Raw genomic sequence first — 92,827 nt, 5'->3', positions numbered from 1 at the left:
ATTTCTTCTATTGTTTCTTCTTCAACTTTTTCTTCTTCTGGTTTTACATGAATTTCCGGCTTCTCCGTAACTTCTGGCTTCTCTAGCTCTTTCGGCTCTTCTGTTACTTTCGGTTCTTCCGGCTTTTCTTCTTTTATTTCTTCTATTGTTTCTTCTTCAACTTTTTCTTCTTCTGGTTTTACATGAATTTCCGGCTTCTCCGTAACTTCTGGTTTCTCTAGCTCTTTCGGCTCTTCTGTTACCTTTGGTGCTTCTGGGTTAGTTGGAGCTTCCATTTCTTCTATTGCTTCTTCTTTACCTTGTCCTTCGACTTCTGGTGCTTCATGTATCTTTATATTTGTAATATCATATCCGTTAACTTTCGATTGATATCCTGATACTGGTTGTTCTTTCACTTCATACGTATAAGCTTTTCCGGCATTATCAACTGCTTGTAACTTTCCAAACTCATATTTCCAATCATTTGCTGCCTTAACTTCTTTCGTTGCAATGACTTTGCCATTTTGCAATAAATCTACTTTAATCGTTTTTGGGCGATCATTTACTTTGTCGCCTTCCCACGTTTTCGTTCCTGCAACAGATGTAGTTTTCAACTTATTTGGAACCATAAGTTTTATGCCGTTTGTAGCATCCGTCTTAATTGTAAAAGGAATTTTCGCTTGTAAATCAAACTCTACATAGTTCGGAGCAGAAATTTCTTGTACGTAATAATTACCTGGAGCAAGGTTTGGTGCTTCAACTATTCCGTCTTTATTTGTTGTATAGGAATCACCAATTTGCTGACCTGACTCTGTAAACAATTTAAAAGAAACACCTGGAATAAACTTATTCTCGTCTCCTTCAATATGTTTAACAATCTGCAACGTTCCTTTCGCAGGTAAAACCCCTTCAGCCCCGCCGCCAAATGATATATTTTCAACCTTTACACTATTAGATTCAGAAATAGGTTTCTCATATAAAATTTGATAATCAAGCTTGTAGTCATTCTGTAGATGTTTCAACTTTTTCCCGCTATCAGTAATCGTTGATGTATAGAAAATGGTAAACGACGTAGCGTTCGCCATATGTCTATAAATTACAACTTCAAATGAATTATCACTAGTAAGCTTAATGTATCCATAACCTCGGTCTTGAAATTGTTTAAGAGACAAATACTCTTTATTATTGATAGTAATAGTAAAACTATCTTTATTTAGCGTTTGTCCTTCTTGTAACGTATCTTTTAAAACGATATTGTCATGTAAATATTGTTTCTTTAAATTTATATTTAAAAACCAACGCACTTCATTACTTTTGTCTGGCTGAATATCACCAGATTTATAGAAAAAGATCCCTGGTTCTGTACCCTCTCCTTTTGGATGCGTAATACTTACCATTTGTTTTTCTAAATCTGTCCCTAAATTCGTTTGTACATTTTTCGTCTTTCCAGCTTCAACATTCGTACCTTGAACAGTGAAATTAAAGTTCCCTCTAATATCTTCAAGCTTCTCTACCGTATCATTAAATGTACAAACTACATTATTTACATTAATCTGGCACGTACCAAAAATACGCCCTGATTCATCCTTTAATGCAATAGTTCCACTATAGCCCTTTAATTCTGGAGGTAGCGCTAACGTTAATGTATCTCCAGACTTCATCTTCTTTCCAGGCTTTTCACTAAAGTTTACATGAATGCTAGTCTTTTCCCCATAATTTAATGTTGTCTTTTCAAATGCAAAACTATCAACAAATCCTGTTGTGTTTAATTCTTGAGCATGCCCTATGATAGGCATAAAAACTTGTCCAATAAGAACAGTAAAAATAAAACAAATTACAGATATTCTTTTTAAATATGTACTCATAAACCCTCCATCTTTGGTTACTTCATTTTTCTACCCTAAACTACACTTTAAAATAAAGATTAGTTGCAGCATCAAACTATCTTTACTTGTCTTTTGGGCAGCCAACAATAAATATTAGTCCTTATAAAAGTGCATTACAAGACTGTTCATTCATTCGTTAATTTGTTACTATTATGGTAGTAACCTTTCGAACTGAATGACCACTTTATTCATGCGGTCATCCGATGACTGACTATCTTTATCCTTTAAATATTCTCCTCCAATACCTTTCTTCCACTTACACTAAAATTATTATTTAAACATCCATAAAATTCACCTGAAAACTTTATAAAATCCTTATCTAAAGCGGAATACATACATTTATAATCAAATTGGAATGCTACAAAAAATATTTTTATATAATAACAAAAGAGGATTTCAATAGAAGAACTATACCACTTTTTCAATCGTTTCAAAAAAAATAAAGCTATCTTTTCTTATAAAAAAAGATAGCTTTATCTGTATAGACGACTGTTCTACTTCCTATTGTTTTGCGCCTTTCAACGACTCTCTCAGGACAAATTTTTGTAATTTTCCACTCGCATTACGAGGAAGTTCATCCACAAATACATAGTGACGAGGACGTTTATAATCTGCTAATTCATCACTTTCTTTACAATATATTTCCAAATCCTCTTCTGTAATCGCTTCATCTTTCTTTACAACAACAGCCACAACACGTTCTCCCCATAATTCATCTGGCTCACCAAGCACCGCAACATCTAATATACCGGGATGACTATGAAGGAAATCTTCAATTTCACGTGGATAAATATTAACGCCACCACTAATCACCATATCATCCACGCGATCGGCGACGAATAAATAACCGTCTTTATCGAAGTAGCCTAAATCACCAGAATGATACCATCCTTTATACATCGATTTTGCATTTGCTTCTTCTCGGTTATGATAACCAGCCATCATAGTTGGGCCGCGTAAAATAATCTCCCCTACTTCATAAGGAGGCAATACATCATCCGGTTCTGCTGGCGCGTCTTCGCTTGGTTTTACAATACGGATTTCATGACTAAAACATGGTGTTCCCGCTGAACCAGCTTTCGTAATTTGATCCTCTTCTACGAGAAACGCAACGACTGGTCCCATTTCTGTCATTCCGTATATTTGAACAAGATCAATATAAAGACGTTCTTTACATTCCTTCACTAATGCCGGTGCCATTGCAGCTCCGCCGTATATACCAATTCTCATCGACGTTAAATCATACTGTGCTAAATCTTTTTGCAACAACATATTCCACATCGTTGGTGCCGCAAAAAACGTCGTAATCTTCTCTTCTTGAATCGTATGTAATACTGTTTCTGTATCAAAATGATGTAAAATAACATTCTTTCCGCCAACTTGAATGCGCGGTATAATTCCGGCATTTAACTCACCGCAATGATATAAAGGTGCAACGACAAGCCCCGCACTATCTCTATTATATTTAAGGAAATACGTACAAATCATACTATGCTCAGTCATTTCACGATGACGATGTAGTACGCCTTTCGGATGACCAGTCGTACCGCTCGTATATAACATAGAACAATAATCCATTTCATCGACTTCAATATCTACTTTTTCAGCTGATGCCTCATTTACTTTTTCATGGTAAGAACTAGCATAGGAAGGTGTGTCGTCTTCTACATACCAAAAAGACGAATTTGGGAAATCTCGTTCAATGATAGCAACAGTTGATTCAACCGCTTTTTCAAAGACTACTACTTTCGAGGCCGCATCTTGAAGGATATACGATAATTCTTTTGCTTTTAAACGGAAGTTAATCGGGTTAAAGATTGCCCCAATTTTCGCACAGGCTAAGTAAACGTTTACAAATTCACGACAATTATATAAGTAAACAGATACAGTATCTCCCTTTCTTACCCCCTCTTTCAACAGAGCTTGCGCCGTTTTATTTATTTGCTCATCCCACTGTTTATACGTCCAGCGAATATTTTTTTCTGGTTCCACTAATGCCTCTTTATTCGGATATTTACCAACAGATAAATCAAATATTCTCCCTATCGTCATGTACATGCCAACAATTTCCCCCTTTTCTCTTTCATAAATCTATCATTTCGTCCATAAGTAGACATTGTCCTCTAACTATTTGACTAATTTTTCTGATTATTATCGACATAGTTTTACAAACTGTGCCACTTATCGGTAAGTGAAATTATACCGGCGATTTTTTGAATATATCGACCACAAATAGCGGAATAAAAAAGAGGCTATTCCACATCGGAACAACCTCTTTCTTCTTATACAAATAGCTCTTCTAAAATTTTCAGTTTATCTTCTGTATATTTTACGAAGCCATCGTTATATGATTTTGGATCTTTCGGATTTGCGAAGTGCGTAATTGCACCTGTCTTCGGATGAACAAATTTACTTGATGCACCACAGCCAAGTCCGATAATCGATTGAACTTCTTCCATAATAACAATGTTATAAATACTTTCTTGCGTCGGCATTGCATAACCAACGTTCTCTAAGTTACCTAAAATATTCTTTTGACGATATAGGTAATATGGTACGTAATTATGCTTTTGCGTCCACTCTTCTGCTTCATGCATCATCGCTGTAATTTCTTCGCGACCTGCTACTTTATATTTACGTTTGTTTTGCGTCATTTCAGAAGCACGTTTAAATGATAACGTATGAACTGTTAATGATTCTGGCATTAACTTTTCTGTTTCATCTAACGTGTGCTTGAAGATATCTAGCCCTTCACCAGGAAGACCAATAATTAAGTCCATATTAATATTGTTCATTCCCATTTCACGAGCTAAGTGATACTTCTCAATTGTTTCTTCTACAGTATGATGACGCCCAATTGCTTTTAATGTCTCTTGATGGTATGACTGCGGATTAATACTAATACGGTCAATATTCCATTTATTTAACACTTCTAGCTTAGCTGGCGTAATTGTATCGGGGCGACCTGCCTCAACTGTTACTTCACGCACATTTTTCACATCTGGGAACGCTTCATACATTTCTTCATACAGCATATCCATCTCTTCTGCTGTAATACTTGTCGGTGTACCGCCGCCGTAATAAATCGTCGTAACTGTTACACCTTTTTCTTTTAAAAACTTACCAATTTCACGAACTTCATAATGTAAACCACCTAAGAATGAATCAACAGAGCCTTGGCGTCCGTTAATTGCATACGCCGGGAATGTACAATATGCACATTTTGTTGGGCAGAATGGAATACCGATATAAATACTTACTTCCTCTTTCAAACGGTATAAATCCGGAACTACCGCTAATTGGCAATCCACAATACGCTGAAGAAGTTCAATTTTCTCTTCATGAATTAAATAGCTTTCACGAAGTTCTTGGTGTGCTTCTTCTTTTGACATACCACTTTGAAGCATTTTATGAAGAAGTTTCGTCGGACGAACTCCTGTTAAAATGCCCCAGCTTTGTTCAAGACCAGTTAACTGCTGAAGAACAGAAAGATATACATAAGAAACAACGTGCTTCACTTGCTTCATACGCTCTTTTTCATCTGTAAAAGCAGATAAATCTTTTGCGAATGTTTCTTCATACACATTTCCAGTAGCAACATCTGTTAAACGAGCTGATGCTTTCACATTCTCTTCAATGTGTATATCAACGATAAGATTTGCTTCCTCTTGTTCAAATCCAATCGTACTATCTTCAAAAAATAAGCCGCCAATATTTTGCAGCGGTCGTAAAAAACGATCATCTTGTAACGTTTTAATTGAAATTAACAACATTATCACCTTTTCATTTGCAAACTCTCTTTAGTTTACTTGAAGGGCGTTTGCAGGTCAATACAGAAGCTTTTACCTTATTTCTTCTATTTAAAAACTTAAAGGCAGAAGAGATGATATTTCTCTTCTGCCTTTTATAAACATTAGCTATTCTTAGTCATAAATCTTAAACGTATTCCCAATAACACAAGAATTACACCTATAAACGGAAGGTAATTTGTATTATGCCCTGTAGCTGGAAGTTTTTGATCATTGGAACTGCCTTGTTCTTTTTCTGGTAAGTTAGGCTTTCCTACTTCTTCACTTGAAGTTTCTGTTCCCTGACCCGGCTTCTGTATTCCTTCACCTGGTTTCTCTGTTTCTTCACCTGGCTTTTCTGTTTCTCCACCCGGCTTCTCTGTTTCTTCACCTGGTTTTTCTGTTTCTTCACCTGGCTTCTCTGTCTCTTCACCTGGTTTCTCTGTCTCTTCGCCCGGTTTTTCTGTTTCTTCACCCGGCTTCTCTGTCTCTTCGCCTGGCTTTTCTGTTTCTCCACCCGGTTTTTCTGTTTCTTCACCTGGTTTCTCTGTTTCTTCACCTGGTTTTTCTGTTTCTTCACCTGGCTTCTCTGTCTCTTCACCTGGTTTCTCTGTCTCTTCGCCCGGTTTTTCTGTTTCTTCACCTGGTTTTTCTGTTTCTTCACCTGGCTTCTCTGTCTCTTCACCTGGTTTCTCTGTCTCTTCGCCCGGTTTTTCTGTTTCTTCACCTGGTTTTTCTGTCTCTTCGCCCGGTTTTTCTATTTCTTCACCTGGTTTTTCTGTCTCTTCGCCCGGTTTTTCTATTTCTTCACCTGGCTTCTCTGTTTCTCCACCTGGTTTTTCTGTTCCTTCACCTGGCTTTTCTGTCTCTTCACCTGGTTTCTCTGTCTCTTCGCCCGGTTTTTCTGTTTCTTCACCTGGTTTTTCTGTTCCTTCACCTGGCTTCTCTGTCTCTTCACCTGGTTTTTCTGGACCTTTGTCTTGTTCTTTTTCATTTGTAATTTCAAGATTTTTAACTTCTACTTTTTCATTAGAAATCTTAAATTTAGTTTCCTTATCAGATAATTTATATCCTTCTGGTGCATGAACTTCTTTTAAAATGTAATCTCCAGGTTCTAACTTCTTAGAAATTGCTTTACCATTCTTATTTGTTGTTAATGTGTCTATTTTTGATCCATCTTTCCAAATTTCAAACACTGCGCCAGCTAATATTTTACCTGTATCATTAGCATCTACTTTTGTAATTTCTAATTGACCTGTAATTTCTTCTTTCATTTTTTCATTCAATACTTCTCGTTTCGCTACTTTATTTGCTACAACGTTTACTTCTACTGTAACTTCTATCGCTTTGTAGCCTTCTGGCGCTTTCGTTTCTTCTAATGTATACTTACCTGGCACTAAGTTTTCGAATGTAACAACACCATCTTTATTTGTTGTTTTCGCCCCTCCAACTATTTGACCATTTTCGTTTTTCAGTCTAAATCCCGCGCCCTCTAGCACATTTTTGCTCTCAGCATCCTTTTTGACTACCTGTAAGCTTCCCAACGCTTTCACATTTTTTACTATTACCGGCGCTACTTTGTTCTCTTCCACAGTAACTTCAATTTCTTCTTTTAGTAATTTATATCCCTCTGGTGCTTTCGTTTCTTTTAATGTATATTTACCTGGTTCTAATTTCTTAGAGATTACTTTACCTGTCTTATCTGTTCGTAATGTATCTATCTGTTTACCATCTTTATACACTTCAAATTCTGCACCTGGTAATAACTTTGTTTCATCACTTGCATCTACTTTTACAATTTCAAATTGACCAGTTACTTTTTCAACTGATGGTTTATTCCATTTCGGCCAATTAAATTTAAAGTTATGAACTTCAAAGCCATCTCTTTGGTGTAACCCACCAACAAAGGCTTGTCCATTAATTGAACCACCCTTTGTATCTACAACTGCATTAGGTGCAAACACACTACCTACTACACCATAGCCTTTAGTTGTTATTTTTGTAGCGTTTGGAAACGCCCAAATTACTTTACTAGCTAATTCAGTAAAAAAGGAATTAGGGTCATATGTTTGAGATGTATTAACTAATGTGAACCCGCCCTTATCTGTTGTATCATACAAGATTGCGCCGCCGCCAAAATTCACTTCTTCTGCATCTGAATAAATAACAATAAAGTCTTTATTACTTACATTCGGAAGAAAAACGTCTTTTACATCAAATGTTTTCTTTCCATTTTGTACTGAAGAAACGTAAATGTTAGGATTATTTACATCTTCACCGATTCCAAAGGTCATACCCGGTTTGGGTTTATCAGTATGTAATTGACCAGCATCCTCAATTACACTATTAACATCTTTTCTAAACTCTTTAAATTTAGCATCAATCTCCGCTTGCTCTTTATATGAGATACGGTCATATGATGATTGCATTGCACCTTCTGGGTCACCACCTTTTGTCATTGCCACTGTTCCATCTTGAATAATTACTTGTCCTGTTCCCGCTTTTGTAAATTGACCGCCTAGTAATAATGATGGATACCCTTCATCTACCCATGTTGCTCCAGCTAAGTTATGCGCTCCAGTTGCAGCCGCTAAGACTGTATAACTTGATGCATTCATATTTTTTTGAACAGCCATCGCACCCTCAATATCCGCACTCGTTGCACTATGATCTCCAAAAATGATTGCATTGTAATAAGATACATCACCTAAACCTTTTAATTCTTTTGTAGCTGCCTCTGCTTTATATGGTAAATGGATTAAAAAATTCATACATACTAATAATACAACTATAAAACTACTACTTATTTTTTGATTAAATGATTTCCTCAAAAAATTCATTCCCCCTTTTATAATTCCTAGATTTATGAAAAGAAGCTCATTTCATATATACCAAATCTTACTCACATTAACTTAAAATAATCCATTTAAATAAAACAAAGAAACTCTACAACTAATTATTAACATTACTACAATTCATTTTTGAAATAATGCGTGAACTAAACTAACATGCGGAAATGTTTTTACTTATGGGAGCTCAACAAAATTAATCTGAAGAATATTTCACGTGGTGTAACTTTTTGGCAACATCATCCACTTTACAACAATTTTCTAAAGGATTCAAGTGAATTGTATAAATTCCAGACACAATTCACTTGAATAAACCGCTTTCGAATTCCGGATAAAACCAATAAAAAAACGTAGCCAAAAGCTACGTTTTTCTTTCATCGTTTCGGTTCATTTTTATGATTCTTCAAAAACGGAAGCGGGAATTGCTTACGGAAATGTTCTTTAATCATATACTCTACGCCGTTCTCACTATTTGAACGTGTAATCCAGTCTGCTGCTTGCTTTAATTCTACAGGCGAGTTCCCCATCGCTACACCAAGCCCCACATTTTCAATCACCTCTAAATCTTCCATGCTATCTCCAATCGCAACCATTTCGTTTAGCGAAATATTTAAATGCTCTCCAAGCAATTGTAATCCACGTAATTTTGATACATTTTGCGGCAAAATTTCTATTCGTTTTGAATCACACTCAACATACTCTATATCTTGGAATGCTTTTCGTAATGTATTTAACCCTCGTTCTTTTTCACCTTTACTTTGGAAAATCACATCAATTTTTGGCGCCGCTACTGGATGATCACGAAGCGCATCACCTAAAGAGTCTACAAACTGAACTGGATAAAATAACGGATCTGCGCTTGATAATACAGTACGCGCAATTAAGTTTGGTGTATTTCTCTCACGATTTCCAATTGAAAACCGTTCATGAGAAATGCGAACGTTACAATCAAAGTGCTCTAACACTTGCACAATGTTAAACGTCTTCTCTTCCGATAATCTTCTTTGAACGTACGGCTTATCTAACGTCGCTGAAACGAAAGCACCACCGTGTGTCACTAATATAGAATCTAATTTTAACGCCTTTGCTACTTTATGAGCAGACTGAAAATTACGGCTCGTAAATAATGTAACGTATACATCTTTTCTTTTCACAAATTCAATTGTTTCTCTTAATCCTTTTGCAATTTTTCCGTTGTTGTATAGTAGTGTCCCATCTATGTTAAGAGCTAGTAAGCGATAAATCATGTCGCACTCCCCCTCTTCGCTGTTGTACTCTATCCATAATTTATGAAATAAATGTAGCAAATAGAACGAGTTAGAATTACTACTGAAAATTTGGTTTACTATATACATATACACTCAGTAAAGGAGATAGTACAATGCAAGCACCTCCTTCCTTTTATGAAGGCGATACGTTAGAAGTCGCAAAGAAATTACTCGGACAAAAACTTGTACATATTGTAGATGGAATAAAAAGAAGCGGAACGATTGTAGAAGTAGAAGCATATAAGGGTCCCGATGATAAGGCCGCACATAGTTATGGCGGGAGACGAACGGACCGCACAGAAGTCATGTTTGGCGCACCGGGACATGCTTACGTATATTTAATTTATGGTATGTATCATTGTTTTAACGTCATTACAGCACCAGTTGGCACCCCGCAAGGCGTTCTCATTCGAGCCCTTGAACCAGTAGATGGAATAGAAGAAATAAAACTAGCGCGCTACAACAAAACCGAAATTACAAAAGCGCAGTACAAAAATTTAACGAGCGGCCCTGGCAAACTATGCCGTGCCCTCGGAATCACTTTAGAAGAACGAGGCGTATCATTACAAAGTGACACATTACATATTGAACTCGCCCCAGAAGAAGAACACATATCATCACAATATAAAATAACAGCAGGGCCTCGTATTAACATCGACTATGCAGAAGAAGCTGTACATTATCCGTGGCGTTTTTATTATGAGGGGCATCCGTTTGTTTCAAAGAAATAAACATATGTAAAGGGAGAGACTATGAGAGGCAAACCTGAACTAAAAATAGAATCAGAAAAAGTATATAAAACGAAGAAAAACCCAAATGGAATGTTTGTAGCAAGAATACTACAAATTCCGAAAGAAGAAGATAAACTAGACTTTGTCCTTATTTTACAAAATAAAAAAACGAAAAATATTATTTATAACAAAGTTTTAGTAACAACAGATAACGACTATTATTCTTTCCGAATGGCTCGTGGGAATATTGAATGGTCCTCCTTATATACTGTTACGGTATGGGATGGACTTGGGCATCAATTAGTAGAAGTATCAGCCTTAACTGGTAAAGAAAACTATTTCATTTCTGATGAGCATTGTTCCGCATATCGGGATTAATCCAAAATAAAAGGGAAGCCGAATCGGCTTCCCTTTTTACTCTGCACCTTCCGCAGTCGCAATATTATCCTCTAGGTTTTCTCTAGATAATGCAGCTGCCATAAAGTCAGCTGTTTCTGGAAGTGCTAAATGCATATGAGCTTTTTGACAAATTTGAATCGTACAGTTTTCAACAACATAGTCGAAAACATGTCCACCTCCACTTCTTTCATCATCAATATAATGTAAGTGGAAACCAGCTACACCAATACCTTGCGCATAATCTGGTGTCCAAAATCCAGCAAGCGTACCTTCTGTATTTTCAAATGAGAAGATTGGCTGTGATTTCGTCACTTCAACGAGCGGTGTATACGGTTTTTCTTGTCTTGGAACAGTTCTCGTTCTTACTTCACGGAACGTACCGTCCATTCGAATACCGTAAAATAAGTTTTTACTCGGCATTAATTCATGTAATAAAGCTTCCACTTCTTCACGATTCATTGGATGCTCTACTGTATAACTCATTTCTTTTTCGAAAAACGTTACAGTCGCAAATGGCGTTGTTTCTTCTGGTTCTACTTTTTCTGCTGAACCGTCTGAACGTAAATGATAAAATTCATTATCAAATGCAATCATTTCACCATCTAGTTGATCAAATGTGCCGATGCCGAAATCACCACGTTCTTTTAGTTCCTCAAAGCTAATCACACCATCATATATACCATCTAATAGCGCAAGCATTGTAGATGTTTGATATACTTCGTTATTCGTTTTCGTTCTTTTTGCATCAATATCAATTAATTGCGCAACAGTCATCTCAACCATGCCTCCATTAGTTTAATTGGTTTGGTAATAATTTTTCGCTTAATTTAATGTTGTCACGGTAATCAATTGGAATATCAATAATGACAGGGCCGTCTGCTTCTAACGCTTCTCTCAATACACATTCTAATTCGTCTGGCGTGTTCACACGAAGACCTGTCGCACCGAAACTTTCTGCATATTTCACAAGATCAACATCGCCAAACTCTGTAGCTGATGTTCTACCGTATTTCATCATTTGTTGGAACGCAACCATATCATACGTACCGTCTCTCCATACAAGATGTACGATCGGAGAATTTAAACGTACTGCTGTTTCTAACTCCATCGAAGAGAATAAGAAACCACCATCACCTGACACGGAAACAACTTTTTTCCCCGGCTCAACTAAAGTAGCGGCAATTGCCCAAGGTAGTGCGACCCCTAACGTTTGCATACCGTTACTAAATAATAGTCTACGTGGTTCATAAGAACGGAAACATCTCGCCATCCAAATAGAATGGGAACCGATGTCACACGTAACAGTTGTATCGTCACTAATTAAAGAACGAAGTGTGCGAATAACTTGAAGCGGATGCGTAACACCTTCAGAAGCACGGTTTGGAACTTCTGCTTGCTCTGATAATTTCGCGCGTAATCGTTCTAACACTGCTTCTGATTTCGTACTTAATACAAGTTTCGGTAATTTTTCTGCGATGCTATTTACAGTTAAGGCAATATCGCCAATTAATTCACGCTCTGGTTGATAGTCATGGTCGATATCCGCTTGATGATCATCAAGATGAATAATCGTTCTGTCTCCAAGTTTATTCCAGAATTTCGGATCATACTCAATTGGGTCATAACCGATAGAAATAACAAGATCCGCTTCTTCTAGTAAAATATCACCTGGTTGGTTACGGAATAATCCAACGCGCCCGAAGAAATGATCTTCTAACTCACGCGAAATTGCACCAGCTGCTTGATATGTTTCAACGACAGGAAGCTCTGTATCTGCAATTAATTTACGAACGGCTTTCGTCACTTCATTTGTGCTCGCTCTCATACCGAGTAAAATAACTGGTAATTTTGCTGATTTTATTTTTTCTACTACATATGTAACATCATGTGTGGGAGCGATTCCAAGCTGTGGCTTAGAAAGCGCACCGATAGACCCTACAGTCGTTTCCGCAGTCATAACGTCTTGCGGAAGACTTACTAAAGTAGCGCCTGGATTTGTAGAAGTCGCACTTCGGAATGCATTTGATAATGCTTCTGGCACATTATCAGGATGCTCTACTTCTACGCTATATTTTGTGATTGGTTCGAATAGTGCAGCATTATCCATAGATTGATGCGTACGTTTCAATCGATCTGTACGCGGAACTGCACCAGCTAAAGCAACAACGGGATCACTCTCCGCATTCGCAGTAACAAGACCTGTCGCTAAATTCGATGTCCCTGGTCCTGAAGTTACAAGACACACACCCGGTTTCCCTGTTAATCTACCAATCGCAGCTGCCATAAATGCTGCGTTTTGTTCATGACGACAAACAATTAACTCTGGTCCTCTTTCTTGCAGTACATCAAATACAGAGTCAATCTTCGCTCCTGGAATACCGAAAACATGTGTAACACCTTGTTTAATTAAACAATCAACAACAAGATCTGCTCCTTTTGTTTTTGTCTTCACGTCGTTTGCTTTTACACCTGTACTCAAACTAATCATCCCTTTATTTCATAATGTGTGTAATAAAGATTTTTAATTTCACCTAGTTAATTAACGTGGTGAAGTATTGTTTATCATTATATTACAAATGCATTATTTTTCCAACGATATGAATTTGACAGTTTTTTGACAACCTCTAAGGAATACGCTTACAACCCTTTGTTTATCCTAAAATAATATTTTTATATCTCCTCTAAAAATGCACGAAAAAATTCCATCTAATAACAGTATTAATAAGATTATAGTACCTTGCAAAGAATACTACTAAATGATATATTTGTAAATATTGGAATACCCAATAATTGGAACACTCCTTATAATTCTTATCCCCCTTTTCAAAAGATAGGATTCTTAGCTGTAATTCATCATTTTATAAAGGAAAGTGATTGTTATGAACAAAAGTGAATTTTTGGAACAACTTAGTTCTTCCCTGCGGAATATGCCTAATGCAGAAAAGAAAGATATTATTTCAGAGTATGAAACTCATTTTATCAGTGCTAAACAGGATGGGAAATGTGAAGAAGAAATTTCTAGAAAACTAGGAGACCCTAAAACTATTGCTAAAGAACTTAATGTTTCCTATGCAATACAAAACGCGGACAATAAACGAAGCTTCAAAAATATGATAACCGCACTATTTTCTGTTATGAGCTTAAGTGTTTTAAACTTTACCTTTATCATTATCGCCTTTTTCGTACTACTCTTTTTATTACCGATTCTTCTAGCCCTTATCATTGCCACTCCATTATTAATCATCTCACCTATTTTATTAATAGGATTAGGATTTTTTAAAGGATTTCATCAAATTAGTTATTCCGATGTTTATAATGTGTTCATCGCTTTTTGCGGCGGTTTACTCATATCCGTCATATGTTATCAAATGGTCAAACATCTATACGCACTTTTAGTAAAGTATTTGAAATGGAATATAGCTATTTTACAAAGACACTAATGAATGTAAAAGGAGATTAAAATGAAGAAATATACTTTATATTCACTCATGCTGCTTACTCTTTTATTTCTACCAGCTTGTTCAAACAATGCACAACCTAAGGAAGAAAACGATGTACAATCTATTAAAGATGTTACGGTTAAAATTCCGGAAACTATATTCACTTCCTCAAAAAAGAATGAAACTATTAATGAAGATGAAATGAAACAAAATATAAAAATGTATTTAGATTATAGTGGAGAATTATTTGAAAACATCGTCCCACTTTCGTCAGCCATGTCTGACGAGAGTGTCACTGAATCTGACCGAAAGAAATTACAGCAACTAGTAAATTTAGCAAAACAAAATGATGCGAACTTCGATCATTTTATGAGTAACAATACGATCCCTGATGATTACAAACAGCCTTCTAGGGAAATTCATGATTACATTTCCGCGTCTACCGCACTTTCAGTAGAACTAGATCAGGAAATAGACAAACTCGCTCAAGATGGTAACTTATTCAAAACTGATTTTTCTTTTACAAAGCGCCTTGAGAAAGTTAACGGTAGAAAGCAAAAAGAAATTGAAAAGTTTTTGAAGGAAAAAAACATTAAAACTAAGTATCTTAACAAATAACGATATACATAAAAAAAATTGAAATCTCTCAGATGTATCCCCTTCAAAATAGTCATTCACACACTAATTTTGAAGGGGATTTTTCGCAGAAAAGTTCATTCCATCCATTTCTATAAAAAAAGGCCCCCTTGAAGGGAGCCAAAATAAACTACAAACTCAAAATAAAAACAAATAATGGATGATAAAATCACTATATTGACAAAGTATAGGATTTTTATCCATTGGAGTAACTCGAAACAAAATAACTTTTTATTAAAGGTTGATAAAGATAATAAAACAACAACTTATGAATACAGCAATTTTTTTTACCGTGTCTTAAAATAATTGACTGTCTTTCAAATAACTCTATTTTTCTTATTAGTATATACTTGAATACGACAGAACAACTTAATACAAGGCAGTATATTAAATTGTTCGTCCTCGCGAGTATTCGTTTGCCTTTAATTAAATTATAGTATATTATCCAATTTATTTCACCGAACGATTCCCACGCACGAACGCAATTGTTCTTTCGGTAATTCACAATCACTTCGCTTATAATTCAATTCTATCTCACAACAATAGAAGATGAAAAGCTGTAAATAAAATGCATAAGAACCTTCTTACATGTAAGAAGGCTTTCAACAATTACTATTACATAAAACAGGTTACTCTTTACGCTATTTAATACTTATAAAATGGGTACAAAGAAAAAGGATAACTACAACTATGTACTGAAAAATAACAACTGAGAATTAATACAATAAATAGCGTAAAGCGTACTAAATGAACACTTAACTACAAACAAAAGTTAAATTATTTATTTCCCTATATGTATAGTATAAATAGCAATTGTTCTTTTTTCACCGAAAAACCTTATCGTTCAAACGCAATCTTGCTTCGCGAAATATGAAACAGTAAAGAAAAACACTGTTTTTAAGTAACAGTGTTTTTTCTTTATTCTCTCAAATTTATTACTTCTCATCCTCTTTCTTCTTTGTTCGTCTTCCCAACCAAAATACTAAAACTAACAATACAATAAGTAGTAAAATGCCACCTATTATATAGTACAGAGTATAATCTTTTTTGGCCTCTACCGCTGTATCATTTAACCTCTGTGCTTCTTTCCCTTCAATCGTAAATTTCTTCGTCCACTCCCACTTCTGATCACCATCCGTTGCTTTCATTTCTAGACGGTATGTTCCTGGCTCTAAAACTTTATTGTCCCAACTAATTGCATAATCAAAGTTAGAATTTGGTGCCATTCTTAAATTTTCTTTTTTCGTTTCATGCAGTACATCTTTACCTTTTTCAGTGTAAACTTTTGCATCTACACTTAAATCTTTTAACATTGCTGGTTTTACATTTTGTAAATTTGCTGTCACTACATTACGTGCATTCACTTGGCCTGGTTTTACTTCATTTAGCTTCATATCTGGTTTTACTTGGGCGTCTGTTTCTCTTAAGACAACACCAATTGCGTATGCATATTTGTTTTCAATCTGTACATTATCAGATGTTCCTTTTTCTTTTTCATCTTCTTTTTCTTTAAAATACAATCCACCTAAAATAACACCATCAAATGATTCAGCTGGCATTTCAATATTCACATCTAATGTAACTTTACCTTTCGCTGGAATTTTTGTTTCTTTTTGTACTTTAGCAATTTTAGAAAATGGGGTTTTAAGTGTAGAGTCTAATTGAGGATCAATCGTGCTATAGTCAGTAATACCATTGCTATTTGTAATAGCTGTATTCGCATGAGTTTCTACTATAACCTCTTTATCCGTATCATTTTTCATTTGCACTTGAATTGTTTGCTTTTTACCTGGTTCCATCTTTAAATCGAAATATGTTTGATTCTTGTCAACTTGGTTTTCTGGAATTACTGCTGTTACCGCAAATTTCATTTCTGCTGCGTGCGTTGTAACACTAACAAAATTTAAAATAAATACAATGGCTAATAAACTACTCAATATTTTTTTAATAGATTTCATACTATATTCCTCTCATATTCAATAATTTGATATACAAACGAAAGAGATAAAGATATTAAATCTATCCTTATCTCTTTCTATGCCCTATATGATTAATCTTTACAAAGTTATATTACATAGGTGCGTCTTTTAATTCCCAAGTTAGAGAAGTTGTGTACTCAGCTTGTTCTTTCTTTGTTTTACCTGGAACACTTAGCTCCACACTCTTCTCCGCATCTTCTACTGATTTACCGAATGTGTTTACCCATGTTCCCATACCTTGCTCTTCTTGCGCAGTTACAACATCAGATGCTTGACCTGGAGTTAACTTAATATCCTGTGCAGCTTTTGGTGCCTCACTTCCAGATGCTGAATGTAACGTTCCATTTTTCAACGTTAAAGCTGCTCCTGTTAAATCCCTACCTTCTGCAGTTTTAAATTGGTCGTTTTGTGTTACTGATAACTTCCATCCTGCGTTTGTACCACGGTTATCCGTTACTTGTACGTAGTTTGGTACTTTCATTGTCTCAGTTGTATCTTTTTTTGTTACTGAATCTAAACTAGCGTGGTAAATTTCGTTGTTACCAGAAGCTTTATGTTTTTCAAATTGGAAGTTTGATACATAGTCAATACTTAATGGACCTTGTGTTCCTGGCTCATGTGGGTCTTTTGGATCGTTTGGATCTTTTGTTTCTACTTCAACATCTGGATCTAGTGGACTAACTGGATTTACAATTTCAGTATTTTTCTCAAATTTGATAAATGCTTTTGAGTTTAGTGTTCCACCATCTTCAGCTGCAAACGTTGGTGCTCCTGCTGCTAATACTGTTGAAAATGATACCGCTCCTGCTAATGCTAATTTCGTTAATTTCATATAATTTATCTCCTTTTATCTCTTTTTTCGTTTCATGATTATTTGTGATGAATTATTGTGGTGTATCTTCTAAAGTCCAAGTTAATGATGTTTGGTATTTCGCATCTTTTATTTTTGCAGTTGAACCTGGTACAGATAATGTAACACTTTCTACTCCTTTTTTAGCATCTTCACCATACATAGTTACCCATGTTCCCATGCCTTTTTCAGCTGCAGCAATTGCTACTTCTTGTGTATCTCCGCTTGGATTTAATGTTACTTCTTTTACTTCTGGAGCATATTTCTGATTTGTTGCAGACTTTGCAACTGGATTACTTAACTTCAGTTCAGCACCGTCTAATGCTGTTTTCTCTTTATCATCGGCTATAAACTGACCATTTTGTTTTACTGTCAATTTCCATCCTTTGTTTGTTCCACGGTTATCTGTTACTTGTACGTAGTTTGGTACTTCTGTTGATTCTGTTGCACCTTTTACTTTCAATGTATCAAGTTTTGCGTTATATACTTGATCATTACCTGACATAACTTGCTTGCCAAAATGGAAATTTGATACATAATCAATACTTAATGGACCTTTTGTTCCTGGCTCGTGTGGATCCTCTTTATCATTAGGATCTTTCGGTTCTACTGTTTCATCTGGATTAAGTGGGTTAACTGGGTTCGTAATTTCTTCACTTTCTGTAAATGAAACATCTGTAACTGATTTCATTGTTGCAGCTTCTTCTGCAAATGCTGGTGCTCCTGCTGCTAATACTGTTGAGAATGATACTGCTCCTGCTAATGCTAATTTCGTTAATTTCATAATTTGCCTCCATTTATATAATTCTATTTATTTAAATAAAAACTTGCGTTTCTATTTTTCCTATTTTTACTTCTAGCTAGTGTTAGCAACATAACAAAAGCCGCTATAATACTACTTAAACCTAAATATTGAAACAGATAAAAAGATTGTCCACCTGTTTTCGGTAGCTCCTTCTTATTTATCCGGTCATCAGATGTATCGACTACTAAATTAGATCCATCCGGTATCAGTGAATCGATAATTGTAGTGGGAACATAACTATTTGAAAAAGTAATTCCTGCTTTTGAATTCATCTTGTCTGCTAATACCTTTTCATGAAATGAGAATATTGGTATAAAAGCAAGCATAAACAACATCAAGAATAAACATTTTTTTAGCATTACATTCTCTCCTTTCTAAAATTTATATCTATATTTCTCTTAGATATATCATCTTAATTAGGAGCATCCGTTAGTGTCCATGTTAATTCACCTTGATATTTTGTATTTACTTTCACATTCGGCCCTGGTACTACTTGAAGTCTAATTCCCTCATTTTGTTCCCAGTTCACTTCAATACTCTTATCATCTGTCGGTGTATGTGAAATTACTTCTACGCTCTCTTTACTTAACGTAAGATCAGTTCCATCCTTTGTTGTATAGACCATCGCACCTTCTAATTTATCGTTAGTACGAGACGTAAGTGGTTTTGTTTCCTTTACATCCACACGCCATTTCTGTCTCTTTATCCTTTCATCTGCTACCGTCAATTTCCCATTCATAGAAGTAGGATTATATATCGTTGGTTTGGATGGAATAAGCAAATTTTCAAAAGAGATTGTTTGTGGAACATTCACTAATTTCAAGGTTCCCACTACTACTTTTATAGGTACTTGTATTCTTTCCTCTACTCCTTGTGCAGTGCGAATTACAACTGTAACAGAATAATCTCCTATAACATTTGTTTTTGGAATTTTCTCTAAACTAACTACAGATATTGGTTTATCAATATTATCATCCGTATCTACAGATAAGTCTGTTACAAAGGTCGAAATATCCATCTTTGATAAATCTGTGTTAATCCTTACAGTTTGTGGAACCGCTTTTCCTTTAGGGGTACCTTTGTACTGTATTTTCGCAATACCTTGATTACCTTCTTGTCCCTTTTTATCTCCATCAATATAGTTTTTAGCAGAAACAGGGACCTCTAGATAACCCTTTTTATAATACTTCTTAAAGTCAGCCCCTTCTTTCAAGGAGCCTCGAATTTGCATATCATAAAATTTACCACCGAACTCTGACTTATTTACAATATTAGCTTTGGCAGTAGCTGTAACCTTATCATTTTCACGAGTAATATCAAAATAACTACTTATATCCTTTTCATCTTCATCTAAAATCTTTACATTTTTCACATTGAAATCTGGATTTACTTTACTCTCAAGTACAAATGAAGTTGGATTAGAAGATGCAATGGCTTGCGGGGGCATATCTTGATATACATGATAATATAGTTCTCTATCAGCTCCCCCCGTCACTTCACCTATTACTTCAGGATGCGGTATACCAACTTTGGACATAGCTTCATATTCATATCTTACCCGTGATGTTGAGTCTCCTAACCGATGGATACGCATCGGTAATTCTGTTATCCCCGTATAAGTGAATGTCATATTTGTATCTTTTCCAGCTGCACCACCAGCAGTTCCCACAAAATTAGCAGTGCCATCACCATTATCTTTATATGTTATTGTCGTATTATCATACGTGTATAAAGAATTGAAATGCTTTTTATCTACATTTAAGTCTATAGCCTTATGACTATTTAATTTATTAATGTTCCACATACCAGATACCGGCACTAGCTCTCCCGTTTCATAGTCATAAAATTCATAAGAAATATCAGCAGAAGATCCAACTGGCCCCCAATATCTCATTTGCAAGAAATCTTTTTTACCACTTACTTTACGCGGAGTGGCTACATTGACTTTGGTGACTCCATCGAGCTTTATTATATTGACACGTATATCTAGCCATCTGCCCATATAAATTCCGGCTTTCTCTATATGAACATACGACTCCTTATCGGGATTTACGTTTGTAAAGTCATAAGACTGGTATGTTGAGTTAGTATCTGTTGTACTCCCAACAATTTTATACTTTACTTGTGTACTCCATCTCCATTGAAGGGCATGTGCTCCTGGAATCATAGATCCCGTACCATCTTTTGAACTAATTACATTAACATTTGGATACTGAATAATCCTCTGATGAGTTTCATCTGCATGTTCTACCAAGGCAGTAGCAGTCTGTTTTTCTTCCCCTACCTCTACTATTTCTGCGTTCGTATCTTTGGCAGCATTTAGTTCTTCTCCATTACTAGGTACGCTATTACCTTCTTTAGAGTCCCCATTTGATGTAGCCTCTGATTTTTCTTCCTCTTGGGCATTTCCATCTACCTGACCAGATATTCCCTCAGTTGGCTGAACATCTACTTTTTTATCACCAGTAGTATTTTCAACTACTCTCGTCTCTTCAGTCAATTCCTCTATTTTCTCTATCAAAAGATTATCTGGTTCCTGAATAGCTTCCTGAACATTTTCTGAAACATTAAGATTAACTGCTTTCGTTTTTACCTCAGTGTCCCCATATTGAACCTTTGCCACAAATGCAAAGTCCCCTGGCTTATTTCCCTTAATTGATAAAAACACTTTACCTAAACCACTACTTTGCGATTTTCTTTGGATTTGAATTGTTGAATGCTCTACCACATGGATTGTTTCAATTGTTTCATTAGTTTCATTCAACTTTTTTGTAGCTTCTTCATTGAAATTTACGCCTTCAGGTAATTGCAACTCAACCTTATCATCTTGATTCCCTGAGTTTTCGATTTCTAAAACGATGTCCTCATCTACCTTTACCTTACTTTTATTTGCTTGCATAATAAAAGTCGATATCTCATCACCTGTAACAGCATAAGTGGTGGTCGAAAAAACACCCAAAGTACTAACCTGAGTAAATAGAATCCCACTAGCTAAACATATTTTCCCAAGCTTCTTTGTTCTTCCTCTCAATTTCCTCCCCCTTTCTTTCTTACTAAAAGATACCTAAATTTCATGGGATTATTGTTGTACAATTCCCTAACTTAATTATCTTTCTCTCCGTGTCACTTCATTATCGCTTCCGTCAGCTACGCTAATTTCAAAAGACACCCAATCTTTCATACTCCCATCCCATTTAGATACCTCTTCTTGTTCTTGTACAATCAATGTAACTTTTCTAATCTGTATGTCACATCAACTCCCTTCCTAGATTAACCATTTTTTTCAAATATCGAAACGAAAAAACAAGGTAATGCCACGCAAAAATACTTGCGCTACAACGCAAGTAAATCCCCTTTCTACCAAAAAAGGTTCCTTCCCAAACAAAATTGGAAAAGAACCTCTTATCAAACATTTTATTTTCGGGCTTATGTCACTAAGTACCGTTTAAGGTTATAAATCAAGAGAAGGAATAAGCCACAGCTCTTTCGCTTTCTGAACAGCTTCCATCCGAGAAGAAACTTTTAATTTATGAAATATATCTGTCAATTTATACTCAATAGAACGCTGACTTAAATTCAAAATTTCAGCAAGCTCTTTATTTGTTTTCCTTTTACTCACTTCTATTAGAATTTGTTTTTCATCTTCATTTAATGAAATTTTGTTCGTAACTTCTCCATCTTCATTGATCATATTCGAAACTGTTCCCTTTATTCTTAACTGCAGAACAAGTTGCTGGGATAGAACTACTTCTTTTTTTACTGCATGACGGATTGAAGTAATTACTTTTTCCTCAGATGAGGTTTTACTTAACACTCCTAAAACTCCACTCTCTATAAGTAGATTATAGTGCGAAAACACATCAAATCCTGTAAAGATAAGGATTGATGCCTCTGGATGTAAATTTAAAATTTCCTTAGACAACTCTAAACCGTTTATTTTCGGCATTTGTAAATCTATTAAATATACATCGTACCGCTTATTTTGTATAAGTTCACTTACATCCTCACTATTATGTAAAACATCAGCCTTTATATCGTCATACCTTTCAATTAATGCTTTAGTTCCTAATCCTACTGCAACATGATCATCTACTACAAGTACTGAAATCATATTCTCACCCTTTCAATATCATCCCATCATCTGACGACTCATCGGAAACTAATTATCTTTAAATTTAATAATTATTTGCAAACCGAGATTAGGTTTTGATTCAACAGACATCTCTCCATTCAGACTTTGTATCCTAGTGACAATCCCGGACAAGCCTAACGTATTATATGAATGGTTTACTTCATCTAACTTAACACCTATCCCATTATCTACATAAGTTAAATATAGGTGATCATCTTTGTGAAATAATCTTATCGTTACATTTGTCGCTTTTGAATGTTTCATTGCGTTGTTTAATAGTTCTTGTATAATTCGATAAATCGCTTGTTCATGTTCAATACTAGGAACAACAATTCTTTCAGGAATATCATAATAGAAGAAAAAGGTTGCTTTTAAATTAACCTGCTTAAATAAATTCAGTAGTGCTTGTTTTAAACCTAACTCATATAAAAATGGCGGCCTCAAATTATTACACGTTTCACGAATTGTATAAATATGATCTAATAGTTCTTCATGTATTTCATTAAGTATATCTTTCATTTCCTCATCTTTAACACGTTCATTATAACTCTCAAATTTTCTAGTTAAACGTATTTGATCTTGCAAAACCCCATCATGTATATCACTTGCAAGATTTGTTCGTTCTTTTTCCGATAGTTTGAACATAAGTCTCGCCAACCATATTGGTGGGTGCTCTAAATTTTTTATCTCCTGTAATTGCTTTAATAAATCTTCAATTTGATTAGAACACTCTAATAATAAATCTGCATAATTACATAGTGTTTCAATCCAAACTACTTCATCTACATTTAAATTTTCTTTTCCATTATAATTACACAATAAAATAAGCATTTTTTCTGTTGAAGCAGTTAAAACAAATCCAAAGTGTTTTTCTAACTGTACGATGGAACCAACCTTGTAGGTGTCTAGTTGATGATTAAATAAAGTTTCTATCGTCCGGTGCGGAACATATTCACTATCCAAAACACGGACAGACCTCTCAATTTTATTTATTTCTACGCAGCACGTCTCTTCAAGTTTTAAAATATCCGCTATCTCTCTTCGCATGCTATAAATTAAATTTGATAGTTTATATTCATTCTTTGCTTGATGTAAAAATCGATGCAAACTGAATTGATAATTTTTTTGATGATGGTATAAACTTTTTCTCAACTTAAAATCTATATAATCCTTAATATATAAAAAACAAATACAGATAATAATAGCAATAACTCTAAATTTTATCCACTCTAATAGACTTGTCTCACTATCTTCAAAAAGTACCATAGTTAATACTGCCAAAAATATGTTAATCCCTACAGATAAAATAATATAATGCGGTAGTCGCTGAACGATAAATCTAAAATCAAACAACTTCCCTGCAATTACTAAATAAAACAAGCACACTGGGATAAATAAAAAGAAAATCCCCGTTGTTTCACTGCTTATAAATTCTTCTCCATAATATAAATTTGGAATTAGATATAAACAAACAAATGGGGTTGCCGACACAAAAAAACTAATAATAATAATTTTCAAATATTTAATATAACTACTATTTTTACTTTTAAAATAAAATCTTACTAAAAGGTATACTGTAAAACAAAATAATATAAAACTTAAAGTGATTGTAAACAAATTAGCCCATTCATTATGTTTTATATATACAAAAATACTCACTATAATAAGGAATAATGATATCACATTTAAAACTTTTAATTGTTTTGGTATTAAAAATTTTATTTGATTATCCAAGAAATAAAACATCATGAATCGAATAAAGAAAGTAAATGAACATACTAATGAAATTGAGGCCACAATGAAAGATAATATATCCTCTCTTTCAACAGCCATAATGCTAATAAAATTTATTCCAAGAGAAATTAAAAAATATACTAGATTAGTGGTACTACGATTCATTTCAGGGACAAACATTAAAAGATATAATGCCATCAAAAAACATACTACATAAAATCCAACTGGAATGATAAAATGATAAAATAATTGTTTGCTATAAGTTGTATATTCTATCTCATACTCTTTTATTTCCCCGTTCCTATTTAGTGTGATTTTTTTTGCTTGTTCAATGGAATGATACGCTACAACTGTAAAATGTTTAGATGGTGATTCGCCATCAATTTTTTCTATAATATCTCCTATTTGGAAATCTCTTTTTCCCGCCCAACTATATTTTGATAAGTCGTATATAACATATTGGTTAGAATCTAGTTTTACAGATATACCTATTTCTGGATACTTAATTATTATATTAGCAAAATAACAACTAACTATAAGCGAAAATAATAAAATCACCAACTGCCACTTAGATTTCCATATTCTCGCTATCATTGAATAACTCCTTTTGCAAACACATCCATATACATTGCCCCCCTAGGTATTTTAAAAAGGAAGTTTTTTGATTTTCATTCCTCAATAAAGATAGAATTATTTACCTTATACTCTCAACATTAAAAATAGATCCGCATTTTTTCAAAGGTAAATAAAATATAAATTTCCCTCCCTAGGTATTCTTAAAAGGAAATTTTTTCGATTTTTATTCCTTAATAAAGATAGAATTATTTATCTTACACCTACAACATTAAAAATAGCTCTATATTTTTCAAAAGCAAATAGATTACATACACTTCTAAAAAATTAGAACCCCCCATAAAAATATATACTTATTATCATTAGATTAGGAAAAAATTATAACACAAAGTAAAAAAATTTATAAGATAACTTTCCGTCGTATATAATATATTAATATATTATTACTTTCGTACTATCTGGCTGATGTGTTAAATAAAATTCATTATTCTTCTTATAAATCTCAATACCTTTTGTGAGTATCTTTACATTATTTATAAAAATAGTTGAATCATTTACCCAAATATTTTCAACCAATTGCGATCCTTGATAAAAGAAATCATTTTCTATCATCATATGAAGTACATGTTTCGCTAATATTTCCGTTTTAAAACTATTTAAATCTATAAGGGTCTCCATCTATTCTAACCTCTTCCATTTATCTCTATTAATTGTCTCATTAGTAAATACATTATATGTAAAAATTACGATTATTTCACCGAAATACTAATGCGCTCTCACGAAAGAGATAGGCGATTACCGAAAGAGAATTCCCTCAATATACTTTTTATACATATAACTTCCCCGACTACGTTGCTCTTTTATTAATCACCAAATAAGGTTCGCCGCATTATAAATGCGCGTAAACGAAAAATCAATATCCTTCCCGTTATATATATAGTATTTTACATGTAGAAAGTTACATTCAAAGTTCCATAAAAACCAAAAAGACGCCCCCTAGGGGCGTCTTCCATCATTACGCTTGTTGTTGCGCGTTATATAAATCTTCAAGTGGCTTCATGATAATTTTGTTAACGTCAGTGATAACGATGTTTAGGCGTTGTTCAGTTTCCATTAACTTTGTGATTTTAGCATCTTGTTGAATGCGAACTACAACTTCTTGTGCTTGTTGGTTATCTTCTTCAGTGATCTCTTGACCTTGCATCATTTTTTGTTGTAGGCCAAGTTGCATTGTACGGAACTCATCGAATAAGTTCTTTGAAGCTGTATCAGCTTGAACTGCTGCGTAGCTCTCTTTTAACGTTTTGAAATCTTCGTTTTCAGCGATTGCTTTTTGTAATTCATATGCTACATCATGAATGTTTTTTGTCATTTTATTTTTCCTCCTTTAGAAGGCTAGCGCTTTTCTCTCGCACTGCCTTTTACGTGCATTTACATACGCACCTCTTCTTACCATATCAAACTATGCAAGAGATGTGAAGAAATTTCACTTTTATTTGTATGTACGTATCTTATTATTTAAGAAACAACAGTAATAACCCTTGCACGATTCCAATCATTCCGCCTAATAAGGCACCTAAATACGTAATCATTTTTAGTTCATTTTTTGTAATGGATAGAACTAAATCTTCTAGTCTCTCTGTTGAAAATGTGGATACTTCTTGCTGGACAATTTCCGCCAAGTGGAGATTATTTAGTATACTTTCTACGTTTTCTGTTCCCCACTTCAAGCCTTTCGTTACTGCGCTTGGGACTACTTTTTCCATAATTGTTTCTCGAATCGGTTCACATACTTGCTGCACAGATTGGTTTAAAAACTTATTCACTGTTTCCTCAACTTTAACTGCAGACAATATGGAGTTTACAATCATTTCTTTTTCTACAAACGTTTCTACTTCTTTTACATCTCTTCCTTTTAACTTTTCCCACTCTTTTAGTAGTACATCGGTTAAAAGCTGCTTTGTGCCATCTTGCCCTAAAAACTTAATGACTTCTGGCTGCACACGATCCACTACACTTACATTCCCTAAAAACATTCCGACTAAGTTTAATAACGTCCCGCGAGAAGCAAAGAAATCATCAATCATTTTTGAAAGACGAGCTTTCCCTTCTTCACTTTCAAAAAAACTGATTCCTCGATCTAAAATAAACGCTGAGACATTTGGGATCGCATTCTCGATTTTTTCATGAACAGAATGAGGTAAAGCCTGTTCCCATGTATATGTATAGTACTCCGCTAAAAATGCCTCTATTTTTTCTATAATCACATGCTCGATTTTCTCGATTGCTTCTTTTTCTACATGCGCTACATTCCATTTTTCTAACATTTGTCGTAACGATTGTTCATTCGTAATTACTTTATCCACTTCTACTTGTGCCCAGTGAATTAAACTTTTTTGAAACTCTTCATTTGTTAGCTTCTTTCCGATTCCTTCTGGCGTTAACAAATGCTCTACAACCATTTTCCCTAATTGAACAGCAAGCTCATCGCGGCGTTTCGGAATTAACCCTGGTGTAAATGGAACTTGAAACTTTCCAATATAAATAGGGCGATGAGGACGAAATAACATTTTTATCGCTAAATGATTTGTGAATCCTCCAATAATTGCTCCGAGCCCTGTCGTCGTTAACATACTTAACCATATATTCATTACAATCAACCTTTCGCTTCTCCAAAACTATAGCATATCATCATACGGACAAAAGTATAATGGTATAAAAACGTATTTGCAATATATAGCTTCGCCTATTGTGCCAACATTTTGTTAGTAAAGGAGTGATTTCGTTGGTTCTCGGTATTTTAACTTCTCACCCTCATTATGAGCAAATGTATTACACCGAAATCGCTAAACGCGCTCGGCTTTATCATAATGTCGTTGCCCAGTTTACGCCATTTGGTATTGATCCTAAAACAGATCTTATTTCTGGTCTGATTTATGATACTGATACAGGAAAATGGAAAGAGCAAACATTCCCTATTCCTTCTTATATATACGATCGTTCTTCTTTTAACGAGGAAACAGACTTTGAAAAAGCAAAATCAATTATTCAATCATTACACAACCGTCCTACCACTACCTTTTTAAATAACACACTCATTGACTTAAGCGAACTACATGATGTATTTCTCACGAATAAAAAATTATCTCCTTATATACCAAAATTTGAAATAGCAACGATACAAAATATTTTCAAACTGTTATTAAAAACAAAAGATATTATTATACGTCCTACTAACACACAGTCCAATGAAAGTCTGTACCGAGTCGCTTACAAAAACAAAACGTTTCATGTCGATACAATAAATGACGACTATCACACTTCTACTCCAATCAAGCGGACAGATGAATTTATATCTTGGTACAAACGTAATATACGATCAGCACGTTACATCACCCATACCATGCTGCAACCACCAAATCAATTAACATACCCACTCCATATTCGAACCATTTTGCAAAAGAATAAAGAACAACAGTGGAATGCTATTGGCCAATTTATACAAAAAAGCTCATTTCCGAATCAACTTTTACTTTCGGCAACGGATGATTCCTCACTGCATTCATTTTCAAAAGTTAAATACGTATTATCTAGTACCGGTGTACAATTATTACAGGACGCTTTATACGACATTATAAATGAAGTATTTCAAACATTAGATCAATCTTATTCTTCGTTATTCGAGCTAGAGCTTTCCACCATTATGGATCAAAAAGGGGCAATTTGGCTTATGTATGTCAACACGATTCCCCCATACGAACATTACATTCGTCATAGTGATGCATTAGCCGAAAAAATATATCACGGACCACTAAAGTTTAGTCGCTTCACACCATAATGAAAGGGGGTAAACCCATTTTGAAAGAGCATATATATACATTAAATATTTCAGATGAGCATCCAAATAGTATTACTTTACCTTATATTTTTTCCATTACACCACCCATTACATCCCTTTCCTTCGGCGTACGCCATGTTGCAAGTGAAGAGGTGAAAATTCATTATTCCTTTACTCGCGAAATCATTATCGGACAACAAATTGCAGAGAAGCTTTTGCTTCCTCATTCCACTACTATCCATGCATTCACGCAAAATGAAACCATTATTTTTGGACCATTAATCGGGATTTTCACAACTGGTTTTAACGATGACTCTTCTAACCCTTTAGGAAACCGATCAACTTCTCTTGGCGAGTTACTAACGCCGCCATTCGCCTTGCGACCATTTGTATTCGTTTTTGGTGTGCAACATATAGACTGGGAAGATGAAACAATTGAAGGGTATTTCTTTCAAGAAGGGCAATGGATTAAGAAAAAAGTCCCGTTACCGAATGTCATTTATGACCGATTGCCAAATCGTAAAGCCGAAAATTATAAACCAATCGTAAGAGCAAAAAGAAAATTAGAGCATGACTATGCTATTCCATGGTTTAATCCAGGATTTTTCAATAAATGGGAAGTACATCAACTTCTTATGAAAGATGAATCCATTATTCCCTTATTACCAAACACGGAAGCATTTCAACATTTCGAACAAGTAGAACGATTTCTTGGCACGTATAAATCTGTTTACATGAAACCGATACACGGTAGCTTTGGGAGAAACATTCATCAAATATTTTACTCTCAAACAGAGAATTGCTACTACTGCCGCTATCGCGAAAATGAAGAAAATAAACTAAGAAAGTATCAATCATTAGAAACGCTTCTGAACCATGTGTTAAAAGGACATGATTTAAAAAAGTTTATCGTACAACAAGGTATTTCCTTACTTCGCTTCGATGGGCAACCTGTTGATTTTCGCATTCATACAAATAAAAATCATTTCGGCCAGTGGATGGTCAGTGCAATCGTTGCAAAAGTTGCTGGCAAAGGTAGCTTAACAACGCATGTAAATAGCGGTGGCGATACAAAGTTACTACAAGAACTTTTTCCGGATTCAACGAAACAAGTTCAGATTGAAAATAAATTAAGACATACAGCCTTACAAATCAGTTACGCGCTCGATGAACAAGTAACCGGAAATATTGGAGAAATTGGTTTTGATATCGGTTTAGACACAGGGGAAAACCCGTGGCTCTTTGAAGCAAACTCTAAACCTGGGCGAACTGTATTCCAAGATGAAAAGTTAAAAGAACAAAGTGAACTGACGCGCCAATTATTTTACGAATATGCCATCTACTTAACTGAACATTCTTTGCGCGATGCAAAAGAAAAAATATCTCAAATAAAATCCGGAGCTCCATCAAACACCGAACATATCCCGTCTCCTATGATTCACTCACAAATACGAAAACAAAAACTTCCACCTCATTCATAAGGTGGAAGTTTTCTATTTACACAAGTTTTACTACAACTTCTGTTTCCACATTACACATCCCGCAATAAAAAACATGATTGCAGTACTCTTGTGATTTACTATGTGTTAAACCATCTACTGCATTCAATAATTCTTGATCCATATACGCACTATAATCGTCTATGTAATCTACAGTTTTCCCATAATCTTGGAGTATACCTTGGCAATTTTGACAAGAATATGTTTGTGATTCTAATGCGTTGCAAAGCGGGCAAATTCCCATCACGATTCCTCCATACGTTATCATTTACAAGCAGATAGATTGAAGAAAGCATCTAGCTGTGCATAGGAGCGTCCTGTCCCACCCCTACTTAAAATAGAACTATAAAGTTGCTACCGAATTCATTTTAGTAAGTCATAAATAAGCAGTTAATGATTTGCCCCACAATAGCGGGATACAAAAAGAAAAACATATTTCATATCGCTCTTAGTTTAGCCTTCTTTCTAAAAAATACAACGATTACTCTTATTTCATAATTTACGAAACCACTAAGATTTTTTTACAAAATTTACAAATTATTATTTCGTATATCTTTCTAGGTAACATCCATACTATGAGTACAAACTTAATTACCGATGGATTAGCGCCAAACGGGGCGATAATCTGGTTCAAATCCAGCTAGTCCAACCAAAAAAATTTTTATAACTCTAAGGAGGATATATTCCTATGGCAAACCAAAGTTCTTACAATCAATTAGTAGTACCAGGAGCAACAGCTGCAATCGATCAAATGAAGTACGAAATCGCTCAAGAATTTGGTGTACAATTAGGAGCAGATTCTACGGCTCGCGCTAACGGTTCAGTTGGTGGAGAAATTACAAAACGTCTAGTTGCAATGGCTGAACAAAGCCTTGGCGGATTCCAAAAATAAATATATATGGCAAAAAGGTCTCAGGGTATATACCCTGAGACCTTCCTTCATTTACTGCAACATTTGTAAAAACTTTTTCGTGCGTTCTTCTTTTGGATTTGTAAATACATCTTCTGGTGTACCTTGTTCGACAACGACACCGCCATCCATGAAAATAACGCGGTTCGCAATTTGATGCGCAAAACGCATTTCGTGCGTGACAATAACCATCGTCATGCCTTCTTTAGCAAGTTCTTTCATGACTTTCAGAACTTCTTGAACGAGTTCAGGATCAAGTGCTGACGTCGGCTCATCAAATAGTAACACTTCCGGCTCCATCGCAAGCGCGCGAGCAATTCCAACGCGCTGTTGTTGTCCGCCTGATAATTGGAACGGATATAAGTCTACTTTATCCGCAAGACCGACTTTTTCAAGGAAATAGTTTGCTTTTTTCTTCGCTTCTTCTTTCCCCATCTTTTTCACTGTAACGAGCCCTTCCATTACATTTTGAAGTGCTGTTAAATGCGGAAATAGATTATGGTGCTGGAATACCATACCTGTTTGCGTACGAAGATTGACAATATCTTTCTTCGATACTTTTTGAGAGAAGTCGAGCTCTTTATTACCGATGCGAATATTACCAGCGTTCGGCGTTTCTAGCACGTTGAGACAACGCAGGAATGTCGTTTTACCAGATCCAGATGGGCCGATAATAACAACAACCTCCCCCTTCTCAACTGATAGATCTATATGTTTTAGTACGGTATTATCTCCGAAACTTTTTTGTAAATGTTGAATTGAAATCATAAAAACAAAAACTCCTTTTATGAAAGGGTTATTTTAGAGTGTAACGTTCTGAACGTTTTTCTAATATTTGTTGCACAATAGATAATAAGAAGCAAATTGCCCAATAAATTAAACCTGCTTCGAAATAAACAATTAAAAACTCGTAGTTCATTGCCGCAATCTCCTGCGCTTTTCGGAACATTTCTGTTACTAAAATTAACGATGCTAATGAAGTATCCTTCACTAAACTAATAAATGTATTCGAAAGCGGCGGGATAGATACGCGTGTCGCTTGCGGTAAAATAACACGTTTTAACGCTTGCGGGTATGTCATCCCAATTGTGTAAGCTGCTTCCCACTGTCCTTTCGGGATTGAAAGGATAGAAGCACGAATAATTTCAGATGCATACGCACCAACATTTAACGAAAATCCAATAACTGCTGCTGTATACGGCTCAACTTCAATATTAAGAGTTGGGAGACCATAGAAAATAATAAATAACTGTACAAGAAGTGGCGTTCCGCGAATGATAGATACATAGATACGAGCAATCCATTGTAAAATACGACTACCTGAAATACGCGCGAGCGCCGTTAACGTCGCAAGTATAATCCCGATAATAAATGTAATAAGCGTTAATGGAATTGTCGTAAACACAGCTTCCTTCAGCATAGGCATGAAGGAAGACTGCATAATATCTATCCAAGTAGACAATCGATCTGAAATCAACGCACTACTTAGATACATTTTCACCGAACCATTTTTTCGCTATTTTATCGTACGTACCATCTTTTTTCATATCTTCTAACGCTTTATTTACTTCTTGTACTAGCTTGTCGCTACCTTTACGGAATAAGAATCCACTTTGTGACGCTTCTTTTTCTGTATCTACAATTTTAATTTTTGCATCTTTTTTCGTTTCTAAGTAGTTTAACACTGATAATTTATCATTAATTGTGAAATCAACACGACCAGTGTTTAATAATTCTGCAGCTTGGCTAAAGCCTTCTACATTCGTGATTTCTGCGCCATTTTTCTTAGCAATATCTGCATAGTTACTTGTTAAAGATTGTGCTGCTTTTAATCCTTTTACATCAGCAAATGTAGCAGGTTTATCTTTATCTTTCGCAATAACTAATACCGCTGAAGATGATACGTATGGGCTAGAGAAGTCATATTTCTTTTGACGATCTTCACGAATACCAACTTCGTTTGCAACCATATCGAAACGTTTTGCATCTAGACCAGCAAGTAAGCTATCCCATTGTGTTTCTTTAAATACAGGTTTTACTCCTAAACGTTTTGAAACTTCTTCTGCTAATTCAACATCAAATCCAGTTAATTTATTGCTTGAATCGTGGAATGTGAACGGTGGATATGTACCTTCTGTTCCAATTACAAGTTCACCACTTTGTTTTATCTTTTGTAACGCATCTTGATTAGCTGTATCTTTTTTCTCTTCTTTACCACAGCCCGCTACAATCCCGATCGCTAATGTAGTTACTGCAAGTACTGAAAATAATTTTTTCATGATGGTAATCCTCCAAGTATTCTGATAGGAATTTAAAAACTATATTGATTGTATGCAATCTTGAACAATTTTTCAATGAAAATGTTCTTATTTAGTTTATCCTTTTTCTTCATAATCAAACAAAAGGGGAAAATAACGCTACATACAAAAAATAAGTAACATTTTTTAATATAGCATTTATAAAGAAAAAGGTAAAACAATACTTCTTATTTAACTGTCATGATTTATTGAAGAATCGATATGTTCACCAATAAAAAAAGAACTTGCGATTTTCGCAAGTTCTTCCTCTTCTTAAGCACTCTGGTTTCCTTCCATTTGCGTTTTGTACATATCGTAATAACGCCCGCGCTTTTTCATTAGCTCATCATGAGAGCCTTTTTCTAAAATCGTTCCTCTATCAAGCACAATAATTTGATCTGCGCTTTTAATTGTGGAAAGTCGGTGAGCAATAATAAATGTCGTTCTCCCTTTTTTCACAACTTCTAGCGCTTGTTGAATCATCGCTTCCGTCTCCGTATCAATACTAGATGTCGCTTCATCTAAAATTAAAATGGCCGGATCAAAAGCAAGTGCCCTAGCAAACGATATAAGCTGACGTTCTCCGGTGGAAAGTGTACTTCCTTTCTCCGTAATTTCTTCATTTATATTGTTCGCAAATCGTTCAGCACCAACATCACGTAATGCTTTTACGATGCGCTCTTTTGAAATTTTTTCATTCTCTAAGCTAACATTAGATGCTACTGTCCCGCTAAATAAAAACGGATCTTGCAGTACGATTCCCATATGTTCACGAGTTGCTTGTTTCGGCATCTCTTTTACATCATGACCGTCAATCGTAAGCTTCCCTTTTTCAAACTCATAAAACTGGAAGAGTACATTCATAATGGAACTTTTTCCTGATCCCGTATGACCGACAAGTGCCACTGTCTCGCCTTGTTTCGCTTCAAAAGAAATATTTTTTAACACTTCATCTTTTCCATTATAAGAAAACGACACATTATCAAATTTCACATTTCCTTGCAAGCGAGGCATACGTTCCTCTTCTACCGCTTCCCCTTTTTCCTCTAACAATTCAAAAACACGTTCTGATGCAACGCGCGATTGTTCTAAGTTAGCAAGCTGATTTACCATATTTGTAATTGGTGAGAACAATCGTGTTAAATAATCAACGAACGCATACAGTATCCCTAGCGAAATGACGCCTGTAGCACTTAATGAAGCACCACCGAAATACCAAATCACACCTGTGAAAGCGATATTTCTCAATACAGACACTAAGTTATGCGAAGTTGCGGCATTTAAATTCAAAATTTTATTTTGATATTTAAAATAATCGCCATTTAATTCTTCAAACTCTTTTTTCGTTTCACGCTCTTGACGGAACGCTTGAATAATTGGCATCCCTTGAATAGATTCATTCACTGTTCCGTTAATATCAGATAAACGTGAACGCATTTTATGATTGTATACAGACGCATACTTTCTATAAAGAATCGCCCAAACGATTAAAATCGGGATGATAAGTAAACATAACGTCGCCAATTTTACATCGAGTAAAAATAACGCCGCAAATATCCCGATAATATAAATGATACTAGAAACGAATGTCGCAAGCACCGTTACGTATAAATCCCGAATAGCTTCCGTATCATTCGTGACACGCGATACAATTTTCCCTGCTGGTAAATGATCGAAATAACGAATCGGCAACGTTTGAATATGAGAAAAGACATCTTCCCTCATAATTTGAATAATTTTGTTCGCTGCCTTCTGTAAGAAAAATTGCTTTCCGTATGCAAATAATGAAACGACTACTAATAAAGCGAAATAGCCACCACCAAGTAATAATAGACGGTTTATTTCTGGTTTATAAAAAGCAAACACTTCTTCTTTCGTTAATGCTTTCGCTTTATACACTTGCACCGCCTTACCATTTTGAACGGTAATCATATCACCTTTTACAGTACGTGAGCCTTCAGCATTCACTTTATTCGGCACAAAGTAATATTGAAAACCGACTTGCATCACGCGTACTTCTTTTCCTTTTTTCTCACCTTGTTCAAAGCGATCACTTCGCTTATAAAAGGTACCATTATACGAAACAGCCTCTTCACTCTTTTCTGTTTCATACCAAGGTTTCTCTATTCCAACGATATGATCGTCAATCATCGTTTTCGCGACGAAAGGACCAGCAAGCTCTGCGATGACGAAAATAAATAACATTAGCATCGCTGCAAAAATCGTCCCTTTTACTTTCATCGCATATTGGAACAATCGTTTTGATACGCTCATATTTTCACCCCACTATCCGCACTTTCACTTTCCCCTTGTTGTCTTTCAAACTGCTCAGCATACCAGCCTCCGCTTTTAATAAGCTGATCATGCGTACCCTCTTCCATTACTTCACCTTCATCCATAACGAGAATCCAATCCGCATGTTGTACGGCAGATAAACGGTGCGTCGTAATAATCGTCGTCTTTCCGCTTCTTTCTGTTCTTATATTGTCAATGATCGCTGCTTCCGTACGAGCATCAACAGCTGATAAAGAATCATCCAAAATTAAAATTTCTGGGTTTTGAATAACAGCTCGTGCAATTGAAATCCTTTGTTTTTGCCCTCCTGATAAAGAAACACCTTTCTCTCCAACGAGCGTTTCTAACCCTTCTGGTAAAAACTCTAAATCCTTTGTAAACGCCGCGATTTCAATCGCTTTCTCGAGTTCTTCTTCCGTCGCTTCTCGGTTTCCAAATAAAATATTTTCCCTCGCTGTTTTTGAGAACAAAATATGTTCCTGCGGTACATACCCAATCCACCCGAGTACATTTTCATTCGTTATGTTATCTAACGTCACATCAGAGACTGCAATATCCCCATCTCCAAGCGGATATTGACGAAGAAGCTGACGTACGAGCGTCGTTTTTCCGCTTCCTGTTTTTCCAACAACCCCAAGCGTTTCCCCTTGTTTTAATGTAAATGAAACCTTTTTTAAATTTGTTTCAGTTGATGAAGGATATGAAAAGGTAACGTCATCAAACTGAATATAATCCGGCTCTTGTACAAGCTTTGGATTTTTCGGATCCTTTACATCCGGTTCATACGCTAACGTTTCATTCACACGGTCGAGTGACGCATTTCCTCTTTGCATAACATTAATTAATTCGCCAATTGCAAACATCGGCCAAATCATCATCCCTAAATACACGTTAAATGAAACAAGTTCACCAAGTGTCACCTTTGATTGAAATACAAGATACGCGCCATACACTAAACCAATTAAATAACTAAGACCAACAAGCATTTTCACAGTTGGCTGGAATAATGCATCGATTCTAGCTACTTTCATATTTTTTTCGTAGACGTCATCTCCTAAATGATGAAATCTTTCCTGATCTGCGTTCTCTTGTACGTATGCACGAATAACGCGCACGCCAGCGATCGATTCTAATACTTTATCGTTCATATCACCGAACGCATCTTGCGCAACTGTAAATCTTTCATGCAATTTCTTTCCATATATATTCATCGCATACGCCATAATCGGAAGCGGTATAAGTGCCGCAAATGTAAGCTCCCAACTAATTGTAAATCCCATCATAAAGACAATCGTAAGCATATATAAACTCGAATCCACGAGCGTTAATATACCGAAACCAGCTGTCATAGCGATTGCTTTTAAATCATTTGTCGCTCTCGCCATTAAATCACCAGTACGATTTTTATGATAAAACGTCGGTGTCATTTTAAGTAAATGCCCCATAAATTTAGAGCGCATCGTCTTCTCCAGTACGAATGCACCACCAAACAATTGATGTTGCCAAACGAAAGTAAGACCATATCCTATTACCGTAACCCCTACTAAAATAAGAATAAATTGCATAATCGCTTCATTCGTTAACGTTCCTGTTTTTATGTTATCAATCGTAACCCCTAGCACTTTCGGGGGAATGACTTCAACTATATTTACAATTAAAAGAGCTCCAATGGCGATACTATATCTCTTCCAATGCTCTTTAAAAAACCATTTTAACTTTAGTAATACTGATAACAATGTAACCTCTCCCTTCTCGTTCTCGCTTATTTCTCATTCTTTATCCGCTATCCAGACCCATCACATTTACATTTCGTAACCCATACAATCTCATCACATTTTTCCACCTTCCAAAATTTTATATAGTAACATGGAAAACAAAAAAAAGCATACCGCCGCTTGACGATATGCACAGAAATGCATAAAAGCGTACGTTACGATATACGCAACGTACGCTTTTTATAAGACAAAGATGCCCTATATATCCGTACGGGTTGCGTAATGATATGAATGTTTTCTGCCATTTAACAGAGCTAAGCCCATTACATTTACGATTACAATCATTACGCACACCCCCTTCATTTATTTTCCATTTATAATCTTACAACTATATTGAGTATTCTGTCAATTATTTTTTTACACACCGAATAAAAATATACGCTACATCATTTTGAAATAAGAGAATGTTCTGTAAGAAAGGGCATACAAAATAAAAAAAGAATAAGAAATCGTTTTCACAAACATTTCATTTGAAAAATGTTATCAAACCCCCTACAATCACCTTATACTCACTCTTACAAGTTGCTATTTTAGGAGGACTAATCATGACAACTAGCAATACGTACAAATTTTATTTAAACGGAGAATGGAGAGAAAGCTCTTCAGGAGAAACAATCGAAATTCCATCTCCATACTTACACGAAGTAATTGGACAAGTACAAGCAATTACTCGCGGAGAAGTAGATGAAGCAATTGCATCTGCAAAAGAAGCTCAAAAATCATGGGCAGAAGCTTCTCTACAAGATCGCGCAAAATACTTATATAAATGGGCTGATGAGCTCGTAAATATGCAAGATGAAATTGCCGATATCATTATGAAAGAAGTCGGTAAAGGATATAAAGATGCGAAGAAAGAAGTTGTTCGTACAGCTGATTTCATTCGTTACACAATTGAAGAAGCTCTTCATATGCACGGAGAAAGCATGATGGGCGATAGCTTCCCTGGCGGAACGAAATCTAAACTTGCGATTATCCAACGCGCACCACTTGGTGTTGTATTAGCAATCGCACCATTTAACTACCCAGTAAACTTATCTGCTGCAAAACTTGCACCAGCATTAATTATGGGTAACGCTGTTATTTTCAAACCAGCAACTCAAGGTGCAATTAGCGGTATTAAAATGGTTGAAGCACTTCATAAAGCTGGCCTTCCAAAAGGTCTTGTAAACGTAGCGACAGGACGCGGTTCTGTAATTGGTGACTACTTAGTAGAACACGAAGGCATCAATATGGTATCGTTCACAGGTGGTACAAACACAGGTAAACATTTAGCGAAAAAAGCTGCAATGATTCCACTTGTATTAGAACTTGGTGGTAAAGATCCTGGTATTGTTCGTGAAGATGCTGACTTACAAGATGCTGCAAACCATATCGTAAGCGGTGCATTCTCTTACTCTGGTCAACGTTGTACAGCTATTAAACGCGTACTTGTACACGAAAACGTAGCAGACGAGCTTGTTAGCTTATTAAAAGCGCAAGTAGCTGAACTATCAGTTGGATCTCCAGAACAAGACAGCACAATCGTTCCATTAATCGACGATAAATCTGCTGACTTCGTTCAAGGCTTAGTTGATGATGCTGTTGAAAAAGGTGCTACAATTGTTATTGGTAACAAACGTGAGCGTAACTTAATTTATCCAACATTAATCGACCACGTAACAGAAGAAATGAAAGTTGCTTGGGAAGAGCCATTCGGCCCAATCCTTCCAATCATCCGTGTTTCTTCAGATGAGCAAGCAATTGAAATTGCTAACAAATCAGAGTTCGGCTTACAAGCAAGTGTCTTCACAAAAGACATTAACAAAGCATTTGCAATTGCTAACAAAATCGAAACTGGTTCTGTTCAAATTAACGGACGCACAGAGCGCGGCCCTGACCACTTCCCATTCATCGGTGTAAAAGGTTCAGGTATGGGCGCACAAGGTATTCGTAAGAGCCTTGAGTCTATGACACGTGAAAAAGTAACTGTATTAAACTTAGTTTAATCTTATATGTAGAAGCTGATCTAATTTGGGATCAGCTTCTTTTTATATCAAATAATTATCCATCCCTAATAACAAACTCTTCTCTATAATCTGATTATTAATATATCCATTGACGTATAAAAATTCATTTGTTACTCTTAAATACGTTAATTTAATATTTAAATCCTCATTCGTATCTCGGTGAGGTAGAGGTTGCAATCATTAAGAGTATCATTTCAGGAGATGTAGTGGCATTGATGAAGAAATGAGAAAGGAATGGTTGCCGAAGTAAGTCGTGTCCACCATGCACACTTGCTGGGTCTGCATTTAATAAGTGCAGAACTGTCACAAACGTTTCGTTTGTGGAGAGCTATCGAGAGGTATGTCGTGGGTTTCTTATAAGATAGAAAGCATGTAGCGGCAAATTACGTGCTTTTTTTGTTTTGTTTGGGACTTCTCTTCTCTACTAAGAAGACATACATATCTCCTCGCTTGACTTGGTTATACTAACTTTGGAGGTATTTTCTATGCAACAAAAAAAATGGGGCTTTTGGGTACTAACAGCTTTCGTTGTCGGTAATATGGTTGGCGCTGGAATTTTCATGGTGCCAAGTACGTTGGCACAAACAGCAAGCCCTCTCGGTGTCACTTTAGCTTGGTTAACAACAGGGTTTGGTGTTTTAATGCTAGCTCTTGTTTTCGGTAATTTAGCAATTCGTCGTCCTGATTTAACGACAGGACCACAAAGTCATGCATATGCTTTATTCTCATCACCAAAAAAGAAAAAAATGGCTGGTTTCAGTATGGTATGGGGATATTGGGTTGCAAACTGGGCAAGTAACGTTGCCATCATTACATCTTTCGCGGGATATTTATCACTCTTCTTCCCAATTATGAAAGATACACGACTACTATTTTCAATCGGTTCTTTTGACATAGAAGTCGGAAAACTAATTACATTTACGATTTGTTCCATCTTACTTTGGGGAACTCATATTATATTAACAAACGGTGTAAGCGGAGCTGGAAAGCTAAACTTCTTAGCAACAACAACGAAAGTAACTGGATTCCTTTTATTCATCGTCGTTACGTTATTTGCATTCGAAGCTTCTAAGTTTGGACAATGGTACACACCGATGATCGATAAATCAGGTGTATCACACGGCCTTCTTTCCCAAGTAAATTTAGCTGCTCTTACAACGCTTTGGGCATTTATCGGAATTGAATCGGCAGTACTTTTATCAAACCGTGCTACCTCTCCCAAAACAGTAAAGCGCGCAACAGTTGCGGGATTACTTATTACAGTTGCGATTTACTTAGGAATTACAATTTTAACAATGGGTGTACTTCACGTTGATAAATTACAAGCTTCTGAACGTCCATTAGCAGACGCATTAAACGCTGCAATGGGTCATGGCGGCGGGAAACTGATGGCATTACTTGCTCTTACTTCCCTATTCGGTTCTATCTTAGGCTGGATTTTATTAAGCTCAGAAGTACCATACCAAGCAGCAAAAGAAGGTTTCTTCCCTTCCTTCTTTACGAAAACAAATAAAAAAGGAAGCCCAATTTATTCATTACGACTAACAAACATTATGTCGCAAGTGTTCTTATTCTCAACACTATCAGGAACAATTGCGGAAGCTTATACATTCGTTATTACCGTATCAACACTGGCCTACCTCATTCCATATCTCGTTTCACCAATCTTTCAGTTAAAACTAGTTGCAACTGGTGAAACATATAAAAATGAAATGCGGGCAAGAATTACAGATGGTATAGTCGCAGTGATCGCACTTTGCTACGCACTATGGGTTATTAAAACCGGCGCATCCGATATAAAAACGTTCCTTCTCGGAATTGGTTTATTCGTAATCGGCTTTGCCTTCTATCCATTAATGAATCGTGATCAGAAAAAAAATAACGAAAAGAAAAACGAGCAAGTTGCATAACGCAATTTGCTCGTTTTTTCTTTTGTAAAACATATATAATAGAACAAAGAGGTGAAAAACATGTCAATTGAATCGCTATGGAGCAGTCGATTCCAACAACATATGCAAAATATCATTACATACTTTGCACGTATGATTAACGGGTTACTATATAGCTTTATCTTTATTTCATGCGTTGGCGCTTACTACTATGCTCAGTTTCTAAAAACATCTCCTTCTAAAGGAATATCTTTACTACTCATCACGATTGTACTGACATTCATTATAACGAGATGCCCAATCCGTACATTTATTCAAAAACCTGATGCTGTCTATTTGCTTGCATTAGAAGAGAAATTAACATCTTATTTTAAAAAATCTCTTCTATATAATTACATCATTCAGCTTTTCCCATTATTATTTACGTTCCTTATTCTCGTTCCACTTGCCCTGCAATCATTACAAGTAACAGTACCTTTCTTATGTACAATCTTTATCGTTTTAATGATTACGAAAGCTTGGAACATGTACATACATTGGATGTGGCGTGATAGTCATGAAAAAAATATATGGTTTATTATTCGTATTGCTTGTAACGCCTTAATCATTTTCATGCTGTTTTACTCGGCACATGTTCTCATATTAGGCGGATTGCTCTTACTACTTGCTTTCCTGCTTCTATATACGAAAAAACAGCCTACAAAACGAATACCGTGGGATTACATAATCGAACAAGAAGAAAAAATGAACGTTCGTTTTTATCAATTTGCTAGCATTTTCACCGATGTTCCGCAACTGAATAAACAAGTAAATAAAAGAAAATGGCTTACAAATTGGATTGAACCTTTATTACATAAAAAACGAGCAACTTTCTTCTATTTACATACACTCGCATTTTTACGCGGGAATGATTATTTCGGTATATATATTCGCTTAGGAGTGATTGGTGCCTTCGTCTTATATTTTATACCAAACATATACGTAAAAGGTGCTATTGCATATATCGTCCTATATATGATTTCTATGCAGCTCCGTTCCCTGTGGAAATATTTTTCGGGAAATATTATCGTAGCATTATATCCAATTGATACTGAACAACGAATGAACCAATTTCTTCGCTTAATCTTTATATTACTAAGCATGCAACTCATTGTATTTTCGATTGTTATACTCATTGCTACAGTACAACTTTTACATAGCCTTATCATTTTGATTATCGGGTTACTCTGGATCAAATTTATTATTGTACCAAAAACGAAGCAAAGAATTTCCGCATTTTAACGAAAAAAGAGGCTGTACATCACAGCCTCTTTTTTCGTCCCCAAATTTCTAATCACTTTTCATAGGCAATTCTCATATAGTGAAAATGACTATACAATTCCTATCCATAAGTTAACTAATGATTTTACACATATATAAAGTGAAACTTTAATCAGTGGGGGTTTTGTTCATCCCCCACTGATTATTAGCCTTCACCAATCGGACGTTTACGGACAGCCCGACTCCTACCTAACTGCTTTGCTCCAACTGAATTTTGAGGTGGGAGTTTTACTGTCCGTTAACGCGGGATAAATACAAAAGATGGGAGCCTTATTTATGAATAATAATCCGCCTTCAACGCCCCCAAATCCACCGGAAACGAATAATAATGAAGTGAGCTTACAAACGTTACGCGTCATTGGGCTTATTGTACTAATTAGTGGCTACATATTAGTAGCTCTTTCTGAAGTAGGAACGTTAAAAAACCTTTTGCTACAGCCTAGCACCACTCCAGACTTAGCTGAAGTTGATCCGTTCTAAAAATCATATAAAAAGCGAGTCCCAGTATAACTGGTTCGCTTTTTATATAGTTTTACCCAATCTGAGAAACCTCTCTCGTACCCTCATACTTCTCTTTCCCTATCGCTTTCATAAATAATAAAATACTGCTCATACCAACGATAAAGTACAGAGCACTCATGCCCCAAGATGCAAGAAATGAGCCTATCATAACACCTAATGCCCCGTTCATTTTTGCCACTTGAAAGACCATCCCATTAATCGCCATATAAGAACCTCTCGCCTCATTTGGCACCATATCTGCCATTATAGATTGACGTACTGGCACATACATCATCTCTCCTACTGTTTGGAAAAGCCCTGCGATTAATAAGATCCATAAACTATTGCTCGTTCCGAGTATTGTAAAGCCAATCGTATAAATGAATAAGCCTACATATAAAATTTTCAAATCGTTGAAGCGTTTCAGCATTTTAATAAGAAGCGCTGAACACAATACAATTAAAATTGTATTTTCTGCTGAAATCCAGCTCATCATGCGAATACCTGTTAAATCAAACGTAACACCATTCCAAAAGAAAAAGTGCACCGTTTCAAATTCCTGCTGCAAACGTACTCCTAAATAATTATTAACCTGAAACTCTAAAGATAATGTGCATATACTTGCTGCACAAAAAATTAGAAACGCTCTATCTTTCATCACGACTTTATAACTATCCGCCATATCTTTTAATACATTTTTCTTCTCTACCGTTTTTCGTGCTACATACACTTCTTCCATATATACGGCCATCACATATAATGTAATAACTGCAATAACTGTTAATCCGATAAACAATTGTAATCTATAGTTCTCAAATAGTAATCCGCCAAATATCGCTCCAATCGCAATGGATAAATTAATTGCCCAGTAGTTAATGCTGTACATCACTTTTCGGTTTTCCGGTGTACTCACATCAATTAACATCGCCTCTGTCGCAGGATTCATAAGTCCAGATCCTAAACTATTCACTAACATAAAGATAAATGTTAGCCACGGTGAGTCTACATAATCCGAATTCGCAACCCCCATACAAGCAATGGAAATGACTTGTATACTTTGACCGATAATCATCACCTTTTTACGACCGAGCCGATCCCCCACATATCCACCGTATAAACCAATTACTAATGAAGCTATGACATTAATGAGTAATAACGCACCTGCAATCGCACTACCTAACTTTATTGAAAAGTAAATCGCCATAAATGGAAAAATCATCGTGGACACAGCACGTGTTAAAAACGAAGTTATAATTCTAATCTTTATATTTCGATGCATACTCCAAAATCCCATTGTTCCCCCTCCTTATGCTTACTTATTTTACTTTGAAAAAGAGGAAGAAAAAGGTTAGAATATTCTAAAGAGTTTCCCCTTTTATTATAGAAGGAAGTGTATATATGAAAATTATGGACTATTACATTAGACTAAGACTACACGCACAAGATCAACAACATATCCGAAATAGCTTACAAGAATTAGCGGATATTTTATATTGCAGTACGAAAAACGTAAAAATTTTATTAAAGAAAATGAGCGAGGAGCAATTCATTCACTGGACTCCAGGGAGAGGCCGCGGGAATAAAACAGAAATTCAATTTATACATAGTCTCGTAGAAGCGATTGAATCCTACACAGATGAACTGTTAGCGCAAGAAAAATTAAAGGATATCTTTCTTCTTTTAAAAGAACCGCTACCTCTTGCACTTCAAAAAAAGATAGAAAATAAACTACATCATCATTTTGGATACGAACCTTCAAATGATATGTACGACATATTAAAAATTCCTATATCAAGAAAGATATTCCCATTAGATCCGGCTTTTGTCGCTGTAACTACAGAGAGCCATCTTACGAGTCAAATTTTTGACACGTTAGTCGTTTATAACCATGTTACTGAAAAAATGGAACCACACATTGCACATACGTGGGAATTAAGTGAAGACGGGCTTACATGGACCTTTTATTTACGAAAGGATATACATTTTCATAACGAAACAGTTTTAACTTCTAAAGATGTACAATTTTCATTTGAACGATTAAAGCAAGTTCACTCTCCTTTCGAATGGTTAACAGAAGAAATTGTTCAAATTGAAACACCATCACCACTGCAAATTCGATTCCATTTAGCAAAACCCAACTTTTTTTTCTTACACTATGTAAGTTCCATGCAACTAGCAATTTTACCACGTGATGCTAGTATTCAAAATCATCATTATATAGGTACTGGACCTTTCAAACTTGCTCATTACTCTGAAGACAATATCGTACTCGAAGCGTTCACCCATTATTTTAAAGAGCGCGCGTTATTAGACCGTATTGAATTTTGGGGTATTCCTGATCATATACAAATCGATGCTGATTATGAACTACCAAATGAAGAGGAAAATGAAAGGCATGATATACAAATAGAAGAAGTAGGTTGTATTTATGCTAGCTTCAATTTTACAAAACCTGGTCCTCATCACGACATGTATTTTCGAAAAGCTTGGAGAGAAATATATGATGTTGAAACGATACTGCGTAGCATAGAGGGTAGACGAACAATTGCCGCATCAAGCTTTTTCCCTGAAAGAAGCCGCCAAGTTCCTAAAAGGTCCTACTCTTTAGAAAAAGCGAAAGAGTATTTAAAAAAGAGCACCTATAATGGAGACACAATACATATTTATTTTTTCGCATTTAAAGATAGTGCAAATGACGCACATTTCTTAAAAGAACGGTGTGAACAATTAGGAATACACGTAGAACTTCACCCATTTCTCGTTTCAGATTATATGGATTGCTCTATCGATAAACATGCCGATATTATTTTTATGGGAGAAGTGTTTGCTGCCGATCATGAACTCGCATTCTTAAATGTATTTAAAAATAAAAGTTGCTTCGTAAATCGGTTTATGGACCCGCACTATGAAAACCAAATTAACTGTTTACTGGATACCTTTTTATTAGAAGAAAATAAAGAGAAACGCTATAAGCTTATGTATGAGATTGAAGAATTTTTACAAGCAGAAAACATCATTTTATTTAACTATCACGTTTTAAAAAGAAAAACATATCCGTCTTCTTTAAAAAACGTAACAATTGATTCATTCGGCTGGGCAAATTTTGCGAAGTTATGGATACAGCCATCCACGTATTAAAATGTGAGTTTTTATAAAGTGAAACTTTAATCAGTGGGGGTTTTGTTCATCCCCACTGCCCGTTAATGCTGGATAAAAGGAGAGGAACCATGAAACGCACCCTAGAAAAAAGACTTTCAACGTATTTTATAAAAGAGAAGGTACTACATCCCTAGTAGTACCTTCTTCACATACAGATACAAATTATTATTTAATTACTCCATCTAAGTGATCTTTCAAGTTCAATATATATTGCTCAATATTCGGATGCTTCACCACATCATAACAAGCAAAGCTCTTTAACGGACTCATGCCAAGAAACTTCTGTACACGATGTAAATGACTAAGCGCTGACTCTAAACTTTCTCCCTCAAAAAACTTCGTCTTATCCCCAAATGCTTTCTCAGGTGCATTCCAAGTTGTAGAAAACATATACGCTTTCTCTTTTAATAAACCACCTGTTCCATATTCATCAGCTCCTTTAAAGAACAAACCGTATTCATATACTTCATCCATATACGTTTTAAATAAACCCGGAACACTAAACCAGTAAATCGGTGTTTGATAAATTACCACATCAGCCCATAAAAATTTCTCCTGTTCTTCCTTAATACTATAGCCATCTTGAATCGTTGTCGTTTTCACATGATGATTCTCGTTTAATACCGTTACCATATAATCAACTAGCGTTTTATTTAATCTGCCTTCTTTTGTACCGTATTTTTCATGTCCATTTATAATGAATATATTTTTCATCGCTTTTCTCTCCCTTATTTTATTCCTCGGCTATTAACCCAAGTTGCTGTTTCAGCGTAAGATTATCTTCTAAATGCCAATCCTCCGTTATCTTTCCGTCTTTCACATGTAAAATATCAATTGCAAAAAAACTGATTTTCTTATCCTTATGAGTGCCTGTAAAAGAAAGACGAGCTGTTACTTTATCACCGACGACTAATAAATCTTCAATCTCGCAATGTATGTTAGGAACAACTTTATGAAAGTTTTGCGCCGCAAACTTTAATCCTTCCATACCTTGTGGTCGCCCTTTCGGCAATGTATGATCGAAAAAATTTTCAGTAACAGTCTGCGGAATAAGTTCCTCCCTACCTGTATCCCAAAATGCATAAAAACGCTGCGCTGCATGAACCATTTCGGTCGCTTCTCTCTTACTTAGTGAGGGGTCAATTGTCATTGCTTTTGGCTTTGGCATTTCTTTTAATAACTGGACTTCCGTTTTTTCTTCCACGCTGCATGCTACAAGTACAATACAAACAACAAACAAACTAAGTAATCCAAACAACTTTTTTATCCCCATGAAATTCACCTCCTCCTCATCTAAACCCTTTGTATTTCGTATTGCTATTGTATATGCACTAACTTCCTTTATGGAAGTAGTGATATTTTTTTCATATAGTTACCAAAAGTATAGTTTTGTGATACTATAAAGCAAATTCATTCAAAAAAAATTTATGGAGGCTAGTTCCATGAACAATATAGATCCAGTTGAATTAACGAAAGGGTTACCTGGCATACCTTGTCCTATCGCTAAAACGCTTGATGTAATTCGTACAAAATGGACATTTTTAATCATCCGTGACCTTCTTATCGAAGGAACATTACGCTTTAGTGACTTACAAAAATCAATGGACGGGATTAGCCCGAAAACATTATCGCTTCGACTAAAAGAATTAGAGGCTCAAGGCATTATAACGAGAAAAGTATATCCGGAAGTTCCGCCTCGTGTAGAGTACACATTAACGGATAAAGGAAAGCAATTAGAGGGGATTTTCATTGAATTAAAACGGTTTGGATTAAGCTTATAAAACAAAAACCCCTTACCGTCGTAAGGGGTTTTATTACTTCGCAAAACTTTCAGCTAGCTGTTTCTCTCTCCACATAAATGTAATACCGAGACCAACTATTAAAACAACTCCTGAAAATGCATATGGATAATGAATATTCATATCAAATAATATTCCGCCCATCGCTGGTCCTGCTATATTTCCTAAACTCGTATAAGTCGAGTTCATACCAGCAACGAATCCTTGCTCTTTTCCAGCTGCTTTTGATAAAAACGTCGTTAAAGCTGGACGAAGTAAATCAAATGCAAGGAAAATAAAGCAAGTAACGAGAAGTACAATCCAATAATTAAAAACTACAGTTGAAACGAACGCTAATACTGCACCTACAATTAAACATATTTGAATTAATACTTTTTCACCAAACATGTCAACTAATTTTCCAAACATAAATACTTGCACAACTACCCCAAATATTGAACTAATTGTAATAATTGCCGCAATATCTTTCGGTGTGAATCCAAACTTATGATCAGAAAACAGACTAAACACAGTTTCATACGCCGATAAACCGAATGCGAGTACAAATACAATAATAAATGCGATTGCATACATTGGATGTAATGATTTCTTTAAATCTCCAATAAAACTTGATTCTTTCGTATTAGAAGAAATCTCCGCAAGCTCTTCTTTCGTTAACGGTTCTTTTAAAATAAAGATCGAAATCACACATGCTATAAAGGCAATTACTGCTGCAACAAAAAACGGCACACGTATACCGTATTCTGCAATAAATCCGCCAATTCCAGGTCCTATAATAAATCCGGTACTAATCGCCGCAGACAAGTATCCCATCGCCTTTGGACGTTCCTGCATAGATGTAATATCAGCAACATATGCCGTAACACCTGGCATAATAAACGCAGCACTAATTCCGCCTAACACCCTCGCTGCATAGAGCATCCATACATCTGTTCCTAATCCAAAAAGAAGCTCTGAAACACCAAAAATAAATAAGCCAATGATTATCATTTTCTTCCTACCATACAGGTCAACCCACCGGCCTGTAATAGGTGAAGCAATAAGCTGAGCCATTGCAAACACTGCAACGAGATAACCCATCGTCTTCCCTGTTAAACCCATATCATTCATAAAGGACGGCATAACTGGAATGATTAATCCAATCCCTAAAAAAGCGATAAATATATTACTCAAAAGAATGACCAATACCATCTTTTGTTCTTTTATCGGTTTCTTCACTTTTTAACACCTCTTCCCGTAAGTTCCTCAAAAAAATAATGCCCAAGAAGCTTTTTCTTTATCCTGCTATTTGCGGGCTAATCATGAGTAGAGCTGCCCCACTCATTAGAATTTCACTCTATCCTTCCACACATACATAAGTATTAGGTGAATGACTATCATTCAGTTTTCCTCAAAAATGAACCTACCTTTTCAGACAAGTTCATCTTACTACTTCTTTATATGTAGTGCATGTGTTAAAAAATCTAGTACTTCTGCCTTTTGTAGCTCGACTTGCTCATCATCTTTATGATCATATAAATAAACTTGTTCCGCTGCTGATTCAACAAGGGCGATAAATAACTTCGCTGTTCGCTCTGCATGAACCGAATCACGAATTTCACCAGCTTCTTTCGCCTCATTTAAAAATTCACTTAGCCACATATAAAGAGGCTCATACACAGCTTCCCATTCCTTTATATGTTCTGTAGATGCAAGACCTGCATACATTAAAGCTTGTATTTCACGATATTCAGCTATGAAGTTAAACACCGCATCTATCACTTGCGTAACCTTACTTGAGAAAGGCGCATCATTTTGCACTTTTTCTTTCACTGCAAGTATCATCTTTTCAACCATCACTTCTGCTATTGCAGGCATAACAGATAACTTAGAAGGAAAATATAAATAGAAAGTTCCTTGTGCAATGCCAGCCAATTTCACGATATCAGAAATCTTCGTTTTTTCAACGCCCTTTTCCTGAAACACTTCAATAGCTGCATAGACAATTTTCTCTTTTTTATTCATCATCTAAACCCTTTCACACGCGTATTGAATGACTGTCACTCATTTTATAAAATAATTAGCTGTACTGTCAATTATCATGCACTTTTTACAATAAAAATCTCCTAACGACTTGTTAGGAGATACAATGTATCTTTACGAAAGAGCCTTTAATCCTGTCACACCACATACAATAAGAGCCACACTGATCAAACGTGCTTTACTTTTCGATTCACCAAACAGGAACATATTTAATAAAACGGCACCTGCTGTTCCAATACCAATCCAAACCGCATACGCGACACTTACTTGTAAAAATAAGAAAGATGTATACAAGAATGCAAAGGATGTAGCAAACCCGCCTATATAAAGCGCACCATTTGCTAACGTTTTATCTTTACTATACATTTTCAGACCGATCACACCGACTATTTCACTAATTGCAGCACAAAATACGAAAAACCAACCCATCTTTAAGCAGCTCCTTCCACAGTTTCTTCTTTATTATCAGCTAGCTTTAAACCGATAACGCCAGCTACAACCATCACGATAAAGAATAACTTCCCTACACTGAAACTTCCACCGAAAAGGAATACATCCATTAAGAAAGTACCTACCGTACCAGCTCCGGCAAAGATAGCATATACAGTTCCTGTCGCAAGATGTTCACACGCTTTAGAAAGAAAGTGAAAATCAACAGCGATAACTCCTAAAATAATAATCCAATGCCACCAAGTATCGGCCGTATTAAAACCAAACACCCAAAAAATTTCAAAGATACATGTTAATATGACATATAACCAAGCTCTATTTTTCATACCTCTCACCTCTTATGACTGACTATCAGTCATTTTGTTTTAAAAAAATATGTCTTTCACCACTACTATATATAAACAACTATCATCCTCATTTACCATTGTATTTGTTCAGTTGCTAAACTTACTACACCCTTTTATATAAAATGACTGAATGTCATTCATAAATATTGTACATGAATATTTTAAGAACTGTCAATGCCGAAAGATTATTTAAAATTTCTTTCATCCAATTTGTATATTTCCTAATAATCTGTTAATACTGCTAGTAACATAATATTTTCTCCACTCCCCCTTGGAGAGATCCCTTTAATAGAGCTGTTAGCATTTGCTAGCTGCTCTTTTTATTTTTCAAAATCCAATTCAAGCGCCTGTTCACTCGATCCAAAATAAATATTTGCTTCTGCAATACTATCACGATATTCCTCACTATGAATTCCCGAAAAGTCATTTCAAATTCGTTTTAGATCTGATTTTCTTCGTTCTAAATCAGTAATGAGCTGTGTAACTTATTCAGATTTTAAGCTACACATCCTTTTCTACAAAATAACATTTTCATTCAATTACCATATCACTTTTTTGTTCTACAATTCGATATGCAATATTTCATATTTCATTATCGCAATATCACTTTATTAACCATATTTTTATATAAACGAGTTCCTATCATGCGGTAAATCAACATTTGTAATTTAATTCCTCATTTAAATCATCTAGTTTTTAGCTTTAAACACTATATTCGGATAATTATATTGGAATTTCCTGTTCTACACATCCAAATACATCTTGTGTATTATATAGGAGAAGAGTAATTAAAAGACTTACTCTTTGCTATTGAGGGAAGAGTCTGAGAGCCATATCAGGCTCTTCTTTATTTATATACCTTGTATTAAGATGCGATTTTCAGTAAGAAATCATAATTTATCTACTATGAAAATATAAACACTAAATCTTCATATCCAATTTACCGAGCAGTTAGCATTTGCTAGCTGCTCTTTTTTATTTACCGGCACACTATGATGAAATACTCATAGATCAAATCCATTTTTGATCACATAAAAAGGAACGGATGATTTTTTAATCTATTTATTTTCCAATAATCCTTTATATGCACTAATTTTATGCTCAAGCATCTTCTCTGTAACTTCTAAGTTTTCTCTTTGAATCTGAATAGATTTCCTATGGTCTTCTAGGAGCTGTAAACGAGCTTCGGCTGTATGCTCCCCTTCTAAATATAATCTAGCGTATTCTCTTATTTTCGCTATCGGCATTTGTGTTTGTTTTAATTTCATAACAAACTGCAACCACTTTATATGCGACTCTTCATAAAGTCGATTCCCATTTGTATCGCGATTTGCAATTAATATATTTTCCTTTTCATAATAACGTAGTGTATGTGTACTCACTCCTAATAATTTAGCTACCTCGCTAATTGTGTACATAATCTAACTCCCTCCACATGCTTACCCCATATATTTTATAGCCTTATCAAATTTATAAAAAACATTTGACTTAGAGTATACTCTAACAAATAAAATCTAACCATAATACATTCATTTGAACTTAGGGGGATTTTATATGAAGTACACTGTTATTACTGGTGCTAGTTCAGGGATCGGCTATGAATCAGCTTTAGCCTTTGCATCTCGCGGAAAAAACTTAATACTTGTAGCTCGAAGACAAGCAGAATTAGAAGAATTAAAATTGAAAATTAACGAAGTATGTCCGGAATTGGATGTTGTCATTCGAAGAACGGATTTATCTATCACGGAAAATGTTTATAAGCTTTATGAAAACTTACAAAGTTTTCAAATTGAAACGTGGATTAACAACGCAGGGTTTGGTAATTTCGCCTCAATTGCTGAACAAAATTTAAATAAAATAGAGACGATGTTACATGTAAATATAGAAGCACTAACGATACTCTCTTCTCTTTTCGTTCGAGATTATTCAATGGTTGATGGCACACAACTTATTAACGTTTCATCAGGCGGTGGATACACAATTGTTGCTGATGCTGTTACGTATTGCGCTACGAAATTCTATGTAAGTGCATTTACAGAAGGTTTATCTCACGAACTGAAAGAACAAGGCGCGAAACTGCAAGCAAAAGTTTTAGCTCCTGCTGCAACTGAAACAGAATTTGCAAAACGTTCATTTGATATTGATGAATTCCAATACGATAATGTTGTACCGAAATTCCACACCGCAAAACAAATGGCACAATTTATGCTTGACCTTTACGATAGCGATAAAGTTGTAGGGCTTGTCGATGGTTCTACTTATAACTATGAGCTTAAAAACCCCATTTTTAATTTTGCAGTAAGAAAAACGAATTCAAGTTCTTAATTTCTCCTAAAATATAGATGCCCACTATTATGTAAATAATAGTGGGCCTTTTTTCTCTCTGAAACATTCACCCAACATACCGAACCATCGCCACCTCATCACAATAATCAACCTTTGGACAATGTCTACAATCAATCCATACTTTCTCTGGTAACGCCTCTCTATTCATAAAAACAAACCCGCACTTTTGAAAAAATTCCGTTTCATATGTTAAAGAAATGACTCTACTCACTTTTATTTTCGCTGCCTCATTTATTACATGATTCACCAACATACGTCCGATTCCTTTCCCTGCATATGTATGCGAAACGACTAATGATCGGACTTCTGCAAGGTCCTCCCCTAACACATGTAAGCCAGCAACTCCAACGATTTCTTCCCCTTCTTTCATAACATATAAACATTGTAAATATTGATAGAGAGATAAAAGCGAACGCGGTAAAACTACTCCCTCTTTTGCATAAGCTTCAATGAGACTATAAATTTCTTTCACATCACTCGTAACCGCATTAAAGATTTTCATATTTTATCCCCTTGTCCCTCATATTAATATTTATAACTTATAATGAATTTTAATACATATTTTTATATAATAATACATCTCTCCTTTCTCCCCGTCAATCACTTTACACAAACAAAAACCAAGCAATCTAATCGATGCTCGGTTCTTCATTTCGTATCGGTAACACCGTCGAATATTTAATTTCACGAAGTGCTAAACTCGTCTGTATCCTTGTAATACCAAGCTTATTCAGCTTTCTAATAAACTGCTCTAGCTCTTTACGATCACGATTTGCAACCTTTAATAAATAATCATACTCTCCTGTTAAACAGTGGCATTCTAACACTTCCGGCATCGATTCTAATTCTTTTTCCAACACGTCAAGTTTATCCGATTGATGAATATTTGTACTCATAAAAATAAAACATAATAAATCAAAACCAAGCTTTTCTTGATTTAAAATCGCAACTTGCTTATCAATGAACCCTTCTCCATCTAATCTTTTTATTCTCGCATGCATCGCAGCTGGTGATAAATTAACGCGTCTTGCAAGCTCTGCATTACTTACTTGTGATTCCTTCTGCAATATATCTAAAATTTGTACGTCTAAATCATCTAACACTTTAATAACCGACGACTCCATCAAAATTCCCCCTTTTTATTACCGATGATTATTCGAAAAAACACCTTACAACTTATATAAAACTGAATATTGTTCCGTTAACGTTATTCATAACAAAATATTTTATCAACTTTTATCCATTATACAAAAGAATATATTACATAATAAAGAAAAATGCTAAAATTATTTACAATTCACATTGATTACAACAAAGGGGATTTTAATATGCCTTATTTTTATGTCTTTTTACTATTACTAACGAGCTTATTATGGGGAGGAAATTTCGTCGTTGGAAAATCGCTCGTTGATCATGCGTCTCCAATGACACTTACAAGTTTAAGATGGATGATTGCGATCGTTTGTTTATTACCAATGGTATGGTTTAAAGAAAAGAAAATCATTCCACCTCGTGCCGCAATACTTCCGTTACTACTAATGGGGATCTCAGGGGTTGCTCTGTTTAACATTTTTCAATTTTTAGCACTAGAAAAAACATCTGCAACAAATGTAGGGCTTATTTCTACATTAAATGCGATTTCAATTGCACTATTTTCAGTATTATTTCTAAAAGAAAAAGTAAATACACTTCAAATTCTATCAATGATTCTTTCATTCTTTGGGGTTATTCTTGTTCTATTAAAAGGCAACTTTGCCCTTTTATTTTCATTACATTTTAATAGCGGTGACTTATGGATGATGGCAGCTGTTTGTATTTGGGGAATGTATTCTGTTTGTAGTAAATGGGCAACAAAAACAACTACGCCACTTATGGCGACGTTATACTCTGGTATTTTCGGTGTTATTTTATTACTTCCATTTAACATAGGGAGCTTCACTGTTTCCAATATAAATACTTCTTTCATAACATCACTTTTATATACCGGGCTTATTTCTACCGTTCTATGTATGGTGTTTTGGAATGTTGGCGTACAAAAATTAGGTGCAACTACATCTGGCATTTTTCTAAATTTCAATCCAATTTTCACAGCTATTTTAGCCTTCCTTTTCCTCGGTGAAGAACTAACATGGATACAAATTTTAGGGACCATGATCGTTGTAACAGGATGTTATTTATTTTCTCATTTCAAAACTGTTACTGTTCAGCCAACTGGAGCTTTAATAAGAAAACATTCTTAATGAAAAAACATCGTCATCTGAGTTGGCGATGTTTTTATTTATTCTTCATTTCTCTTATATACTGCTTTTCCTCTTCTGGTGATAAACGTTCTGTTGCCTTGCCAGTATCTCCACCTTGAAGGCTCCATAAAAAGTTATGCTCCTCAACAGTTTGAGAAAAATCTCCTTTTTCCCATCTATTTATAATAGAAAATAACTTCATTTTATATTGAAAACCTGTACTATTTTCAATATCCCTTTTCACATTAGAAATTTCCTTTTTCGTCATTTCTATAAACCCCCATTTTTCAGAGGATTTTACCTTTTGGTGCACCATTTGATGCATAGTAGAAATAATTTCACCTTCGCTAACTTGTGGAGCTTCTTCTTCAACTCTCTTCTCCTTTTCATTTGCCGCTTGCTCAATTTGAATATTTTTATTTTCTTTTTCTACATATACCAGCAATTTCTTTCCGCCAACTATAGACGAGATAATTACGATAATTGTAATGCATATACCTACGATCCATTTAAAAAGCATTAGCTCTTCATCGCTTCTCTAACAAGATGACTATCTACATATTGCTTAAACTTCACAATTTTTCCGTTCTCAAGTTGCCATACATGAACAAATTCTGCTTCAAATGATTTTCCCGTTTCTTTATAAACTCCTGAATAAACACCTTCAGCAATAATTACATCTTTTCCGTTTACTTCATGGTACATATTTACGCTCGCTTTATAATCATCCCATTCTGATTCTAAACGACTAAATACATTTTCCATTATTGCTTCTACACCTATATAAGTTCCCCCGTACGGGAATCCTGCTGCCTCTGTCCATTCTACTTTTTCAGAGAGGGCTTCTACTAAATGTTTTGCATTCGAAGAAGATGATCCTTCATATGTACTTCGAATAATTTCTAAATTTGATTTAGACATATTAATTCCTCCCGTTTTATTTATTTTTTACACAAGCTGTAACCTATACAGTTACAGCTTGTGTAAAAAAATATTTAAATTGTTTTATTCTTTTAACCTATACGTTGTAATTATTATAGTTACAATAATGATTCAAGTCAACAGTTTATAAATAAGTTTACTTCGTTTTCATTACTTTCTCTTTTAAAAAACGATCTACATATCCTTCTGCTTTTACAACAAATAAATACGCACCCATTGATAATAATGCAAGATCTAATTCATAACCTGGATTCTTTCCATCTCCTAATAAACCTGCTGCTCCATTTACCTTTACGATAGCTCCAGCTAAAATAAGTGCAAATAACAATCCTACATATCTTACGCCTAAACCGATAATTAATAATATACCACCAACTAATTCAACTGTTGCTACGCCGTATGCAAGACCGCCTGGTAAGCCGATGCTTGTAAACCATCCCGCTACGTTATCGATACCTGATTGAAACTTCGCTAAACCGTGCGCAAAGAACGTTACTCCTAACACGATACGAATCATTAAATTCCCAATATATTGGTTCATTTTGAACTCTCCTTTTTGTTTTGTTATTGTGAACTTTTATTTACAAGTCAAAACAATACGGTATTTCATTTCATTCGTCAAATACTTTTTTTAAGGAAACAAAAAACATTATCCCTTTTACGGATAATGTTTTCTTACAAAATAGCGCTAATTCACGCTTTTACTCTATCGCACAAAAAAGTTGAAACATTTTTCCAGCACCAACATACGGCAATAACGGCACGTCCTCTTCCACAACCATTCCGACAACATTCACTTTCTCATCTACAGGTAAATCATTTACAACAACTTGCATCTCTCCAGCATATCTACCGTACAATTCATTATCAATTGTAATGCTGCCTTTCTTTCTTGAAATGGTAGACATCGGCTGTAACACGACTTTATTTTCTTCTCGTGATTCTACAGAGCGAATGACATCACGAGCTGGATCTAGTCTATTTGTATGAACTCGCTCCACCACTTTTAATGCTTTTTTATCATTTATAAACAATTTGTAGCGTAGAGGAATAACCCCTCTACTCGCACTCGCGATCTCTTGTACACTTTCTACACTTCCACTTATATCCCCGATTAACACCTTATCGACACCACAATTTTGTACAAGTTCTAAGTACGCTTCAAGCGGGCGTATATTACGGTGCCTTTCTAATGTTGGTAAGCCTTCATATAACGGACCACGTTTTTCACCATCTCCCGGAATAAATGCCATCGTTTTTATTCCGCACTCATGTAAGTATTCGTTTTGTTTTTGTAAAAAGGACTTTGCTAGTCCTGTTTCTGGACGCGGATAAAAATTATGCCACGCTTCTACATTCTCTACCCGTATTTTTTCAATGATTAACTCTTTCCAAAATGATTCTGTAATCGTACTCGCATTTAAAGCTACTTTCATTTTATGAGATACGCGCGCAATTTCTTTCGGCGTAATGCCATAGTCCATTCGTAAACCAGTAATGCCCCAGTTTACTAACTCTTCCACATTTTCGTACGTCAGTCCTAAATGTTGTAACGATTTTGGAGAAACATCGACCATTAACTCCATTTCATATTTGAGAGCTTGCTTCCCAAGTATTTGTATTAATTCTTTATACGTACCAGGGTCATCCTCTGGAATATGCAATGATGTAAAAATAGATGAAAATCCGTTTTCCTTCGCTACTTTTAGCCACTCTTCTTGCTTTTTTACTCGTTCTTTTGAAAGATAAATTGAAACTCCTATCATAAGAATCTCCCTTTCTATGAATAAAAAAAGAGAAAGGAATCCCTTTCCCTATATGTTTTCTGCCATTTCTTCTTTGAATCCGAAGAAGTACGTAAAGATGAATCCGAACGTATATGCCACTACTAATCCAAGGAAATATAATAAATATTTATTATCAGCAATTAACGGAATTAATGATAATCCTGATACGCCAATTCCGAGTGCGGCTGTTTTCATAACTGCTTGGAATGCACCGCCAACAGCTGCTCCTAAACAAGCTGTAAGAAACGGTTTCCCAAGTGGTAATGTAACCCCGTATAATAACGGTTCGCCAATTCCTAAAAAGCCAACTGGTAATGCACCTTTAATTACGTTGCGAAGTCGTTTGTTTTTTGTTTTTACAAAAATCGCAATCGCTGCTCCTACTTGCCCAGCACCTGCCATTGCGAGTACTGGTAATAAAGGCGTCACATGCGTTTGATTAATAAATTCCATATGAATTGGTGTTAAACCGTGATGTAATCCGACCATAACGAGCGGTAAAAATGTTCCAGCAAGCACTGCTCCTGCAAATGCGCCGCCAATACTTAAAATCCCATTAATTCCGCTTGTAATTCCTTCAGATAAGAAACCTGCAACTGGCTGAATTGCTAACATCGTTACGATACTTACGACTAATACAGTAATAAGCGGCGTTACAATAATATCAACTGCATTTGGCACTGCTTTTCGAACTTGTCTTTCCACTACAACCATAAGCCATGCTGCAAAAATAACTGCAAATAATCCGCCCCGTCCGGGTACGAGTGCTTCACCGAATAATTTTACAGTCGCCATCGCCGGGTTAAAAATTAAAATACCAGCAATTGCCCCAAGAACCGGTGTCCCACCAAACTCTTTCGCTGTATTCCAGCCGACTAAAATCCCTAAGAATGTAAAGATACCGCCGCCAATGAGTAGTAGCATTTGTAGCCACGTTGCATTCGGATCCGCACCTGCGTTTTTCGCAAAGTTAGCAACCCCGTTTATAATTCCTGACGCAACAAGACCTGGAATTAACGGAATGAAAATACTTCCTATTTTTCGTAAAAAGTTTTTCACTGGTGTATTATTTTTCTTCTTAATCTCTGACTTCATCTCTTGCCCGAGATCTTCAAGATGATGATCTGCCACCTCACCAATTCGCAGTCCTGTTAAACCTTCCATTTCAGCTGCTACTTTATTTACTGTTCCTGGTCCAACAACAACTTGAAGCGTCTCATCTTCAATAACGCCCATAACCCCTTCAACCTTTTTCAAAAGGTCCATATTCACTTTACTTTCATCATGAAGCGTTAATCGCAGTCTCGTCATACAATGAGCAATGCCACGAATATTTTTTACTCCCCCAAGTTGCTCTGAAATCTCTTTGGCCATTCTCTCTTCTTTCTTCATAATAGAATCCCCCTCCCTATTATTTTATAGTGCCTTCTTCACAAACCCTTTCGCTTCTTTTAATTTCTCCAGTGCTTCCCCATACTCACACTGCAATAACACCATAACAATTGCAGCTTTCACATTACGTTCTGCTTTTTCATAACACTCTGCTGCTACTTCATAACTAACGCCTGTTGCTTCCACAATAATTCGTTTTGATCGTTCTACTAACTTTTCATTTGTAGATTGAACATCTACCATTAAGTTTTTATATACTTTCCCAACACCAATCATAGAAGCTGTTGAAATCATATTAAGCACTAATTTTTGCGCTGTACCAGCCTTCAAACGCGTTGATCCTGTTAAAATTTCTGCGCCTGTTTCTACTTCCACATTTAGTTTTGCATATTTACTTATTTCAGCATTTTTATTACAAGAAATACTCGCCGTGCTCGCTCCCACGCTAGCCGCGTACTTCAAACCGCCAATTACATAAGGAGTTCGACCACTTGCCGCAATTCCAATTACTGTATCTTTCTCGTTTAATCCAATACTCTTTAAATCTTCTTCTGCTAACTCTTCGCGGTCTTCGGCACCTTCCACCGCCTTAGTAAACGCTTTCAATCCACCTGCTATAAATCCTTGCACCATTTTATCATCTGTACCAAATGTCGGCGGACATTCCACTGCGTCCAAAATACCTAAACGGCCACTCGTACCAGCCCCAATGTAAATTAATCGGCCTTCTTTTTCAAAAGATTGAATAACAGCCCCTACAATCTTTTCAATTTCTTCTATTTCATTTTCAACTGCTAACGCAACAGTTCGATCTTCTTCGTTCATACTTTGCAAAACTTCTTTTATACTCATCTCATCTAAATTCATCGTCTTCTCATTACGATGTTCTGTCGATAAATTTTCTAACATATTACCACCCACTTTGAAATTTAATTTCATACTTTTATTATAACTTCAAGAAATTTAAAATCAATATTACTTTATTATTTTATGAAATTTCATTTCTTTTCATGACGAATTTATGTCAGTATGCAAAAAAAGATGGGTTTCCCCATCTTTTCATTTTAACTTCCGTAACCGCAACGCTTCTTCTCTTGTTTCCATAAATTGATCCAACACTTTATTACCAATACGATTAAAAGTAATCACATATAAAGCATCAATCATATTCAGTTGTGTCATTCTTGAAGCAATACTCGCAATACGATGATCTTGCTCCACATCTGGCATACAAAGACGAATATCGGCCTCTTTATATAACGGTGATGATTGGTCAAGCTTTGTAATCGCAATAACTGTTGCACCTTGTCTCTTCGCATACTGCGCCATTTCAAGTACATCTTTCGTACGACCAGATGTTGAAATCGCAACAAATATATCGCCCTCTTTTAAATTCGTCACAAGCGGCAACATCATATGAAAATCAGATAGCATCATCGCTGTAAATCCAAGTCTTGTAAATTTATAAGCCCCGTCCATCGCTGGAGTAGCTGATCCGCCGACTCCGTAAAATATAATCTTATCCGCATTTACAATAAGATCCGCCGCTTTCTCCAGCTCCTTCTTATCTATCGCAGTAACGCTCGCCTCAATTGCAGCTTTATTCACATACGTAACTTTATTAAACAAGTCATACGGTCCATCTTCCGTATTCATAACTGAAAAATCATTAATATTATAATCAGCAATCGTCAATTCACGAACGAGTGCAATTTTAAATGCCTTAAAACTTCCGATTCCAATTGATTTACAAAAGCGAACAACACTCGCCTCACTCGCGCCTGCATTCGTTGACACTTCTTTCGTCGTTAAGTTCGGAACAATCTCTGCATTCCCCATTATGTACATGGCAACCTTCTTTTCAGCTGGTGAAAATTGATCCATATTACTTTCAATTTTAAATAGTAATGTTGAAGCTTTCACTATTTAACCTCCACTTCTTACGGTTGCTTTCACTTATTTTCTCTTGCTTCAAAAAGATAAAAACCATCATCGCCAGGAGGATGGTGAACAATTACAGTTCGATCCCCTTTTTTATATGACGTTATTTCACCTTCAGATCGCTGTTTTTCCCATCCATGTATCCAAATTGCAAAGTCAGGTACAAAAGCAGTGTACTTATAGTCTTTCGGATTTTCGTCTTCTACATAAGAAGAAAAAATAGAAACTGGAAAATCTTTCACTTTTGATTCTTTCCATGCAGTAAATGGTATACATAGTGCAATAAGTATGATTACACCGATAACCTTTCCCTTCGTAATCCTCACACATTTTCTCTCCTCGACTTATCATATACGTAGATTTTACCATAATTACAACCTATTCACGCTATATGACTATTGCTTTTTTCCAATAAAAAAGAGCTTACCTACATCAGATAAGCTCTTCCCCTCTATACAAAATATTTCTTCAAAAGCGGCGGCGTAATAATCGTCGTTAATATAACAACAATAACAATCGCTGTGAAATTTTCTTTCGCTAATAAATTCGCCGCAAGTCCATTCGCTGCGATGATAAGCGCCACCTCTCCGCGCGAAACCATCCCCGCACCGATACTAATAGAAGATTGAAGGTTGAACCCTGTCAGTCTTGCTCCTAAACCTGATCCGATTAACTTTGTAAAAATTGCAATAAGCGTCATGATGATAATGAACCAAAGCTGGCTTCCGATACCTTGAAATGTAATTTCCATTCCAATACTTACGAAGAACACTGGTACAAATATCGCATAAGCAATCGGTTCAATTTTATGTTCTACTTCATGCTTGTACTCTGTTTGAGAAATGGCAATCCCTGCTGCAAAAGCCCCAATAATACCTGCGATTCCCATCATTTCACTGTAATACGAAAAAGAGAAACAAATAATAAGAGCCGCACTAATTAATGCTTCTGTTACGCGAAGTGGTACGAGCATTTTCATAATCCATGGAACAACTTTCCAAGAGATGAAAACGATACTTACAAAAAAGATAATTTTCTTTGCAATGACAAGCGTTACATTTACATCTTGTGTACCTAAGAAACTCATCACAAATGCTAATAAAATAACAACAATTACATCATCAAATACAGCTGCACCTAAAATTGTCGTACTTTCTCTCGTATTCATTTTCCCTAAATCTCTTAGTGTTTGAACAGAAATACTAACCGAAGTGGCACAAAGTAATAACCCTAAAAAGATCGCATGCGACTGTAACATTCCAAACGCAAGTCCTGCTAAATATCCACCAAGGAATGGGAAAATGATGCCTCCCATCGCTACTGCGAATGCAGATTTCAAATTCCGATTTAACTCTTCCAAATCTGTTTCAAGCCCTGCCATAAACATAAGTAGTAAAACACCAATTTCACTCAGTTCATCAATGAGTTCAGAACTATTAATAATACCAAGCACAGCCGGACCGATAATAATACCGACAATTAATTTACCAAGTACAGAGGGCTGGCCAAGTCTTACGCTAATATCACCAGCTAATTTCGTACAAAGTAAAATGACGACAAGTTCAAAATAAAATAACATAACATCTTCTCCTACTTTATAAAGTGAAACTTTTATGAGTGGTTTTGTCACTCTGCTAACCCTCGTCCATTCCTGCCAGTAGTTTCCCCTATTCATTCGAATTTTATTTGTCACATTTTCATTTGACAAAATATTCTGAATTATAATAAAATTAATCCAGCAATTTTAAAAACTACATACCATAACTGTACCTCCATTTACTTACATACTCTTTTTTAGTGGGCTCATACTATATTCGCAGTTATGGAAATGAAAAAACGGGGGGAGAGTCCAAAGTGAAGTCATTATTACGAAAAAAACCGCTTAGTACTGAATCACCACGGCAGTTAGATAGAACATTAACGGCACTCGATTTAACATTTTTAGGAATTGGCGCCGTAATTGGAACAGGGATTTTTGTATTAACAGGTATTGTCGCAGCAAAACATTCTGGTCCTGGTATTATGCTATCATTCCTTATTGCTGCATTTACTTGTGCTTGTGTAGCCTTTTGTTATGCCGAGTTTGCTTCTTCGATTCCTGTCTCAGGAAGTGTGTATACTTACGCATACATGACAGTCGGAGAAGTCGTCGCTTTTATCGTTGGCTGGTGTTTAATGCTCGAATATTTACTTGCAGTCGCAGCAGTAGCTGTCGGTTGGTCTGGTTATTTACAATCTTTACTACAAGGATTTAACATCCATCTGCCCGCCATAATCGCCTCGGCACCTGGTGTAGGAAAAGGCGGCCTTATCGATTTACCGGCTGTTTGTATTTTACTACTCATTACGGGGCTTTTAAGTTTCGGTATACGCGAAAGCGCACGCATTAATAATGTTATGGTTCTTATCAAGTTAGCTGTTATTATCGCCTTTATCGTAGCAGGCGCAAAATATGTAAAACCTGAAAATTGGACACCGTTCATTCCGTTCGGATACGACGGTATCATTACTGGAGCTGCCACTGTATTCTTCGCCTTCTTAGGCTTTGATGCAATCGCAACCGCTGCAGAAGAAACGAAAAAACCACAGCGCGATTTACCAATTGGCATTATCGGTTCTCTTCTTATTTGTACTGTTTTATACATGATTGTATCTTTCGTTTTAACAGGTATGGTTCCATATACACAATTAGATGTTTCTGATCCAGTTGCGTTTGCTTTACATTTCGTTGGCGAAGATACAATTGCAGGACTACTCGCTGTTGGGGCGATGACTGGAATGACAACCGTCCTCCTAGTCGTTATGTACGGACAAGTTCGCGTTTCTTATGCGATGAGCCGCGATGGACTACTTCCAAAAGCGCTAGCACGTGTAAATAAAAGAGTAAAAGTCCCTTTATTAAACACATGGATCACTGGTGTTGTTGCTGCTTTATTAGCAGGACTTCTAGACCTACATCTACTAGCTAATTTAGTAAACATCGGTACGCTAACAGCCTTTACATTCGTTTGCTGCGCGGTACTTATTTTACGAAAAACACACCCTGACTTAAAACGCGGATTCCGCACACCTTTCGTACCTGTATTACCAGTTGTCGCGATTCTTTGCTGTTTATATTTAATGATTAATTTGTCTAAAACGACATGGATTAGCTTTATAGCTTGGCTTATAGTTGGCTTATGTTTCTATTTCTTTTACTCTAGAAAACATAGTCATTTAGCTACTGAAAAAACAAATGATGCAGAGAAAAAAGCATAAAAAAATAGCTCGCCGATAAAACGGCGAGCTATTTTTTATATTATTATATTTTTTCGTTAACGATTGTAAAATGAAAAATATGCCGATGCAAGCTGTAAACGATGCCCCATTCCCTATTGGTGTAGAATATTTAAAAACGCCAATACCTACAAGCAATAGGAAAATAACCACCTGATATATAAGCTTCCACTTTTGCATATATTCCCTCCTTTACTTCGTTCCCTTCTTTTTCTTCTTCCATGCATTTAAGCTATCAAAGAAGAAATTAATAAATAACGTGCCTAAACCCGCTAATAAAAACGTCATTAAAAATAAAACCCATATACTTTTTTCTTTTAAGAAATAATACCCTACAAGGAGCACAACCGCGATCCATACATATTCAAGAATTCTTTTTAGCTTTTTCTCTTCCAAATTATTCGCTCCCTCATTCTATACTATTTTTAGTATAACAAAAAAGAAGCCTATCATGATAAGCTTCTTTTCTTCTCTCTTATTTGTTTATGCTTTTTTCAACGAGTGAAATCGCATATTCCATCGTACGATTCATCGTTTCTACTTGTGCATCTTTTACTTTCGCATCTTTTAACACAGATTCTGCCACTGTAATTTTTTGACTCAATGATTTCACTGAACCGTCCGTTACATTTGCAGATTGCGCTTTTTTCACTACTGCTTTTGCAGATTCAATATTGATTTGTAATTTTTCTTTTGGTGTTTTCGGTTGTTCTACTACTTTAGATTGTATAAATGTCACATTAGCTGTTTTTAATTCGTTATACGCTTGAACGATTTTCTCTCCAGTACTTCCTACATTTTCAAATGCTTGCTTTGCATTATTATAGCTTTTCTCTAATTCTTGAAATGCTTCCTTTGAATATTGACCTGGCTTATCACCAAACTCATACGTACCAGCTAACACTTCTTTTACTTTTCCAAGCTCTTCATATAACGCGTTTACTTCTTCTAACTTTGTACGGTTAGAAAACTCATTATATGCTGCTAATACTTCTGAAGAACTTAACGCTTTACTATATAATTTCGCAAGCGCAATTTGTCCATTTAACGGAATACCACCATTCCCATTGCTATCTGGATCTGCACCAAGTGCAAATGGTACGTTCGGGTGATATACTTTCCCTGTAGCTGGCTGGCTATTTACTTTTTTACCATCTACGTAAATGGCTACTTCACTTCCATTATACGTTCCAGTTAAGTGGTACGTTTTATTTGCCTCTAATTGAACGCCAACACGCTTATAGCTACCGCCAATATGAGCCCATAATTCAACATATCCACTTCCTGTAGATTCAAAGCCAATTCCGCCGCTCTCTGTATTTTGTAAAATACCTTGCCCACGGATTTCATTCATTGAAAATACAGTTTCTAACGTAAACGTGTTTGCTACTTTCTCTTTTTGTGCTGCTGAAAACGGAAGATATCCAAATGTATTTGCTTTTCCGTTTAGCTTCATAACATTCTTTTTCAATGCTTTATCATATTCAATAGTCACATTGCCTTTAACATCACCTTTTGTACCAAATGATGAATTGTCTTTAAATGTACCATCTGCAAAGTTCACATCAAAAACATCCGCCTTTGGTACTTTCACATTCGGGTCAATATTATCTTTTTTCGTAGTAATTTCTGCCGTTAACGGTTGTACACTTTCATTACCAAATGAATCAATTGCAACTACTTCCAGTGTATATGTTTTCCCACCATCTAATCCGGCAAGTGTAAATGTCAGCTCTTTTGGTACTGGATCACGATAAAACTCTGAGAATGCCAACAATTTATTCTTTATTTCTCCCGTTTGCTTATCTCTCGCTTGTACACGGTAAGAATGAACAAGAAGGTTGTCCAACGCTTGCTGGAATGTTACTGTTGCTGCATTATCTGTTACATTGGATACCGATAACTTCGCATCTTTTGCAAAGTATGGTTTTTCTTTATCACGATCTTCTACATGTGTAAAAGTTTCTTTCTTTGATGGCAACTGGATTTTCCACGGTTCGCCTGTCCAAGAATTCGTATGGAAATCACGGCGATTAATCGTTACTTCTTTATCATCTACTTCTACTAATAAACCTTGGCTTAATGTACTAGCTCCTGGCGGGATATTTCCTTGTACTTTACCACCTTCAACTTCCATATAGCTTACAGAAGATGTACCAACTGATGTAAAGTCTTTTTGATGAATCGATCTTGGATCATCTAACGGATAATGTGAATGACCTGAAAACGTAATAACCTGTGGGTATTGTTTTAATACCTCATTAATTTTCGCACTATCTTTCGTTCCCCATTCTTGGCTACCGTATACTGTATCTTTAATATGTTGGTGTAAAAATACGAAAATTGGTTTTTCTGGATCATCTTTTTGCGCTTTTGCCATCTCTTCTTTTAACCAATTAATTTGCTTGTCTGAATAATATCCATGAGTTGTCCCATCCTCTGGAGACATTACAAGGAAGTGATACCCTTTCACCACTTTATGATAGTAAATCGATTCCATACCTGTTTTTTCTAAGAATCGTTTCTGTGCTCCTTCTACAGATAAACCATTCCAATAATCATGGTTACCAAGAGAGTTCATTCGCACGGCATCTTTATTTGCATTTTCATTATATACTTGCATGAAACGATCATATTGTTGTACCGATCCTGAATCAGTAAAATCTCCCACAATTACGAACGCATCTTGTTTAGGTGCAAGTGTATTAAGTTGCTCGATTGCTCGTTTCCAGCGAAACGTATCATCCGTTCCACTATTTTTAATATGTACATCACTTACAACTGGAAAAACTATCTTCTTTTCACTTGGTGCCTTTTCTTGCTTCTTCTCTTCCGCTTTGACTGATGTACTCCACGGAAATGATACGAATGCTAATACAAAAACCATTAATAATCCAATAAGGCCTTTTACTTTTCGTAAAGCAGTTCTGTCCACGTGAATCCTCCTCATATAATAAATTAATTACAATGCTTATTGTACTGAACACATATTAACTTCGTATAAATTACAAATAAAATTTATTTCACTTTTGTAAATATACAGTCAATTTTCCGTGACATCCAACATTACTTGTATTATCTTATACAACCACCTTTTGTCTAACAGACTCTTATTCATTATTATGAGTTGGAAGCCTATTAAACAAACTTTCATAAATTTTTTTCCTCTTTCTTAACACAACTATCGTTTTGCAACATTTAATAGTAATAAAAAAGAACTATGAAGGGAGGAGCTATTAATGGCTTGTAAAAAAAATATCGGCTGCTATGCCCCTTTATCTATCATTTGCCCTCCCTATGATCCACCTAATCCCCCAAACCCACCATCTTGTGAATTAGTCAACAATGAATTCGCTGGTAATTTTTTTATAACAAAAGAAATTCCACCGCCTTCTGAAAGTTCTACATTAATCTTATGGGAAGGAGATGGTGTACTTAAAATATCGGGTACCATTTCTGTGTATAATAGTACTAGTAGTACTGAAGCGGTTACGGTTCAAATTATTGGACAGGTGACAAATACTTTTACTGTCTATCCTGGCAACACAATGTCATATACAGGCCAATCATTACAATCTGTGAAAATTATTAATATTTCCAATAACCCAACTCGGTATATAGAAGGAAAATATTGTTGTCAATTTTCATTTTGCCTATAAAATTATTTATGACCTCAACTTACAAACTATATAAAAAAAGCATACCATTACGGTATGCTTTTTCTTATGAAATTGGATAACGTACCGTTAGACATAATTGTCCTTGGCTTACTCCCGTTCCTGTCGTTACGATTTGAATTGTAGTAAAGTACCTTACTGTAAAGGATCCACTACTTTGTGGTTGTACAGTAATTGTATTCACCACTGTCGCTCCTACTAAAAAATTCACGGTAATTGGAGCTGTACCTACATCATATTTCACATAACCTGATGCATATAAATCTTGCGTAATATTATTCGTATACACCGTTTCCGTTACCGCACCAGTAGCGGACCAATCTATACATACTTGATCTTGTACAAGCGTATTATTGGAGCAACAAGATAAACTAGAATTTCCCATTTTAGCCCTCTCCTATTCTTCTATGAAAGTGGATAACGCGTCGTGATACAGAACTCACCTTGATATGTCCCAGCTGTTGCAGCTGGTAAAGTTACCTCAATTGTTTCAAAACGGCGATACGTAAAAGCAATACTTGTTCCTGGATTTAAAGTTTGGGTATCAAGTGTATTCCCAGCTGAATCAAGAACCGTTAACGTTATCGCTGCTGGCCCGACATCATATCGAACAAACCCTGTTCCAATTACGTTTTGATTAATATTATTGTTGTACAGTACATTCGTAATAGCAGTCGCTACTACAGTTCCTGACCATGGGCTACACACTTTATCTTGCACATAATTTTTATCTGGACAACACGTTAATGCCGCCCCTGAGCACTCACAAGACATAGAAAATTCCCCTCTCTCTTACTTATTCCCTATATGTGTATGTCCCTTAGAGTCTTTTGCCTGTACTATTCATCTATTTTCAAAAAATATGCAAATTCCAGTACCAATGACTAGATAGATTCCGATTTGTTTCTTTTTTTCATATATTTATAGACAAAGATACTAGCCACGATAAGAATAACGCCTCCTACTATTGGTAGCATATATTGCCCAACAACATCCGCTGCTTTTTCCCAATGCGGACCTAATTTCATTCCAAAATAGACATATAAAGTCGTTAACGGGAACATTGCTACAAATGTATATATGCTAAATTTCCATATGTTCATTTTCGCCATACCACATGGAACAGAAATAAGCGTTCGAACTCCCGGTACAAAGCGTCCAACAAATGCTACAACTGGCCCATATTTCTCAAAGAAATCATCTGCTTTTTGAATTTGTTCTTCTTTAATAAAGAAGTATTTCCCGTATTTTATTAATAGAGGACGACCACCGTAATAACCGAGGGCGTATAACGTTAAAGGTCCTGTCGTTCCACCAATTGTTCCAGCTAATACAGCTAGCCAAAAATTCATATCACCCTCGTATACCCAATATCCAACCATGGGCAAAACTACTTCTGCTGGAATAAATTCAAACGTTAAAGCCAATACAACTCCAAAATAAGAAAACTGCTTTAAAAACTCGATTATATCTAAAATAATTTGCTCCATATTTTTAACTCCTATCCTACGTTTACGTTATGCTTTTCTTGTAATTGAACTGGCGCCATTTTTACAATTCGATTTAAAATAAATAACACAATTCCAATATCATCTAAAATACCGATGAACGGTAAGAAGTCTGGAATGAAATCGAGCGGCATCGCTACATAACCAACTAAAAAAGCAATAGATAAAATTTTCTTCTTTATTGAAACCTCTTTTGAAGTAAAAAAGTCAAATAGGAATGGAACGAAACGGCGAACATGAAATACAACTCTTAATCTACTAATAAGTTTTTTCATTTTTATTTCTCCTCTCTTTGTATACAAAAAGGACCCTACCAAATATGGTAAGGGTCCTAAAAAAGACAAGAAGGGGCCTTTACCATTGCTGGTAAAGGTCTCACTAACAACGAAACGTTGCCAATAAAGCCGAGGGTTTCTCCCTGTAATGACGACTTTACTGTAATAAGTTACTCCCCTTTATATACACAATTTTATACAATCACATTAAAATATTTGCCTAGGCTTGTCAATATTTTTTTCATTCACCATTCAAACTATTACATTGTAAAAAGCTCTCTTCCTTGTTCTTTATTGAGGTAAATTGGAGTGTATAACCATCTGGATCAAGAAATATTATTTTAACTTCTTCCCCACATCGTTCTTCTACAAATGATATTTGATACAACGCTAGCTTTTTCTTTAACCGCTCGATATGTGTTTTTTTACGTTGAAAGTTAAATCCTTCCTATTAAAGATATAAATAGTATATTTATTCGATTTAATGTATTATTTTTTAATATTTTCAAAATTCCCTATTGCTTTCTAGTCATCAGACCTTTAAAATAGTAACAGTTACTCGACAAATTATTTGAATTTTCGACAAAAACACTCATTAGGAGGATTTTCTTTATATGCGTACAACTTTAAAACCAGCGCAAATACTTTCGATTAGTTTATTACTATTCGCAGTTTTCTTCGGTGCTGGTAATATGATTTTCCCGCCCCTTCTCGGTCTTTCTTCCGGAGAAAACATGTGGATTTCCATTACAGGATTTATTATTACAGACGTCGGTTTATCTTTACTTGCTATCGTCGCCGTTGCCCTTGCCGGTGGTAGTTTCAACACTTTAGCAAGCCGTGTTCATCCAAAATTTGCAGCAGTATTCGCTATCATTATTTATCTTTCAATCGGCCCACTATTTGTTATTCCACGAACTGGATCTGTATCTTACGAAATTGGGATTGCACCACTTTTCCCAGACCAATGGTACTCTATGTTAGTTTTTAGTGCGATTTTCTTTACAGTCGTCTACTTCTTATCATTAAATCCATCAAAATTAGTAGATCATATCGGAAAAATATTAACGCCAATTTTACTTGGAATTATTGCAATTATGGCAACAAAAGCGATTCTTTCACCAGGAACGTTCGCAGAACCTGTTGGTGACTATAAAGAAATTCCATTTTTCAAAGGATTTCTTGAAGGGTTCTTAACGTTAGATGCAATTGGCGCTCTCGTATTATCAACAATTGTTGTAAATGCAATTCGCCAAAACGGTATACAAGAGAAAAAATCGATTGCAAAATACACAATTATTTGCGGAAGCATTGCAGCCCTATTCTTAACAATTGTTTATTTCCTACTCGGTTATATCGGCGCTTCAAACGGCAACTTGGGACAATTCGAAAACGGTGGTCAACTATTAGCTACTGTTATGTACCAATTCTTTGGGACAAGCGGTAATGTTTTATTAAGTATCGCCATTATAGCCGCTTGTTTAACGACAGCAATTGGTGTTGTAAGTGCATTCGCCAACTATTTCGCAACAGTACTAACAAATGTTTCATATAAGAAGCTCGTACTATACGTTTGTATTTTTAGCTTCGTGATTTCAAACTTAGGATTAAGTTTATTAATCAAAATTACATTACCTGTATTAATTATTTTATATCCAATTACGATCATTTTAATTTTCGTATCATTTATCGATAAATATACGAAACGTAAACCTTCTGTCTACATCGGAGCAATGATCGCAGCATTCCTTATTAGCTGTATTCATGCACTTGATAATGTGGAAATGATACCAAGTTTTATTGCTAATATCGTACACACCATTCCTTTTTATAACTTAGGAATTGGCTGGATTATCCCGGCAATCATCGGTGGTATAATTGGATACTTTATTCCGCAAACAGAAGCTGAAGGTGAAGTTTCTACAAAGTAAAGAAAAGAAGCAAGCATGAAATACATGCTTGCTTCTTTTTATCTTCTATTATTAAATACAGTATTTGTGTACGAACGAACCGTTAACATATAGTAACCAAAGTAGATCATGATATATACTCCTATACTACCGAGTAAAGGAAGACTATATTCAAACATTCCCGCAAAGCCCATCAAACTTAAAAACGCAAAGAATGTATGACATATCGCAAGCAATAATGGAGCTAAGAAAATCGCTCCTACCTGCTTTCTTACAGTCTCCATCGCTTCCTTTTTTGTTAGTCCCATTTTCTTTAACATTCCGTATGCTGGTCGCTCTGCCATCGCTTCTGTTATTTGTTTAAAGTATAAAATACAACCTGTTGCAAGGATAAAGACGATCCCTAAAAATACACTTGCAAATAATAACACTGCACCATCTTGCAATTCAGATTGATTCGTCTGCTCAAATGATTGGAATTTCGCTTCTTTCGGAATAATAGCTCCTATTTTTTCTGTTAGCTCTCTACTACCGTTTCCTTCAACGATAAATCCACTTACCTTTGAAACGATATTTCCTTGCTGCAACTTCTTAAATAAAGAATCTTGAACAACAAGTCCAATTGGCGCAAGTTTTGCACTAACAATTGTTTCCTCACGATGATCTACAATTGTTACGTCACTCCCGATCCCTTTTAAAGACACGTTATTTCCATCAAGCGAATTTTTTTCAATATTATATGACTTATAAGGATCCAATAAAACAACTTCCTTTTCAGAACCGAGGACAGCTTTCTTATTTCCTAACATAGAAGCTGATTTATTATAATCCGACTTTTTTATAATTTGTACATTACCGTCACTTATTAAATACCCTGTTAACATACTCGAACCATCCATATTTACTTGCACTGAAAACAAATCTACCTTTGTTTCACCCTTGATGACTCCCGCATGTTTTTGAATCTCTTCTTTAACCTTCTTATCTAATTCATTCCCAGTTGTTACATACTCATAACTAACCGGATTCATAAGTGCCGCCGTTTTCTTCGCTCCATAATACATACTAGAACTCATACCAATGGTGCATAATGTTACCGCACTTAATAAAGATAATAACGCCAACATCTTTACATTTCCTTTTATTCTAAAGAACAATGAAGAAATGGATAAAATGTTCGTTCCATTCCAATATTTCTTCTTATCTTCTTTTACTTTATGCAGTGATTTCACAGTATACTGCTCAAATAATAAAAACGTACCTTTTACAATCAATCCAAAAATAACTAATCCTGTAAGAAGTAGCATCACTACTCCAAAAATTAAAGTAGAAAATGCCACCATATATCCTGCGCAAAGTAATACAATTGCACTTTTCGCTTTCTTACTTGAATAAGTAGGTGCCTCTTCTTTCTGATTTTCACCGTACAATAATTCAACTAAACGATGCTCATAAATTAACTTTTTACTTTTCCATGATGCAATAAAGAAAATCGCACCTATCGTTATAAGAACTTCTACGATAGATAAAAATGAAACTGTAAATGTAAAAGTAAACGCACTTCCCATTAACTTAACAAGAAGCCCTGCACATATATTCGCTATAAATAAACCAGAAAGAATACCTAACACACTTGCCGCAGCGCCAACTAATAATGTTTCATAAAAGAGTAACTTCGCAATTTCTTCTTTACGGATACCTAATAAATTGTATAGCGCAATTTCTTTTTTCTTCTTTCGTAAAAAGAAACTATTACAATAAAAAATAAATATCGTCAAAAAGATAATCAACAATATTTGTGCAAACGTAAATGTCGTTTCCACCTTATCCGATTCTTTTAAAAGAGCTACTACACTTTCATTTCGTTTAATCGATACGAATGTAAAATAAATAATAATGCTGCCTACTAATGAAATAAAGTATAGAAAATAATCTTTCACATTTCGTTTTATACTACGTTTTGATACTTCAAAAAAATCCATCGTATACCTTCACCCGCTCTCGCATTTCTCTATACATGAGTGTATACGAAAAAAGATGTTCTCCCTATCGATTTTTATTACAGCTCTCTTACATTATTGTAATATAACAAACTAAAAAAGAACCTAGTTTCCTAGGTTCCTCACATCGTATGTTTAAACGTAAACAGCTCTTCTTTTGACTGCACAGCAGGTTGTTCCTCTTCTGCAACGTCCTTCTTTATCTCTCCTCCTAACCTTACTTTCATCATCGATTCTTCTATACTTTTTACAATCATATTTCCTGAAAAAATAGTAAGTCCAAAAAAAGTAATGGGAACGAGCGGAATCCATGGATTCACTGTTAATGACCTAAAGTATACTCCAATTAAACCTGACCATTCATGCGTATAAGATTCCACCTCTTTTATTTGTCCACCAAACATTACAGTCCCACCAAAGAACACTTCAAGTAATCCTAAGTGCAGTAAAATAGTAAGAGTCTGCGTAAACTGCTGAAGAAATACGAGTATAAACGGCATATAGAGATGCGGAAAAATATGTTTTATAACAATATGTCTTCTCGATCCACCTAATATGCGCGCGGCATCAACAAATTCTTCTGTTCGCAATTTACGAACTTCCTTCGCAACATACAGTGCAATAACTGGCATTACAAGCAGTACAAGTAATACCACTTGAAAAGAAGCCCTTTCAAAAAAGGTTGTTGTCTCCTCTCCGCTTCCAAATGCATTTGCAGATTGAAGAAAAAAATACGCCATCATAACTGTCGGAATAACTGTAAAACTATCAAAGAAAGCCTCAATTTTTGAAAACCCTCTTTTTATGTACGTTCCGAGTACGATACCGAAAAACACACCTATTACCATTCTAAGTGCCGCAATTAAAATAGATATACCAATCGTCCACTTCGCGCCCTCAATGACTAAATGTAACAGGTCATACCCTTTCCGGTCTGTCCCGAGTAAAAATTGTAATGAAGGTGGAAACGGTGGCACTTGTGGATTTTCATCCGCATCATATTGCAATGTAACTTGTCTAATATGTCCATCATTCCATAACGTATTTCCGATGCTCAAAAGAACTAATAGGAGAAGAAACCCAATACTTATCCAAAATCTTTTATCACGTTTTATATACGTCCACATATTATAATCTCTCCTTCATCGCAGCCGGAATGAGATAATGAAACAATTTAAATAAAATAAAAATCGGAATATATATAAGAAGCACACTAACGATGAAAACCTCAACTCTAATACCGAAATACGATTTCAAAAACATAAAAATACCACCCGTATTAAAAATCCATTCTATAATATATAAATTAGATAACATAAAAAAGATATTCGTTTTCGCAAAGAATAATGTACTAAGCAACACATTTCGTAAAATATGACGATTTAAAATATGAAAGCGCCCCAGCCCTTTCGCCTTAGCAAATAGTACATAATCTTTTTCTAGTTCATTTTCAAAACGAAGCACGACCATTTTTACAAACATAATCGTAGTCGGGATGCTCAAACACAATATTGGCAACCCCCTAATCGACTCGCCTCCAATTGAAGCAATTTGAAAAGGTAAAAAACCTGTTTGTTTAAAAAACCATACAACTAAAATTTGTGATACTAAAATAAGAAGGATATCTGGAATGGATTCTAGGAAGATAAGAAATGATTTAATTCGATGTTGTATACGCGGTGAACTACTCATAATTACATAAACAATACAAAATGCTACAAATAATGAAATGAAAAAAGCAGCTAAAAAAATAATAATCGTTTCTTTATAATGGACAAACAGCTGCGGAAATAAAAATTTACCTCTCACATATTGCAAATTGGAAATATCCATTAAGTTCACAAACACTTCTTTTAAACTCTGTATGTACCTTGATGCATGCAGCTCAAATCCATAAAATAATTTCGGCAGTGCCCCTAAACAAATAATACCCAAAATCGAAATAATAAATTGAACCGTCACTTCCATCCCATTCAGAAAAACTTTTTTGACCACGTTTTCCCTTCTCTCTCTATATAATTTACCCCTAATTTTATTCTTAATTTTCTGAATTGTAAATGTTTATATAAAAAAATCACTAGGTTATGATCCTAGTGATTCTTTATGCGCATGCCCTTCTCTTTTCACAAATGGCATATACAAAATAAAACATCCAATAAGCGCAGCTATTTCTAATGAAATAATATAGTAAGGATGCGGCCCTAACATATCGAGTAATGAAGCAGTTTCTGGCTTACGAGCTAAAAACATATAATTGCCTCCTGTTTTGTAGTTCACAAAAGAAACGATTGGAATTACTATGTTTAAAAATATCATCGTACGCTTAATTGATTGCAAGGTCGGTCTATATCCTTCTACCCACGTCATAAAGAGTGGTGCCCAAATGAGTAATACATGTGCAACGAAGAATTCTATAAAGCGAAAATGCGGAAAAGTATATTGCACGTTCGGCGTTAAAATAGCTTGTGATGCACCGATGATCCCTGTGAAAAATACAATTTCATATATGCGGTAACTTTTCGTTACAACCATAATCGATGCTAACAACAAACTAATCGTACACAACTCGAATGGCAATGAAGTGGCTAGCTCAAAAATCCCTGCTTTCCACTCCCACATATGAAGTCCAATTTCACTTCCTATAAATAAAAATGCAATCGCATATCGAACCGTTATATTCCACTCACTTTGACGCAATAAATCTTGATATTGATACAGAAAAAATATCCCCACCAACATAATAAATAATATAAGGACATGTTGCCTTGAGTAGGGAATAAATGGTTTTAATGGATGCGCACTAAAATAAGCTTCCATCTTGCCTCCTCCTCTCCTTCATACAATATTATTGTAAGAAAGAAACGACGAGTCAATTCATTTGCTTACACTTGGACAAGCTCTACCTTACATTTACATATTCATACCTTACAAAACTGTAAGGTTATTGTAAGCTAAAACGATTTGTCAGATTCTTCACCTCTTTTATACTTAATGTAGATACTAAAACGAACGAAAAGGTGATAAATAGATGAAGAAGAAAAATAAAGTGTTAATTACTAGTGTAGTAGCAATCGGTATTGCAGCTGGATCATATTTTGCATTTGCTGGCGGTAGTTCAGAAGTAGCAATGGCATATAGCGGATATAAAGTAACAGAAAAACAAATTGAAAACGCGCAAAAATTTGGCGGTGAAGTCATTCCAAACGGCATCGAAACAATTTCATTTGATCCAACAAAAGGTACGTATGAATTAGCTGTAAAAAAAGGTGATGAAGTAAAAAAAGGGCAACTCCTGTTTAAATATAATGACCCTACTGCGAAACAAGGTGTAACGGAAGCAGAAATGCAAAAGAAAATCGCACAAAAAGAAGTAACATTGTTACAAAAACAAATTGATACAGCGAAACAAAAATTACAAAAAGATAAAAATGCAGGCCTTCCTGCTGAAGCATTAAAGGCATCAGAAATCGAAGTACAACAATTAGAATCACAAATTGAAATGAAAAAGTTTGAAGTTGAAAAATCTGATGAAATGATTAAAGCAGCAAAAGAGAAAGTAAACACACTTTCTGTAACGAGCCCTACTGATGGCGTAATTGATGACATCGTAAAAACTGCTGATGAAAAAACAGGTATGAGCGGTATTACACTTCGTCACGCTGGTCCATTTAAAGTAAAAGGTCAACTTTCTGAATATGAGCTTGCTAGTATGAAAGTTGGGCAAGAAGTAACTGTTTCTTCAAAAACTGTCGCTGGTAAGACTTGGACAGGAAAAGTAACAGAAATCGGGTCTACACCATTAAAGAGCATGGATGAAAATAAAACTGTTTCTAACTATCAGTTCACTGTCACATTAGATAATAGTGAAGAATTACAAAACGGATTCCACGTATACGTAACAAGTAAATCTGGCGAAGCAACTGGTACAATTGTTCCGAAAAGCAGCATCGTGAAAAAAGGTGACAAAAATGTTGTCTTCGTTGTAAAAGACGGGAAAGCGAAAGAACAAGCGGTTACTGTCGAATTCGAGACTGATAGCGAAGTGAAAGTTTCTGGAGTGAAAAAAGGAGAACAAATTATCTCTAAACCTGAAAAAGACTTAAAAGATGGTATGGAGGTTGTCGTTGAATGATTAACTTAAAAGGCATCACGAAATCTTTCCAAAATGGTGCAGAATCCGTACAAATATTACACGGCATTGACGTAACACTGAACCAGGGAGAATTCACTTCTATTATGGGACCATCTGGTTCTGGTAAATCAACATTAATGAACATTATCGGTTGCTTAGATAAACCAACGACAGGTGCGTATGAACTAGCTGGTCAAAATATTTCAAATATGTCTGAAACAGAACTTGCACGCGTTCGTAATAAAGAGATCGGATTCGTATTCCAAAACTTCATGTTATTACCAAGACTTACAGCACTTCAAAATGTAGAGCTACCTCTTATTTACGCTGGAGTTGATAAAAAAGAAAGACGTGAGCGCTCATTAGCCGCTTTAACAAAAGTAGGTTTAGCTGATCGTGCTACTCACCTGCCAAACGAATTATCAGGTGGACAAAAACAGCGTGTCGCAGTCGCACGTGCAATCGTAAATAACCCGAAATTCATCTTAGCCGATGAACCAACGGGAGCGCTTGATACGAAAACAAGTACACAGATTATGGACCTCTTTTACGAATTAAACAAACAAGGCTCAACAATCATTATGATTACCCATGACCGTGAAATCGGGGAAGCTGCAGCACGTCAAATTGTAATTCGTGACGGAAATATCGTCCAAGATTGGAGAGGTTAATTTTGAACACGAGTGAAAATATACGCATGGCCCTTTCCTCTATCTTTGCTCATAAAATGCGTTCTATCTTAACGATGCTAGGAATTATTATCGGTATTAGCGCCATTATTACTATCATTTCAATGGGTGATGGTACAAACGCAAAGTTTAAAAAAGAGTTAGGGCAAGGAAAAGATAATGAAGTAACGATTTACTACAAAAACCCTGATTATGGACCAGACAACGCCAAAATTACAGCCGATATGCTAAACCGTCTTCAAACTGTACCAGGCGTTAAAGATGTGTATCCAGATGTAAGTATGAAAGTAAAAGCATCTGCTGGTTCAAAAGATGTTTCTCTTGATTTAAAAGGTGGAACAGGCGACTTCATGACAGATTCGAAAATAAATTTAGTTCACGGTCGCGAATTAAACGATAGCGAATTAAACCAAGCAATTCCTGCTGTTATATTAAATGAAGAAGCTTTCAATAAATTATTTAATGGTTGGGAATCAAATTTATACACAGATATAAAAGGAAAACCATATAAAGTAGTCGGTGTGTACGAAACGAAAAATGAGTTTGGAATGGCTATGTCAGAAGGTTATACATCACTTGAAAATGCCCCTGTAATTTCAGGAGTAACTGAGTATGACACTGTGAAATTAACGCTCGTTTCTCCAGCAGAACGTAAAAGTGTAGAAAAACAAGCCGTTTCTGTTTTAAACGAAATGAAAGCTCCTAAATTTGAGCATAAATTTGAAGCGCAAGATATGGGTGAATTTACGAAGCAACTAGACGAATCAATCGGTATGATGAAAATGGTATTCGGTGGTATTGCCGCTATTTCATTACTTGTTGGTGGTATCGGCGTAATGAACATTATGCTTGTATCTGTAACAGAACGTACACGTGAGATTGGTATTCGTAAAGCACTTGGTGCAACACGCGGTAAAGTATTAACACAATTCTTAATTGAATCTTGTATTTTAACAGGACTCGGTGGATTCATCGGATTCATGCTCGGTATCTTCTTCGCTTGGATCGTCTCGATCTTTGCTGGATGGCCACTCGTTGTCTCAAAAGAACTTGGACTTCTTGCAGTAGGTATCTCCATGTTAATCGGTATTATATTCGGTTTACTTCCAGCTAACAAAGCTGCAAAACTGGATCCAATTGAATGTTTACGATATGAGTAAAAAAGAGGTTGCCTACGTGCAACCTCTTTTTCTATACCAAAAGAAATGAACAACTTTATTATGTGCATCATCTAAGCAAATCTCAAATAACAACATTCGTGTATTAAAAGATTAATTAAGAATTCTTATTTTCACCTTTTTGCGTCCCCACTTAATAGCTTCTCTTTCAGTCGGGAAAAGTACATCAATTATTTTCCCTTTAATAGCACCACCCGTATCACCGGCAATGGCTACACCATAACCCTCAACATCTACTTGCGTTCCTAATGGAATTACTTTAGGATCAACAGCAATTAACTTGATATTTGGGTTTTTCCCTATATCAATACCATATGCAGTAATGCGTTCATGTGGAGGACTGTTCTCTACACTATACGCTGTAGACTCGAAAACCATTTCAATGCCACCGTTTGGATTAATCCATTTTTCCCCTTCATAAGAAATAATTTTTAACCAGCCACTTGTTGTACCATCGATAACAAGCACCTCTTGTGCTGAAAAAGCTTGGCCTCCATTTCCTTTTGTGGATACAAATGATGGTTCATTGTACGTATAGAATGATTTTTCTACATACTTTTTCTCACCATTTGGATTGATCCATTTCTCTCCTTCGTAAGAAATAATCTTTAACCAACCACTTGTTGTACCATCGATAACAGGTACCTCTTGCGCTGTAAAGACTTGGCCTCCCCCTCCTTTTGGAGATACGAAAGATGGCTCATTATACGTATAGAATGATTTTTCTACATACTTTTTCTCACCACTTGGATTGATCCATTTCTCTCCTTCGTAAGAAATAATCTTTAACCAACCACTTGTTGTACCATCAATCACAGGTACCTCTTGCGCTGTAAAAGCTTGGCCTCCTCCTCCTTTTGGAGATACGAAAGATGGCTCATTGTACGTGTAGAATGATTTTTCTACATACTTTTTCTCACCGTTTGGATTGATCCATTTTTCTCCTTCATAAGAAATAATTTTTAACCAGCCACTTGTCGTCCCATCGATAACAGGTACCTCTTGTGCTAAAAAGGATTGGCCTCCTCCTCCTTTTGCAGACACAAATGATGGCTCATTATACGTATAGAATGGTTTCTCTACATACTTTTTCTCACCATTTAAATTGATCCACTTCTCGCCTTCCCAAGTTTGAATTTTCCACCAACCATTGTTTCGTTTTTCCCTTATAAGAATTGTTTGAGGCGGATATTCCACGCCTCCATTTGATTTAACTGCTGTAAAAGAAGCTTCATTATATGCATAAAATGACTTTTCTACATTTTCCTTCGTATCCGCATTCGCTAATACACCCGTCATTACACTATGTTTTAACATATATATCACCTATATCCTTTCGTATATTTCAATTAATAATCTCTGAAACAACGAATATTTCATTTTAGAAAATTCATTGTGGTTTTTCATAACTATCAAAAACAGCTATCAAAATTGATAGCTGTTTTATAATCTATTAAATCAATTTATTTAATTATCCTTATAAACACCTTAAAAGATGTTTATATACTAACGTTGCTAACTTATTTTTTAAATCTACCATAACCAAGGAAATGTTTTTGATTATATGAACTAAACACATCTCCTCTTACAACACCCGTCTGTTCACTTCCTGCATGAATGAACTCACCGTTTCCAAGATAAATCCCCATATGTGATGGGCCAGGTGTATATGTGTTTTGTAAAAAGACTAAATCTCCAGGCTGCGGATCATTAATTTTAATTACCATCGGCCAATATCCTGCTACACTATTCCTTGAAATACTATACCCATTATTTTTATATACATAGTATATGAAACCACTACAATCAAAGGAATTAGGCCCCGATGCTCCAAAGACGTATGGCTTCCCTAATTGTTTTAGAGCTAATTCAATTACTCCTGAGACCTCAGAAGCATTTGGATTAATCCATTTTTCTCCTTCATAAGAAATAATCTTTAACCAGCCACTTGTTGTACCATCAATAACAAGCACCTCTTGTGCTGAAAAAGCTTGGCCTCCATTTCCTTTTGTGGATACAAATGATGGTTCATTGTACGTATAGAATGATTTTTCTACATACTTTTTTTCACCATTTGGATTGATCCATTTCTCTCCTTCGTAAGAAATAATCTTTAACCAACCACTTGTTGTACCATCGATAACAGGTACCTCTTGCGCTGTAAAGACTTGACCTCCCCCTCCTTTTGGAGATACGAAAGATGGCTCATTATACGTATAGAATGATTTTTCTACATACTTTTTCTCACCACTTGGATTGATCCATTTCTCTCCTTCGTAAGAAATAATCTTTAACCAACCACTTGTTGTACCATCAATCACAGGTACCTCTTGCGCTGTAAAAGCTTGGCCTCCTCCTCCTTTTGCAGACACAAATGATGGCTCATTGTACGTATAGAATGATTTTTCTACATACTTTTTCTCACCGTTTGGATTGATCCATTTTTCTCCTTCATAAGAAATAATTTTTAACCAGCCACTTGTCGTACCATCGATAACAGGTACCTCTTGTGCTAAAAAGGATTGGCCTCCTCCTCCTTTTGCAGACACAAATGATGGCTCATTATACGTATAGAATGGTTTCTCTACATACTTTTTCTCACCATTTAAATTGATCCACTTCTCGCCTTCCCAAGTTTGAATTTTCCACCAACCATTGTTTCGTTTTTCCCTTATAAGAATTGTTTGAGGCGGATATTCCACGCCTCCATTTGATTTAACTGCTGTAAAAGAAGCTTCATTATATGCATAAAATGACTTTTCTACATTTTCCTTCGTATCCGCATTCGCTAATACATCCATCATTACACTATGTTTTAACATATATATCACCTTTCCTTTTCTTCTACTTAATTTATATAAAGTAACGATCCTATTAATTTCAAATAATATTTAATAAAAAATATAAAAGGCCACTTAAATAAGTTGGCCTTTTGTATTATCTAATTACTACATGTTCTTCACGAATCCAACGATTCCCACCAATATCAACATGTTCATCTTGACGCCCAAATAATCGATATGGCTCGCTACCATCGACAAAACCAGTATCTTTTCCATTCGGTCCATCGTAATGTCTAATTTGATAACCAGAAGGATATTTTGAATAAGCATAAAACCATTGAACATCGAAATGCTCTAATTTTGCCCATTGTTGATCCCCGCCGAAATTAATCATATATTCTGGGATCCACCAAGCTTTATAAATTAAATATGGGTTTTTATCTTTAATAGAATTACCTGAAAATATAAAATCAGTTGGATTTGTATTTAAGTTCACCTCATATCCAACAGGATATTTTGAGATAGCGATCCCAATACCTACCGGTCGATTTTGTTGCCCATTGTTATCACCATTTCCATCAAGAAACCAAGATAATGACTTGTTACCAATTAAATAATTCAAATCACATTTACCAATACCAGATACATTTCCTGTCTCAGTATACTGCCAAATGTCACAAGGATAAGCTGGTTTATTCCCGCCATAACGTGGAATCCATGTAAAATCAGCTTTAATATTTGCTGCACCAAACGCTTCATAAGTATGATGCCCTACGTATAAACCAACTTTTTTTGCTCCTAAACGGCGTAATTCATCAATAAATGCTTGCGTCCCACTTTGCATATCACCCATTGTCTTAACCTCAACGTCTGCAACCCAAAATAATGCACCTTTGTCACCTCGCGCCCAAAAATCTTGCGCTTCTTTCTTAGCATCCGCAACAGACGTAAAGCGGCAAAATGCGTAATTTCCATACGGTACTTTATAACTTTTCATAGCTTGAACGTATTCTTTATACATAGGATCTACGTAATTTGAGCCATCTTGCACCCTAGCAATAACTAAATCAAGCTGTGGAGCCGCTACACCCCAATCTATATTACCGTTCCATTTTGAAATATCTACAATGTGTCCCATTACTTCATTTCTCCTTTTTATGTTCTTGTTTTTGTTCATTATTTAAAACTTCAACAGCACTGATTAATATTTTCGGAATCTTAATCCCTATACGACCAGCATTTTCTAAAACTGATAATGCTTCATTTCCTATAAAGAAAAAGATTGTTGCTTCTCGAATCCCACTATTACTACCAAATAATGAATCTAGCTGTGCTGCAACTCCAATTAATAAAAATAACATCACCTTTTTAGCAATGCCCTTAAAGCCAACTTTACTTTTCAATTCTCCGCTATACCCTGCTGCAATCATTCCAGACAGATAATCAATAACTGCTATTATTACCAATACTTTCAATGCAACATCAAACCCTCCAAAAAAATACCCACAAAAAGCTCCAAATGTCGCTCCAAATATCTTTATTAAACTAGCAATATGAGCCACGTTCCTTTCTCTTTTTTCAAATAAAAAAGAAAGACAAATGTCTCTCTTCGCTTTTTATTAAATCACTAAGATTTATTTGTATAGGAGGGATAGTTTTTATCTTTAATAACCTTTTCCATACTAATTAATTTTTGATTAGGCTACGCTTTGCACCTTTATAGTTACTCACTTCTATATTTTTCCAAATCCGTTGATTCAGGAGAAGTGTATACATATTTTCTTCCTTTATCATACCTCCTTGTACTACTCTTTTACCTAATACACCAAAAGCTATTTCACTACTTTAAATGTATTAAGTTTGAGAGTATATAAACTCATTCAACCCTTAAAAATACTATCTTCTCATTCCTAAACTTGCTTAAATGTAGGAGGTTAAACATACATGAAATAAAAAATATTCATTTGTATGTTTAGCTCAGATAATATCTACAAAGTTGAGCAATACACACACCACACAGGAGTACTCTTACCTCCAAGGCCCCGCTGGTTATCTACGCGAACAAAGTGCATGGTGACCTATGAAAGCATCACTGTACGATAACCCGAGTGCGTCCTATTCTGGTGGAACGCTTATTCACCAAAAGGGATTTTGTTTTCCCCTTCTGATACTAAGATTATCATTCATCCATATTTATAAATTCCCCTTAATTATCCCTCTCTTCATCGGAAATTTCTCCTTCTACTATCTTTATTGATTATGTAAATCTATTGAAAAGATCTCACTATTTTCCCATTCAGATATAGTAAACCTTTACTTATGATGCTCAAATCACCCCTAAAGCCGTAGCAATTAAGCGAAGAGCATTCTTCTTCTTTTCATAATAAGAGTCTTTCTTTATTAACAATTCATTATAAATATAATCATCTCTTAATTTTTGATCGCTTAAATACTTCATCTCAATAATGTTTCTCTCGTCCTCATCTAAGCTATACTTTAAAGCTTTTTCAACCTGTCTATACTTCATTTGATTAATCTGCTTAGTATTACAAATTTCAGGAAACAAATTAATTCCTCCCTGCAGTTGCCCAATCTCATCCCCAAAACGCACCTTTAATGCACGATGTTCCTTTAAAATATTTATAACTACTTTTTGTATTTTCTTTTCTGTTTCTTTATCCATAATTGATAATAAAATTGGTTGTTCCAAATTAAAAACCTCCCAAGAATATAATTTATTTTCGTATAAAATCCTTCTTACTTTTAAAAGATCGCTCTATATTTATTGGAGAATATAATTAAATCTACTCATTAAAATAAAACCATCTTTTCTAATGAGGGCATATGCCCTTAAGTTTCACACAGTGAAACTTTTCGTTTAAAATTTTTTTCATGTTATTAAAAGATTATTACTACCTCTCTTCAACATTACGTATTTCACAAATTGAAGGATCCAACATTTCTTTAAATAGCCCCATATTATATCAATCCTTTCCTCTTTACGATTCCTATTAGTAAACTTTATAATGAAAATAAGAGTTATTTTGGAAACTCGTTTAAAGGGGAGACAATATACAGTGGAAATAAAAGATAGATTAAAACAAATCAGAATAGATAGTAAGCTAAGCCAAGAACAATTCGGGAAAGAGGTTGGCTTAACAAAAGGAACTGTTTCTAAATTTGAAAATGGGAAAGCCTTTCCTGGACGAGAAACATTAGAAAAAGTTTCAAAAAGATTTAATGTTACTATTGACTACTTATATGGAGAAAGTAAAGAAATAGATTTAAATGCACACAAATATAAAAAGTTTAAAGAAATCATGGAATGGCTAGAACCGTTACCAAAAGATGAAAAAGATATAGCATTAGAACAAATGCTTTCTATCGCTCAGGCGCTAAATAAAAATCATACGAAACCTGAGAAGAAATAGCCTATTTATTTAGAAGAATGGCTATTTCTTTTAATTTTTTCTATGTATTCATCTAATTTCTCTGGGGCTATCTTTACTATCGTATTTATAAATAGCTTAACGATTTCCTCTTTTGTCATTTCCAAAATCCTCCATCACCTTTAACAGGATAATGATTTCTTACTGAACTACTTTCCAACTTACCATTACTAAATTTTCTTTATTTAATCTCCCTCCTATATATACTCATTTTCATAACTATTTGTATATGTTAAACCACGCACCTAATTCCCAAAAAACACTACAAAATATCTTTATGAATATTTTACCACCAATCGAACTTTTGTTCTATATTTAGTTTATAATTCTTTAAAAAACAGCGTATAATCATTCTATTATCTGTAATTCGAAGCAAATCTCCACTATTTTTTATTTTATTGAAGAATAATTCAATTTTATCAACGTTTTATTAAAAATATGAATCTACAGGAATTCACGAACCAATTCATAACAATATCGTCCCTTTAAATCATGTTTCTTCTATTATATATGTTTCATGTTGCGATTATCTTTTTATCCTTGCAACTTTCATTTCGCATTACCACTATCCTACAATCCTATTATTGCAAAAATAATATGTGACACCCTAAAATCAAGGCGTAATTTTTTCCATACCTCGACTTATTTTGTAACAATTATAGCGATATTTCATTGATTTTCACCTCATATATATATTTACACAATCAAAATAGTTATTATTACATAACTATCTCTACCTTACAGTAGTGAAATACATCGCTTTTGTAACACATACGAAAAATTCTTGTAACACTACAGAAATACTATTAACCTATTAGAAATTGAAATACTCTCCTTTTTATGTATCATACGCTCTAACCTCCCCTAACAACTACAAGAAAGCGCTTTTAGGATATTACTGGAATTATTACAGAATATTAATGACCCGTTACGAATGCTTTGTAGTTTTGTGTTTTCCGCAAATAAGAAAATAATGGTTGCTATAATGAGGTCAACGAAAACAAATGCAATGGAGGCTATTATGAAAAAATTTATGGGTATAGCAACAGCAGCGGTTTTTGGTCTTGGGATTTTCACAACATCTGCTAAAGCAGAAACGATTGTAACAACTGACGTACTAAACGTACGAGAAAACCCAACTACTGAATCACAAGTTGTCGGAAAATTATTAGATGGATATAAAGTTAACGTTTTACATACAGAAAACGGATGGTCAAAAGTAAAATTGAACAGCGGTAAAGAAGCTTTCATTAGCGCTGACTACACAAAAGACACTTACTACGTAACAGCAAACGTATTAAACGTACGTGCTGGTGCAAACACTGACTCAGAAATTCTTGGTAAGTTGAAACAAGATGATGTAATCGAAACAACACACCAAGTACAAAATGACTGGATTCAATTTGAATATAACGGCAAAACAGCTTATGTTCATGTTCCTTACTTAACAGGTAAAGCTCCAGTTAAAGTTCAACCAGCAGTTAAAGTAGAAAAAACAACTAAAGTTCAAGATACAGCTAAAGCAGTGGAAGCAACTAAAGCTCGTGAAGTAGCTGAAACGCAAGCTAAAGCTAAGGCTCAAGAGGCAACTAAAGCTCGTGAAGCAGCTGAAGCTCAAGCAGCGGCTAAGGATCAAGAGGCAGCTAAAGCTCGTGAAGCAGCTAAAGCCGTGGCTTCAGCTAAAGCTCAGGCAGCAGCTGAAGCTCAAGCTGAAGCTAAGGCTCAAGAAGCAGCTAAAGCTCGTGAAGCAGCTAAAGCTCAAGAAGCAGCTGAAGCTCAAGCAGCAGCTAAAGCTCAAGAGGCAGCTAAAGCTCGTGAAGCAGCTAAAGCTCAAGAAGCAGCTGAAGCTCAAGCGGCGGCTAAAGCTCAAGAGGCAGCTAAAGCTCGTGAAGCGGCTAAAGCTCAAAAACCAGCTACACAACAACCTGTTGCAAAAGAAACTGAAACAAGTGCACCATCATCTTCTCGTGAGTTACAAGTTGTAGCAACAGCTTACACAGCAGATCCACTTGAAAATGGTTATAAAGCAGGCGACCAAGTAAAATCAGCTATGGGTCATAACTTAACAGCTAATCCAAACATGAAACTAATTGCAGTTGATCCAAGTGTCATTCCATTAGGTTCAAAAGTATGGGTTGAAGGTTACGGAGTAGCAATCGCTGGTGATACTGGTGGAGCTATTAAAGGAAATAAAATCGACGTTTTAATGCCTGATAAAGGTACATCAAGTAACTGGGGACGTAAGACAGTTACAGTAAAAGTTTTAAACTAATTACTATATAAAAAAGAGTCAGTCTCATTGTTGAGACTGACTCTTTTTTATGATTCTTGTATTCTTTCTCCTTCTCTTCCCTATTCCACACAAGTAAACTGCGTCCAAGCTCCTACATAATCTAGTAAGAATAACTCTTCTTCTGCAATTGTACCGACAATATTTTTCCGTTCATCTATCGGCATTTCTTTTAGAATGATTTGCAGTTCACCTTTATATTTTCCGAATGAATTGTTACCAATTACAACTTGCCCTCTTTCCTGTCGTACACTTTCGCGCACTGGGAAGTCATAGTCTTTGTACTTTTTACGTACTTCTGTAGAACGTACCATATATTCTGTTATGTCGCCACGTCTTACGTGTAATTCTTGCAGTGTCGCTCTCTTCTCTACTTCAGTCGCTTCGTCTACAAAGTGTACTTTTAGCTGTAACATGTAACGATTTAAGTTTCCTAGTTTCTCTAACTCTTCTTCACTTGCATAAGCATTTCCGATAATCACATCATCGATTAGCCCTGTTGCCCATAAGTGTTTCGCTTGTACTTCAATCGGTAAGTTACGATGTTGTTCTAACGTACATAATCCGTCATTAATATCCCATGGACCGATGTTAGCTGTATGTGACGTAATAAAGGCTGCCGTGCGAATGCCATGCTTTTTAAAGCGTTCACTACAGCGAATAAAATAATCATATGGGAGACCAGTGAATTTTTGTGGATAGAAGTTATGACAACCAATTAAAGCTGATTTATTCGCCTGGTGCGAAAGAATGTTTTCTAAGTATGCAATATCGTTACTTACGTTTAGCTCAATTTTTAAGCCGTACGGATTATTTGTCATTTTCGCTTCAGTTAATCCGTCAAATCCTAAATCTAAACGAATACCATCTGCACCTAATTCTGCGAAAAAGGATAGATCACTATAACTAATACCGAGCTGATCAAAGACAGCTGGAGCTACATCTAAAATAACTTCCATATTGTTATCTTTTGCATGATTAATAATTTCTTTAAATTCAGCTACAATCTCTTCTTTCGGACGATTCACAGATAATAGACATGTAAATATTCTTGAAAAACCGTGGCGTGCTGCTGCCGAAATGTATGCCATATCTTTTTCTTTCGTTGAATGCTCTGGATAAAGTGAAATTCCTAATTTACGCTCCATGCTTTTGCATCTCCTTCACACGTTGTATTAATGCCATGCTCGTAAATCTATATTTTGCAGATAAACATGTTGCACATAAAATCGTTGGTACAATAATTACGTACGGTGATTGTAACCCTAACATTACATAGGCACCCATTGAACTACCGATAAATACAATTGATACGAGTAGTAAAACTAATAACGATTTACTTTGTACCCATTTTGAATAATGTGCAATACACTGCCCCGCTACGAATGTAATTAAGATGATAATTGCTCCGAGCATTCTGTTTTCTCCTCTCCTGCTAATTGTTGTTTCTCATACATTTTGAAGAATGGATAGTAAATAACGAATGAGATAACAAAGTTAACAAGTACAAGTACACCAGCCATAATTGTCCAGTCCGTACTAATAATTGCTGCAATTGGTGCTAACATCGTAAATGGCAATTTCGCCATCATCAACGGAATCATACCTGAAACAACTGCGAAATATGATACTGTCGTTGTAACTAGCGGTGTAATAACGAACGGAATAATTAAGATTGGGTTCATTACAATCGGTGCCCCGAAAATAATTGGTTCGTTAATATTGAATAAACCTGGTACAAATGATAATCTACCTAACTCTTTTAGGAACTTAGATTTAGAGAACATAAACATAATTACTAAAGCTAACGTTGAGCCTGATCCGCCAATCCATACGAACCATTGAATAAATTGCTCTGTAAATAAGTTTGGTAATTGATGTGCATTTCCTGTAGCTGTGAATACTTCCATATTTTCAAGAATTGCTGAATCCCACATCGGACGAATGATTGGTCCTAAAATCGCAGGTCCATGTATACCGAATGACCAGAAGAACACGATTAAGAATACTGTTAATAAACCGCCGAATAAATTATTTCCAACTAATACTGATTTTAGTGGTGCAATTAAATACGTGATTGTTGTATTTACATCAAATTTTAAACCGTAACGAATACCCCAGAATAAAAGAATAACGACTAGAGTTGGAATTAATGCTGCAAACGAGTTTGCAACTGCTGGTGGTACACTGTCTGGTAATTTAATCGAGATATTATGCTTAATCATAAAGTGATAAATTTCTACTGCAATTAATGCTGTAACAATTGCTCCGAATAAAGATGTTGCACTTAATGTTCCTACTGAAATGTATCTACCTGCATCAATAACACCTGGCACAGCTTTCGTGATTTGAATTGGTTCAACCGATGCTAGTAAAAAGGCGAGTACAGATAATAATCCTGCACTTAATTGATTGAGCTGATAAAAGTTGGCGAGTGAAGCCCCTACCCCAAATGCTGCGTATAATGCCATTAATCCTACTGTAAATCGGAATGGAATATCTAAAATATGACGAAACGGTGCAATCCACTCCATATATGCATCAATCGGTAAATTTAAAAAGATAACGAAAAATGATCCGACAATCGTTAACGGTAATGTAGAAATAACCCCGTTTCGAATTGCTAATAAATGTCGCTGTCCCGCAATTTTTTGCGTTGTTGGCATAATCTTTTGTTCCATAAAACTCATAAACCCATTCATCAATACCCCTCCTCTTTTTCTTTACTACGAAAGAATGAAATAAAGTTATAACATTATAATGTTTATATTTAAAAAAATATAATTATGCTAAAACTAACTGTTCTGCTTGTTTCAATACTTTTAAACCGTCACACATGCCATAATCTCGTTGTTCTATAATTGCAACCGGTATATCGTATGAGTTCGCAAGAAACTGTACAGCTGGAAACAAATACTTCACCTGTGGTCCGATTAAAACTACATCAGCATTTTTTATTTCCAGTTTCACAAGTTCTGAATCAACTGCTTTAATTTTATAATCTTTCCCTTGTTTCTTTGCCTCTTCTTGCATTTTTCTTACAACCATACTCGTTGACATGCCCGCTGCACAACATAATAAAATGTACATCTTATACTGTCACTTTCTCTTCTACTCGTTTATGAAGAGTGATAAATTCTTCAGCAAGTTCTTTCACTGTAATTGCATTCATTAAATGATCTTGTGCATGCACTAACAGTAAACTGATTTCTGCATGATTTCCTCTTGCTTCTTCTTGAATTAAATTTGTTTGAATGCGATGAGCTGCTGAAATTTCTTCACTAGCAAGTGTCATCTTTTCACTCGCATTCTCAAAATCTCCTTGTCTTGCAAAAGCAATTGCTTCAAGTGACGCGCTTCTCGCGTTGCCACCATGTAAAATTAACGCAAATGGAGTTTGCATATCAGTCATTTTAAATTCCCCCAAGCTATCTTTTTTCTATATTGTTATCTTATTATGAAAACGCATACAATTAAACATAAAAAACTTCCGTTATGTAACGGAAGTTTTTACATACTTTTCTTATAACGATAATAATATCTCTTGAAAATCTTCAACCACTTTAGCCTGAGCTAATTTCTCTATCGCACTTTGACTAGACATAACATCATATAAAAAATCATAAAGCCGTTGTAAATCTTCATTATTATTGCGCTTTACACTAAATAAAATAATAACTTGTACTTTCTTATCTCCCCAATCAACAGCCTTTTCAAGTGTACAAAACATCAAAAATGTTTCTGCACTTAATAACTGCATCGGATGAGGAATCGCAACTAAATTCCCTACTGATGTCGGAGATGTATTTTCTCTTTCCATAACAGATGCATAAAAGTTTTCTGGTACATAGTTTTT

The 92,827-nt window shown here is 35.4% G+C and carries 86 protein-coding genes, 1 pseudogene and 1 riboswitch (1 of these 88 running past the window's edge); of the genes and pseudogenes, 23 read left to right on the top strand and 64 right to left on the bottom strand.

From position 1 onward, the window contains the following. The 5 genes from KVT31_RS09740 to KVT31_RS09720 all read right to left on the bottom strand — a co-directional run. A partial coding sequence (locus KVT31_RS09740) for a Cna B-type domain-containing protein (protein ID WP_217613523.1) occupies nt 1–1,844 on the bottom strand: 1,844 nt, incomplete at its 3' end. 522 nt (nt 1,845–2,366) lie between these two features. Continuing rightward, the gene (locus KVT31_RS09735; RefSeq protein WP_088095314.1) at nt 2,367–3,923 is read right to left on the bottom strand and encodes a fatty acid--CoA ligase; all 1,557 of its coding nucleotides are present in this window, start codon (nt 3,921–3,923) and stop codon (nt 2,367–2,369) included. Between the two features lie 224 nt (nt 3,924–4,147). Next, entirely contained in the window at nt 4,148–5,638 is a 1,491-nt protein-coding gene (locus KVT31_RS09730) for a coproporphyrinogen III oxidase (protein WP_002007015.1), read from the bottom strand. Between the two features lie 140 nt (nt 5,639–5,778). Then, nucleotides 5,779–8,484 carry an MSCRAMM family protein gene (locus KVT31_RS09725; RefSeq protein ID WP_140392361.1) on the bottom strand — a complete coding sequence of 902 codons (2,706 nt, stop codon included), beginning with the start codon at nt 8,482–8,484 and terminating at the stop codon, nt 5,779–5,781. 392 nt (nt 8,485–8,876) lie between these two features. Beyond that, nucleotides 8,877–9,749 (bottom strand): Cof-type HAD-IIB family hydrolase, encoded by an 873-nt coding sequence (locus KVT31_RS09720; protein ID WP_088095312.1) that lies wholly within the window; start codon nt 9,747–9,749, stop codon nt 8,877–8,879. A 134-nt stretch (nt 9,750–9,883) separates the two neighbouring features. Between KVT31_RS09720 and KVT31_RS09715 the strand changes: the two genes are divergently transcribed. Both KVT31_RS09715 and KVT31_RS09710 read left to right on the top strand, forming a co-directional pair. Further along, nucleotides 9,884–10,501 (top strand): DNA-3-methyladenine glycosylase, encoded by a 618-nt coding sequence (locus KVT31_RS09715; RefSeq protein WP_088095311.1) that lies wholly within the window; start codon nt 9,884–9,886, stop codon nt 10,499–10,501. 21 nt (nt 10,502–10,522) lie between these two features. Further along, complete coding sequence (locus KVT31_RS09710) at nt 10,523–10,879, top strand: hypothetical protein (RefSeq protein WP_088095310.1); 357 nt, start codon at nt 10,523–10,525, stop codon at nt 10,877–10,879. Between the two features lie 36 nt (nt 10,880–10,915). On the opposite strand, the gene alsD is transcribed toward KVT31_RS09710, so the two are convergent. Together alsD and alsS are read right to left on the bottom strand one after the other, a co-directional pair. Further along, the gene (gene alsD, locus KVT31_RS09705; RefSeq protein ID WP_088095309.1) at nt 10,916–11,674 is read right to left on the bottom strand and encodes an alpha-acetolactate decarboxylase; all 759 of its coding nucleotides are present in this window, start codon (nt 11,672–11,674) and stop codon (nt 10,916–10,918) included. Between the two features lie 16 nt (nt 11,675–11,690). Next, nucleotides 11,691–13,379, bottom strand: a complete 1,689-nt coding sequence (alsS, locus tag KVT31_RS09700) for an acetolactate synthase AlsS (protein WP_088095308.1) — start codon at nt 13,377–13,379, stop codon at nt 11,691–11,693. 400 nt (nt 13,380–13,779) lie between these two features. Between alsS and KVT31_RS09695 the strand changes: the two genes are divergently transcribed. Both KVT31_RS09695 and KVT31_RS09690 read left to right on the top strand, forming a co-directional pair. Continuing rightward, nucleotides 13,780–14,340: an HAAS signaling domain-containing protein gene (locus tag KVT31_RS09695; RefSeq protein WP_088095307.1), complete on the top strand. Its 561-nt coding sequence runs from the start codon at nt 13,780–13,782 to the stop codon at nt 14,338–14,340. A gap of 21 nt (nt 14,341–14,361) precedes the next feature. Next, nucleotides 14,362–14,958 carry an NDxxF motif lipoprotein gene (locus KVT31_RS09690; protein ID WP_088095306.1) on the top strand — a complete coding sequence of 199 codons (597 nt, stop codon included), beginning with the start codon at nt 14,362–14,364 and terminating at the stop codon, nt 14,956–14,958. Between the two features lie 953 nt (nt 14,959–15,911). Here KVT31_RS09690 and KVT31_RS09685 read toward each other — a convergent pair. From KVT31_RS09685 to KVT31_RS09640, 10 genes are all read right to left on the bottom strand, one after another. Further along, entirely contained in the window at nt 15,912–16,934 is a 1,023-nt protein-coding gene (locus KVT31_RS09685) for a WxLIP family cell surface protein (RefSeq protein ID WP_088095305.1), read from the bottom strand. Nucleotides 16,935–17,046: 112 nt separating this feature from the next. Continuing rightward, nucleotides 17,047–17,787 carry a WxL domain-containing protein gene (locus tag KVT31_RS09680; protein ID WP_088095304.1) on the bottom strand — a complete coding sequence of 247 codons (741 nt, stop codon included), beginning with the start codon at nt 17,785–17,787 and terminating at the stop codon, nt 17,047–17,049. Between the two features lie 52 nt (nt 17,788–17,839). Continuing rightward, entirely contained in the window at nt 17,840–18,589 is a 750-nt protein-coding gene (locus tag KVT31_RS09675) for a WxL domain-containing protein (RefSeq protein WP_088095303.1), read from the bottom strand. Between the two features lie 23 nt (nt 18,590–18,612). Further along, nucleotides 18,613–18,969 (bottom strand): LPXTG cell wall anchor domain-containing protein, encoded by a 357-nt coding sequence (locus tag KVT31_RS09670; protein WP_088095302.1) that lies wholly within the window; start codon nt 18,967–18,969, stop codon nt 18,613–18,615. A gap of 53 nt (nt 18,970–19,022) precedes the next feature. Then, entirely contained in the window at nt 19,023–21,641 is a 2,619-nt protein-coding gene (locus KVT31_RS09665) for a WxL domain-containing protein (protein ID WP_088095301.1), read from the bottom strand. A 420-nt stretch (nt 21,642–22,061) separates the two neighbouring features. Next, nucleotides 22,062–22,721: a response regulator transcription factor gene (locus KVT31_RS09660; RefSeq protein WP_088095300.1), complete on the bottom strand. Its 660-nt coding sequence runs from the start codon at nt 22,719–22,721 to the stop codon at nt 22,062–22,064. 48 nt (nt 22,722–22,769) lie between these two features. Then, complete coding sequence (locus tag KVT31_RS09655; RefSeq protein ID WP_088095299.1) at nt 22,770–25,070, bottom strand: ATP-binding protein; 2,301 nt, start codon at nt 25,068–25,070, stop codon at nt 22,770–22,772. Between the two features lie 411 nt (nt 25,071–25,481). Further along, entirely contained in the window at nt 25,482–25,727 is a 246-nt protein-coding gene (locus tag KVT31_RS09650; protein WP_088095298.1) for a hypothetical protein, read from the bottom strand. Nucleotides 25,728–26,064: 337 nt separating this feature from the next. Next, entirely contained in the window at nt 26,065–26,421 is a 357-nt protein-coding gene (locus KVT31_RS09645) for a YlbF/YmcA family competence regulator (protein ID WP_088095297.1), read from the bottom strand. Nucleotides 26,422–26,563: 142 nt separating this feature from the next. Continuing rightward, entirely contained in the window at nt 26,564–27,700 is a 1,137-nt protein-coding gene (locus KVT31_RS09640) for a DUF445 domain-containing protein (RefSeq protein WP_140392360.1), read from the bottom strand. A gap of 134 nt (nt 27,701–27,834) precedes the next feature. On the opposite strand from KVT31_RS09640, the gene KVT31_RS09635 reads away from it, so the two are divergent. Both KVT31_RS09635 and KVT31_RS09630 read left to right on the top strand, forming a co-directional pair. Then, nucleotides 27,835–28,887 (top strand): YheC/YheD family protein, encoded by a 1,053-nt coding sequence (locus tag KVT31_RS09635; RefSeq protein WP_088095295.1) that lies wholly within the window; start codon nt 27,835–27,837, stop codon nt 28,885–28,887. A gap of 20 nt (nt 28,888–28,907) precedes the next feature. Next, nucleotides 28,908–30,368 (top strand): YheC/YheD family endospore coat-associated protein, encoded by a 1,461-nt coding sequence (locus tag KVT31_RS09630; RefSeq protein ID WP_088095294.1) that lies wholly within the window; start codon nt 28,908–28,910, stop codon nt 30,366–30,368. A gap of 16 nt (nt 30,369–30,384) precedes the next feature. Here KVT31_RS09630 and KVT31_RS09625 read toward each other — a convergent pair whose 3' ends face one another. Beyond that, nucleotides 30,385–30,630, bottom strand: coding sequence for a hypothetical protein (locus KVT31_RS09625; protein ID WP_088095293.1), 246 nt, complete (start codon nt 30,628–30,630; stop codon nt 30,385–30,387). 444 nt (nt 30,631–31,074) lie between these two features. Between KVT31_RS09625 and sasP the strand changes: the two genes are divergently transcribed. Continuing rightward, complete coding sequence (gene sasP / locus KVT31_RS09620; RefSeq protein ID WP_000013349.1) at nt 31,075–31,278, top strand: small acid-soluble spore protein, SasP family; 204 nt, start codon at nt 31,075–31,077, stop codon at nt 31,276–31,278. 51 nt (nt 31,279–31,329) lie between these two features. Here the strand turns inward: sasP and KVT31_RS09615 are convergent, their stop codons facing one another. From KVT31_RS09615 to KVT31_RS09595, 5 genes are all read right to left on the bottom strand, one after another. Then, nucleotides 31,330–32,064 (bottom strand): amino acid ABC transporter ATP-binding protein, encoded by a 735-nt coding sequence (locus tag KVT31_RS09615; RefSeq protein ID WP_000623593.1) that lies wholly within the window; start codon nt 32,062–32,064, stop codon nt 31,330–31,332. A gap of 28 nt (nt 32,065–32,092) precedes the next feature. Further along, entirely contained in the window at nt 32,093–32,791 is a 699-nt protein-coding gene (locus KVT31_RS09610; protein WP_088095292.1) for an amino acid ABC transporter permease, read from the bottom strand. Further along, nucleotides 32,778–33,575, bottom strand: a complete 798-nt coding sequence (locus tag KVT31_RS09605) for an amino acid ABC transporter substrate-binding protein (RefSeq protein ID WP_016089167.1) — start codon at nt 33,573–33,575, stop codon at nt 32,778–32,780. Before KVT31_RS09605 ends, KVT31_RS09610 begins: the two co-directional genes overlap by 14 nt. A gap of 291 nt (nt 33,576–33,866) precedes the next feature. Next, on the bottom strand, nt 33,867–35,867 hold the full coding sequence (locus KVT31_RS09600; RefSeq protein ID WP_088095291.1) for an ABC transporter ATP-binding protein: 2,001 nt from the start codon (nt 35,865–35,867) through the stop codon (nt 33,867–33,869). Then, nucleotides 35,864–37,624 carry an ABC transporter ATP-binding protein gene (locus KVT31_RS09595; protein WP_088095290.1) on the bottom strand — a complete coding sequence of 587 codons (1,761 nt, stop codon included), beginning with the start codon at nt 37,622–37,624 and terminating at the stop codon, nt 35,864–35,866. Before KVT31_RS09595 ends, KVT31_RS09600 begins: the two co-directional genes overlap by 4 nt. A gap of 584 nt (nt 37,625–38,208) precedes the next feature. On the opposite strand from KVT31_RS09595, the gene gapN reads away from it, so the two are divergent. The 4 genes from gapN (at nt 38,209) to KVT31_RS09575 (ending at nt 43,358) form a co-directional block, all read left to right on the top strand. After that, the gene (gapN, locus tag KVT31_RS09590; RefSeq protein WP_061677872.1) at nt 38,209–39,648 is read left to right on the top strand and encodes an NADP-dependent glyceraldehyde-3-phosphate dehydrogenase; all 1,440 of its coding nucleotides are present in this window, start codon (nt 38,209–38,211) and stop codon (nt 39,646–39,648) included. Between the two features lie 178 nt (nt 39,649–39,826). Further along, nucleotides 39,827–40,008, top strand: a riboswitch (Lysine riboswitch). Nucleotides 40,009–40,154: 146 nt separating this feature from the next. Then, nucleotides 40,155–41,579, top strand: coding sequence for an amino acid permease (locus tag KVT31_RS09585; RefSeq protein WP_088095289.1), 1,425 nt, complete (start codon nt 40,155–40,157; stop codon nt 41,577–41,579). 60 nt (nt 41,580–41,639) lie between these two features. Beyond that, entirely contained in the window at nt 41,640–42,839 is a 1,200-nt protein-coding gene (locus tag KVT31_RS09580) for an ABC transporter permease (protein WP_088095288.1), read from the top strand. Nucleotides 42,840–43,154: 315 nt separating this feature from the next. Next, nucleotides 43,155–43,358: a hypothetical protein gene (locus KVT31_RS09575; protein ID WP_071722644.1), complete on the top strand. Its 204-nt coding sequence runs from the start codon at nt 43,155–43,157 to the stop codon at nt 43,356–43,358. Nucleotides 43,359–43,410: 52 nt separating this feature from the next. Here KVT31_RS09575 and KVT31_RS09570 read toward each other — a convergent pair whose 3' ends face one another. Next, nucleotides 43,411–44,673: an MDR family MFS transporter gene (locus KVT31_RS09570; protein ID WP_088095287.1), complete on the bottom strand. Its 1,263-nt coding sequence runs from the start codon at nt 44,671–44,673 to the stop codon at nt 43,411–43,413. 104 nt (nt 44,674–44,777) lie between these two features. On the opposite strand from KVT31_RS09570, the gene KVT31_RS09565 reads away from it, so the two are divergent. Next, a complete protein-coding gene (locus KVT31_RS09565; protein WP_088095286.1) occupies nt 44,778–46,517 on the top strand; it encodes an SgrR family transcriptional regulator in 1,740 nt (579 codons plus the stop codon). Between the two features lie 186 nt (nt 46,518–46,703). Here KVT31_RS09565 and KVT31_RS09560 read toward each other — a convergent pair whose 3' ends face one another. Both KVT31_RS09560 and KVT31_RS09555 read right to left on the bottom strand, forming a co-directional pair. After that, complete coding sequence (locus tag KVT31_RS09560) at nt 46,704–47,252, bottom strand: NAD(P)H-dependent oxidoreductase (RefSeq protein WP_088095285.1); 549 nt, start codon at nt 47,250–47,252, stop codon at nt 46,704–46,706. 19 nt (nt 47,253–47,271) lie between these two features. Then, nucleotides 47,272–47,811: an ester cyclase gene (locus tag KVT31_RS09555; RefSeq protein ID WP_088095284.1), complete on the bottom strand. Its 540-nt coding sequence runs from the start codon at nt 47,809–47,811 to the stop codon at nt 47,272–47,274. A gap of 169 nt (nt 47,812–47,980) precedes the next feature. Here KVT31_RS09555 and KVT31_RS09550 point away from each other — a divergent pair, with 169 nt between their 5' ends. Then, nucleotides 47,981–48,319, top strand: a complete 339-nt coding sequence (locus tag KVT31_RS09550; RefSeq protein WP_001059466.1) for a winged helix-turn-helix transcriptional regulator — start codon at nt 47,981–47,983, stop codon at nt 48,317–48,319. A 33-nt stretch (nt 48,320–48,352) separates the two neighbouring features. Here the strand turns inward: KVT31_RS09550 and KVT31_RS09545 are convergent, their stop codons facing one another. The 5 genes from KVT31_RS09545 to KVT31_RS09525 form a co-directional block, all read right to left on the bottom strand. Continuing rightward, nucleotides 48,353–49,555, bottom strand: a complete 1,203-nt coding sequence (locus KVT31_RS09545) for an MFS transporter (RefSeq protein WP_088095283.1) — start codon at nt 49,553–49,555, stop codon at nt 48,353–48,355. 210 nt (nt 49,556–49,765) lie between these two features. Continuing rightward, nucleotides 49,766–50,344 (bottom strand): TetR/AcrR family transcriptional regulator, encoded by a 579-nt coding sequence (locus KVT31_RS09540; RefSeq protein WP_060629685.1) that lies wholly within the window; start codon nt 50,342–50,344, stop codon nt 49,766–49,768. 129 nt (nt 50,345–50,473) lie between these two features. Beyond that, nucleotides 50,474–50,788, bottom strand: coding sequence for a DMT family transporter (locus KVT31_RS09535; protein WP_088095282.1), 315 nt, complete (start codon nt 50,786–50,788; stop codon nt 50,474–50,476). 2 nt (nt 50,789–50,790) lie between these two features. Further along, complete coding sequence (locus KVT31_RS09530; RefSeq protein WP_000796014.1) at nt 50,791–51,135, bottom strand: DMT family transporter; 345 nt, start codon at nt 51,133–51,135, stop codon at nt 50,791–50,793. A 1,079-nt stretch (nt 51,136–52,214) separates the two neighbouring features. Then, nucleotides 52,215–52,574 (bottom strand): MerR family transcriptional regulator, encoded by a 360-nt coding sequence (locus KVT31_RS09525; protein WP_088095281.1) that lies wholly within the window; start codon nt 52,572–52,574, stop codon nt 52,215–52,217. 136 nt (nt 52,575–52,710) lie between these two features. Here KVT31_RS09525 and KVT31_RS09520 point away from each other — a divergent pair, with 136 nt between their 5' ends. Then, complete coding sequence (locus KVT31_RS09520) at nt 52,711–53,481, top strand: SDR family NAD(P)-dependent oxidoreductase (RefSeq protein WP_088095280.1); 771 nt, start codon at nt 52,711–52,713, stop codon at nt 53,479–53,481. A 67-nt stretch (nt 53,482–53,548) separates the two neighbouring features. Here KVT31_RS09520 and KVT31_RS09515 read toward each other — a convergent pair whose 3' ends face one another. Both KVT31_RS09515 and KVT31_RS09510 read right to left on the bottom strand, forming a co-directional pair. Then, nucleotides 53,549–54,004, bottom strand: a complete 456-nt coding sequence (locus KVT31_RS09515; protein WP_088095279.1) for an N-acetyltransferase — start codon at nt 54,002–54,004, stop codon at nt 53,549–53,551. Nucleotides 54,005–54,131: 127 nt separating this feature from the next. Further along, nucleotides 54,132–54,626 carry an Lrp/AsnC family transcriptional regulator gene (locus KVT31_RS09510; RefSeq protein WP_048545677.1) on the bottom strand — a complete coding sequence of 165 codons (495 nt, stop codon included), beginning with the start codon at nt 54,624–54,626 and terminating at the stop codon, nt 54,132–54,134. Nucleotides 54,627–54,830: 204 nt separating this feature from the next. Between KVT31_RS09510 and KVT31_RS09505 the strand changes: the two genes are divergently transcribed. After that, nucleotides 54,831–55,742, top strand: coding sequence for a DMT family transporter (locus tag KVT31_RS09505; protein ID WP_088095278.1), 912 nt, complete (start codon nt 54,831–54,833; stop codon nt 55,740–55,742). 34 nt (nt 55,743–55,776) lie between these two features. Here the strand turns inward: KVT31_RS09505 and KVT31_RS09500 are convergent, their stop codons facing one another. From KVT31_RS09500 to KVT31_RS09460, 9 genes are all read right to left on the bottom strand, one after another. Then, nucleotides 55,777–56,262, bottom strand: a complete 486-nt coding sequence (locus KVT31_RS09500) for a PRK06770 family protein (RefSeq protein WP_088095277.1) — start codon at nt 56,260–56,262, stop codon at nt 55,777–55,779. Further along, nucleotides 56,262–56,663, bottom strand: a complete 402-nt coding sequence (locus KVT31_RS09495; protein ID WP_088095276.1) for a nuclear transport factor 2 family protein — start codon at nt 56,661–56,663, stop codon at nt 56,262–56,264. Before KVT31_RS09495 ends, KVT31_RS09500 begins: the two co-directional genes overlap by 1 nt. A 157-nt stretch (nt 56,664–56,820) precedes the next feature. After that, complete coding sequence (locus KVT31_RS09490; RefSeq protein ID WP_001077759.1) at nt 56,821–57,225, bottom strand: DoxX family protein; 405 nt, start codon at nt 57,223–57,225, stop codon at nt 56,821–56,823. A 160-nt stretch (nt 57,226–57,385) separates the two neighbouring features. After that, nucleotides 57,386–58,450: a DUF871 domain-containing protein gene (locus tag KVT31_RS09485; RefSeq protein WP_088095275.1), complete on the bottom strand. Its 1,065-nt coding sequence runs from the start codon at nt 58,448–58,450 to the stop codon at nt 57,386–57,388. 48 nt (nt 58,451–58,498) lie between these two features. Beyond that, entirely contained in the window at nt 58,499–59,863 is a 1,365-nt protein-coding gene (locus tag KVT31_RS09480; RefSeq protein WP_088095274.1) for a PTS transporter subunit EIIC, read from the bottom strand. Nucleotides 59,864–59,887: 24 nt separating this feature from the next. Next, nucleotides 59,888–60,772 (bottom strand): N-acetylmuramic acid 6-phosphate etherase, encoded by an 885-nt coding sequence (gene murQ / locus KVT31_RS09475; RefSeq protein WP_088095273.1) that lies wholly within the window; start codon nt 60,770–60,772, stop codon nt 59,888–59,890. A gap of 150 nt (nt 60,773–60,922) precedes the next feature. Beyond that, the gene (locus KVT31_RS09470) at nt 60,923–61,786 is read right to left on the bottom strand and encodes a MurR/RpiR family transcriptional regulator (RefSeq protein ID WP_061677853.1); all 864 of its coding nucleotides are present in this window, start codon (nt 61,784–61,786) and stop codon (nt 60,923–60,925) included. A 29-nt stretch (nt 61,787–61,815) separates the two neighbouring features. Next, nucleotides 61,816–62,130, bottom strand: a complete 315-nt coding sequence (locus KVT31_RS09465; protein ID WP_087979550.1) for an outer surface protein — start codon at nt 62,128–62,130, stop codon at nt 61,816–61,818. A 125-nt stretch (nt 62,131–62,255) separates the two neighbouring features. Beyond that, nucleotides 62,256–63,479 carry a cation:proton antiporter gene (locus tag KVT31_RS09460; protein ID WP_140392359.1) on the bottom strand — a complete coding sequence of 408 codons (1,224 nt, stop codon included), beginning with the start codon at nt 63,477–63,479 and terminating at the stop codon, nt 62,256–62,258. 179 nt (nt 63,480–63,658) lie between these two features. On the opposite strand from KVT31_RS09460, the gene bcaP reads away from it, so the two are divergent. After that, nucleotides 63,659–65,062: a branched-chain amino acid transporter BcaP gene (bcaP, locus tag KVT31_RS09455; protein ID WP_088095272.1), complete on the top strand. Its 1,404-nt coding sequence runs from the start codon at nt 63,659–63,661 to the stop codon at nt 65,060–65,062. Between the two features lie 210 nt (nt 65,063–65,272). Here bcaP and KVT31_RS09450 read toward each other — a convergent pair whose 3' ends face one another. After that, nucleotides 65,273–65,476 carry a hypothetical protein gene (locus KVT31_RS09450; protein ID WP_000391504.1) on the bottom strand — a complete coding sequence of 68 codons (204 nt, stop codon included), beginning with the start codon at nt 65,474–65,476 and terminating at the stop codon, nt 65,273–65,275. Between the two features lie 79 nt (nt 65,477–65,555). After that, nucleotides 65,556–68,015, bottom strand: a complete 2,460-nt coding sequence (locus KVT31_RS09445) for a LamG-like jellyroll fold domain-containing protein (RefSeq protein ID WP_140392357.1) — start codon at nt 68,013–68,015, stop codon at nt 65,556–65,558. 304 nt (nt 68,016–68,319) lie between these two features. Between KVT31_RS09445 and KVT31_RS09440 the strand changes: the two genes are divergently transcribed. After that, on the top strand, nt 68,320–68,739 hold the full coding sequence (locus KVT31_RS09440; RefSeq protein ID WP_088095270.1) for an S-Ena type endospore appendage: 420 nt from the start codon (nt 68,320–68,322) through the stop codon (nt 68,737–68,739). Between the two features lie 64 nt (nt 68,740–68,803). On the opposite strand, the gene KVT31_RS09435 is transcribed toward KVT31_RS09440, so the two are convergent. The 5 genes and pseudogenes from KVT31_RS09435 to KVT31_RS30205 all read right to left on the bottom strand — a co-directional run. Continuing rightward, on the bottom strand, nt 68,804–69,142 hold the full coding sequence (locus KVT31_RS09435) for a DUF3992 domain-containing protein (protein WP_000528442.1): 339 nt from the start codon (nt 69,140–69,142) through the stop codon (nt 68,804–68,806). Between the two features lie 20 nt (nt 69,143–69,162). Then, complete coding sequence (locus KVT31_RS09430; RefSeq protein WP_001277532.1) at nt 69,163–69,531, bottom strand: DUF3992 domain-containing protein; 369 nt, start codon at nt 69,529–69,531, stop codon at nt 69,163–69,165. A 110-nt stretch (nt 69,532–69,641) separates the two neighbouring features. After that, a complete protein-coding gene (locus KVT31_RS09425; RefSeq protein ID WP_088095269.1) occupies nt 69,642–70,247 on the bottom strand; it encodes a DedA family protein in 606 nt (201 codons plus the stop codon). A gap of 11 nt (nt 70,248–70,258) precedes the next feature. Beyond that, complete coding sequence (locus KVT31_RS09420) at nt 70,259–70,540, bottom strand: YkvA family protein (protein ID WP_071711316.1); 282 nt, start codon at nt 70,538–70,540, stop codon at nt 70,259–70,261. Between the two features lie 241 nt (nt 70,541–70,781). Further along, nucleotides 70,782–70,967 (bottom strand): annotated as a pseudogene (locus tag KVT31_RS30205) (VOC family protein); the annotation flags it as partial. A 187-nt stretch (nt 70,968–71,154) separates the two neighbouring features. On the opposite strand from KVT31_RS30205, the gene brnQ2 reads away from it, so the two are divergent. Beyond that, a complete protein-coding gene (brnQ2, locus tag KVT31_RS09415) occupies nt 71,155–72,471 on the top strand; it encodes a branched-chain amino acid transport system II carrier protein BrnQ2 (RefSeq protein WP_088095268.1) in 1,317 nt (438 codons plus the stop codon). Between the two features lie 38 nt (nt 72,472–72,509). Here the strand turns inward: brnQ2 and KVT31_RS09410 are convergent, their stop codons facing one another. The 4 genes from KVT31_RS09410 to KVT31_RS09395 all read right to left on the bottom strand — a co-directional run bounded on the left by KVT31_RS09410 (nt 72,510) and on the right by KVT31_RS09395 (nt 77,267). Continuing rightward, nucleotides 72,510–74,432: an FtsX-like permease family protein gene (locus KVT31_RS09410; RefSeq protein WP_088095267.1), complete on the bottom strand. Its 1,923-nt coding sequence runs from the start codon at nt 74,430–74,432 to the stop codon at nt 72,510–72,512. A gap of 140 nt (nt 74,433–74,572) precedes the next feature. After that, nucleotides 74,573–75,577, bottom strand: coding sequence for an ABC transporter permease (locus KVT31_RS30990; RefSeq protein WP_088095266.1), 1,005 nt, complete (start codon nt 75,575–75,577; stop codon nt 74,573–74,575). 1 nt (nt 75,578) lies between these two features. Then, the gene (locus tag KVT31_RS09400) at nt 75,579–76,445 is read right to left on the bottom strand and encodes an ABC transporter permease subunit (RefSeq protein ID WP_140392356.1); all 867 of its coding nucleotides are present in this window, start codon (nt 76,443–76,445) and stop codon (nt 75,579–75,581) included. An 87-nt stretch (nt 76,446–76,532) separates the two neighbouring features. Beyond that, nucleotides 76,533–77,267 carry a YwaF family protein gene (locus KVT31_RS09395; protein WP_088095265.1) on the bottom strand — a complete coding sequence of 245 codons (735 nt, stop codon included), beginning with the start codon at nt 77,265–77,267 and terminating at the stop codon, nt 76,533–76,535. Nucleotides 77,268–77,478: 211 nt separating this feature from the next. Between KVT31_RS09395 and KVT31_RS09390 the strand changes: the two genes are divergently transcribed. Genes KVT31_RS09390 through KVT31_RS09380 form a run of 3 tightly spaced genes read left to right on the top strand, consistent with a single transcriptional unit; the run spans nt 77,479 to nt 80,431 of the window. Then, nucleotides 77,479–78,582, top strand: coding sequence for an efflux RND transporter periplasmic adaptor subunit (locus KVT31_RS09390; protein ID WP_088095264.1), 1,104 nt, complete (start codon nt 77,479–77,481; stop codon nt 78,580–78,582). Further along, a complete protein-coding gene (locus tag KVT31_RS09385) occupies nt 78,579–79,253 on the top strand; it encodes an ABC transporter ATP-binding protein (protein ID WP_000609098.1) in 675 nt (224 codons plus the stop codon). The genes KVT31_RS09390 and KVT31_RS09385 overlap by 4 nt, the downstream gene beginning before the upstream one ends. 26 nt (nt 79,254–79,279) lie before the next feature. After that, nucleotides 79,280–80,431 carry an ABC transporter permease gene (locus KVT31_RS09380; protein WP_423779781.1) on the top strand — a complete coding sequence of 384 codons (1,152 nt, stop codon included), beginning with the start codon at nt 79,280–79,282 and terminating at the stop codon, nt 80,429–80,431. Between the two features lie 111 nt (nt 80,432–80,542). Here KVT31_RS09380 and KVT31_RS09375 read toward each other — a convergent pair whose 3' ends face one another. The 5 genes from KVT31_RS09375 to KVT31_RS09355 form a co-directional block, all read right to left on the bottom strand. After that, nucleotides 80,543–81,766: a 3D domain-containing protein gene (locus KVT31_RS09375; protein ID WP_217613522.1), complete on the bottom strand. Its 1,224-nt coding sequence runs from the start codon at nt 81,764–81,766 to the stop codon at nt 80,543–80,545. A gap of 203 nt (nt 81,767–81,969) precedes the next feature. After that, nucleotides 81,970–83,271 carry a C40 family peptidase gene (locus KVT31_RS09370; RefSeq protein ID WP_217613521.1) on the bottom strand — a complete coding sequence of 434 codons (1,302 nt, stop codon included), beginning with the start codon at nt 83,269–83,271 and terminating at the stop codon, nt 81,970–81,972. Nucleotides 83,272–83,386: 115 nt separating this feature from the next. Then, nucleotides 83,387–84,370, bottom strand: a complete 984-nt coding sequence (locus KVT31_RS09365; RefSeq protein ID WP_088095260.1) for a glycoside hydrolase family 25 protein — start codon at nt 84,368–84,370, stop codon at nt 83,387–83,389. 4 nt (nt 84,371–84,374) lie between these two features. Then, nucleotides 84,375–84,794, bottom strand: a complete 420-nt coding sequence (locus KVT31_RS09360; protein WP_000930103.1) for a phage holin family protein — start codon at nt 84,792–84,794, stop codon at nt 84,375–84,377. 764 nt (nt 84,795–85,558) lie between these two features. Further along, nucleotides 85,559–85,942 (bottom strand): ArpU family phage packaging/lysis transcriptional regulator, encoded by a 384-nt coding sequence (locus KVT31_RS09355; RefSeq protein ID WP_088095259.1) that lies wholly within the window; start codon nt 85,940–85,942, stop codon nt 85,559–85,561. 367 nt (nt 85,943–86,309) lie between these two features. Here KVT31_RS09355 and KVT31_RS09350 point away from each other — a divergent pair, with 367 nt between their 5' ends. Continuing rightward, a complete protein-coding gene (locus KVT31_RS09350) occupies nt 86,310–86,663 on the top strand; it encodes a helix-turn-helix domain-containing protein (RefSeq protein ID WP_000402992.1) in 354 nt (117 codons plus the stop codon). A gap of 916 nt (nt 86,664–87,579) precedes the next feature. Then, nucleotides 87,580–88,953 carry a cell wall-binding protein EntC gene (gene entC, locus KVT31_RS09345; RefSeq protein ID WP_140392355.1) on the top strand — a complete coding sequence of 458 codons (1,374 nt, stop codon included), beginning with the start codon at nt 87,580–87,582 and terminating at the stop codon, nt 88,951–88,953. An 80-nt stretch (nt 88,954–89,033) separates the two neighbouring features. Here the strand turns inward: entC and KVT31_RS09340 are convergent, their stop codons facing one another. The 6 genes from KVT31_RS09340 to KVT31_RS09315 all read right to left on the bottom strand — a co-directional run. Then, nucleotides 89,034–90,119 carry a DUF871 domain-containing protein gene (locus KVT31_RS09340; protein WP_088095257.1) on the bottom strand — a complete coding sequence of 362 codons (1,086 nt, stop codon included), beginning with the start codon at nt 90,117–90,119 and terminating at the stop codon, nt 89,034–89,036. Further along, the gene (locus tag KVT31_RS09335; protein WP_000900036.1) at nt 90,109–90,387 is read right to left on the bottom strand and encodes a hypothetical protein; all 279 of its coding nucleotides are present in this window, start codon (nt 90,385–90,387) and stop codon (nt 90,109–90,111) included. The genes KVT31_RS09340 and KVT31_RS09335 overlap by 11 nt, the downstream gene beginning before the upstream one ends. Continuing rightward, nucleotides 90,363–91,673 (bottom strand): PTS sugar transporter subunit IIC, encoded by a 1,311-nt coding sequence (locus KVT31_RS09330; protein WP_001013048.1) that lies wholly within the window; start codon nt 91,671–91,673, stop codon nt 90,363–90,365. Before KVT31_RS09330 ends, KVT31_RS09335 begins: the two co-directional genes overlap by 25 nt. 82 nt (nt 91,674–91,755) lie before the next feature. After that, nucleotides 91,756–92,061: a PTS sugar transporter subunit IIB gene (locus KVT31_RS09325; protein ID WP_061680155.1), complete on the bottom strand. Its 306-nt coding sequence runs from the start codon at nt 92,059–92,061 to the stop codon at nt 91,756–91,758. A 1-nt stretch (nt 92,062) separates the two neighbouring features. Next, nucleotides 92,063–92,383 carry a PTS lactose/cellobiose transporter subunit IIA gene (locus KVT31_RS09320; RefSeq protein WP_088095256.1) on the bottom strand — a complete coding sequence of 107 codons (321 nt, stop codon included), beginning with the start codon at nt 92,381–92,383 and terminating at the stop codon, nt 92,063–92,065. A 111-nt stretch (nt 92,384–92,494) separates the two neighbouring features. Then, nucleotides 92,495–92,827, bottom strand: partial view of a BglG family transcription antiterminator gene (locus tag KVT31_RS09315; protein ID WP_088095255.1) — the 3' portion only. Its footprint extends 1,608 nt past the window's final position; only the last 333 of its 1,941 coding nucleotides appear in the window; its start codon lies beyond the right edge, outside the window — the gene reads right to left on this strand; its stop codon occupies nt 92,495–92,497.

It is taken from the genome of Bacillus sp. GbtcB14, from assembly GCF_019091205.1.
Classification (GTDB): domain Bacteria; phylum Bacillota; class Bacilli; order Bacillales; family Bacillaceae_G; genus Bacillus_A; species Bacillus_A cereus_AG.
Note: the sequence above shows the minus strand (reverse complement) of the source record. Positions and strands in the feature narration are given on the sequence as shown.

What these genes read in the sequence shown, in the direction of transcription:
- KVT31_RS09735 (WP_088095314.1), bottom strand. Translation starts at nt 3,923, where the DNA reads ATGTACATGACGATAGGGAGAATATTTGATTTATCTGTTGGTAAATAT.
- KVT31_RS09730 (WP_002007015.1), bottom strand. Translation starts at nt 5,638, where the DNA reads ATGTTGTTAATTTCAATTAAAACGTTACAAGATGATCGTTTTTTACGA.
- KVT31_RS09720 (WP_088095312.1), bottom strand. Translation starts at nt 9,749, where the DNA reads ATGATTTATCGCTTACTAGCTCTTAACATAGATGGGACACTACTATAC.
- KVT31_RS09715 (WP_088095311.1), top strand. Translation starts at nt 9,884, where the DNA reads ATGCAAGCACCTCCTTCCTTTTATGAAGGCGATACGTTAGAAGTCGCA.
- KVT31_RS09710 (WP_088095310.1), top strand. Translation starts at nt 10,523, where the DNA reads ATGAGAGGCAAACCTGAACTAAAAATAGAATCAGAAAAAGTATATAAA.
- alsD (WP_088095309.1), bottom strand. Translation starts at nt 11,674, where the DNA reads ATGACTGTTGCGCAATTAATTGATATTGATGCAAAAAGAACGAAAACG.
- KVT31_RS09695 (WP_088095307.1), top strand. Translation starts at nt 13,780, where the DNA reads ATGAACAAAAGTGAATTTTTGGAACAACTTAGTTCTTCCCTGCGGAAT.
- KVT31_RS09690 (WP_088095306.1), top strand. Translation starts at nt 14,362, where the DNA reads ATGAAGAAATATACTTTATATTCACTCATGCTGCTTACTCTTTTATTT.
- KVT31_RS09685 (WP_088095305.1), bottom strand. Translation starts at nt 16,934, where the DNA reads ATGAAATCTATTAAAAAAATATTGAGTAGTTTATTAGCCATTGTATTT.
- KVT31_RS09680 (WP_088095304.1), bottom strand. Translation starts at nt 17,787, where the DNA reads ATGAAATTAACGAAATTAGCATTAGCAGGAGCGGTATCATTTTCAACA.
- KVT31_RS09675 (WP_088095303.1), bottom strand. Translation starts at nt 18,589, where the DNA reads ATGAAATTAACGAAATTAGCATTAGCAGGAGCAGTATCATTCTCAACA.
- KVT31_RS09670 (WP_088095302.1), bottom strand. Translation starts at nt 18,969, where the DNA reads ATGCTAAAAAAATGTTTATTCTTGATGTTGTTTATGCTTGCTTTTATA.
- KVT31_RS09660 (WP_088095300.1), bottom strand. Translation starts at nt 22,721, where the DNA reads ATGATTTCAGTACTTGTAGTAGATGATCATGTTGCAGTAGGATTAGGA.
- KVT31_RS09655 (WP_088095299.1), bottom strand. Translation starts at nt 25,070, where the DNA reads ATGATAGCGAGAATATGGAAATCTAAGTGGCAGTTGGTGATTTTATTA.
- KVT31_RS09650 (WP_088095298.1), bottom strand. Translation starts at nt 25,727, where the DNA reads ATGGAGACCCTTATAGATTTAAATAGTTTTAAAACGGAAATATTAGCG.
- KVT31_RS09645 (WP_088095297.1), bottom strand. Translation starts at nt 26,421, where the DNA reads ATGACAAAAAACATTCATGATGTAGCATATGAATTACAAAAAGCAATC.
- KVT31_RS09640 (WP_140392360.1), bottom strand. Translation starts at nt 27,700, where the DNA reads ATGAATATATGGTTAAGTATGTTAACGACGACAGGGCTCGGAGCAATT.
- KVT31_RS09625 (WP_088095293.1), bottom strand. Translation starts at nt 30,630, where the DNA reads ATGGGAATTTGCCCGCTTTGCAACGCATTAGAATCACAAACATATTCT.
- sasP (WP_000013349.1), top strand. Translation starts at nt 31,075, where the DNA reads ATGGCAAACCAAAGTTCTTACAATCAATTAGTAGTACCAGGAGCAACA.
- KVT31_RS09615 (WP_000623593.1), bottom strand. Translation starts at nt 32,064, where the DNA reads ATGATTTCAATTCAACATTTACAAAAAAGTTTCGGAGATAATACCGTA.
- KVT31_RS09610 (WP_088095292.1), bottom strand. Translation starts at nt 32,791, where the DNA reads ATGTATCTAAGTAGTGCGTTGATTTCAGATCGATTGTCTACTTGGATA.
- KVT31_RS09605 (WP_016089167.1), bottom strand. Translation starts at nt 33,575, where the DNA reads ATGAAAAAATTATTTTCAGTACTTGCAGTAACTACATTAGCGATCGGG.
- KVT31_RS09600 (WP_088095291.1), bottom strand. Translation starts at nt 35,867, where the DNA reads ATGAGCGTATCAAAACGATTGTTCCAATATGCGATGAAAGTAAAAGGG.
- gapN (WP_061677872.1), top strand. Translation starts at nt 38,209, where the DNA reads ATGACAACTAGCAATACGTACAAATTTTATTTAAACGGAGAATGGAGA.
- KVT31_RS09585 (WP_088095289.1), top strand. Translation starts at nt 40,155, where the DNA reads ATGCAACAAAAAAAATGGGGCTTTTGGGTACTAACAGCTTTCGTTGTC.
- KVT31_RS09580 (WP_088095288.1), top strand. Translation starts at nt 41,640, where the DNA reads ATGTCAATTGAATCGCTATGGAGCAGTCGATTCCAACAACATATGCAA.
- KVT31_RS09575 (WP_071722644.1), top strand. Translation starts at nt 43,155, where the DNA reads ATGAATAATAATCCGCCTTCAACGCCCCCAAATCCACCGGAAACGAAT.
- KVT31_RS09570 (WP_088095287.1), bottom strand. Translation starts at nt 44,673, where the DNA reads ATGGGATTTTGGAGTATGCATCGAAATATAAAGATTAGAATTATAACT.
- KVT31_RS09565 (WP_088095286.1), top strand. Translation starts at nt 44,778, where the DNA reads ATGAAAATTATGGACTATTACATTAGACTAAGACTACACGCACAAGAT.
- KVT31_RS09560 (WP_088095285.1), bottom strand. Translation starts at nt 47,252, where the DNA reads ATGAAAAATATATTCATTATAAATGGACATGAAAAATACGGTACAAAA.
- KVT31_RS09555 (WP_088095284.1), bottom strand. Translation starts at nt 47,811, where the DNA reads ATGGGGATAAAAAAGTTGTTTGGATTACTTAGTTTGTTTGTTGTTTGT.
- KVT31_RS09550 (WP_001059466.1), top strand. Translation starts at nt 47,981, where the DNA reads ATGAACAATATAGATCCAGTTGAATTAACGAAAGGGTTACCTGGCATA.
- KVT31_RS09540 (WP_060629685.1), bottom strand. Translation starts at nt 50,344, where the DNA reads ATGATGAATAAAAAAGAGAAAATTGTCTATGCAGCTATTGAAGTGTTT.
- KVT31_RS09535 (WP_088095282.1), bottom strand. Translation starts at nt 50,788, where the DNA reads ATGGGTTGGTTTTTCGTATTTTGTGCTGCAATTAGTGAAATAGTCGGT.
- KVT31_RS09530 (WP_000796014.1), bottom strand. Translation starts at nt 51,135, where the DNA reads ATGAAAAATAGAGCTTGGTTATATGTCATATTAACATGTATCTTTGAA.
- KVT31_RS09525 (WP_088095281.1), bottom strand. Translation starts at nt 52,574, where the DNA reads ATGTACACAATTAGCGAGGTAGCTAAATTATTAGGAGTGAGTACACAT.
- KVT31_RS09520 (WP_088095280.1), top strand. Translation starts at nt 52,711, where the DNA reads ATGAAGTACACTGTTATTACTGGTGCTAGTTCAGGGATCGGCTATGAA.
- KVT31_RS09515 (WP_088095279.1), bottom strand. Translation starts at nt 54,004, where the DNA reads ATGAAAATCTTTAATGCGGTTACGAGTGATGTGAAAGAAATTTATAGT.
- KVT31_RS09510 (WP_048545677.1), bottom strand. Translation starts at nt 54,626, where the DNA reads ATGGAGTCGTCGGTTATTAAAGTGTTAGATGATTTAGACGTACAAATT.
- KVT31_RS09505 (WP_088095278.1), top strand. Translation starts at nt 54,831, where the DNA reads ATGCCTTATTTTTATGTCTTTTTACTATTACTAACGAGCTTATTATGG.
- KVT31_RS09500 (WP_088095277.1), bottom strand. Translation starts at nt 56,262, where the DNA reads ATGCTTTTTAAATGGATCGTAGGTATATGCATTACAATTATCGTAATT.
- KVT31_RS09495 (WP_088095276.1), bottom strand. Translation starts at nt 56,663, where the DNA reads ATGTCTAAATCAAATTTAGAAATTATTCGAAGTACATATGAAGGATCA.
- KVT31_RS09490 (WP_001077759.1), bottom strand. Translation starts at nt 57,225, where the DNA reads ATGAACCAATATATTGGGAATTTAATGATTCGTATCGTGTTAGGAGTA.
- KVT31_RS09485 (WP_088095275.1), bottom strand. Translation starts at nt 58,450, where the DNA reads ATGATAGGAGTTTCAATTTATCTTTCAAAAGAACGAGTAAAAAAGCAA.
- KVT31_RS09480 (WP_088095274.1), bottom strand. Translation starts at nt 59,863, where the DNA reads ATGAAGAAAGAAGAGAGAATGGCCAAAGAGATTTCAGAGCAACTTGGG.
- murQ (WP_088095273.1), bottom strand. Translation starts at nt 60,772, where the DNA reads ATGTTAGAAAATTTATCGACAGAACATCGTAATGAGAAGACGATGAAT.
- KVT31_RS09460 (WP_140392359.1), bottom strand. Translation starts at nt 63,479, where the DNA reads ATGAATAGGGGAAACTACTGGCAGGAATGGACGAGGGTTAGCAGAGTG.
- KVT31_RS09440 (WP_088095270.1), top strand. Translation starts at nt 68,320, where the DNA reads ATGGCTTGTAAAAAAAATATCGGCTGCTATGCCCCTTTATCTATCATT.
- KVT31_RS09435 (WP_000528442.1), bottom strand. Translation starts at nt 69,142, where the DNA reads ATGGGAAATTCTAGTTTATCTTGTTGCTCCAATAATACGCTTGTACAA.
- KVT31_RS09430 (WP_001277532.1), bottom strand. Translation starts at nt 69,531, where the DNA reads ATGTCTTGTGAGTGCTCAGGGGCGGCATTAACGTGTTGTCCAGATAAA.
- KVT31_RS09425 (WP_088095269.1), bottom strand. Translation starts at nt 70,247, where the DNA reads ATGGAGCAAATTATTTTAGATATAATCGAGTTTTTAAAGCAGTTTTCT.
- KVT31_RS09420 (WP_071711316.1), bottom strand. Translation starts at nt 70,540, where the DNA reads ATGAAAAAACTTATTAGTAGATTAAGAGTTGTATTTCATGTTCGCCGT.
- brnQ2 (WP_088095268.1), top strand. Translation starts at nt 71,155, where the DNA reads ATGCGTACAACTTTAAAACCAGCGCAAATACTTTCGATTAGTTTATTA.
- KVT31_RS09410 (WP_088095267.1), bottom strand. Translation starts at nt 74,432, where the DNA reads ATGGATTTTTTTGAAGTATCAAAACGTAGTATAAAACGAAATGTGAAA.
- KVT31_RS30990 (WP_088095266.1), bottom strand. Translation starts at nt 75,577, where the DNA reads ATGTGGACGTATATAAAACGTGATAAAAGATTTTGGATAAGTATTGGG.
- KVT31_RS09395 (WP_088095265.1), bottom strand. Translation starts at nt 77,267, where the DNA reads ATGGAAGCTTATTTTAGTGCGCATCCATTAAAACCATTTATTCCCTAC.
- KVT31_RS09390 (WP_088095264.1), top strand. Translation starts at nt 77,479, where the DNA reads ATGAAGAAGAAAAATAAAGTGTTAATTACTAGTGTAGTAGCAATCGGT.
- KVT31_RS09385 (WP_000609098.1), top strand. Translation starts at nt 78,579, where the DNA reads ATGATTAACTTAAAAGGCATCACGAAATCTTTCCAAAATGGTGCAGAA.
- KVT31_RS09380 (WP_423779781.1), top strand. Translation starts at nt 79,280, where the DNA reads ATGGCCCTTTCCTCTATCTTTGCTCATAAAATGCGTTCTATCTTAACG.
- KVT31_RS09375 (WP_217613522.1), bottom strand. Translation starts at nt 81,766, where the DNA reads ATGTTAAAACATAGTGTAATGACGGGTGTATTAGCGAATGCGGATACG.
- KVT31_RS09370 (WP_217613521.1), bottom strand. Translation starts at nt 83,271, where the DNA reads ATGTTAAAACATAGTGTAATGATGGATGTATTAGCGAATGCGGATACG.
- KVT31_RS09365 (WP_088095260.1), bottom strand. Translation starts at nt 84,370, where the DNA reads ATGGGACACATTGTAGATATTTCAAAATGGAACGGTAATATAGATTGG.
- KVT31_RS09340 (WP_088095257.1), bottom strand. Translation starts at nt 90,119, where the DNA reads ATGGAGCGTAAATTAGGAATTTCACTTTATCCAGAGCATTCAACGAAA.
- KVT31_RS09335 (WP_000900036.1), bottom strand. Translation starts at nt 90,387, where the DNA reads ATGCTCGGAGCAATTATCATCTTAATTACATTCGTAGCGGGGCAGTGT.
- KVT31_RS09330 (WP_001013048.1), bottom strand. Translation starts at nt 91,673, where the DNA reads ATGAATGGGTTTATGAGTTTTATGGAACAAAAGATTATGCCAACAACG.
- KVT31_RS09325 (WP_061680155.1), bottom strand. Translation starts at nt 92,061, where the DNA reads ATGTACATTTTATTATGTTGTGCAGCGGGCATGTCAACGAGTATGGTT.
- KVT31_RS09320 (WP_088095256.1), bottom strand. Translation starts at nt 92,383, where the DNA reads ATGACTGATATGCAAACTCCATTTGCGTTAATTTTACATGGTGGCAAC.